The sequence below is a fragment of the Nitrospirillum karajorum genome (assembly GCF_036348415.1).
GTDB lineage: Bacteria > Pseudomonadota > Alphaproteobacteria > Azospirillales > Azospirillaceae > Nitrospirillum > Nitrospirillum amazonense_B.
Genome location: NZ_JAZBQB010000001.1, coordinates 1,598,164 through 1,713,506, shown reverse-complemented (window position 1 = coordinate 1,713,506; position 115,343 = coordinate 1,598,164). Strand labels below are relative to the sequence as shown.

At 67.9% G+C, this 115,343-nt stretch carries 93 protein-coding genes, 1 tRNA gene and 3 pseudogenes (2 of these 97 only partly in view); 38 read left to right on the top strand and 59 right to left on the bottom strand.

Annotated elements, in window-relative coordinates; genetic code table 11:
• The 4 genes from UCD39_RS07485 to UCD39_RS07470 all read right to left on the bottom strand — a co-directional run.
• A protein-coding gene (locus UCD39_RS07485) for a response regulator (protein ID WP_330495403.1) crosses the window boundary here: on the bottom strand, window positions 1–1,014 show its beginning. The gene continues 1,068 nt to the left of window position 1, outside the view; the window shows 1,014 of its 2,082 coding nt (coding positions 1–1,014); it begins with the start codon at window positions 1,012–1,014; its stop codon lies beyond the left edge, outside the window.
• Window positions 1,015–1,777: 763 nt separating this feature from the next.
• Complete coding sequence (locus tag UCD39_RS07480; RefSeq protein WP_330495402.1) at window positions 1,778–3,076, bottom strand: pentapeptide repeat-containing protein; 1,299 nt, start codon at window positions 3,074–3,076, stop codon at window positions 1,778–1,780.
• Between the two features lie 159 nt (window positions 3,077–3,235).
• On the bottom strand, window positions 3,236–5,551 hold the full coding sequence (locus tag UCD39_RS07475) for a hybrid sensor histidine kinase/response regulator (RefSeq protein ID WP_330495401.1): 2,316 nt from the start codon (window positions 5,549–5,551) through the stop codon (window positions 3,236–3,238).
• A gap of 139 nt (window positions 5,552–5,690) precedes the next feature.
• Window positions 5,691–8,522, bottom strand: coding sequence for a M16 family metallopeptidase (locus UCD39_RS07470; RefSeq protein WP_330495400.1), 2,832 nt, complete (start codon window positions 8,520–8,522; stop codon window positions 5,691–5,693).
• A 429-nt stretch (window positions 8,523–8,951) separates the two neighbouring features.
• Between UCD39_RS07470 and UCD39_RS07465 the strand changes: the two genes are divergently transcribed.
• The 5 genes from UCD39_RS07465 (at window position 8,952) to UCD39_RS07445 (ending at window position 14,459) form a co-directional block, all read left to right on the top strand.
• Window positions 8,952–9,518, top strand: coding sequence for a paraquat-inducible protein A (locus tag UCD39_RS07465; RefSeq protein WP_330495399.1), 567 nt, complete (start codon window positions 8,952–8,954; stop codon window positions 9,516–9,518).
• On the top strand, window positions 9,515–10,255 hold the full coding sequence (locus UCD39_RS07460; RefSeq protein WP_330495398.1) for a paraquat-inducible protein A: 741 nt from the start codon (window positions 9,515–9,517) through the stop codon (window positions 10,253–10,255). The genes UCD39_RS07465 and UCD39_RS07460 overlap by 4 nt, the downstream gene beginning before the upstream one ends.
• Window positions 10,233–11,903: a PqiB family protein gene (locus UCD39_RS07455; RefSeq protein WP_330495397.1), complete on the top strand. Its 1,671-nt coding sequence runs from the start codon at window positions 10,233–10,235 to the stop codon at window positions 11,901–11,903. The genes UCD39_RS07460 and UCD39_RS07455 overlap by 23 nt, the downstream gene beginning before the upstream one ends.
• The gene (locus UCD39_RS07450) at window positions 11,900–12,553 is read left to right on the top strand and encodes a PqiC family protein (protein WP_330495396.1); all 654 of its coding nucleotides are present in this window, start codon (window positions 11,900–11,902) and stop codon (window positions 12,551–12,553) included. The genes UCD39_RS07455 and UCD39_RS07450 overlap by 4 nt, the downstream gene beginning before the upstream one ends.
• A 226-nt stretch (window positions 12,554–12,779) precedes the next feature.
• On the top strand, window positions 12,780–14,459 hold the full coding sequence (locus UCD39_RS07445) for a methyl-accepting chemotaxis protein (protein ID WP_330495395.1): 1,680 nt from the start codon (window positions 12,780–12,782) through the stop codon (window positions 14,457–14,459).
• 56 nt (window positions 14,460–14,515) lie between these two features.
• On the opposite strand, the gene UCD39_RS07440 is transcribed toward UCD39_RS07445, so the two are convergent.
• Window positions 14,516–15,082: a DUF3833 domain-containing protein gene (locus tag UCD39_RS07440; protein ID WP_330495394.1), complete on the bottom strand. Its 567-nt coding sequence runs from the start codon at window positions 15,080–15,082 to the stop codon at window positions 14,516–14,518.
• A gap of 1,147 nt (window positions 15,083–16,229) precedes the next feature.
• Between UCD39_RS07440 and UCD39_RS28455 the strand changes: the two genes are divergently transcribed.
• The gene (locus UCD39_RS28455) at window positions 16,230–16,379 is read left to right on the top strand and encodes a hypothetical protein (protein WP_442943582.1); all 150 of its coding nucleotides are present in this window, start codon (window positions 16,230–16,232) and stop codon (window positions 16,377–16,379) included.
• A gap of 25 nt (window positions 16,380–16,404) precedes the next feature.
• Here UCD39_RS28455 and UCD39_RS07430 read toward each other — a convergent pair whose 3' ends face one another.
• Both UCD39_RS07430 and UCD39_RS07425 read right to left on the bottom strand, forming a co-directional pair.
• Complete coding sequence (locus UCD39_RS07430; protein WP_330495392.1) at window positions 16,405–18,174, bottom strand: ShlB/FhaC/HecB family hemolysin secretion/activation protein; 1,770 nt, start codon at window positions 18,172–18,174, stop codon at window positions 16,405–16,407.
• Window positions 18,175–18,233: 59 nt separating this feature from the next.
• A complete protein-coding gene (locus UCD39_RS07425) occupies window positions 18,234–29,783 on the bottom strand; it encodes an MBG domain-containing protein (RefSeq protein WP_330495391.1) in 11,550 nt (3,849 codons plus the stop codon).
• Window positions 29,784–30,358: 575 nt separating this feature from the next.
• Here UCD39_RS07425 and urtA point away from each other — a divergent pair.
• The 5 genes from urtA (at window position 30,359) to urtE (ending at window position 35,282) form a co-directional block, all read left to right on the top strand.
• Window positions 30,359–31,564: an urea ABC transporter substrate-binding protein gene (urtA, locus tag UCD39_RS07420; RefSeq protein WP_330495390.1), complete on the top strand. Its 1,206-nt coding sequence runs from the start codon at window positions 30,359–30,361 to the stop codon at window positions 31,562–31,564.
• A 155-nt stretch (window positions 31,565–31,719) separates the two neighbouring features.
• The gene (urtB, locus tag UCD39_RS07415; protein WP_330495389.1) at window positions 31,720–32,628 is read left to right on the top strand and encodes an urea ABC transporter permease subunit UrtB; all 909 of its coding nucleotides are present in this window, start codon (window positions 31,720–31,722) and stop codon (window positions 32,626–32,628) included.
• A 29-nt stretch (window positions 32,629–32,657) separates the two neighbouring features.
• Window positions 32,658–33,764, top strand: a complete 1,107-nt coding sequence (urtC, locus tag UCD39_RS07410; protein ID WP_330495388.1) for an urea ABC transporter permease subunit UrtC — start codon at window positions 32,658–32,660, stop codon at window positions 33,762–33,764.
• Window positions 33,761–34,567 (top strand): urea ABC transporter ATP-binding protein UrtD, encoded by an 807-nt coding sequence (urtD, locus tag UCD39_RS07405; RefSeq protein WP_330495387.1) that lies wholly within the window; start codon window positions 33,761–33,763, stop codon window positions 34,565–34,567. Before urtC ends, urtD begins: the two co-directional genes overlap by 4 nt.
• Window positions 34,560–35,282 (top strand): urea ABC transporter ATP-binding subunit UrtE, encoded by a 723-nt coding sequence (urtE, locus tag UCD39_RS07400; RefSeq protein ID WP_330495386.1) that lies wholly within the window; start codon window positions 34,560–34,562, stop codon window positions 35,280–35,282. Before urtD ends, urtE begins: the two co-directional genes overlap by 8 nt.
• Window positions 35,283–35,289: 7 nt before the next feature.
• Here urtE and UCD39_RS07395 read toward each other — a convergent pair whose 3' ends face one another.
• The 14 genes from UCD39_RS07395 to UCD39_RS07335 all read right to left on the bottom strand — a co-directional run bounded on the left by UCD39_RS07395 (window position 35,290) and on the right by UCD39_RS07335 (window position 45,749).
• Window positions 35,290–35,709: a type II toxin-antitoxin system VapC family toxin gene (locus UCD39_RS07395; protein WP_330495385.1), complete on the bottom strand. Its 420-nt coding sequence runs from the start codon at window positions 35,707–35,709 to the stop codon at window positions 35,290–35,292.
• Window positions 35,706–35,957, bottom strand: coding sequence for a FitA-like ribbon-helix-helix domain-containing protein (locus UCD39_RS07390; RefSeq protein ID WP_330495384.1), 252 nt, complete (start codon window positions 35,955–35,957; stop codon window positions 35,706–35,708). Before UCD39_RS07390 ends, UCD39_RS07395 begins: the two co-directional genes overlap by 4 nt.
• 100 nt (window positions 35,958–36,057) lie before the next feature.
• Entirely contained in the window at window positions 36,058–36,432 is a 375-nt protein-coding gene (locus UCD39_RS28450; RefSeq protein WP_442943581.1) for a helix-turn-helix transcriptional regulator, read from the bottom strand.
• Window positions 36,381–37,007: a response regulator gene (locus UCD39_RS07385; protein ID WP_442943579.1), complete on the bottom strand. Its 627-nt coding sequence runs from the start codon at window positions 37,005–37,007 to the stop codon at window positions 36,381–36,383. The genes UCD39_RS28450 and UCD39_RS07385 overlap by 52 nt, the downstream gene beginning before the upstream one ends.
• A complete protein-coding gene (locus UCD39_RS07380; RefSeq protein ID WP_330495383.1) occupies window positions 37,000–40,455 on the bottom strand; it encodes a hybrid sensor histidine kinase/response regulator in 3,456 nt (1,151 codons plus the stop codon). The genes UCD39_RS07385 and UCD39_RS07380 overlap by 8 nt, the downstream gene beginning before the upstream one ends.
• A 178-nt stretch (window positions 40,456–40,633) precedes the next feature.
• Window positions 40,634–41,803, bottom strand: coding sequence for a putative porin (locus UCD39_RS07375; protein WP_330495382.1), 1,170 nt, complete (start codon window positions 41,801–41,803; stop codon window positions 40,634–40,636).
• 481 nt (window positions 41,804–42,284) lie between these two features.
• Window positions 42,285–42,360 (bottom strand) — tRNA-Phe (locus UCD39_RS07370).
• Window positions 42,361–42,568: 208 nt separating this feature from the next.
• Window positions 42,569–42,781, bottom strand: a complete 213-nt coding sequence (locus tag UCD39_RS07365; protein WP_330495381.1) for a DNA gyrase inhibitor YacG — start codon at window positions 42,779–42,781, stop codon at window positions 42,569–42,571.
• 15 nt (window positions 42,782–42,796) lie between these two features.
• On the bottom strand, window positions 42,797–43,792 hold the full coding sequence (locus UCD39_RS07360) for a ribonuclease E/G (RefSeq protein WP_330495380.1): 996 nt from the start codon (window positions 43,790–43,792) through the stop codon (window positions 42,797–42,799).
• A complete protein-coding gene (locus UCD39_RS07355; protein ID WP_330495379.1) occupies window positions 43,789–44,136 on the bottom strand; it encodes a hypothetical protein in 348 nt (115 codons plus the stop codon). Before UCD39_RS07355 ends, UCD39_RS07360 begins: the two co-directional genes overlap by 4 nt.
• A gap of 13 nt (window positions 44,137–44,149) precedes the next feature.
• Window positions 44,150–44,791 carry a Maf family protein gene (locus tag UCD39_RS07350; protein WP_330495378.1) on the bottom strand — a complete coding sequence of 214 codons (642 nt, stop codon included), beginning with the start codon at window positions 44,789–44,791 and terminating at the stop codon, window positions 44,150–44,152.
• 14 nt (window positions 44,792–44,805) lie between these two features.
• Window positions 44,806–45,024 carry a translation initiation factor IF-1 gene (gene infA / locus UCD39_RS07345; protein WP_044559220.1) on the bottom strand — a complete coding sequence of 73 codons (219 nt, stop codon included), beginning with the start codon at window positions 45,022–45,024 and terminating at the stop codon, window positions 44,806–44,808.
• Between the two features lie 189 nt (window positions 45,025–45,213).
• A complete protein-coding gene (locus UCD39_RS07340; protein WP_330495377.1) occupies window positions 45,214–45,339 on the bottom strand; it encodes a hypothetical protein in 126 nt (41 codons plus the stop codon).
• On the bottom strand, window positions 45,336–45,749 hold the full coding sequence (locus UCD39_RS07335; RefSeq protein ID WP_330495376.1) for a thermonuclease family protein: 414 nt from the start codon (window positions 45,747–45,749) through the stop codon (window positions 45,336–45,338). Before UCD39_RS07335 ends, UCD39_RS07340 begins: the two co-directional genes overlap by 4 nt.
• A 282-nt stretch (window positions 45,750–46,031) precedes the next feature.
• On the opposite strand from UCD39_RS07335, the gene cysQ reads away from it, so the two are divergent.
• From cysQ to UCD39_RS07305, 6 genes are all read left to right on the top strand, one after another.
• Window positions 46,032–46,832 carry a 3'(2'),5'-bisphosphate nucleotidase CysQ gene (gene cysQ, locus UCD39_RS07330; RefSeq protein ID WP_330495375.1) on the top strand — a complete coding sequence of 267 codons (801 nt, stop codon included), beginning with the start codon at window positions 46,032–46,034 and terminating at the stop codon, window positions 46,830–46,832.
• 298 nt (window positions 46,833–47,130) lie between these two features.
• The gene (locus tag UCD39_RS07325; RefSeq protein ID WP_330495374.1) at window positions 47,131–48,276 is read left to right on the top strand and encodes a class I SAM-dependent methyltransferase; all 1,146 of its coding nucleotides are present in this window, start codon (window positions 47,131–47,133) and stop codon (window positions 48,274–48,276) included.
• Window positions 48,277–48,431: 155 nt separating this feature from the next.
• Complete coding sequence (locus UCD39_RS07320) at window positions 48,432–49,934, top strand: replicative DNA helicase (protein WP_330495373.1); 1,503 nt, start codon at window positions 48,432–48,434, stop codon at window positions 49,932–49,934.
• 19 nt (window positions 49,935–49,953) lie between these two features.
• Window positions 49,954–51,087 carry an alanine racemase gene (gene alr / locus UCD39_RS07315; protein ID WP_330495372.1) on the top strand — a complete coding sequence of 378 codons (1,134 nt, stop codon included), beginning with the start codon at window positions 49,954–49,956 and terminating at the stop codon, window positions 51,085–51,087.
• Window positions 51,088–51,175: 88 nt separating this feature from the next.
• Entirely contained in the window at window positions 51,176–51,946 is a 771-nt protein-coding gene (locus UCD39_RS07310; RefSeq protein WP_330495371.1) for an MlaE family ABC transporter permease, read from the top strand.
• Window positions 51,943–52,737, top strand: a complete 795-nt coding sequence (locus UCD39_RS07305) for an ABC transporter ATP-binding protein (protein WP_330495370.1) — start codon at window positions 51,943–51,945, stop codon at window positions 52,735–52,737. Before UCD39_RS07310 ends, UCD39_RS07305 begins: the two co-directional genes overlap by 4 nt.
• 28 nt (window positions 52,738–52,765) lie before the next feature.
• Here UCD39_RS07305 and UCD39_RS07300 read toward each other — a convergent pair whose 3' ends face one another.
• The 3 genes from UCD39_RS07300 to UCD39_RS07290 all read right to left on the bottom strand — a co-directional run bounded on the left by UCD39_RS07300 (window position 52,766) and on the right by UCD39_RS07290 (window position 54,751).
• The gene (locus UCD39_RS07300; RefSeq protein ID WP_330495369.1) at window positions 52,766–53,149 is read right to left on the bottom strand and encodes a hypothetical protein; all 384 of its coding nucleotides are present in this window, start codon (window positions 53,147–53,149) and stop codon (window positions 52,766–52,768) included.
• Window positions 53,150–53,363: 214 nt separating this feature from the next.
• Window positions 53,364–53,567: a hypothetical protein gene (locus UCD39_RS07295; protein WP_330495368.1), complete on the bottom strand. Its 204-nt coding sequence runs from the start codon at window positions 53,565–53,567 to the stop codon at window positions 53,364–53,366.
• Window positions 53,522–54,751, bottom strand: coding sequence for an amidohydrolase family protein (locus tag UCD39_RS07290; RefSeq protein WP_330495367.1), 1,230 nt, complete (start codon window positions 54,749–54,751; stop codon window positions 53,522–53,524). The genes UCD39_RS07295 and UCD39_RS07290 overlap by 46 nt, the downstream gene beginning before the upstream one ends.
• A 237-nt stretch (window positions 54,752–54,988) precedes the next feature.
• Between UCD39_RS07290 and radA the strand changes: the two are divergent.
• The 3 genes and pseudogenes from radA to purF all read left to right on the top strand — a co-directional run bounded on the left by radA (window position 54,989) and on the right by purF (window position 58,637).
• A pseudogene (gene radA / locus UCD39_RS07285) lies at window positions 54,989–56,415 on the top strand (DNA repair protein RadA).
• Between the two features lie 6 nt (window positions 56,416–56,421).
• The gene (locus UCD39_RS07280; RefSeq protein WP_145729428.1) at window positions 56,422–57,120 is read left to right on the top strand and encodes a CvpA family protein; all 699 of its coding nucleotides are present in this window, start codon (window positions 56,422–56,424) and stop codon (window positions 57,118–57,120) included.
• A gap of 62 nt (window positions 57,121–57,182) precedes the next feature.
• A complete protein-coding gene (gene purF, locus UCD39_RS07275; RefSeq protein WP_330495366.1) occupies window positions 57,183–58,637 on the top strand; it encodes an amidophosphoribosyltransferase in 1,455 nt (484 codons plus the stop codon).
• Between the two features lie 90 nt (window positions 58,638–58,727).
• On the opposite strand, the gene UCD39_RS07270 is transcribed toward purF, so the two are convergent.
• Window positions 58,728–59,204, bottom strand: a complete 477-nt coding sequence (locus UCD39_RS07270) for a hypothetical protein (RefSeq protein ID WP_330495365.1) — start codon at window positions 59,202–59,204, stop codon at window positions 58,728–58,730.
• 241 nt (window positions 59,205–59,445) lie between these two features.
• Window positions 59,446–59,574 carry a hypothetical protein gene (locus UCD39_RS07265; protein ID WP_330495364.1) on the bottom strand — a complete coding sequence of 43 codons (129 nt, stop codon included), beginning with the start codon at window positions 59,572–59,574 and terminating at the stop codon, window positions 59,446–59,448.
• A 119-nt stretch (window positions 59,575–59,693) separates the two neighbouring features.
• Between UCD39_RS07265 and UCD39_RS07260 the strand changes: the two genes are divergently transcribed.
• Window positions 59,694–60,143, top strand: a complete 450-nt coding sequence (locus UCD39_RS07260) for a helix-turn-helix domain-containing protein (RefSeq protein WP_330495363.1) — start codon at window positions 59,694–59,696, stop codon at window positions 60,141–60,143.
• Between the two features lie 4 nt (window positions 60,144–60,147).
• On the opposite strand, the gene UCD39_RS07255 is transcribed toward UCD39_RS07260, so the two are convergent.
• The 4 genes from UCD39_RS07255 to UCD39_RS07240 form a co-directional block, all read right to left on the bottom strand.
• On the bottom strand, window positions 60,148–60,552 hold the full coding sequence (locus tag UCD39_RS07255; RefSeq protein ID WP_330495362.1) for a hypothetical protein: 405 nt from the start codon (window positions 60,550–60,552) through the stop codon (window positions 60,148–60,150).
• Window positions 60,552–60,788, bottom strand: a complete 237-nt coding sequence (locus tag UCD39_RS07250) for a hypothetical protein (RefSeq protein WP_330495361.1) — start codon at window positions 60,786–60,788, stop codon at window positions 60,552–60,554. The genes UCD39_RS07255 and UCD39_RS07250 overlap by 1 nt, the downstream gene beginning before the upstream one ends.
• 108 nt (window positions 60,789–60,896) lie before the next feature.
• On the bottom strand, window positions 60,897–62,432 hold the full coding sequence (locus UCD39_RS07245) for a Ppx/GppA phosphatase family protein (RefSeq protein ID WP_330495360.1): 1,536 nt from the start codon (window positions 62,430–62,432) through the stop codon (window positions 60,897–60,899).
• A gap of 26 nt (window positions 62,433–62,458) precedes the next feature.
• A complete protein-coding gene (locus UCD39_RS07240) occupies window positions 62,459–64,645 on the bottom strand; it encodes an RNA degradosome polyphosphate kinase (RefSeq protein ID WP_186455567.1) in 2,187 nt (728 codons plus the stop codon).
• A gap of 183 nt (window positions 64,646–64,828) precedes the next feature.
• Here UCD39_RS07240 and UCD39_RS07235 point away from each other — a divergent pair, with 183 nt between their 5' ends.
• From UCD39_RS07235 to UCD39_RS07225, 3 genes are all read left to right on the top strand, one after another.
• Window positions 64,829–65,362, top strand: a complete 534-nt coding sequence (locus UCD39_RS07235) for a SixA phosphatase family protein (RefSeq protein WP_330495359.1) — start codon at window positions 64,829–64,831, stop codon at window positions 65,360–65,362.
• Between the two features lie 431 nt (window positions 65,363–65,793).
• Window positions 65,794–66,825, top strand: a complete 1,032-nt coding sequence (locus tag UCD39_RS07230) for a methyl-accepting chemotaxis protein (RefSeq protein WP_186455566.1) — start codon at window positions 65,794–65,796, stop codon at window positions 66,823–66,825.
• Between the two features lie 157 nt (window positions 66,826–66,982).
• Window positions 66,983–67,960 carry a malate dehydrogenase gene (locus UCD39_RS07225; RefSeq protein WP_330495358.1) on the top strand — a complete coding sequence of 326 codons (978 nt, stop codon included), beginning with the start codon at window positions 66,983–66,985 and terminating at the stop codon, window positions 67,958–67,960.
• A gap of 68 nt (window positions 67,961–68,028) precedes the next feature.
• Here UCD39_RS07225 and UCD39_RS07220 read toward each other — a convergent pair whose 3' ends face one another.
• On the bottom strand, window positions 68,029–71,139 hold the full coding sequence (locus UCD39_RS07220) for a phosphoenolpyruvate carboxylase (protein WP_330495357.1): 3,111 nt from the start codon (window positions 71,137–71,139) through the stop codon (window positions 68,029–68,031).
• A gap of 448 nt (window positions 71,140–71,587) precedes the next feature.
• On the opposite strand from UCD39_RS07220, the gene UCD39_RS07215 reads away from it, so the two are divergent.
• Window positions 71,588–73,468, top strand: coding sequence for a CYTH and CHAD domain-containing protein (locus UCD39_RS07215; protein ID WP_330495356.1), 1,881 nt, complete (start codon window positions 71,588–71,590; stop codon window positions 73,466–73,468).
• 15 nt (window positions 73,469–73,483) lie between these two features.
• Here the strand turns inward: UCD39_RS07215 and UCD39_RS07210 are convergent, their stop codons facing one another.
• The 3 genes from UCD39_RS07210 to UCD39_RS07200 all read right to left on the bottom strand — a co-directional run bounded on the left by UCD39_RS07210 (window position 73,484) and on the right by UCD39_RS07200 (window position 76,716).
• A complete protein-coding gene (locus tag UCD39_RS07210) occupies window positions 73,484–74,182 on the bottom strand; it encodes an HdaA/DnaA family protein (protein ID WP_330495355.1) in 699 nt (232 codons plus the stop codon).
• Between the two features lie 56 nt (window positions 74,183–74,238).
• The gene (locus UCD39_RS07205; RefSeq protein WP_330495354.1) at window positions 74,239–75,390 is read right to left on the bottom strand and encodes an AI-2E family transporter; all 1,152 of its coding nucleotides are present in this window, start codon (window positions 75,388–75,390) and stop codon (window positions 74,239–74,241) included.
• Between the two features lie 72 nt (window positions 75,391–75,462).
• A complete protein-coding gene (locus tag UCD39_RS07200; RefSeq protein WP_330495353.1) occupies window positions 75,463–76,716 on the bottom strand; it encodes a DUF2066 domain-containing protein in 1,254 nt (417 codons plus the stop codon).
• A 146-nt stretch (window positions 76,717–76,862) separates the two neighbouring features.
• On the opposite strand from UCD39_RS07200, the gene purM reads away from it, so the two are divergent.
• Both purM and purN read left to right on the top strand, forming a co-directional pair.
• The gene (gene purM / locus UCD39_RS07195) at window positions 76,863–77,930 is read left to right on the top strand and encodes a phosphoribosylformylglycinamidine cyclo-ligase (protein WP_330495505.1); all 1,068 of its coding nucleotides are present in this window, start codon (window positions 76,863–76,865) and stop codon (window positions 77,928–77,930) included.
• Window positions 77,918–78,595, top strand: a complete 678-nt coding sequence (gene purN / locus UCD39_RS07190; RefSeq protein ID WP_330495352.1) for a phosphoribosylglycinamide formyltransferase — start codon at window positions 77,918–77,920, stop codon at window positions 78,593–78,595. The genes purM and purN overlap by 13 nt, the downstream gene beginning before the upstream one ends.
• A 7-nt stretch (window positions 78,596–78,602) precedes the next feature.
• On the opposite strand, the gene UCD39_RS07185 is transcribed toward purN, so the two are convergent.
• Window positions 78,603–78,953: a hypothetical protein gene (locus UCD39_RS07185; protein ID WP_330495351.1), complete on the bottom strand. Its 351-nt coding sequence runs from the start codon at window positions 78,951–78,953 to the stop codon at window positions 78,603–78,605.
• Between the two features lie 218 nt (window positions 78,954–79,171).
• Between UCD39_RS07185 and UCD39_RS07180 the strand changes: the two genes are divergently transcribed.
• Together UCD39_RS07180 and UCD39_RS07175 are read left to right on the top strand one after the other, a co-directional pair.
• Window positions 79,172–79,399 (top strand): hypothetical protein, encoded by a 228-nt coding sequence (locus UCD39_RS07180; RefSeq protein WP_145729410.1) that lies wholly within the window; start codon window positions 79,172–79,174, stop codon window positions 79,397–79,399.
• Between the two features lie 197 nt (window positions 79,400–79,596).
• Window positions 79,597–82,029, top strand: coding sequence for a tetratricopeptide repeat protein (locus UCD39_RS07175; RefSeq protein ID WP_330495350.1), 2,433 nt, complete (start codon window positions 79,597–79,599; stop codon window positions 82,027–82,029).
• A 4-nt stretch (window positions 82,030–82,033) separates the two neighbouring features.
• Here the strand turns inward: UCD39_RS07175 and UCD39_RS07170 are convergent, their stop codons facing one another.
• The 11 genes and pseudogenes from UCD39_RS07170 to UCD39_RS07120 all read right to left on the bottom strand — a co-directional run bounded on the left by UCD39_RS07170 (window position 82,034) and on the right by UCD39_RS07120 (window position 93,468).
• Window positions 82,034–82,384: a tRNA-binding protein gene (locus UCD39_RS07170; RefSeq protein ID WP_330495349.1), complete on the bottom strand. Its 351-nt coding sequence runs from the start codon at window positions 82,382–82,384 to the stop codon at window positions 82,034–82,036.
• Between the two features lie 38 nt (window positions 82,385–82,422).
• Window positions 82,423–83,889, bottom strand: coding sequence for an NCS1 family nucleobase:cation symporter-1 (locus UCD39_RS07165; protein WP_330495348.1), 1,467 nt, complete (start codon window positions 83,887–83,889; stop codon window positions 82,423–82,425).
• Between the two features lie 101 nt (window positions 83,890–83,990).
• Window positions 83,991–85,421 carry a dihydropyrimidinase gene (hydA, locus tag UCD39_RS07160; protein WP_442943597.1) on the bottom strand — a complete coding sequence of 477 codons (1,431 nt, stop codon included), beginning with the start codon at window positions 85,419–85,421 and terminating at the stop codon, window positions 83,991–83,993.
• Window positions 85,422–85,493: 72 nt separating this feature from the next.
• Window positions 85,494–86,183, bottom strand: a complete 690-nt coding sequence (locus tag UCD39_RS07155) for a TetR/AcrR family transcriptional regulator (RefSeq protein WP_330495347.1) — start codon at window positions 86,181–86,183, stop codon at window positions 85,494–85,496.
• Window positions 86,184–86,224: 41 nt separating this feature from the next.
• Complete coding sequence (locus UCD39_RS07150; RefSeq protein ID WP_145729406.1) at window positions 86,225–87,481, bottom strand: Zn-dependent hydrolase; 1,257 nt, start codon at window positions 87,479–87,481, stop codon at window positions 86,225–86,227.
• 17 nt (window positions 87,482–87,498) lie between these two features.
• Window positions 87,499–88,785, bottom strand: a complete 1,287-nt coding sequence (gene preA / locus UCD39_RS07145) for an NAD-dependent dihydropyrimidine dehydrogenase subunit PreA (RefSeq protein WP_330495346.1) — start codon at window positions 88,783–88,785, stop codon at window positions 87,499–87,501.
• A gap of 18 nt (window positions 88,786–88,803) precedes the next feature.
• The gene (locus UCD39_RS07140; protein ID WP_330495345.1) at window positions 88,804–90,120 is read right to left on the bottom strand and encodes an NAD(P)-dependent oxidoreductase; all 1,317 of its coding nucleotides are present in this window, start codon (window positions 90,118–90,120) and stop codon (window positions 88,804–88,806) included.
• A gap of 151 nt (window positions 90,121–90,271) precedes the next feature.
• Window positions 90,272–91,551: pseudogene (gene aptA / locus UCD39_RS07135) on the bottom strand (omega-aminotransferase AptA).
• A 374-nt stretch (window positions 91,552–91,925) separates the two neighbouring features.
• Window positions 91,926–92,348 carry a nucleoside-diphosphate kinase gene (ndk, locus tag UCD39_RS07130; RefSeq protein ID WP_040844830.1) on the bottom strand — a complete coding sequence of 141 codons (423 nt, stop codon included), beginning with the start codon at window positions 92,346–92,348 and terminating at the stop codon, window positions 91,926–91,928.
• A gap of 107 nt (window positions 92,349–92,455) precedes the next feature.
• The gene (locus UCD39_RS07125; protein WP_330495344.1) at window positions 92,456–93,124 is read right to left on the bottom strand and encodes an ATPase; all 669 of its coding nucleotides are present in this window, start codon (window positions 93,122–93,124) and stop codon (window positions 92,456–92,458) included.
• Window positions 93,121–93,468: a type II toxin-antitoxin system Phd/YefM family antitoxin gene (locus UCD39_RS07120; RefSeq protein WP_330495343.1), complete on the bottom strand. Its 348-nt coding sequence runs from the start codon at window positions 93,466–93,468 to the stop codon at window positions 93,121–93,123. The genes UCD39_RS07125 and UCD39_RS07120 overlap by 4 nt, the downstream gene beginning before the upstream one ends.
• 129 nt (window positions 93,469–93,597) lie before the next feature.
• Between UCD39_RS07120 and UCD39_RS07115 the strand changes: the two genes are divergently transcribed.
• The 3 genes from UCD39_RS07115 (at window position 93,598) to UCD39_RS07105 (ending at window position 96,440) form a co-directional block, all read left to right on the top strand.
• A complete protein-coding gene (locus tag UCD39_RS07115) occupies window positions 93,598–95,484 on the top strand; it encodes an ABC-F family ATP-binding cassette domain-containing protein (RefSeq protein WP_330495342.1) in 1,887 nt (628 codons plus the stop codon).
• A 279-nt stretch (window positions 95,485–95,763) separates the two neighbouring features.
• On the top strand, window positions 95,764–96,240 hold the full coding sequence (locus tag UCD39_RS07110) for a class I SAM-dependent methyltransferase (RefSeq protein WP_330495341.1): 477 nt from the start codon (window positions 95,764–95,766) through the stop codon (window positions 96,238–96,240).
• Window positions 96,210–96,440 (top strand): class I SAM-dependent methyltransferase, encoded by a 231-nt coding sequence (locus UCD39_RS07105; RefSeq protein ID WP_330495340.1) that lies wholly within the window; start codon window positions 96,210–96,212, stop codon window positions 96,438–96,440. Before UCD39_RS07110 ends, UCD39_RS07105 begins: the two co-directional genes overlap by 31 nt.
• Here UCD39_RS07105 and UCD39_RS07100 read toward each other — a convergent pair.
• Entirely contained in the window at window positions 96,425–97,534 is a 1,110-nt protein-coding gene (locus UCD39_RS07100; protein WP_330495339.1) for an acyltransferase family protein, read from the bottom strand. The genes UCD39_RS07105 and UCD39_RS07100 overlap by 16 nt on opposite strands.
• 85 nt (window positions 97,535–97,619) lie before the next feature.
• Window positions 97,620–98,393: an SDR family NAD(P)-dependent oxidoreductase gene (locus UCD39_RS07095; RefSeq protein WP_330495338.1), complete on the bottom strand. Its 774-nt coding sequence runs from the start codon at window positions 98,391–98,393 to the stop codon at window positions 97,620–97,622.
• 242 nt (window positions 98,394–98,635) lie between these two features.
• On the opposite strand from UCD39_RS07095, the gene UCD39_RS07090 reads away from it, so the two are divergent.
• Genes UCD39_RS07090 through UCD39_RS07080 form a run of 3 tightly spaced genes read left to right on the top strand, consistent with a single transcriptional unit; the run spans window position 98,636 to window position 100,732 of the window.
• Window positions 98,636–99,505 carry a YicC/YloC family endoribonuclease gene (locus UCD39_RS07090; protein WP_330495503.1) on the top strand — a complete coding sequence of 290 codons (870 nt, stop codon included), beginning with the start codon at window positions 98,636–98,638 and terminating at the stop codon, window positions 99,503–99,505.
• An 11-nt stretch (window positions 99,506–99,516) separates the two neighbouring features.
• Entirely contained in the window at window positions 99,517–100,179 is a 663-nt protein-coding gene (gene gmk / locus UCD39_RS07085; protein WP_330495502.1) for a guanylate kinase, read from the top strand.
• A 4-nt stretch (window positions 100,180–100,183) separates the two neighbouring features.
• A complete protein-coding gene (locus UCD39_RS07080; protein ID WP_330495337.1) occupies window positions 100,184–100,732 on the top strand; it encodes a COG3650 family protein in 549 nt (182 codons plus the stop codon).
• Window positions 100,733–100,735: 3 nt separating this feature from the next.
• Here the strand turns inward: UCD39_RS07080 and UCD39_RS07075 are convergent.
• From UCD39_RS07075 to UCD39_RS07055, 5 genes and pseudogenes are all read right to left on the bottom strand, one after another.
• Window positions 100,736–102,165, bottom strand: a pseudogene (locus UCD39_RS07075) (GDL motif peptide-associated radical SAM/SPASM maturase).
• Between the two features lie 140 nt (window positions 102,166–102,305).
• A complete protein-coding gene (locus UCD39_RS07070) occupies window positions 102,306–102,488 on the bottom strand; it encodes a DUF1843 domain-containing protein (RefSeq protein WP_145729397.1) in 183 nt (60 codons plus the stop codon).
• A gap of 42 nt (window positions 102,489–102,530) precedes the next feature.
• Complete coding sequence (locus UCD39_RS07065) at window positions 102,531–102,710, bottom strand: DUF1843 domain-containing protein (RefSeq protein WP_330495335.1); 180 nt, start codon at window positions 102,708–102,710, stop codon at window positions 102,531–102,533.
• Between the two features lie 59 nt (window positions 102,711–102,769).
• Window positions 102,770–102,952, bottom strand: coding sequence for a DUF1843 domain-containing protein (locus UCD39_RS07060; protein ID WP_040847170.1), 183 nt, complete (start codon window positions 102,950–102,952; stop codon window positions 102,770–102,772).
• A gap of 263 nt (window positions 102,953–103,215) precedes the next feature.
• Window positions 103,216–104,640 (bottom strand): MATE family efflux transporter, encoded by a 1,425-nt coding sequence (locus UCD39_RS07055; RefSeq protein WP_330495334.1) that lies wholly within the window; start codon window positions 104,638–104,640, stop codon window positions 103,216–103,218.
• 114 nt (window positions 104,641–104,754) lie between these two features.
• On the opposite strand from UCD39_RS07055, the gene UCD39_RS07050 reads away from it, so the two are divergent.
• Complete coding sequence (locus UCD39_RS07050; protein WP_330495333.1) at window positions 104,755–105,192, top strand: MarR family winged helix-turn-helix transcriptional regulator; 438 nt, start codon at window positions 104,755–104,757, stop codon at window positions 105,190–105,192.
• A gap of 9 nt (window positions 105,193–105,201) precedes the next feature.
• Here UCD39_RS07050 and UCD39_RS07045 read toward each other — a convergent pair whose 3' ends face one another.
• From UCD39_RS07045 to UCD39_RS07035, 3 genes are all read right to left on the bottom strand, one after another.
• Window positions 105,202–106,098: a hypothetical protein gene (locus tag UCD39_RS07045; protein ID WP_330495332.1), complete on the bottom strand. Its 897-nt coding sequence runs from the start codon at window positions 106,096–106,098 to the stop codon at window positions 105,202–105,204.
• Between the two features lie 80 nt (window positions 106,099–106,178).
• Window positions 106,179–106,982: a GlxA family transcriptional regulator gene (locus UCD39_RS07040; RefSeq protein WP_330495331.1), complete on the bottom strand. Its 804-nt coding sequence runs from the start codon at window positions 106,980–106,982 to the stop codon at window positions 106,179–106,181.
• Complete coding sequence (locus UCD39_RS07035; RefSeq protein WP_330495330.1) at window positions 106,976–107,116, bottom strand: hypothetical protein; 141 nt, start codon at window positions 107,114–107,116, stop codon at window positions 106,976–106,978. Before UCD39_RS07035 ends, UCD39_RS07040 begins: the two co-directional genes overlap by 7 nt.
• Window positions 107,117–107,268: 152 nt before the next feature.
• Between UCD39_RS07035 and UCD39_RS07030 the strand changes: the two genes are divergently transcribed.
• Complete coding sequence (locus UCD39_RS07030; RefSeq protein ID WP_330495329.1) at window positions 107,269–108,087, top strand: SDR family NAD(P)-dependent oxidoreductase; 819 nt, start codon at window positions 107,269–107,271, stop codon at window positions 108,085–108,087.
• A gap of 184 nt (window positions 108,088–108,271) precedes the next feature.
• Here the strand turns inward: UCD39_RS07030 and UCD39_RS07025 are convergent, their stop codons facing one another.
• From UCD39_RS07025 to UCD39_RS07015, 3 genes are all read right to left on the bottom strand, one after another.
• Window positions 108,272–110,725: a penicillin-binding protein 1A gene (locus UCD39_RS07025; protein WP_330495328.1), complete on the bottom strand. Its 2,454-nt coding sequence runs from the start codon at window positions 110,723–110,725 to the stop codon at window positions 108,272–108,274.
• Between the two features lie 147 nt (window positions 110,726–110,872).
• Window positions 110,873–111,607: an N-acetylmuramoyl-L-alanine amidase family protein gene (locus tag UCD39_RS07020; RefSeq protein WP_330495501.1), complete on the bottom strand. Its 735-nt coding sequence runs from the start codon at window positions 111,605–111,607 to the stop codon at window positions 110,873–110,875.
• A complete protein-coding gene (locus UCD39_RS07015) occupies window positions 111,556–112,257 on the bottom strand; it encodes an AMIN domain-containing protein (RefSeq protein ID WP_330495327.1) in 702 nt (233 codons plus the stop codon). Before UCD39_RS07015 ends, UCD39_RS07020 begins: the two co-directional genes overlap by 52 nt.
• A 674-nt stretch (window positions 112,258–112,931) precedes the next feature.
• On the opposite strand from UCD39_RS07015, the gene UCD39_RS07010 reads away from it, so the two are divergent.
• Window positions 112,932–115,343: the 5' portion of an Rne/Rng family ribonuclease gene (locus UCD39_RS07010; protein ID WP_330495326.1), read on the top strand. Its footprint extends 771 nt past the window's final position; 2,412 of the gene's 3,183 nt are visible here — the first part of the coding sequence; it begins with the start codon at window positions 112,932–112,934; its stop codon lies beyond the right edge, outside the window.

Sequence of the window (115,343 nt, the reverse complement as noted above, 5' to 3'; positions counted from 1 at the left end):
CACGTCTTCGGCGATGCCGATGCCGGTGTCCTGCACCGCCACCTTCACCCGGCAGCGGCCCGGCTCCGCCCCCGGCAGGCAGCGCATCGACAGGGTGACGCCCCCCTTCTCCGTGAACTTGATGGCGTTGCCGGTCAGGTTGTACAGCACCTGGCGCAGGCGCAGCGGGTCGCCCATCAGCAGGTCGGGAATGGCGGGGTCGATGTGGACGTGCAGGTCCAAAGCGCGCTTGCGCGCCTGGGCCGCCAGCATGTCCGCCACCCCCTCCACCAGCGGACCCAGCGCCACCGGATGGCATTCGATGTCCATGCGGCCGGCCTCGATCTTCGAGAAATCGAGGATGTCGTCGATGATGCGCAACAGGGTGCCCGCCGCATCCCGGGCGGTGAACAGCATCTCCATCTGTTCATCGTCCAGCCCGGTATGGGACATGAGTTCCAGCATGCCCAGCACCGCATTCATGGGCGTGCGGATTTCATGGCTCATGGTCGCCAGGAAACTGGACTTCAACCGGCTGGCGCTTTGCGCCTCGCGCGCCGTGCGGATGTTGTCGTAAGACCGCAGCGCCGTGATGATGGTGATGAACAGCTTTTCCGAGGTGAGCTCGGTCTTCGCCTTGTAGTCATTGATGTCGTAATTGACGATGACGTCCCGCACCGGCGCCTGGCCGGGCTGGCCGGTGCGCAAGACGATGCGCACATCGTGATTGTCGAATTCCTCGCGGATGCGTCGCGCCAGCACCAGGCCGGCGTCATCCGTCTCCATGACGATGTCCAGCAAGGCGACGGCGATGTCTTCACGCTTGGTCAGGACGGTCGCCGCCTCCGCCGCCGACCGGGCGGTCAGCAAGTCCAGCGGCCGGCCCTTGTAGGTCAGGCGGCTGAGCACCAGCCGGGTCATGATGTGCACCTCCTCATCGTCGTCGACGACAAGGATGGGCCACGGCGGCAGTTCCCGCGCCGGGGTCGCGGGGGCATCCTCAACCAGGAACAGGGAATTGAGGTCGGACGTCATGGCCGACCGTTTTCAAGGCGGTGGGCAGTGACGACCCGCTGTCGTTTTGAACCGCTGGTCACAGCCATAGATCGACGCGTCGGCACCTTTATGCCGCTTGATGATAGGGCCCCATATCGATCCGCGAGACGCCGAAGCATGTCGGCATCCGGCAGGCCGGACGAACAGCCAGAACACAGGACGCCGCCCGCGTCCTACCCCTGGGCTCAGGGCACTGTACATGAGCGGCACGCGCCAATCCAGCCACGCACAGACCCGAGGTCGATACGGGTGTGTAACGCCCCAAAGCCGAATTGGCGTCCACAAGGAGTCGAGAGTAAAGCCGTAAGTTACCGGCTGGCGGTGGGACGCCCGCGCCCACGGGGCTTGACGACGGCCTTCGTGGTGCGACGACCCCGCTTAACCGGCTCGGGCGGCGGGGGCGTCGGGGGGCGACGCAGGCTTCAAGTCCCTGGTACGCCAGTACAATCACCGAGGGCAATGCCTCGACGCTGACAGGGTTTGACCGGGCGTAGGACGTTGCGATCTTGACCGCCAGTTCCCGCAATTCCGGCCTTAGTCGATCGTTCATCTACCGCTCCCACCCGCTTCTCATGGACACTTGGTAGAAAGGACCGTAATCAAAGACGCTTCATTTAGCGCTCTTTCATTCGGTCTATGCGGTTCGGATGAGTATTTCAGACGGCATGTACTGACCAGAGTGCGAATTGGCAGGACTGTGATAGATACCGTGCGAGGGCGGCCGGATGGGGAGCGGGGCGGATCAACCGACCCGGGCAGAGGCTGAGGGCGGCGACCGATCCAGGCCCACCGCCCCTTGCAGGTGGACATCGGCGAAGCGGACCCCCGTGGTGTCGGCCTGAGTGAGGTCGGCATTGTTCAGGCTGGCACCGGTGAAATTCGCATACTGTACTTGGGCACGCCACAGACTGGCCCCGGCAAGGTCGGCGCCGGACAGGTCGGCGGGCCAGGACCGGCCGCTGGGAAGGCCGTCGGCATTCAGAATATCGGCCGGATCCAGCCGCGCTTCAGCCAGATCCGCCGCCACGAGCCGCGCATGCCCCAGTGTCGCGCCGCGCAACACGGCACCGCGCAGGCTGGCCTCCGTCAGGTCGGCGCCCGACAGGTCCGCCAATGTCAGGTCGGCACCGGCCAGAAGGGCGCCGCGCAGCCGGGCGCCCCGAAGCATCGCGCCGGCGAGGCGCACTCCCCGCAGATCGGCGCCTTCCAGGTTGGCGCCCTCCAACTCCGCCCGGGCACCGCGGGCACCACCACTGTCGATCCAGCGCTCGTGCTCATGCACCCGGTGACGCATGTCCAGGGCCAGCGAATCGAGCGACCGCGAAAAGCGGGCATCCTCAAGCAGCGCGCCGCTTAGATCGCATCGGTTAAGGTCCACCCCCATGAGGTCAGCCTGAGCGAAACGGGTACCCTGCAGACGCGCGCCCGCCAGCTGGGCGCCGCTCAAACGGCTTCCGCTCAGGCTGGCGTCGCTGAGATCGGCGCCCGCCAAATCCACGTCCCGCAGCAGCGAGCCCGTGAAGTCGCCCCTCCGCAGGTCGGCCCCTCGCAGCAAGGCGCCGGTGAGGTCGCAATCCAGCATCGTCACCCCCGCCAAACGGACCCCGACGAGAAGGGCGCGGCCCAGCCGCGCGCGCCGAAAGACGATGCCTTGCCCGCTCAACGCCCCCTGCCCCGCGCTGGTGGGTGGCAGCGCGATCAACATATCGCTGGGGCGAAGGTCGGCCCCCCGCAAATCCGTCCGGTCCAGCACAGCGCCCCGCAGGTCACATCCGCGCATGTCGGCGGCCACCAGGCAGGTTTGGGTCAGGTTGGCATCGGACAGGCCCGCGCCGCAAAGGTCGGCGCCCTCCAGCCGGCAATTGTCCAAAGCGGCACCGGATAAATCGGCACCGGTCAGCAAGGCGCGGGAAAGATCGCGGTTTGACAGGTTGGCGCCACGCAGAACATGCATCACCAGATTGGCACGCCGGCCGCCCGGCTTCGCCGCCAACCAGCGTTCATGATCATCCAGTATCTGGGCCAACTGGGCGCCGAACATGCAACCATCCGCTCGCGGCCAGGTACAAGGACGGGCGGAACGGAGCCCGGCCCCATCCCTGAAAGGCGGGCCGCGCCGCCAGAGGCGAGTATGGGCGCGCGCGGGTTAATGGAAGCTGAAAGCCGGGCCAGAAAAACCGGATAGACCGAAAGGCAGACTTCACCGCAAGGTGTCCAGCGCCTCCAACAGCTGCTCCATCCGGTAGGGCTTGGGCAGCAGGCGCATGCCTTCCAGCGGCGGCAGATTCTCGGCGTATCCGGTTGTCAGCAGGACGGCCAGATCGGGCCGCAGCACCAGGGCCACCTTGGCGAGATCAACCCCATTCATGCCACCTGGCATGACGATATCGGAAAACAGGATGTCGATGGTGTCACCGTTTTGCAGCAGGGCCAGAGCCTGATCGGCGCGGGACGCCTGGAGCACGGCGAAGCCCCGCTCCGTCAGGCCGGCGGCCACCGTGGCGGACACAGTGGCGTCATCCTCCACCACCAGCACGGTGCGCGTCTCCACCCGATCGACGGGGCGCGCCTCGACCACGGGCGCGGGCCGACGGGGGGCGTCGGCAGCGCGGGGCAGGAACAGGGTGACGGTGGTGCCCACGCCCGGGACGCTGTCCAGATGAACCGTGCCGCCCGACTGGCGGGCGAAGCCATACACCTGGGACAGGCCCAGGCCGGAGCCCTTGCCCACCTCCTTGGTGGTGAAGAAGGGTTCGAAGACATGGGGCAAAACCGCGGGATCGATGCCCGATCCCGTGTCGGTGATGGCCAAGCGCACGAACTGACCCTTCAACCCTTCTTCCGTGTGGTCGGGCGCCAGGGTCACGTTCTCGGCGACGAAGCGCAGGACGCCGCCGTTGGGCATGGCGTCACGCGCGTTCACGGCCACGTTCAACAGCGCCAGCTCCAACTGGGCGGGGTCGGCCATGGCCGGCCACAGGCCTTGCGGAAGGGCCATCTCCAGCACGATGTCGGCCCTGAGCGCGTGCATCAGCAGTTGACGCATGGTGCGCACCAAGTCGGCCACGTCCACCGGTTCCGGCCGCAGGGCCTGGCGGCGCGCGAAGGCCATGAGTTGGCGGGTCAACCCGGCACCCCGGTCGATGGCCTGCATGCCGGCGCGAATCAGGTCTCGGCTGCGATCGTCCGCCGCCCGGCGCATCAGCATGTCCAGGCAGCCGGACACGGCCTGCAACAGGTTGTTGAAGTCATGGGCGATGCCCCCGGTCAACCGGCCCACGGCTTCCATGCGGTGCGCCTGGAAAAGCGCGGTGTTGGCGCTTTCCGCCTCGGCCACCGCCGCGCGCACCTTCTCCTCCTGCTCCGCGCTGGAGCGAGCCAGGCGCTGGCCGGCGTCGGCCAGGACCTTGGCCACGGCGTCGGCCTCCGCCAGGCCCAGCGTCTCGGTTGAAACCGGCGCGCCCCTGCCCAGGCTGGCGGCCCGCGCGGCCAACTGTTCCACCGGATAGGTGATGCCCCTGGCCAGGCGCAGGGCCAAACCCATGGCCAAGGCGAACAGGGCCACGGCCCCCGCCATGGCCACCAGCAGGCCGCGCCAAGCCTCACGGCCCAGCTCGTCACGGGGTGCCGCCACGGACACGACCAGATCCTGGCTGGGCGTATGACGGAAGGAGATGACGATGGGAAAGCCTTCCAGCGACAGGCCGGGCATGCGGCCGGACGTCCTTTTGTTGAACGCTTCGATGAACTCCGGCCGCGCCTTCTGCCCGACATAGCGGTCCGGGTCCCGGGTGCGGGCGATGATGCCGCCGGACCGGTCGACGACGGCGCCGATCCAGCCCGCGCGCAGCTGCTGGTCCGTCAGCAGCTGGGTGAATTCCGTCGACGGCATGACCAGCGACAGGACATAGGCGGGGGCGCCGTCCCGATACACCGGTTCATGCAGCGCGATGGCCTGCTGGTTGGTGAGGGTGCTGTTGAACAGGGTGCCGACGCGGCTGTGGCCGCTGTCCAGGGCCGCCTGTAGGTTGGGCCCCAGTTGCCCTCCCGACAGCGGTGCCCCCGGCGGCAAGGCGGTGTTGATCAATACGTGCCCATCAACCGCCGAGGCCAGCCGAAACCAATAGCCCTTGGGAAGGTCGATCGCCCTGGCCTGGGCCTCCAGGGCGGCGATGTCGCCAGCGGCCATGGCGGGCGACGCGACCAGGGCCCGGAGATAGGCTTGGCTCTGCCCCAACTGCTGGTCCACGGCCAGGGACAGCATATGGGCGGTTTCGTCCAGGTGGCGCTCCGCCACCCGGCGCTCGCGGGTGTAGGCGCCGCCCAGCAGCAGCGCGCCGCCCAACAGCGGCGGCAGCAGCAACGCCACGGCCGCCAGCAGCAGGCGGCCGCGGACGCCCAGGGATGACGTGGCCGCGGCACCCGGCTTTCCGGCGGGACGGGCACGCAAAAGGGCAGGTGCCGGCATGGCGCGCACCGCCGCCCCTTTTCCCGTCAAATCCTGGCGATCCGCCACGTCATGCCCCCTCGCCAGGGCGGGGCGGCCGGCCCCCCCTCCCCGACCCCGCGTTCCAAGGGGCGTCAAGCTAACGCGCCCGTGCGCGCCTGGCTAGAGGAGGTATCACCGGTCGCCCGCACATCCCTTTCGATAAACCTCAGTTCGTCGCCTTGGCAAAGTCCCCCGCCCGGAAATAGGAGAGTTTGGTGGGATCGATGCGGGCGCGCACGGCCTGCGAGATTTGCGCCGGCGTCACCGCCGCCACCTTGGCCTCCATCTCAGCCGACCATGCCATGGTCCGACCCAGGTAGAGGTTGCCCGCCAGCAAGCTGGCCAGGCGCGCGTCCTCGGTGCGGCCCATGCGGAACTGATCCAGGAAACCGCTTTTGGCCTCCGCCAGTTCCTGGTCGGTGATGCCATCGTTGACCAGACGGGTCAGTTCCTCGCCAAACGCCGTCTTGACCTTGGCCACGTTCTGGGGGGCCGCGATGGCCTGGAGGGTCAGGCGGCCAACCTTGTCGATAGCTCCCGCCGACAGGGCGGAACCAGCGCCGTAGGACAGCCCCTCTTTCTGGCGGACCCGGTCACCCAGGCGGGAATGCAGGGTGCTCCCCCCCAGGATGCGGTTGGCCATCAGCAGGGCGGGATAGTCGGGATCATCTTCGTTCAGGGCCAAGGGAAGGCCGGCCAGCAGAATGCCGTTGGCCTTGTCCGGGGTCTGGATCACCTGGTCCAGGCCGGCCACCTGGGACGGCGTGTCGGCAATGCGGGTGAAGGGCTGCGGCGCCACGAAACCGCCCAGCGCCGACTGCACCAGTTGCGGCATCGTAGCGGCGTCGAAGTCGCCGACGACGGCCACCTGGGCCGCGCGCGCGCCATAGAAAGCCTGATGGAAGGCCTTAACCTCGTCCAGCTTCAGCGCCTTGATCTTGGCGATCCAGTCGTCGATCGTGTCGATATGGCCCGGATGGTCCGGCTGCGTCGTGTCGAAGGCGCGGCTGAAGGCGTTGCTGGCCAGGGACTGCGGATCGGTGCGCGAGGATTCCAGGTCGGCGATGGTGGCGGCGCGCCACTGCTCGAATTCATCCGCCGGGAAGGACGGCTCGCGCAACACCTCGGCCACCAATGCCAGCACGTCGGCGATATGGGCGCGGTCGGTCCGCACGGCCACGGTGGCCTGCTGGGTGCCCGAGGAAATGGCCAGGTTGGCCTTCAGCTTGTCCAGAAGATCGGAGATCTGCTGGCGGTCATGCTTGGCCGTGCCCTTCAGCAGCATGTTGGCCACGGCCTCGGACGCGGCGTCCTTGCCGGTTAGGCTGGCATCGTCGCCGAAGCGCAGGCGGATGACCAGGTTGACCGCCTGTCCCCGGGCCGGCTTGGCCAGCAAGGCCAGCATGCCCCCATCCGGCAGATCCAGGCGCTGGGTATGGGCATCGATGTTGGCGGGGCTGGTGTCGAACACAGCATCCGCCACCGCCGCCGCGCGCCCCTTGTACCCGTCGACCAGCGTGGCGATGGCCGGGGCGGTGGGAATGTCCACCCGCTCCGGCGTCGCCGTGGAGATGAAGTGGCCGACGGTGCGGTTGGCCTGGCGGAAATAGGCTTCCGCCACCCGCTGCACATCGGCGACGGTCACGGCCGCGATGCGGTCACGCCCGACAAACAGCAGGCGCCAGTCGCCCTGGGCGATGGGATCCGTCAGGCTGAGCGCCACGCCGTTGGGGTTATCCATCAACTGGTCGTAGTTCTTCAGGATGCGGGTCTTGGCGCGGTCCACCTCCTCCTCGGTGATGGGATGGTCGTGGACGCCCTCCACGACCTCGGTCATGACCGACAGCACCTTGGCGGCGTCGCCCCCCTTTGGCACCTCCGCCAGCGTCAGCGCCAACCCCGGGTCCACATGCTTTTCGGCGGAGGCCGAAACGCCCGTGGCCAGCTTCTGTTCCACCAGCGCCTTGTGTAGGCGTCCGGACGGGGTGTTGCCCAGTACGAACGCCAGGATGGACAGGGCGGCGCTGTCGGGATGGGTGGCGGCCGGAATGTGATAGGCCAGCCCCTCGTACCCCGTGTCCCCCACGCGCCGCAGGGTGACGGACCGCTCACCGTCCTGCGCCGGTTCCACCGTATATTCGCGTGGCAGGGCCTCGGCCGGGTTCTTAAGCGGGCCGAAGGCGGCCTGGACGCTGGCCAGGGCCTTGGCGGGGTCGAACTTGCCGGCGATGACCAGGGTCGCGTTATCCGGCCGGTAATAGCGGTGATAGAAGGCCTGCAGGTGGCCAATGTCCACATTCTCCACATCAGACCGCGCGCCGATGGTGGAATGGCCATAATGGTGCCAGAGATATGCTGAGGAGTGCATGCGCTCCATCAGGATGCCGACGGGGTTGTTTTCCCGCATCTCCATCTCATTGCGCACCACGGTCATCTCACTGTCGAGATCTTTGCGGGCGATGAAGGAATTGACCATGCGGTCCGCTTCGAGAGCCAACGCCCAGTCCAGGTAATCCTGCCGGGCATCGAAGGTCTCGTAGTAATTCGTGCGGTCCTCCGCCGTGGTGGCGTTGTTCTGGAAGCCCCGCTTCTGCGTCTCCTGCGGAATGGACTGGTGGCTGGGCGTCCCCTTGAACATCAGATGTTCCAGCAGGTGCGCCATCCCCGTCTCGCCATAGCTTTCCATGCGCGATCCGACGCGGTAGACGACATTGACGGTGACGGTGGACTTGGCCTCGCTGGGGAACAGCACCACGCGCAGGCCGTTCGCCAGACGGTATTCGGTAATGCCTTCGACGCTGGCGACCTGTACCGGGGCGGGGCTCTTGACCGGCGGGGTGGCCTTGAGCGTCTTGGCAGGGGCCGTCTTGGCCGGGACGGGCGCCTCGGACTGTCCCGCGGCAAGGGCCGCCGCGGGAAGAAGGACGGGTGCCATCAGCGCCGACAGGGCACAGCCGGTGGCAAGCGCCGCGGCCAGGAAGGTCTTACCAGAAGTCAATGTCGTCCCTTTCTTTGACACGCCATACCGCCGCGCCCTAGCCGGCGGGAGGGGGCAGCCCCACCGTAGTGTGCATGAGGCGGCATCGTCTGGGCAGGGAATTAAATGGCGCACCCCACGCCACCGACACCCATGGAGGACGTTGGCCACGGGAGGCGGCCTAATCGTTGCACGACCGCTAGGTCGACCGGCTTCCCCCGACCGGTCCTGGCGCCCGATGGCCTTCCCCGATGGTGCTATTCAGGAAGCTGGGCTATCGTAAACGCCTGATCCCGCCCACCATATCGGGTAACGCGGCCCCGGCCATGTACCGAGGCCGGACCATCACGACGAACTGGCATCCCTTTGACCGAAACCCTGGTCGCCTGCCCCGAATGCGACGCCCTGCACGAACGGCGCCCTTTGCCACCGGGCACAAAGGCGCGGTGCGTGCGCTGTCAGGCCGTGCTGTACCGCCGCTCCTACCTGGAGGCGGAGCACCAGCTGGCGCTGGTGACGGCCGCCATCGTGGTCTATCTCATCGCCAACTGCTTCCCCATCGTGGATCTGGAAATCCAGGGCCGCAGCAACAGCGCCACGCTGATCGGCAGCGTGCTGTCCCTATGGCAGGAAGGGCGGGAGATCGTGGCCGTATTGGTCTTCGGCACCACCCAATTGTTTCCCTTGGTGGATCTGGGGGCGCTGTTCGCCCTGTTGCTGATGATCCGCCGGGGTCGTCCGGCGGCGGCCTTCGCGCCCATCCTGCGCTTTCTCCAGGCCCTGCGCCCCTGGGGCATGATCGAGGTGTTCATGCTGGGCATCGTCGTGTCGCTGGTGAAGCTGTCCAACATGTCAACGGTGGTGCCGGGCATCGCGCTGTGGGCCTTCGGCCTGCTGACCATCCTGATGGCCGCCATCCTGTCCCTGGACCTGCGCAGCCTCTGGCAGGCGGGCCAGGGGGTGATCGTCCGGCCGGACGCCCCACCCGCCCCCGGCCGCCGGACCGCGCATCCATGAGGGGCAAGCGACACGGCCGGCACCCGGCACCGGAGCCCGCCGTGACCACGGCGGCGCAGGCCGGCCTGCTGTCCTGCCACCATTGCCACCTGGTCTGCCGCGAGCCCCTCCCCCATGCCGGGCGGAGTGCGGGTCACCTGCGATGCCCCCGGTGCGCCGGACGGCTGCATCGGCGCAAGACGGACAGCCTGTCGCGCACCTGGGCGCTGTTGATCGCCGCCGCCATCCTCTATATCCCCGCCAACGTCTTCCCGGTGATGCAGACATCGACGCTGCTGGGCACCCAGAACGACACCATCCTGTCGGGCATCCTCTATTTCTGGACCAGCGGCTCGCCCGAGCTGGCCGTGCTGATCTTCACCGTCAGCATCCTGGTGCCGTTGCTGAAACTGGCGACACTCAGCACGCTGGCCGTCTCCATCCATCGGGGGGCCCGAAGCCGCGCCGACCAACGCGCCCGCCTTTACCGCATCGTCGAGTTCGTGGGCCGCTGGTCCATGCTGGACGTGTTCGTCGTCGCCCTGATGGTGGGCCTCGTCCATTTCCAAGGCCTGGCCGTCATCCAGGCCGGACCGGGGGCAGCCGCCTTCGGTGGGGTGGTGGTGCTGACCATGCTGGCCGCCCATAGCTTCGACCCCCGCATGATCTGGGATCGCGCCCGCCGCGCGCCTGCGAGCCGTCAAGAATCAACCCGCCCACCCCCCGGAATCCGCCATGGCCGACACCCCGCCCCATAACGACAGGCCCGATGCCCCGGCAGACCCTGGGGCCATTCATGACCGGGACCTGCCGGTGCCCGTGGTCGACGCGGGCCGTCGCTGGATTCCGTCCCTGGTCTGGCTGATCCCGGCCATCGCCGCCCTCATCGGCCTGACCCTGGTCGTCAAGACGGTGTGGATGAAGGGGCCGAGCATCACCATCAGCTTCCTGACCGCCGATGGCATCGAGCCGGGCAAGACCAAGGTCAAGTTCAAGGATGTGGACATTGGCGAGGTCAAGTCCGTCACCTTGAACGAGGACCATGCCCGCGTCATGGTGACGGTGGAGTTGAGCAAGGAGGCGGGCAACTTCGCGGTGGACGACAGCCGCTTCTGGGTGGTGCGCCCCCGCTTCGCGGAAACCGGCATCTCGGGCCTGAACACCCTGTTGTCCGGTTCCTACATCGGTGTCGACGCCGGAAAATCCACCACCCCGCGCAAGGAGTTCACCGGACTGGAGGACCCGCCGGTCGTCGCCTCCGACGTGCCCGGTCAGCGCTATGTCCTGCATACCGACGACATCGGTTCCCTGGCCGCCGGTTCGCCGGTTTATTACAAGCGCATCCCCGTGGGGCATGTGGAGCGCTACACGCTGGATGAGGATGGCCGCAACATCACGCTGCACATTTTCATCAAGTCTCCCTACGACCATTTCGTCACCAAGGACAGCAAGTTCTGGCACGCCAGCGGCGTGGACGTGCGCATCGACGGCGCTGGCCTGAAAATCGACACCCAGGCGCTGGCCACCATCCTGATGGGGGGCGTCGCCTTCGAGGATCCGGCCGGCACCTCCCTCACCCCCGCCCCGGCCGGCGATCATTTCTGGCTGGCCGCCAACCATGCCGACGCCCTGAAGGCGCCGGACGGACCCAGCGTGCCAGTGGTGCTGCATTTCAACCAGTCCATCCGCGGCTTGACCGTGGGGGCGCCGGTGGACTTCCGGGGAGTGGAGCTTGGCAATGTGACGGCCACCGGCATCGACTATGACCCGCAAACCCATGATTTCACCGGCCGCGTCCTGGTGACCCTCTTCCCCGACAGGCTGGCCTCCTTCGAAAAGACGCTGCCGTGGAACGGCGACCGGCACATTCGCACCGCCCGTATCCGCGACCTGGTGAACCGGGGCCTGCGCGCCCAGTTGCGCACCGGCAGCATCCTGACCGGGCAGTTGTACGTGGCACTCGACTTCATGCCCAAGGCAGCGCCGGTGGCGTTCAATCCCGACGCCGATCCCCTGGAATTGCCGACCGTACCGGGCGACCTGGAGGAGCTGTACCAGAAGGTGCAGGACATCGTGGCCAAGCTGGACAAGATCCCCTTCGACGCCATCGGCGAAAACGCGCGCAAGGCCTTGGCCAGCGTGGACGGCGCCACGCGGCATATCGACGATCTGGTCCGGCATGCCGACCACGACGTGCTGCCGGAAATCCGCGACAGCCTGCAACAGATGCAGCAGACGCTGGCCGCCACCCAGGCCAGCGTCGCCCCCGACGCCCCGTTGCAACAGGATACCCGCCAAGCCCTGAAGGGCGTGATGGATGCCACCCGCTCGCTGAAGGCGCTGAGCGACAGCCTGGAACGCCACCCGGAATCCCTGGTGCGCGGCCGGAAGGACAAGGACGAATGACCGCGATACCGTTCCCCCGCCCCCTCCCGTCCCTGGTGGCCGCCGCCGGTCTGGCCCTGCTGCTCACCGGCTGCGGCGGTTCCACGCCCATCCGCTATCACGCGCTGGCGCCACAACCTGGCGAGGCGCCGGTGGCCGGCAGCGCCCGCGTGCTGGTGGAGGTGCTGCCCGTGACGGTGCCGGAGCGGCTGAACCGCACCCAACTGGTGCTGACCGACGCCGGCGGCCGGCTGGATGTGCGCGATGACGACCGCTGGGCCGCCCCGGTGGCGGATGAGATGCGGCTGGCGCTGGCCAACGCCCTGTGGCAACGCCTGCGCGCCACCGACATCTATCAGGCGCCCGTGCTTCCCACCCCCAACGGCCCGCCGCAATATCGCCTGGCCTTGCGCATCGAGCGCTTCGACGCAACCCCGGGCGGCTCCGCCGTGGTGGACGGCAGCTGGACCTTGCGGCGCCTGCCGCAGGGCACGGCCTTCACCTGCCGGATGGGCTTCACCTTGCCGCTGGCCGCCGCCACCCCCGACGCCGCCGCGACCGCCCTGTCCAGTGGTGCCGCACGGCTGGCGGCCGCGGTGGCCGACAGCCTGTCCCGCCTGGATCAGGCGATGCCAGGCACCCAACCCTCACCCTGCCCCGAGGGACCTTGAGCCGGCGTGACGGGGTCAGCGGGCGACCCTAACCGCCAGCATAGGCTTCCTGGTTCATCAATAGTTAATAGACTGGGCGGAGTATTCGGCGTGTTGGCGCCTTATCTCTGCCCTTATCTTTGGAAGGTTCGCGGCCGCTTTGGTCGCGGTCCAAACAAGGGCTATGGCGCCCCGTCTCGGGGACCGTCCACAGGGCGGTTCCAACCTCGGTGAGGAGCCTAGCCCCATGAAGAACTTGTCCATTCGCGCCAAAGTGATCCTGGCATTCGCCGCGGTGCTGTGTATCACCCTGGTCCTGGGCTTGGTCGCCCTATTGCAGGCGGGTCGCATGAACGCCTCGGCAATGGACATCCGGGACGACTGGCTGCCCTCCACCCGCGCGGTGGGCCAACTGGTCCAGGCGACGGAACGCTTCCGTTCGCTGGAGGGCTCCTACCTGCTGGTCAAGGAACCAGCGATGCGGGATGAGGTGGAAAAGCGCTTCGTCGCCACCCTGTCCGACTATGACAAGGCCTGGACCGCCTACACGCCCCTGATCGGCGCGGGCGACGAACGCGCGGCGGCCGATGATATCCAGCGCCTCTGGAAGTCCTATCTGGACATGCATCAGCAGCTGCTGGCCATGGCCCACGACGGCAAGATGGATGAGGCCATCGCCTTCTTCCGTGGCGCCATGATCGACAATTTCACCAAGCTGCGCCAGGCGCTAAAGACGGACGCCGAGGTCAACATGAAGGGCGCCGACCTGGCGGCCAAGGCCAACCGCGACAGCTATGAAAGCGCGAAGGCCGTGGTCATCGGCGCGCTGGTCCTGGCGTTGGCCCTGGGCGGCGGCGCTGGCTACGCCTTGATCCACCTGGTGTCCAAGCCCCTGAACGACATGACCGGCGCCATGGGCCGCCTGGCCGACCATGACCTTATGGTTGACATCCCCGGCGCCGACCGCCAGGACGAGATCGGCCGCATGGCCGCCGCCGTCGCCGTCTTCCGCGACAGCATGATCCGGGCCGACGAATTGGCGGAGGAGGCCCGACAGGAACAGTTGCGCCGCGAGGAACGCGTGCGCCTGCGCGAGCAGTACATCGAGGAATTCGACAAGGTTTCCACCGAGCTGGTCAATTTCGTCGCCCATGCGTCCGAGGAACTGGGCCAAACGGCCAGCCGCCTGACCCAGATCGTGGATGGCAACCGTCGTCAGGTCCAGGCCGTGGCCTCGGGCGCCGAAGAAGCCTCCTCCAACGTCCAGACAGTGGCCGCCGCGACGGAGGAGCTGACCGCCTCCATTGGGGAGATCAGCCGCCAGGCCATGCAGTCGGCCACGGTGGCCGACCAGGCGGTGCGCCAGGCCGAGCAGACCGATGCCACCGTCAATGGCCTGGCCGAGGGTGCGCAGCGTATCGAGGCGGTGATCGGCCTGATCCGGGAGATCGCCAGCCAGACCAACCTGCTGGCGCTGAACGCCACCATCGAGGCGGCGCGGGCCGGTGAAGCCGGCAAGGGCTTCGCCGTTGTCGCCACCGAGGTGAAGGCCCTGGCCAACCAGACCGCAAAGGCGACCGAGGATATCGGCACCCAGGTGGCGGCCATCCAGCAGGAGACGACAGACGCCGTCAGCGCCATCCGCCAAATCCAGTCCACCATCCGCGATATCGGTGCCGGAACCTCCGTCATCGCGGCAGCGGTGGAGGAACAGGGTGCCGCCACGCGGGAGATCACCCGCAATGTGACCGAGGCGTCCAAGGGCACGGTGATGGTGTCCAACAACATCGGCGCCGTGGCCGAGGCGTCGGAGGAAACCGCCGCCGCCTCCGTCCAGGTTCTGGGCGCCTCGCAAAGCCTGGCGAAGGAATCCGCCCGCCTGCAGGAGGCGGTGGCCGACTTCTTCTCCAAGCTGCGGGCCGCCTGATCACGTCTGCGCTGGCCGGGGCGCGCGGTGGAAACGCCGCGTCCCCGACCAAGCCTCTACTGCTGGGATGGGGCCGTTGAGGCCCCCTCATCCGGTGGCGCCTTCTGGAAGAAGATGCTGACCGACCCAATTTCGACGCCCCATTTGGTCACATGGGCGCGGTTCAGCATGACGCCGCCGGGTTGCAGGAACATCCAATCGTCAAAGGCGACGCGCATCGTGCCGTCACCGACCTTCAGGTCCAGGCGATAGGCCCAGTTGAAGGCGTTGCCCGATGCCACGCCCCGGGCCACGCCCACGACATCGCCGGCCGTCCCCTCATAGCGATCCGGCGCCACCCGCCTTACGGTCCAGGTTCGCTCCTCCCGTTCGCCATCGTTGTACAGAAAGCGTTCGTGCAGGATCAGGGCACCGTCCTGGCGGGTCCCCTCGATATCGACGGTGAATTGGCGCCGCACCTTGCCGAACCGGTCCTCGAACAGCCCCCAGGCCTTGGTGTGCCCGGTGAAATAATCCTCCAGGACCAAGGGGGGCGTGCCGCCCGCGAAATCCTTGGGCGCCATGCCGGCGCAACTGCTGAGCAGGGGCGCGCACAACAGCGCGGCGCAAATCCGTCTCCACATCTCAAACCCTTTCCAGCCGTGCCCCAGGGCCCGTTGTCCCCGGCACTGGACGATACGGCGTTGGACACGCGGCGGATCATGGGCGGACCGGGCGACGGACGCCAAAGCGGCCCTTTCACGACGCCGGGACGATCGGGATGATGGTGGAGGCGCTACACGGTCCTTTGGGGGAAATCATGAAACAAATCCGCCGCCGCCCGGCCAGCCTGGGCTTGGCCCTGCTTGTCGGCGTCCTGGCAGTCGCCAAAGTCATCCCGGCGGATGCCAGGACCGGGGCGACGGACTACCACCCCTCATTCAAGCCCGACCAGTTGAAGGGACCGCCAGCGGGCAAGGCCAACGAGGTGCTGGTGCTGGGCACACCGCATCTGTCGGGGCTCAAGGGCGAACTTCGGCCGGACATGCTGGAACCGCTGCTGGCCCGCCTGGCGGCCTGGCATCCAGACGCCATCGCGACCGAGGACATGTCCGGCCTGCAGTGCGACAGCCTGCGCCGTTATCCCACCCGTTATGCCTCAACCGTCGCCGACTACTGCCCAGACCCCGGCCCCGCCGGGCAGGCGACGGGACTGGACGTGCCCGCCGCCAACGCGGAGGCCGAACGGCTGCTGGCTGCCTGGCCGGCCGCCCCTACCCCCACCGACCGGCGACACCTGGCCGCCATCTTCCTCGCGGCGGGGGAGCGAAGCTCCGCCCTGGTGCAATGGCTGCGCCTGCCGGCGGAGGAGCGGCACGACGGCGACGGTCTGACGCCCGCGCTGGTGGCGGCGCTGGACCGGGCCAAGGATCGCCGCAACGAAACCAACCTTATCTCGGCCGTGCTGGCGGCGCGCCTGGGACTGGAGCGATTGTGGAGCGTGGACGACCACAGCGCCGACTTTCCCGATCCGCCGGACGCCAACGCCTATGCCGCCGCCATCACGCACGCCTGGGACAATCCCGTCGCCAAGGCGCGCCGGGCGGCGGATGAGCGGCTGGAGGCAGGCGTCGCCAAACCAGACGGCCTGATGACCCTGTACCGTGCCTACAACGCGCCGCAGGCCGCGCTACAAGCCTATCAAGCCGACTTCGGCGCCGCCTTGCGCGAACCCTCCCCCAGGGGTACGGCAGGAATTACGTCGGGTACTGGGAGACGCGGAACCTGCGCATGGTCGCGAACATCCGCGATGTCCTGGGGCAGCATCCCGGCACCCGCCTGCTCGCCATCGTCGGCGCCTCGCACAAGGGATATTATGAGGCCTACCTGAACCAGATGCACGACGTGCGCCTGGCCGACACCAGCGCGGTGTTGCGCTGACGTCCATCGCACGAGAGATGCCGCGTCAATAGCTCAGTGTCACGGACACGTGGCTCAGTTCACCCTTTTCCGCAGCGCCCGGCAGCTTGCGCAACTGCCAACCGTAGGCGAACTTCACGGTCAGGTAGGTGCCGTAGGTGTAGCCTAGGCCCACACCGGTGCTGGCCAGATTGACGTTGTCGCTTTCGCCCGCCGGGGTATTGCGATTCCACAGGCTGCCGTAGTCGACAAAGGCCAGCAGCTGCAGGGCGTCGTCGGGGCCCCGCTGCATCAGCTTGAACGCGCGGCTGCGCAGCTCCGTGCTGATCAGCACGCCCTGGTCGCCGTTCACGGCGCGCTCATCATAGCCGCGCAGGATATCGGCGCCACCGGCCCCCAGCTGTTCGGTATCCAGCAGGGCGCGGTTGCTGAGTTGCCCAACCACCCGTGTGGCCCAGACCGCGTCCTCCGGCAGCTTGACCAGGCGGTTCAGTTCACTGCGGACATACAGGTAATTGGCTTTGGCGCCCAACCGGCCTGACTGGTTGTCCCCCGGTTGGAAGGCGGCATTGGTGTTGTCGCCGGTCAGGCCGCCAGGGCTCCACACCAGGGTGTTGCTCCACCCCGTGCTGCCCCAGGCGTCACCCAGGGTGGCGTTGTAGTTGGCGGAGAATTGGTTGATCTCCGTGGCCGTGCGCGAGATTTGGACGCCACCGAAGGCCAGGTTGTTGTTGGTGGTCTTGAAATCGTAGCCGAATTCCAGCTGATGGGCGAACTGCTCGGTACGCTTCAGCGGGATCTGATAGCGCAGGCTGGCCTGGCCGCTCTTGCCCACCAGGCCGAAGTCGTTGCCCACATTGGGCACGCTTTCCTCGTAGCTGCCGAAGATCATCAGGCGGTCTTGCCAGGGCAAGGGCGCGAGCCAGCTGAGGGAATGGCCGACGAAGGACGCGTTCCGCCCGCCCGGCCGGTCATGCCAGAAATCATTGCTGGTGGTCAGCTGGTAGGACAGCTGCTCATCCTGCCAGAAGGCATTGCCCCAGTTGAAACCCAGGTTCCAGCGGTCGCGTCCCGTGCTGGGCGCGCCGCTGTTGTCATAGCCGGCATAGACGCGCAGGGGGAAGCGGTCGCGGGTGGACAACACCAGGTCGGTGGTGCCCGGCGCGGCCCCGGGGCGATAGACCAGGTCAACCTGCCGGAAAGGATTCTCGTTCAGGCCGTTGACCTCGCGCAGCAAGCGCTCGCCCTCCACCCGGTCACCCGGGCCAACGCCGATGTGGCGGGTCAGCAGGGCGCTGTCGAACCACTCGTTGCCCTCGGCCGCCACCTTGCCCACGGTGAATTCGCGCACCACCACCTGCACGGTGCCGTTGTCGATGTCCTGCTCCGGCACCAACACGTCGACCAGGGGGTGGTCGTTGTCGCGGTAGAAGGCGACGATCTGGCGGGCCAGTTCGTTCAGGTCGGCCAAGCGCAGCGGCTTGCCGATGTAAGCCTCCGCGATCGGGCGAAAGCCGGGACGGTCCAGGATATCGATGTGGCCGGTGTCCACGCCGGTTATCGCCCTGCCACCGGGTTGAACGGCGGCCGGCGTCGGGACGAAGACCAGGCCCTTCAACTGGGGCAGGATCACCCGATCTGACTCGGGCGCGGGAGCCGGGGGCATGGGCGGTTGCGGCGCTTGCTCCGCCGGCGCCTTGGCCGGCGGCTCCTTGGGCGCGATGCGCTCATAGCTTTGAGCCTGCGCCTGCACGGCGGTCAGGGACAAGCCGGCCAAGAGCAGGGCCGAGAGGACGCGGGCCGGTGAAACGGACATGGAATTCCTGGTCATGGGAGCGTTGTCTGACGGCTTGGTAGGGGCGTTCATGGCGGGCTTCAGCGCCACCGCTTGGCGATCTCGAACTCAGTCTCGTCCGTCCCATCCTGGTGGGCGGTGGAAAAGGTCGAGGTATTGGTGATGGTGCCGCCAGCCAGGGCTGGGGGCGCCAGGTAAATGACGCGGTAACTGCCCTGGGAGTAGTCGGAACCCACCAGCGGCTGGGTGGGGGTGAAGGGTACCTTGCCGGAGGGCTGGTCTACGAAATGGGTGGAGGACGGGACCTGGGGCATTGTGACGGTCTGCACCGTCAGGGTTCCGGCGGCGTAAGTGATGAGGTAGTTGCCGGAAGTCAGCCCACTCGGCGTGATCGTGTAGGTGCCGCTGGCCGTGCCACCACCGCTGTAGACCAGGCTGCCGCCCAGGACGGCGCTGGTCTCACCGTTCACAAAGCCCGTGTAGGTGGCGCCATAAGCCGGGGTACCGCCGAAGGCGACGGTGACGTCGTTGGCGGTGACTGTCAGGGGCGCCCGGTTCACCGTCAGGGTTCCGGCGACATAGCTGATGGCGTAGTTGGCGCTGGTGAGGCCACCCGGGGTCAGGGTGTAGGTGCCGGCGTTGGTGCCCACCCCACCAAAGGCCAGGCCGCCGCCCAGGGCCGAGGCCGTGTCGCCATTGACGAAGCCGCTGTAGCTGGCGCTCAGGCTGGGCGTCTGGCCATAGGTGATGGTGGCGTTGTTGGCCGTGACGGTCAGCGGCGCCTTGTTCACCGTCAGCGTGCCCGCGTCATAGCTGATGGCGTAGTTGGCGGCGGTGAGGCCGCCAGGGGTCAGGGTGTAGCTGCCGGCATCGGTGCCCGCCCCGCCGATGGCCAGGCTGCCGCCTAGGACGGAGGCGGTCTCGCCATTGACGAAACCGCTGTAGCTGGCGCCCAGGCTGGGCGTCTGGCCATAGGTGATGGTGGCGTTGTTGGCCGTGACGGTCAGGGGCGCCTTGTTCACCGTCAGCGTGCCGGCGACATAGCTGATGGCGTAATTGGCGGCGGTGAGGCCGCCGGGCGTTAGGGTGTAGCTGCCGGCGTCGGTGCCCGCCCCACCGATGGCCAGGCTGCCGCCCAGGACGGAGGCGGTTTCGCCATTGACGAAGCCGCTGTAGCTGGCGCCCAGGCTGGGCGTCTGGCCATAGGTCACAGTGGCGTTGTTGGCCGTGACGGTCAGGGCCGCCTTGTTCACCGTCAGCGTGCCGACGACATAGCTGATGGCGTAATTGGCGGCGGTGAGGCCGCCGGGCGTTAGGGTGTAGCTGCCCGCGTCGGTGCCCGCCCCGCCGATGGTTAGGCTGCCGCCCAGGACGGAGGCGGTTTCGCCGTTAACGAAGCCGCTGTAGCTGGCGCCCAGGCTGGGCGTCTGGCCGTAGGTCACGGTGGCGTTGTTGGCCGTGACGGTCAGGGCGGCCTTGTTCACGGTAAGCGTGCCGGTGGCGTAGCTGATGTCGTAATTGGCGCTGGTGAGGCCGCTGGCCGTCAGGGTGTAGCTGCCGGCGTTGGCACCCGCCCCGCCGATGGTCAGGGTGCCGCCCAGGCTAGCCGCGGTGTCGCCATTGACGAAGCCGCTGTAGCTGGCGCCCAGGCTGGGTGTCTGGCCATAGGTGATGGTGGCGTTGTTGGCCGTGACGGTCAGGGCGGCCTTGTTCACCGTCAGCGTGCCGGTGGCGTAGCTGATGTCGTAATTGGCGCTGGTGAGGCCGCTGGCCGTCAGGGTGTAGCTGCCGGCGTTGGCACCCGCCCCGCCGATGGTTAGGCTGCCGCCCAGAACGGAGGCGGTTTCGCCGTTGACGAAGCCGCTGTAACTGGCGCCCAGGGTGGGCGTCTGGCCGTAGGTGACGGTTGCGTTGTTGGCGGTGACGGTGAGGGCGGCCCTGTTCACCGTCAGCGTGCCGGCGGCATAGCTGATGTTGTAATTGGCGCTGGTGAGACCGCTGGCCGTCAGGGTGTAGCTGCCGGCGTTAGTGCCGGCACCGCTGACGGTCAAGGTGCCACCCAGGCTCGATGCAGTGTCGCCGTTGACAAAACCGGAGTAGCTGGCGCCCAGGGTGGGGGTTTGGCCGTAGGTGATGGTGGTGTTGTTGGCGGTGACGGTCAACGCGGCCTTGTTCACCGTCAGGGTGCCCGCGACATAGCTGATGGCCGAGCCGTCGGTGGTGGTGGCCCCACTGGCCGTGATGGTGTAGCCGCCGACGGTGGCGCCGTTGCCGGCCCCGGTGGAGGTCAGCGTCGGGGCGGTTCCGAGGCTGGTCCCCGCCAGATAGGCATGCGTCACGCCAGCCGCGCCACCGGACAGGGTGTAGGTCAAGGCGCTGCTGACGTCTTGGCCGTAGGTTTTGGTGAGGTCGCTGGCGGTGACCACCAGGGTAGGCTGTTCCGCGAAGACATAACGGTTGCCGCTGGCCGCAACGGCGCCAGAGGCCAGGGTGCGGTTCCACAGGGCGCTGTTGCCGCTGTCCAGGCCACCGAAGGTGTCACCGGCCGAATTGGCCGAATAGACCAGCCAACGGCCGCTGGCCGCGGTAATGGCGCCGGACCCGGCCGTGTTGACGAACGCCCCAGTGGTCGACAGGGTGACCGCGTCGCCGGTGGCCTGGCTGGTCACCGCGTTGGCCACGGTCAGCGCCCCGCTGGTGGTGAGGGTCACGGCACCCGTGGCGGTGATGCCGGTGATGCCACCGACGGTGCCGATTGTCAGGGCGCCGCTGTTGGTGAAGGCCAGGGCGCCGCCGCTGGTGGCCGCCAGGGTGCCGATGCTGTTGGCCTGGGTCAGGGTGATGGCACCGCCGGCGTTCAGTCCCAGACTGCCCACGGTGATGGTGGCGCCGCTGGCCTGGGTGATGGTGCCGCCGGCCTCCAGCACCAGGGTGCTGGCGTGGGCCGGGGCGATGGCCGCGCTGATGACGATGTCGCCGGACACGGGCGGGTCCACCACCAGGGTGCCGGCGGTGACACGATCCAGTTCCGCCGCCGACAGTTCCAGGGTACTGGCGGTGGCGTCGGTGCCGCTGCCCAGGTTGACGGTCCAACCGCTGGTCACGGGGACCAGGGTGACGGTGCCGCCGCCGGTGGCGGTCACGGCGCTGGCCAGGTTCATGCGGTCGGCGCTCAAGGTGACGCCGGTGCCGCTGATGGCTTGGCTAAGCGTCAGCAAGCCATTCGCCCCGGCGGTCAGGGCGATGGTGGTGCCACTGACGCCGGTGACGCCATCCACCGTCCCTATGGTCAGCGCGCCCGCATCCTTGAAACTGACGCTGCCGGCGCTGCTGCTGGCGGCCAGGGTGCCGACGCTGTTGGCGGCGGTGGCCAGGCCGATGTCGCCCGCGGCGCTCACGGCCAGGTTGGGGGCGGTGATGCTGGCGCCGCCGGACTGGGTGATGGCGCCCCCCGTCACCAGCGACAGGGTGGTGACGTTGGTGGGGGCGATGGCCCCGGCGATGGTGTAGCCGGCGGTCTCGCTGATGTCGGTGCGGCCGATGACCAGGGTGCCGGCGGTGACACCGTTGATGCCGCCGGCGCTCAGCACGTCGGCGCCGGTCACGCTGCCGCCCACGGCCAGGGCGCGGTCGGCGGACTGCTGGCGCAGGATCACGGTGCCCGTGGTGGTGATGGTGGGCGCGGCACCGCTGGACAGGGCGAAGTCGTCGCTGGTCAGCGTGATGGCGCCGGTTTGCGTGCCGCCGCCGATGCTGGCGGCGGTGCTGGTGCCATCACCCAGCACCAGACCGGCGCCGGTGGTGCCACTGCCCGTCAAGGCGATGGCGCCGCTGGTGGTGCTGAGCGTTTCGCCGTAGAGCCGCAGGCCGGTGCCGCCCGTGCCCGTGCCGGTCAGGGTGATGCCGCCGGTGGAGGCGGTCACGCCGCCGCCGTTCACCAGCAGGCCGGTATTGCCGCTGGGGCCCGCCGCCGCCGTGCCGGTCAGGGTGATGGCCCCGGCCGTCGTCTGCAGCGTGCTGCCCACCAGTTGGATGCCGGCATGCGCGCCGGCGGCGGTGCTGGTCGTGGCGCTGCCGGTCAGCGTCAGGGTGCCGGTGACGGTGGTGGTGAGGCTGCTGTTGGTCAGCGCGATGCCGGAGGAGGTGCCGGTGACGCTGGCCTGCCCGTCGCCCTTCAGGACGGCGTTGCCCCCTTCCAGGCTGATGGTGCTGTTGGTGATGCCGATGGCGGCATCGTCGGTGGCGCTCGCCCCCGTGCTGTGGGCGTTGCCCGCGGTCGTGGGGTCGCTGACGACGGGGCCCCCGACCAGGGCCAGGGTCCCGCCCTTTGTCAGGACGTTGACGCGGCTGAGGGTGATACCGCCGGCGCCGCTGTTGTCGCTGTCGGCATACAGGGACAGGTTCAGCCCGGCGCCGACGATGCCGCTGACCGTGATGGCGCTGGAGGTGCCCTGCAAGGTGACGTTGTTGCCGGCCACCAGCGTCAGGGTGCTGGCGCCAGTGCCGGAAGCGATGGTCAGGCTGGTGTCGGTGACGGTCAGATCGCCGCCGGCCGTCAGGGTCAGGGTCCCGCCAGCCGCCAGGGTGGCGGTGTTGCTGGGGGTCGCCACCGTCAGGTTACCGCCGGCCGTCAGGCTGTTGCTGGCCGTGCCGCTCAGGACCAGGCCGTTGTAGCTGCTGCCCCCGGCGGTCACGGTGTCGACGGTGACGGCGCCGGTGGTCGTGACGCTGAACGTAGCGCCGTTGGCGGTGAAATGCGTGAAGGCGTTGCCCGTGTTGGTCAGGGTGTAGCTGCCGCCCTCCAACGCCAGGCCGCCAGCGCTGATCGCCTGGGTCTGGGTGACGCTGGTGCTGGCGCCGGTGAAGCCCAGGCCGCCGGTCAGCGTGATGCCGCTGGTGGAGCCCACGGTACCCACCGTCAGGGCGCTGCCGGACCCGATGAGGATCGAGCCGGTGTTGGCCGCCAGCGTGCCGATGCTGTTGATGCTGTTGCCGCCGGACAGGCTGCCGAGTTGCCAGACGCCGCCGCTGCCGGTCAGCAGCAGGCTGGGTGTGGTGATGGCGGCCGACTGTGTGCTGCTCCCGGTGCTGGCCAGCGTCAGGGTGCCGGTGCCACTGACCGTCAGGGCATCGTCGACGGTGATGGCGTGGCTGCCGGCCTCGATATCCAGGCTGGCGTTGGCGGACAGCGTGATGACGCTGCCCGACACGGTGTAGAGCAGGCTGGAATCGATGCCGCTGGGCCGGGCGCTGGCCAGCGCGCTGGTGCTGACCGCCGGGCCGTCGCTGGTCATCTGCACCGTGTTGCCCAGTACGGTCAGGCCGGTGGTGGTGCCGCCGCTGGTGGTCAGGCGCACGGCATTGCCCAGCGTGGTGTTGCCCAGCGCCGGATTCAGGTAGGCGACCAAATTGCCGCCGGTGATGGGGCTGCCATCGGCCAGGATGTAGTAATAGCCGTTGGCCCCGGCGAAGCCGCTGCCCAGGCTGGTGCCGTTGGTCAGCGCGCTGACGCGGTTGGCGATGGCGAAGCTGCTGCCGGCGGCGTTGCTGTAGGCGGTGCCGGTGACGATCTGGACGCCGCCTGAATGTTCCCAGGTGAAGTAGGGCAGCGTGGTGCCGTCAACCATACCCCAGACGGGCGTGGTGTAGTCCCACCCGGCACCGGTGAGGGTGCTGCGCGTCTGCAGTTGGGCGGTGGTCTTGCCCGTGACGCCGGTGGCCGTGCCGCTGCCCACGCCGGCGGACAGGCCGGAGGTTTCGGTGTCGTAGAAGCTGTTGGTGGCGGTGCCGGTGTTGCTGCCGATCAGGCCGCCCAAGGTGGGGGTGCCGGTGGTGACCACCGCGCCGATGCTGTAGGTGTTGGCGACGGTGCCGCTGTTGCTGCCTACCAGGCCGCCAACGGCCGAGCCGCTGGCGCGGACCGCGCCCAGCAGGGCCGTCTGCGCATAGGCGTCCTGGATCGTTCCGCTGTTGCTGCCGACCAGGCCGCCGACGGCCTGTCCGCTGCCGCCGGCCGTCGTGCGGATGCCGCCCAGGGAATAGCTGTCCTGGATGGTGCCGCTGTTGCTGCCCGCTAGGCCACCCACGTTGGTGCCGCTGGCGGTGATCAGGGTATCCGCCTTGGTCTGCAGCAGCAGGCCGCCGCTGCTGCCCAACAATCCGCCGACGGTGCTGTTGCCGGTGATGCTGCCGGTCACCGTGACCTTGGTGATGTTTCCCCCGCTCGCGGACCCCGCCAACGCGCCGACATTGGTGCCGCCGGTGATGGAGACGTTGCTGAGCGTCAAGTCATGGACGTAGCCGGAGAGTTGGGTGAAGAAACCGACATCGCTGGTGCCGGGCCGGTTGATGGTCAGCCCGGTGATGGTGTGGCCGCCGCCATTGAACGTGGCGGCGAAGCTGCCGCCGAAGTTATCGATGGGGGAGAAGCCGCCGCTGCTCCAGACCTCCCCGGTGGCCGACAGGGCGCTGCCCAGGTTGATGTCGTTCGCCAGGGTGTAATTGAGGGTGGGGTGCAGGTTCATCAGCTGCAGCTGATGGGCCGAGCGGATGGTGGTGGAGGCCTCCGCCTGCAACAGGGGCCGCGTGCTGCCATCCACCATGTACCAGGTGTTGGTGAAATCCCACCCGCTGATGGGGGTGGTGCTGCTGCTGAACGCCTGGGTGCCGGTCAGGCCGGTGAAGCCAGCCACCGTAAGCCCGCTGCCGCCGCTGGCGGCGCCGTAGCTCCGCCCCGTGGTGGTGACGTCCCAGAACGAGTTGCTGGCGGTGAACGTCACACTGGACAGGCCCACCAGGCCGCTGGTGTAGACGCTGCCGCTGGTGCTGCTGACCGCGCCGCTGGCGTAGCTGTTGTTGATGCTGGAGCCCGCCACCTGGATGATGCCGACCAACCCGCCCGTTTCCTGAAAGCCGGTGACGCTGCCGGTGGCGTAGGTGTTGGTCAGGCTGGTGCCATACAGGTTTCCCACCAGCCCGCCGACCACGCTGCCCCCGCCGGTGACGGCGCCGCTGGCGCTGGAGGTGGTGATGGCGCCGCTGGCAAGGCCAACCAGGCCACCAACGTCGGTCCAACCGCTGACGGAGCCGGAGGCCCAGGACCGGTCGATGGTGCCGGTGCTCTGCCCCACCAGGCCACCCACGTACAGGCCGTGGCTGTTGGTGCCCGAACTGCTGACCGTGGCGGTGGACCAGCTGTCCGCGATGGCGCCATTGGTGAAGCCCACCACGCCGCCGACACTGTCGGCGGTGGCGCTGACCGTGCCCGACATGCCGGTGTAGCTGATCGCGCCGGTGGTGCTGCCCACGACGCCGCCCACCTGGCTGGCGCCGTTGACCGTGCCGGACACGGTGATGTTGCTGATGGTGGTGCCGGTGGCCGAGCCCACCAGGGCGCCCACGTTGTTGCCACCGGAGACGGAGACGTTGGTGAGCGCCAGGTTGGCCAATTTGGCCGAGGCGGTGGTGGTGGCGAACAGGCCCCTATTGGCGGCGCTGCCGGTAATGGTCAGGCCGCTGATGGTGTGACCCTCGCCCGACAGCTCGCCGGAGAAGTTGGCGATGGGCACGAACCCCCCGCTCCATATGTCGGCGGTGTTGGCGAGGGGGGTGGCCAAGCCGATGTCATTGGCGATGGTGTAGCGGGCGGTGGGGGCCAGGGCCACCAATTGCAATTCATGGGCGTTGCGGATGGTGGTGCTGGCCTCCGCGCGCAGGACCGGGCGGGACAGGCCGGCGGACAGATACCAGGTGTTGGTGAAATCCCAGCCACTGAAGTTGGATTGAACCGCCATCTCGGCGGTGGTGCGGCCGGTCATGCCGGTGGCGCTGCCGCTTCCGGTGCCGCTGGATAGGCCGGTCGTCTGCTTGTCCCAATAGGAATTGTTGACGGTGGCGCTGACATTTAAGCCGATCAGGCCGCCAACTGTCGTGCCCGGCGCGCTGATGGCGCCGCTGGCGTAGCTGTTGCTGATCGTGCCGGTGGCGCTCTGGCCCACCAGGCCGCCTATTTCATCCACGCTTCTGCCGGAGGTTTCCCTGACGGTGGCGGTGGAATAGCTGTTGGAGATGTTGGTGGATATCCCCGCCAGGCCACCCGCCAGGGCCTGGCCACTGACCCCGCCGCCGCCGGTGACGGTGATGGTGCCGCCGGCGTAGGAGGTGTTGATGGCGGTGGCGCTCAGGCCGGCGGTAACACCCAGAACGCCGCCGGCATAGGCCTGCCCGCTGCGGACGAAGCTGAGATTGACGTCGGCCAGCGAGGTGGACCCGGTGATGGTTCCGCCATTGTACTGTATCCCCACGATGCCGCCGACGCCGTAGCCGCCGCCGCCACGGAACGTCAACGTGCCGGTGACATAGGCGTTCACGATATGGCCGCCGCCGTTGGCACCGACCAGGGCGCCCACATGGCTGTCGGCATTGGTGACGGTGATGGACGCGTTGGTCAGAGAGATGTTGTTGAGGGTGCCGGTGTTGCCGCCGAACAGGCCGATATAGGTGTTGCTCCCGCCACCGTAGTTGATGGTCAGCCCATCGATGGCATACCCCCGGCCGTCATAGGTGCCGCTGAACGGCGTCGAGGGGGTGCCCAGGGGGATGAAGCCGGCGGGGACGCTGTCGGCGGTGGTCTTCCAGATGCCGCCGGCGGTCGCGGCCGGCATGCGGATGTCGTTGCTCTGGGTGTAGCTGGCGGTCAAGTCGTGGGCGACCAGCTGCAGCTGGTGGGCGTTGCTCACGGTCAGAGAATATTCCCACAGGCCCAGAGGCCGGGTGCCGCCGTCGCTCAACCACCAATCGGTGGTGAAGTTGAAGGCGCCGTAGGCACTGGTCTTGTAGGCATAGTTGCTGGCGGCCGACTGGGCCGGGTCGCTGGTGACGGCGGTGGCGCTGCTGGTGCTGGCGCCCACGGTGGCGCCCGCGGCCGACAGGCCGGCGGCGGTGTAGCTGTCCCAATAGCTGGTGGCGATGCTGCCCGCGCTGGCGCTGTCGCCGTTGGTGCCCACCAGGGCGCCAACGCTGGTGGCGCTGCCGCTGCTGCGGGTTATGCTGCCGCTGGCCCAGCTGAGGGTGATGGGGTTGGCGTTGATGCCCACCAGACCACCCAGGTTGGTGACGCCCGTGACGGACCCGGTGGCGTAGGTCTTGGTGATGCTGCCGCCCTCGGCGATGCCGATCAGGCCGCCGACGGCATCGTTGCCGGTGACATTGCCGGTGGCGTAGGCGTTGGTGACGGCCGCACCCTGGCCGAAGCCGATGAAGCCGTCCGTTCCCACCAGGCCGCCGACCTGGCTCGCGTCCGGGGCGTAGACGGTGCCCAGAGCGTAGACGTTGGTCAGCGAGCCGGAGCGCTGCCAACCGACCAGGCCGCCCACGCCGTTGCCGCTGTAGCCTTTGGGGACGGTGATGGTGACATCGGTCCAGCTGTTGCTGATCGACTGCTGGTCATCCTGGCCGATCAGGCCGCCGATGAAATCGCCATAGCCGGTGATGGAGCCGGTGACATGGACGTTGGTCAGGGACCCGCCGCCGTTGGCGCGCCCGACCACGCCGCCCACCCGGTTGAGGCCGGCGATGTTCACATCGACCAGGCCCAGATTGCGGATCTTTGGCCCATTGCTCGTGGGCGTGTCGCCGAACAGGCCCACCGCGACCGTGTTGGGGCGATTGATGGTCAGACCGGTGACGGTGTGGCCTAGGCCGTCCAGGGTGCCGGAGAAGCTGTCGATGGGGACGAACCCCGCGCCGCCGTTCCAGGCGGCGGTGCCGCTGGCGTCGATATCCCGGCCCAGGGCATAGGTGCCGGACAGGTTGGTCGACAGGTTCTGCAAATTGGTGGCGGTGTTCACCAGCATGTAGGTCGTCAGGGCGCCCGACCCCAAGGCGACATTGCCGGCATAGCTGGTGGGGGAGGCATAGCTGGTGGGATTGTAATAGAGGTTCACCGAGCCGCTGCTGCCGGTCATGGCGACACCACCGCTGGTGAACGTGACGGTGCCGCTGCCCGTCCCGGTGTTGTCAGCGCGCAGGGTGACGTCGCCGGACCCGGCGGTGTGGCTGAGCGTGCCGCCGTTGAAGATGATGCTGTGATAGGCCGACAGCGTCAGGCTGTGGCTGGCCGACCAGGTGACGTTGTTGTTGACGGTGATGTCGCCCGTCTGGCCGCCGATGCTGCCGGTGGTGATGGTGACGTCGGCCGTGGCCAGGGCGTTCTGCAGCGTGGTCGTGTTGATGACGGAGCTGTTGCCCGTGGGAGTGAAGGTGCCGCTGGATTGGCTGCTGTTGGAATCGCTGCCGGTGGAGATGCTGACGTTCTCCGGGTCCAGCAGCAGTTGGCCGACGCTGCCCACCGGGGCGGACAGATCCACCGCGCCGGTGAAGTCCAGCAGCTTGTGGCTGGACACTTCGGCGAAGCCGCCATTGCCGGTTCGGGGCCCGCCCTTGGCGCTGAGGGCGCCGGCGAACCCTGTCTGCTGATCCGACCAGACGATGACGCTGCCACCGTTGCCGGTTGTGCCCGCGTCGGCTTTCAGGGTGGCGCCCGCCGCGACGGTGGTCTGGGCGGCGGTGGCGACGGTTTGCTTCACCAGCTTGGTGGCGGCATCGGCGCCCCCTTGGCGGTCGCCGCCCAGCAGGATGGTGCCGCCGGCGCCGGTGGTGCCGCTGGCGTCGATCACGGCGCCGGCCTGCACGGCGACCGACTTGGCCGTGGCGATGACGGTGCCGCCCGTGCCGTCGGCGTTGGTGGCAGCCACCGTGCCGGTGACGGTGACGGCGCCGCCCTGGTCCGTGGCCGTATCGGTCGACCCGCTGGCCGACAGCCAGATGTGCCCGTCCTTCACGGTTGTGCCGGTGGCGCGGATGGCGCCGCCGCCGTTGCCGGCCAGGGCATAGATGTTGCCGCCGGCGGCCTTCAGTTCCGCCTGCGCCGCCGCGATGGCGCCCGTGTTGGTGACATCGCCACTTCCCCCTGGGCCACCGACCTGGACGTAGACCCGCTCACCCGCGTCGCCATCCTTCAGCAGCACCTGCTGGCCTGCGGCCAGGCCCACGGTGCCGTTGGCGGCGGTGATGGTGCCGTCGTTGGTGACGCTGCGCGCGATCAGGAAGACATCGCCGCCGGTGGCGGAGATCTTGCCCAGGTTCTTGACCTCGGCATCGGTGTCGCCCTTGAACAGCAGGGTGCCGCCGGCCATGAAGGCGTCGTTGGCGATGTCCAGGGTGCTGGCGGTGAAGCTGCCGCCCGTGACCACCACGCCGCTGGCCCCCACCACGACGCCCGCCGGGTTGATGACGTACAGCGTGCCCGTGGCCTTCAGCGTGCCCAGGATGGTGGACAGGTTGCCACCCGTGACGCGATTCAGCGTCGCCCCGCTGCCGTTGTTGAAGCTGACGGTGGCGCCCTGGCCGATGGAGAAGCTTTTCCAGTCGATGACGGCGCGCTGGCTGCCCTGGTTGATGGTCAGGCTGCCGGCCCCGCTGGAGATTGTGCCCGAACCCGCCTGGAAGGTGCCGCCTGTGGGCAGCGCCGGGCCATTGCCGGCGCGGGCCGTTCCGGTCGCGGCCAGCAGGGCCATGGCGGTGCCGGCCAGCAGCAGCGCCCGGCCACCGGGCCGGGCATTCCGCGACATTCCTTGAACGGAATCAGCACGCCCTTCGATGTGAACCCCACCACCCGGCGAGATTCGCCCCCGCACCCCCACCCCGACCCGAGAACCCATGCTGCATGCCCCTGGAACCTATGGCTTTATCCTGAGCGCATCGGAACATGGGGTGGGGTGTCACTGGGCCGAGACGCAGGGGACACAGACCGTCCGCCACACCCCGCCTCCCGCCTTGATTGCGACTGCGCCGCCGGCCGCTCAACAGATGGTGGAGCGTCCTGCAGCGCGACCATAACGCAACCTGAGCGCGCAGCTTGCTGACAATATCGGAAGTGTACGGCAGTTATGCTGCTAATATAGCCAAGTTGTTTATGCGATTAGTGGCATACATACAAAAGACATATGGTTACCGCCACGATCCGGTATCGCGAACACAATGCAACCTGGGCAGGTGGGACACCGGGCCGCCATGCGGGCAACATCCCCGCAGCCCCTCTACGTCAAACACCCCATACCCCACACCGATGCCCCGGCCTAGCCTGCCCTCCGTGACTGCCGCCTACCGGGCGGTGCGGGACGCAGCGAAAGAAAAGGGGATGGCGATGAGGGGGATGTACCCGTTGGCCGGGGTTGCGGCGGTGCTTTTGGCGACGACCAGCCTGTCCCTGCCGATGACGGCCCGGGCCGCCGACACCGTGAAGGTCGGCGTGCTGCAGTCGCTGACCGGCACCATGGCCATCAGCGAGGTCACGGTGAAGAACGCCGAGATCCTGGCCATCGCGGAGATCAACGCCAGCGGCGGCGTGTTGGGCAAAAAGATCGAACCGGTGGTGGAGGACGGCGCGTCCGACCCCGCCATCTTCGCCCAGAAGGCGACCAAGCTGGTGCAGGACGGCGGCGTGGTGACCGTCTTCGGCGGGTGGACCTCCGCCAGCCGCAAGGCCATGCTGCCGGTGTTCCAGAAGCTGAAGAGCCTGCTGTGGTACCCGGTGCAGTTCGAGGGCAACGAATGCTCGCCCAACATCATGTATTCCGGCGCCCAGCCCAACCAGCAGATCCTGCCGGCCCTGCAATGGGCGGTGGAGAAGGGCTATAGAAGCTACTTCCTCATCGGGTCGGACTACGTCTTCCCCCGCACCGCCAACCTGATCCTGAAGAAGCACATCGACGCCGATAAGCTGAAGGTGGCGGGCGAGGAATACGTGCCCCTGGGCGGCACGGATTTCAGCGCCGTCATCGCCAAGGTGCAGGCGGCCAAGCCGGACATCATCTTCAGCACCCTGAACGGCGACAGCAACGTCAGCTTCTTCAAGCAGATGGCCGCCGCCGGCCTACCCTCGGCCAAGCTGCCCGTCATGTCCTTCAGCATCGGCGAGCAGGAGGCGGTGGCCATGGGCCCGAGCCTGGTAGAGGGCAGCTACGCCGCGTGGAACTACTTCCAGAGCCTGGACAGCGTCGCCAACAAGAAGTTCGTGACCGCCTACCAGGCGAAGTTCGGGGCGGGGGCTGCCGTCACCGACCCCATGGTCCACGGCTATGTCGACGTCTACGCCTGGAAAGCAGCGGTGGAAAAGGCCGGCAGCTTCGATCCAGAGAAGGTGCGCGCGGCGGCGGTGACGCTGGACTATCTCGACACCGCCATGGGCAAGGTGAAGTTCGCCGCCAACCAGAGCTTGGTGCAGACCGGCTATATCGGCCAGTTGGACCCCACCGGCCAGTTCAAGATCGTCTGGCAGTCCAAGGGCACCATCGACCCCGATCCCTATGACCCGCTGGTGTTCCCGGGCAAGAAGTGCCCGGCGAACTGATAGAAAACAAACGACGGCTTGAGGATGCCCTCATGCCGTTGTAGCCCGCGACCGCGGGCGCCGGAGCGAGCACCCCCCAGTTGGTGTAAAGGGGGGCGCAGCGAGGATTAGCCAAGGCCACGGATGTGGCCGCCCGGCGTCTGAGGGAGAAACAAATGAGCGAGTGGCCCCTTATCGCTGGCCAGGTCTTCAATGGGTTCAGCGTCGCCTCGCTGTACGTGCTGGCGGCCCTGGGCCTGGCGCTCAGCTTCGGGCTCATGCGCGTCATCAACATGGCGCACGGCGAGATGCTGATGCTGGGCGGCTACCTCGCCTACCTGACCTTGCAGGTGGTGCCGGGGCCGTTGGGCATCCTGGTCGCCATGCCCGTGGCCTTCCTGGGCGCCGCCGCCGTGGGCGCGGTGCTGGAGACGGCGCTGATCAAGCGGCTGTCGACCCGGCCGCTGGACACGCTGCTCGCCACCTGGGGCGTCAGCCTGATCCTGCAGCAGGCCGCGCGCAACATCTTCGGCGCCATCGGCGTGGACGTGCGGGCGCCGGAGTGGCTGAACCATGCCTACACGGTTTCCTCCGGCCAATTCGCGGGCCTGACCATTCCCGCCACGCGGCTGTTCATCCTGGCCGTGGCCTTCGCCGTGATGGGCGCCCTCAGCCTTCTGCTGGCGCGCACGCGCATCGGCCTGCTGGTGCGTGCCGTGAACCAGGACCGGGGCATGGCGGCGGCGGCGGGCATCAACGTGCGGGCGGTGGACCTGTCGGTATTCTGCCTGGGCACCGGCATCGCCGGCCTGGCGGGCGTGGTGCTGGCCCTGCTGGGCCCCGTCACCCCCAATGTCGGGCAAAGCTATGTCGTGCCGGCCTTCCTGGTGGTGGTGCTGGGCGGCCTGGGCAGCCTGAAGGGCACGGCCATCGCCTCGCTGATCGTGGGGCTGTTCTCGGCCCTGGTGCAAATCCTGGTCGACGTCAGCCTGGCGCAGGTGCTGCTGCTGCTGTTCGTCATCGGCTTCATCCAGTTCCGCCCCCAGGGGGTGGTGGCCGTGCGGTCCCGCGCGCTGGACGCGTGAGGCGCCACATGAAGGAGGACGGCATGGACATGAGCATGCGTAAAGGGACGCCGCTGTCGGGGCCCCTGGCAGGCGTCACCCTGGGCCGGCCCATGGCCCTGTCGCTGGCGGTGGTGGCCCTGGCCGCGCTGGCCCCTTGGCTGGTTTCGGCCTATGAGCTGAACCTGCTGGCCCGCTTCCTGGCCATGGCGCTGCTGGCCATGGGCCTGGTGCTGGTCTGGGGCCAGGGCGGGGTGCTGAACCTGGGCCAGGGCGTGTTCTTCGGCCTGGGCGGCTATGCCATCGCCATGCACATGAAGCTGGCGGCGCTGGGCGACGGCGATCTGCCCGACTTCATGGTGTGGAGCGGGCTGGACGCCCTGCCCTGGTGGTGGGTGCCGTTCAAAAGCCCGCTGGTCACCATCCTGGGCGTGGTGCTGGTGCCGGGCGTGGTGGCGGCCCTGTTCTCCTGGGCGGTGTTCCGGCGGCGGGTGGGTGGCGTCTATTTCGCCCTGATCACCCAAGCGCTGGCGCTGGCCTTCGCCACCCTGCTGATCAGTCAGCAACCCTCCACCGGCGGCTTCAACGGCCTGACGGATTTCCAGACCGTGATGGGGGTGGATCTGGGCACGCCGGCGGCGGCGCATGGCCTGTACTGGCTGACCCTGGCCCTGGTGGTGGGGGTGTTCGTGGCGCTGCGCGCCCTGATGGCCTCACGCTACGGCCTGTTGCTGCGCGCCATCCGCGATGGTGAGAACCGCATCCGCTTCCTGGGCTACGACCCCACACCGTTCAAGGTGGTGGCCTTCACCATCGGCGCCGTGCTGGCCGGCCTGGCCGGCGCGCTGTTCACCCTGCACGCCGGCGTGGTGTCGCCGGCGCTGGTGGGCGTGGTGCCCTCCATCGAGATGGTCATCTGGGTGGCGGTGGGCGGGCGCAACAGCCTGGCCGGCGCCATTGCCGGCACCCTGGCCGTCAACCTGGCCAAGGACGGCGTCAGCAGCGCCTTCCCCGACCTGTGGCTCTACGCCCTGGGCCTGGTGTTCGTGCTGGTGGTGACCCTGCTGCCCGGGGGCCTGGCCGGCCTGGTGGCCGACGCTGGCGGCACCACCTGGGGGCGGCGGCTGAAAACCTTGATCATGGGTGAGGCGAAATGAACGCGCAGGCAACCGCGTCCCATATCGGCACCACCGCCCCCGCCAGCACCCTGCTGCTGGCGGTGGATGGGGTGACGGTGGACTTTGATGGCTTCAAGGCCCTCAACGGCTTCAGCCTGACCCTGGACCGGGGCACCCTGCGGGTGCTGATCGGCCCCAACGGTGCAGGCAAGTCCACCCTGTGCGACACCATCATCGGCCGGGTGCGGGCCACCAGCGGCCGGGTGATCTTCAAGGGCCAGGATATCACCCACCTGCCGGAGCATGAGATCGTGCGCCGGGGCATCTGCCGCAAGTTCCAGACGCCGGGCGTGCTGCCCGGTCTGTCGGTGGTGGACAACCTGATGATCGCCGCCAAGCGGGACCGGCGCTGGTGGTCAACCTTCCGCCACGGCGTGGCGGCGGAGGAGAAGGCCCGCGTGGTCGACATATTGGAGACCATCGGTCTGGCCGACCGTGCCACCGCCCCCGCCGGCCATTTGGCGCATGGCGAGAAGCAATGGCTGGAGATCGGCATGGTGATGGCCACACGCGCCGACCTGCTGTTGCTGGATGAGCCCACGGCCGGCATGGGCCCGGCGGAAACCAGCCAGACGGCCGCCCTGATCCGCCGCCTGCTGGGCCAGCACACCGTGCTGGTCATCGACCATGACATGAGCTTCCTGGAGCAGTTGGACGCCCGCGTCACCGTCATGCACCAGGGCCAGTTCCTGAAGGAAGGCAGCGTGGCCGCCATCCGCGCCGACGCGGACGTCGCCGCCGTCTATCTGGGCCGCGCCAAGGAGGACACCCATCATGGCTGAACCGTTGCTGACGCTCACCGGGGCGGCGACATCCTATGGCCAGAGCCAGGTCCTATGGGACATCGACCTGGCGGTGCCGGCCGGCGGCGCCGTGGCGCTGATCGGCCGCAACGGCGTGGGCAAGACCACCTTGCTGAAAACCATCATCGGCGCCCAGCGCCTGACCGCTGGCCGCATGACCTTCCAGGGCCGGGACGTCAGCGTCCTGGGCCCCCACCAGCGGGCCCGCGCCGGCATCGGCTACGTCCCCCAGGGCCGCCACATCTTCCCCCACCTGACGGTGCGCGAGAACCTGGAGACGGGCCTGTCCGCCCTGGCCGGCCGCGGCGGCGGGGCCATGAAGGCGGGCATCCCCGACCACATCTTCGACCTGTTCCCCAAGCTGGCGCAGATCATCAACCGCAAGGGCGGCGTGCTCAGCGGCGGGGAGCAGCAGCAACTGGCCATCGGACGCGCCCTGGCGGGCCAGCCCAGCCTGCTGCTGCTGGACGAACCAACGGAAGGCATCCAGCCCTCCGTGGTTCAGCAGATCGAGGACGCCCTGCGCCGCATCCGCGCCGACCTGGGCGTCACCGTCCTGATCGTGGAGCAGTACCTGGACTTCGCCTGGTCCTTCGCCGACAGCTACCGCGTCATGCAACGCGGCCGCATTATCCGCGCCGGCAGCACGCGAGACGAGACGGCGGCCGAAGTGGCGCATCTGGTGAATATTTGAGGCTCAGTCAGGGAGCCCATGGATTGATCAACGACACGCCACAGCCTGAGAAATCATCGATATTACGTGTGGCTACTGTGGCGGCGAGCGAGTGGGCAATCGCTGCGATTTGGGCATCAAGGGCGGAGATGGGGCGCCCAGCCTGGCGTCTCACTGTGGTGATGCCCGCGAATGAAATCGCGGCTTGAGTGTCGAAGGGCAATATTCGGCCGGCGAAGTCGGCGACGAACATCTGTAGCGCGGCATTCTCCAAGCCAGCCCGCCGACGTCCCTCTGGGAGCAGGGCGATGCCTGATAGGATTTCAGCCTGGGTGATGGTGGTGGTGAACAATAAGGACGGGGGTTGTTGGCCAAGCCAACGCAAAACAGCATCCGATGGCGCCGGACGCATCAGCTCCGATAGCACGTTTGTATCAAGAATAATCATTCCGGAAAGCTGGGCGGATTACGTAACGGCTCACGTGGTGGCAACGCCAGCTCCACGCCGCCAAACGGGGCGAAGCGACGGCGGATCGATCCTGCCAAATCAGTTGGGGCCGGCGGCAGGTCATGGATCAGAACGGCTTGCAGGATGTGCCGTGCCTCTTCCTCCATCGAGCGTCCATGGTCCGCCGCCTGGGCCCGCAGGCGGCTCTCCAACGGTTCTTCCATGTTTCGGATAGTGAGGCTGGCCACGACATCCTCCCATTATGGTGCTCAATAGGTAAGTTTAGGCGTTAACGTCTCCCGCAGCAATGTGGGCCGGTATGAAGCTTATCCGATTGCGATGGGACCTCTACCCCGCCATCACCCTTACCGCCACGGCGGCGGCGGACGCGCGGTTCTCCACCCCCAGCTTCACGAAGACCTGTTCCAGGTGTTTGTTCACCGTGCGGGGGCTGATGCCCAGGATGTCGCTGATGTCGCGGTTGGATTTGCCGTGGGCGATCCACACCAGCACCTCGGCCTCGCGCGCCGTCAGGCCCAGGGCCTGTTGCAGGGCGCTTTCCGCGCGGCCGGCGCCGGTCTCGCTGATGCGGAACAGGAATTCGTCCGGCTCGGTCTGGCTGAGGTAGGCGACCTCCAACCGGCGGGTATCGTTCGCGTCAGGGCCGTCGATCAGGATGGCCGGCGCGCCGTCGCGGCGCAGTTGGGCCAGGCGCTCCGCCACCGCCGGGGGCAGGCGGTCGGGGTGTTCCCGCCGGACCCATCATTGGGGAAGAAGGCCGCCAGCAGGCGCTGGGCCTGGGGCGTGCACCAGCGCAGGGTGCCGCGGGCGTCGGTCGCCAGCAGATAGCGGCCGGTGGTGTCCAGGGCCACCTGGGCGCCATAGGCCACGCGGGCGTTGGCCAAGTGGACGCGGATGCGGGCCATCAGTTCATCCACCACGATGGGCTTGGTGACATAGTCGACGCCGCCGGCCTGCAGGCCCTGCACCACATGCTCCGTCTCGCTGAGGCCGGTCATGAAGATGACCGGCAGGTGGCTCAGGGCCTGGTCGCGCTTCAGCCGGCGGCAGGTCTCGAACCCGTCCAGCCCAGGCATGACGGCGTCCATCAGCACCAGGTCCGGCGTCACCTGCTCCAGCAGCGCCAGGGCGCTTTCGCCGTCCGTCGCAACCAGCACGGTCAGGCCCGCCTGGTCCAGGGCGTCGGTCAGGAAGCCCAGGGTTTCCGGCGTGTCGTCCACCACCAGCACGGTGTCGCGGCGGCCGGGGATGACGTCCGTCCGGTCCTCGTCAGTCATCGGCGCGCTCCCCATCAGGCCCCCGTCCGTTCCCTGCGTCGCCATCGTCCCCTCCCGCCGTTGCCCGTGCCGCCTCCAGCATCGCCATATAGCGCTTCAGATCGAAGGCGCGCACCGCCGCCCTGAGGCCGGCGACGAACGCGGCGACCTCAGGGCCTTCCCCCTCCAGCTCGCGCAGCTTGGCCTCGATGCCGCGCACATGGCCGATGCGCCCCAGTTGCCACAGCGCCTCCAGATGCGGCCGGGCCAGGGCGGGCACGACATCCGGGGTCGTGGCGGGCGCGGGTGCGGCGGCGGGGGCGTACAGCCATTCCAGGCCCAGCAGCGCGCCGATGCGTTCCAGCAGCACGTCCATGTCCACCGGCTTGATGACGAAGGCGTCATGCACGGCGCGGCCGCCATCCTCCCCGCCCGCGGCGGCGCGGCCGGGGGCGTAGTCGTGGGCGTTGGCCGACACCATCATGATCTTCAGGCGCGGCAGGTCGAGGTCGCGCAGGGCCGCCGCCGCCTCCCACCCCGTCATGTGGGGCATGGAGATGTCCAGGAGGGCCAGGTCCGGCCGGCATTCCCGCGCCAGGTCCACGCATTCCCGCCCGTCGCGGGCGGCGAACAGCAGGAAGTCCAGTGGCCGCAGCAGGTTCTGGATCAGGGCCAGATGGTCGGGGTCGTCGTCGGCCACCAGTACGCGCAGGCGCGGGCCGGCATAGCCGTGGATGGTCCGGGCCGCCGGCGGGTCGTCCGGGCCCGACTGCGCCTCCGACAACAGCAGGCGCACGGTGAAGGTGCTGCCCTGCCCCGGCGTGCTGGCGACGGCGATCTCCCCGCCCATGATGCGGGTCAGCAGGCGGGTGATGGTCAGGCCCAGGCCGGTGCCGGGCACGGCACGGGCGTTGGCCATCCGTCCCCGCTCGAACGGTTCGAAGATGCGTTCCGTGTCCTCGGGCAGGATGCCGAAGCCGGTGTCCGACACCTCGAACTCCGCCACCTGGCTGCGATAGCGCACGCGCAGGGTGGCGTGGCCCTGCGCCGTGTACTTCAGTGCGTTGGACAGCAGGTTGATCAGGATCTGGCGCAGACGCTTCTGGTCGGTATGGACGAAGGCCGGCAGGTAGGCGGGGCGGTGGTAATGGAACTGGATGCCCTTGGCGGCGGCCTGCAGGCGGAACATGTCCACGATCTGGTCCAGGAACTCCACCAGCCGCACCTTGTCGCGGGTCAGGCGCAGCAGGCCGCTTTCGATCTTGCTGATGTCCAGCAGCCCGTCCACCAGGTTGGACAGGTGTTCCGCACTGCGGCGGATGACGCGCACGCCGTCCGGGTTGCGGATGCTGGCGTCGCGTTCCAGCAACTGGGCATAGCCGAAGATGGCGTTCAGCGGCGTGCGGATCTCATGGCTGATGCCGATGATATAGCGGCTCTTGGCCACGTTCGCGGCCTCCGCCACCTCCTTGGCCTTCTGCAAAGCGGCATCGGTGCGCTCATGCGCCTCGATCTCCTCCATCAGCATACCGGTCTGGCGTGCCGTCTCCTCCTCCGCCACCCGCCGGCTTTCCAGGGCCAGCACCAGCAGCCAGGCGGCGACACCGGAGACGATCAGCAGGGCGAAGAAAACGATCCACAGGGTGGTGGCGACCACGCCCCGCGCCTCCGGCACGGCGGCGCCATATTGCATGCCGATGAAAGACAGCAGGCCGCCGTTGACCAGGGTGAAGACCGCCATCACCCCCAGGAAACGGGCGGTGCGGGTGCGCACGCCCCCCGCCATGCGGCTGGGCAGCAGAGCCTCCATCAAGCGGGCCAACTGGTCGGTGATGCGGCTCTCTTTCTTGCACAGATCGTGGCAGCGGCTTTCCAGCGTGCAGCACAGGGAACAGATGGCCCCGGCATAGGCGGGGCAGTGGGCCATGTCCCGCCGCTCGAACACGTTCTCGCAGATGACGCAGCGGGCCTCCGCCGCATCGGCGGGCAGGTCGGTGTCGGGCCGCGCCAGGTAAAAGCGGCCCCGGGTGGCCTTGGCGATCAGGGGGGCGGTGACGAAGGCCACGGCCAGGCCGATGAACGGCGCCATGGCCTGGGGCAAGGGCCCCAGCAGCGGCCCGAAGGCGCCCAGCGAGGCGAGGGTGGAGGCCACGACCGACAGGGCCATGGCGCCCACGCCCACCGGGTTGATGTCGTAGAGGTGGGCGCGCTTGAACTCGATGCCCGGCGGGCTCAGGCCCAGAGGCTTGTTGACCACCAGGTCGGCGGTCAGCGCCCCGATCCAGCCGGCGGCGAAGTTGGCGTACAGGCCCAGGATGCCGCCGATCACGCGGAAGATGCCCAACTCCATCAGCATCAGGGCCAGGATGACGTTGAACACCAGCCAAACGACGCGGCCCGGATGGCTGTGCGTCAGGCGGGAGAAGAAGTTGGACCAGGCGATGGACCCGGCATAGGCGTTGGTGACGTTGATCTTGATCTGGCAGACGACGACGAAGATGCCGGTCAGCACCAGGGCGGCGGTGGGCGATGACAGCATCTCCTGGAAGGCGATGTAGAACACCTCCGTCGGCTGGGTCGATTGTTCCGCCGACAGGCCGTGGCGCAACGCCACCACCGCCAGGAAGGAACCGGCCAGCAGCTTCAGCCCGCCCATGGCGACCCAGCCCGGCCCGGTGGTGATCAGTGCCGTCCACCAGGCCCAGCGCCCGGTCTTGCGCAGGGTGGGCAGGAAGCGCAGGTAGTCCGCTTGCTCCCCGATCTGGGGCAGCAGGGACAGCAGCATGCTGGCCGCCATGCTGAACAGCAGCGGGTCGATATGGCCATCGGCATGGCCCAGCGCGCCGGGAAAGTCCCGCCAGCCTGCCAAATCCGCGCCGTGGTTCAGCGCCAGATAGGCCAGAGGTGCCAATTGCAGCAGCAGCCAGATGGGCTGGGTCAGCAACTGCATGCGGCTGATCAGGCGGATGCCGTAGACGGCGATGGGGATGACCACCAGGGAACTGATGATGTGGGCCAGCCACAGCGGGATGCCCAGCACCATCTGCAGGGCCGCCGACATGATGCTGGCCTCGATGGAGAACAGCAGGAAGGTGAAACTGGCGTAGATCAGGGAGGTGAGGGTGGACCCCAGATAGCCGAAGCCAGCCCCGCGGGTCAGCAGGTCGATGTCCACACCATAACGGGCGGCGTAATAGGTGATGGGCAGGCCCACCAGAAACATCAGGACGGCCACGGCCAGGATGGCGGCACTGGCGTTGGCATACCCGTAGGTCAGGGTGGCGCTGCCGCCGATGGCCTCACACGCCAGGAAACTGATGGCGCCGAAGGCGGTGTTGGCCACGCGGAACGACGACCAGCGCCGCGCCCGCGTGGCGGTGAAGCGCAGGGCGTAGTCCTCCAGCGTCTGGCTGGCGGCCAGCTGGTTGTACTGCCGCCGTTCCCTGACGATCCGCTGCCGCGCGCTCATGCCCCCGCCGTCCCGCCCATCATGGCCCCCCGTCCCCGCTCCCCGCCCTGGGGCAAGCCCGCAAGTGTGGACGATGGGGTGGCCAAATCAAAGACCAGGGTAGCGGGCCGCCGCCCGCCACCGTAGGGGGTGTTTGACGTATGGCGCCTCGGGGCGCGGAGGCCGGCGGCCGCTGCCGTCAGAACTGAACCTGAAGGCCCAGGACGACGGCGTTGCTGGACGGCTTGCCCGTGGTGTCGGTGATGACATAGTCGGCGCTGACGCGGGCATTGTGGCCGGAGATGACGTAGTTCAGGCCCACGTCCGTCTGGCTGGTGGAAATGCCGGTGAGATCGGCGTCGAAATGCTGATAGCGCACCGTGGGCTGCACCTGGCCCCAGCCCAGCTTGGCCGGAAACAGGAAGGCGCCACTGACCAGATAGGCCTTGCCCTGGACCAATCCACCCACGTTGTCGAAGGCGCCGGCCCCGCCGAATCCGGGGGCGACATCGGCCACGCCGCCGGTGTCGTACTGGTAGTAGGCCCCTTCCAGCGTCACCACGCCCAGGCCGTCCAGCTTCTTCTCAAACAGGCCGTCCACGTTCCAGGCGCCATAGTCGCCGTGCCGGCCCACGGTGCCGACACCATCCTTCTGATACTGGCCGGCGAAGGCCAGGGTCAGCACGTCGACGGACCCGTAATAGGTGCTGCTGGTGTAGTAGCCCGGATCGGGCTCGGCATCGAGGAAGTTATAGGCGACGCGGCCAGCGTAAAGGAGGTTGTCGGACTGGTTGCTGGCGCCGCTGATCCGGTTGTGTCCTTCGAACGCGCCGACGGAATAGACCAGTTTCTTGTCCAACAGCTTGCCCCAGACCGTGGCGCCATCGTCCCGGCCGGCGAACTTGGCCGGATATTGCGATACCGTGCCCGGGTAGTTCCAGGTGCTGAGGTAATAGGGGCCGTCCAGGTTGGCGCGGTCGCTGGGCGGCAGCATGCGACCCACCCACAGATTGACGCCATCCATCGGCTCCAGCTGGGCATAACCGTCCAGCACCTCGACATGGCCATTGCCGTCACGTTCGGTGTTGAAGGTGGCCTTGATGATCGGTGTCAGCTGGCCGCTGATGTACAGGCGCACACTGTCCAGGTTGAAATCGGCGGAGCGGGATTTGCCGTCGGGCGCCCCATCCTCCACGCTGGTGAAACTGGTGCGCAAACCCAGTCCCACGGTGATGGATTTGTCGCCATCGGCGATGGTCTCCCCCGCCCAGGCGGAACCGGCGGCCGGCAGAACCAACGCCGTGGCCAGCAGCCCGGCCCGCAAGGCCAACGTCGCCCGTTCCCGCGGACCCTTGATAATCCCCATCATGATGCCACTCCCCCGTCCCGTTCGATGATATTTCCCGGGCTTCAGGCCCCGGTATCGGTTTCGGGGGAATGGTGGGGTCGTCGGTGTGAAATCCTAATACGTCAAACTGCGTATACTTTGCTTGCTGACGCCCGAATATTGTTCAAATCAAGGGAGTGGATTTTGACCTTCGCCTTGGAGCCCGACAGGGCAACACCGGCGAAGAAAATCTCTATCGGCAACCTTGATTACATCAAGCCACTGGCTTGTCATCGCCCGCCAGCGCGCCCTACCACCCAGGTCGAGCAAGACGCCATTGTGAAGCATGTAAACCGGCACGCGGCTTGGACGCCAATCGGCACAGCAAGCGCCTCATGCTATTCGAGACCGCGGGTCATTTAGAGCATAAAGGCGGATTTACATGAAACCGCCCCAACCAAAGCGGGCTGAATCCCACTTAAGGCTGTAAACGACAACGCAAGAAACAAAGAAGGGGAGAAAATGGTGCCCAGGGGCGGAATCGAACCACCGACACGGGGATTTTCAGTCCCCTGCTCTACCAACTGAGCTACCTGGGCATCCAGAAGAGCCTAGCGGACGCTAAGCCCCTGATCTCGCGTGGGTTTTTGCAACCCGTTGCCGTGGCGTTGGCGTCCGCGGCGCGTCGAGGTGGCTGTATGTAGACAAGTCCGGCGGGCTTGTCCAGCCTGTTGTTTCATTCTTTTGCGGATTTTTTTTAGAGGGTTGATTCAGAAGAGCTTTTGCGAGACGCGGCCGGTCCTGGGCTCAGTCCCGCTCGGCCCCGGGCGCGGTTTCGCCGTCCTCGTCCGTCTCTTCGGTGACGGGCACGCGGTAGCTTTCGTTCAGCCAGCGGCCCAGGTCGACGTCGGCGCAACGGGTGGAGCAGAAGGGCTTGGCCTCCGGCGCCGGCGGGCGGCCACAGATCGGGCAGGCGGCGCGGGACTTTCGGGGCTTCAGGGGAATGGGATCGTCGGTCATCACGGGCACCATCACTCACATCAAGGCGTCATCGTCGGGCAAAACTCCCGGGGCCGGCACGTCCGGCGCCACCAGATCCAGCAGGGAGGGGCCCCGCCGCTGGCGTGTCATTTCCACCAGGCCCAGGCGGGACATGCCATAAACCTGGGTATTGCCGGGATCGTCCGCCACCGCCCCGGTCAGCGCCAGGATCAGGCGCTCGCGGTCCGGCGGGCGCGACAGGTTGATGAAGTCCACCACCACGATGCCGCCGACATTGCGCAGACGCAGCTGGCGGGCGATTTCCGGCACCGCCGCCAGGTTGACGGCCAGGGGGTCGCCCTTTTCCCCGCCATTGACGTCGATGACGGTCAGGGCTTCCGTGCGCTCGATCACCAGGCTGCCTGTGGCGCCCCCCGCCTTGGCGCCGAACAGGGGCACGCGCGGGCGCAGCAGCTTGGCGATGGCGCCGTCCAGGTCGCCGCCATCGAACAGCGGCAGGCCGGTGCTGGCCCGCCTCAGGACCGGCAGCAGGTCACCGGCGCGGTCGTCGCACCAGCGGCGCAGCTCGGCATACAGGTCCTGACCGGACGCGGCGCGGTCATCCACCAGGATGGCGTCCACGGGCTGCCCCGTCTGTTCCATCAGCGCGCGGATGCCGGCGTGGGGTGCCGGCAGCAGCACGGCGGGGGGCCCGTCACCCGCCCGCGCGACGCCCCGCCAATCCAGCGCCAAGGCTTCAGCCTCCTGGGCCAGCCATACGGCCGGCACGGCGGCGGCGGCGGCGCGCACGATCCAGCCGCCAGCCCACCCCCCTGGCCCGCCCCGCCCCCCGGCGGGCACCGCATCCCGCACCACCGTGGTCAGGCGGGCGCGTTCGGCGGCGGCGCTGGCGCCCTGCCCCAAGCGCTTGGACACATGGATACCGGCCGCCAGCGGCGTATGGACCAGGAAACGGCCCGGCAGCGCCACGTCCATGGACAGGAGCGCGCCCTTGGCCGCCACCGGGTCGGCCTTGACCTGCACGATCACGGTCTGACCCGCGCGCAGCGTGGTGCCGATGGGCCCCTGGGGGCGAACGGCCGGACGGTCCTTGGGCTCGCCCTTGCCCCCCCGCCATGCTTGTCCGCCTGCGGCAGACGAACGTCGGCGCCGGGCAGCAGGCCATCCCGCCCTGTGCCGATGTCAACGAAGGCCGCGTTCATGCCGGCGACAATGCGGGTGACGCGACCGCGAATCACGGCGCCGGCCAAGGTGGGCCGGTCGGCACGGTCGATGTACAGGTCCGACAGCACGCCGTCGGTCAGCACAGCCGCGCGGCGCAGGGCTGGGCCCTGCGCCGGCGCGGTGATATCGATGTGGAGGTCACGGGCCATCAGGGCCGGCCCGTCAGGCGGCTACGGGGGACAGGGCCAGCGGGTCTATCCCAGCGGCGCGCAGCAGGGCCGCCGTTTCGAACAGGGACAGCCCCACGACATTGCTGTGGGAGCCCACCAGGCCGCGGGCGAACAGGGCGGCACGGCCCTGGATGGCATACCCGCCGGCCTTGCCCACGCCCTCGCCACAGGCGACATAGGCGTCGATCTCGGCCCGGCTCAACTTCTTGAACAGCACGGCGGTCTGCACCAGGCGGGAGCGCACCTTGCCGGTGGCATCCACCACACAGAGGCCGCCGAAGACGCGATGGCGCCGGCCCGACAAGAGTGCCAGGCACTGGCGCACGTCATCGGCGCTTTCCGCCTTGGGCAGGATGCGGCGACCACAGCCCACCACCGTATCGGCGGCGAGCACGACGGCGCCAGGGCTGCGGGCGGCCACCACCGCCGCCTTGGCCTTGGCCAGGCGCAGGGCGTGATGGGCGGGCAGCTCATCGGTCAGCGGGGTCTCGTCAATGTCGGCCGGGTCGATGTCCGCCGGCGTCACCCCGATCTGGGCCAGCAGTTCCCGGCGGCGCGGGGAACTGGACGCCAGCACCAGCGGCGGGATCCGCCACGGCGCTTGCCCCGTCCCGTCCGCTTGCACACGCACCATGGGGTACCGTCCGCTTACTTGAAGCGGAACGTGATGCGACCCTTGGTCAGGTCATAGGGCGTCATTTCGACGTTGACCCGGTCACCGGCCAGCACGCGGATGCGGTTCTTGCGCATCTTGCCCGAGGTGTGGGCCAGCACTTCGTGTTCGTTATCGAGCTTAACGCGGAACATCGCGTTCGGCAGCAGTTCGGTCACCGTGCCGGAAAACTCGATCAAATCCTCCTTCGACATAACTTCCTTTCAGGAAAAAACGGGTGGATTGCGGGATGCGCGCAATTTCGGCGACATAGGTGATGGCCCGGACGGTCGCGGTCAAGTGTTTTCCAGGCGATCACGAGATGGGCCGTCATGTTTTGCGCGGCACTGTGTCCAGCCCAACGCCCCGAGGGGGCCGGTTGGCCGGGTCGATACGGGCTGGCCTCACGGCTGGCCGCCCGGCTTTTTCTTGGGCTTGCCAGTGGCGTCCGCCTCCAGCGCCGCCTGGCGGTCGCGCCACAGCCAGGGCGCTTCCACCCGACCGCCCCACATGCCGGCGCGGTGGCTCATGGCCAACACCTGGACACTGTAATAGTCCGGCGACAGGGCGGTGTAGGCCAAGGCCCAGCCGGCACGCACCATGATGCCGGCGACGTCCCGCCCCCCACCGTACAGACGCCCAGGCGCCGCTGCTTGGGCGGGCTTTCCTTGGTGGTGCAGCGGACGATCTTGTCCTGGACGATGGCCTGCAATTCCTTCGTCGCCTGGGCGAAACAATCATAGCTGGCGCCGCGTCGATTCTGGCAGGTTTGGCCAGGATCGGGCGCATCGATGCCGTAAAGCTTGATCTCCCCGCCATCCACCAGCAGCGTATCCCCCTCCGTCGCCTGGGCATGGCCCTCGATCACGTCGCCGCCCCCGCCCACCGGCGGCGGCGGGGCGGCCAGGGCCGTGCCCCCGGCCAGGACGGCGAGCACCACGGGCATGGCCTTAAGGCAACGGGGCGTCTTCGGGTTCATCATGGACTTAGTATAACACCCCTTGGCCCATTGCGCAGGTTGCGGGATGGCCAGACCCCGCCCATTATCGCGCCCCTTGATCCTTATTCCGCCCCTCAAGCGGAATGAGGGAAGCGGGCCCGGACGGGCGCGCATGAGAGCCGCGCGCGTCCAAGCGGACCTGGACTGTTGCTGAGCCGGGGGCGGATGCACTATGCCGTCCGCCGACCCCTTTCCCGACGACTACATAGATAGGCTGGACCCATGACCCTCGCCGCCGTCCCCGCCCGTATGGACCTTGTCGCCCTGCTGGACGATGTCGCGGCGCTGGCGGTGGAGGCTGGGCTAGCGACCCTGCCGTTCTATGAAGGCGACGACGGCGCCACGTCCAAGGCCGATGGCAGCCCCGTCACCCTGGCCGACCACGCCGCCGAGGCCATCATCCTGCCCGGCTTGGCGCGACTGACGCCAACCATCCCCGCCGTATCGGAAGAGGCGGCGGAGCGCGGGGAGATCCCGGCCGTGACCGCACGCCAGCCCTTCTGGCTGGTGGACCCCCTGGATGGCACCAAGGAATTCATCAAGCGCAATGGCGAGTTCACGGTGAACATCGCGCTGGTGGACCAGGGCCAGCCGGTGCTGGGCGCGGTGTACGCCCCCGCCAGCGGCGAATTGTTCGCCGGGGCGTTGGCGCCCCAGCCCCTGGCCTGGCGCCAGCGTAACGGCGCCGGGCGCGAGGCCATCGCCTGCCGGCCACAGCCGCGCGCCGGCGTGACCGTCGTCTCCTCCCGCTCCCACGCCAACGACGCGGCGCTGGCGGATTACCTCAAAGCCTATTCGGTGGCCGAGACGCTGGCCTGCGGCAGTTCGGTCAAATTCTGCCGCATCGCCGAGGGCATCGCCGACCTCTATCCCCGCTTTGGCCCCACCTGCGAGTGGGATACGGCCGCCGGCCATGCCGTGCTGCTGGCCGCCGGCGGCGGCATGACCACCCCCGAAGGCGACCCCTTCCGCTACGGCAAGGCGGGTTTCCGTAACGGCCCCTTCATCGCCCACGGGAAGTAAGACGGCGGAAAGGGCATCCCCTGCCCTTTTGCGTAAATCTTAGAGCTAATGGACCCCTTGGCGCCCAGCTCTCAGACTACCTACATGTCTTTGATATGCAGGTGATTTGAGACGAGGGAGCCTTCGGCATGCTCTTGGCCAGCCTGTTCCGGTCCCTGATCAAGACCGGTCATATGACTCTGATCGACGCGTATCAGCGCCGCTACGAATTCGGCCGCCGCGACCCGGACGCCCTGCCGGGGGGCTCTGTCCCGGAAGCGTCGCGGATGGCGGCCCGGCGGCTTACGGCCCCATCACCATGCGGCTCACCGATCCGGCCCTGCACTGGAAGCTGGCCCTGGCACCGCGCCTGTACGCGGGCGAGGCTTACATGGACGGCACGCTGGTGATGGAGGAGGGCAGCATCTACGACCTGCTGGCCCTGGTCACCCGCAACAGCGGCTGGCAGCACATCGGCTGGTCCGACCATCTGATGGGCCCCATCGAGACCCTGACCCGCTATGCCCAGCAGTTCAATCCAGCGCACCGGTCCAAGGCCAATGTCGCCCACCATTACGACCTGTCGGGCAAGCTCTATTCCCTGTTCCTGGACAGCGACCGCCAATATTCCTGCGCCTATTTCCCGACGCCGGAAACGACGCTGGAAGAGGCGCAGAGCCTGAAGAAGCGCCACATCATCGCCAAGCTGCGGCTGCAGCCCGGCCACAAGGTGCTCGACATCGGCTGCGGCTGGGGCGGCATGGCGCTGGAGATCGCCCGCCAGGTTCCCGACGCCCGGATCATGGGCATCACCCTGTCGCAGGAGCAGTTGGCGGTGGCCCGTCAACGCGCGGCCGACGAGGGCCTGGCCGACCGCGTGCGGTTCGAACTGGTGGATTACCGCCACCTGAAGGACCAGGGCTATCTCGGTCATTTCGACCGCATCGTCTCGGTCGGCATGTTCGAGCATGTGGGCCTGCCCCATTACCCCGAATATTTCGCGGCGGTGCGCGACCTGATGACGCCGGAGGGGGTGGCCCTGATCCATTCCATCGGCCGGCTGGACGGGCCCGGGGCCACCAACCCCTGGATCCGCAAGTACATTTTCCCGGGCGGCTATGTTCCCGCCCTGTCGGAGGTGATGCCGGCGGTGGAGAAGGCGCGCATTGTCACCACCGACATCGAGATCCTGCGCCTGCATTACGCCGAAACCCTGCGCGCCTGGCGCCACCGCTTCCTGGCGCGCGCCGATGAGGCCGCCGCCCTGTATGACGACCGCTTCGTCCGCATGTGGGAATTCTACCTGGCGGGGTCGGAGTGCGCCTTCCGCTATCAAGGGCACATGGTGTTCCAAATCCAGTTGTCGAACGCGCTGGCGGCGGTGCCCCTGACCCGCGATTATATCCACAGGGCGGAAGAAGCGATGGCCCCCCGCTCCCGCAACCCGGCGATGGTGGCGGAATAGCGGGGAATCAAGGCTTAAGGGCGGGGCACGGCCGAGCGACTCCGCCTTTATCCCCGCGTTTATCCCCCTGTGGATAAAATCCATCCGCATGTTGCACTTGCCGTGGCCGCAGCGTCCGGCTATGCCATGCCTCCCCCGCTGCTAAACTCATGCCCATGGACACCAAGTTGACCGACCCGGCCGCCTCCACCGGTGCGTTGCCCTACCGCACGCCGCCCCATAATCTGGAGGCGGAACAGGCGCTGCTGGGCGCCGCCCTGGTCAACAACAAGGCCCTGGAAAAGGTGGCCGAGTTCCTGCGGCCGGAGCACTTCTTCGACCCGGCCAACGGCCGCGTCTTCGCCGCCATCGCCAAGCTGGTGGAACGCGGCCAGATCGCCAGCCCGCTGACGTTGAAAGCCTATTTCGAGCAGGATGCCGACCTGAAGGAGATCGGCGGCACCGAGTACCTGGCCCGCCTGGCCGCCGGTGTCGTCACCGTCAGCAACGCCGAGGACTACGGCCGCATCATCCACGACGCCTATCTGCGCCGGCAGCTGATCGACGTGGGCGAGGACATGGTCAACGCCGCGTACAAGCATGACCTGGACGTGGTCGCCACCGACCAGATCGAGGAGGCGGAAAAGCGGCTGTTCGACCTCGCCTCCACCGGCGACGCCCAGGGCGGCTTCGTCCCGTTCGAACGGTCGCTGAAGGCCGCCATCGAAATGGCGGAGGCGGCGTACAAGCGGTCCAGCCATGTCACCGGCGTCACCACCGGCCTGCGTGACCTGGACGGCAAGCTGGGCGGCCTGCACCCCTCGGACCTCATCATCCTGGCCGGCCGCCCCTCCATGGGTAAGACGGCGCTGGCCACCAACATCGCCTTCAACGCCGCCCGCGCCCACATGAAGAGCAGCGGCAAGGAGGGGGCGCCGGTCGGCTTCTTCTCCCTGGAAATGTCGGCGGAACAGCTGGCCACCCGTATTCTGGCCGACGAGGCCGAGGTCAGCGGCGACAAGATCCGCCGTGGCGAAATCCACGGCAGCGACTTCCCCCGCTTCATCGAGGCCAGCAACTACATCTCCAAGGTGCCGTTCTTCGTGGACGACACCCCGGCCCTGTCCATCACCGCCGTGCGCACCCGCGCCCGCCGCCTGAAGCGCACCCATGGCCTGGGCATGATCGTGGTCGACTACCTGCAGCTGCTGCGCGGCGGCGGGATCAATAAGACTGACAACCGCGTGCAGGAAATCTCCGAGATCACCCGGGGCCTGAAGGCCATCGCCAAGGAATTGGACCTGCCGGTGATCGCCCTGTCGCAGCTGTCGCGACAGGTGGAAAACCGCGAGGACAAGCGCCCGCAGCTGTCGGACCTGCGTGAATCCGGCTCCATCGAGCAGGACGCCGACGTGGTCATGTTCGTGTACCGCGAACAGTACTACCTGGAACGCGCCGAGCCCTCCCGCCGCCCGGAAGAGGCGGAGGACAAGTTCAACGACCGCTACCAGCGCTGGCAGCAGCGGCTGGAAGAGGTGCATGACACCGCCGAGGCCATCATCGCCAAGCAGCGCCACGGCCCCGTGGGCACCGTGCGCCTGCACTTCCATGGCGAATTCACCCGCTTCTCCGACCTCGACACCCACCATGCCCTGGCGGGCGCGGGCGACGATTACTGAGGAATCAGGCGTGTCGCCCATGGGGTTCCTGGATCAGGTGCCGGCCGGTGCCGGCGCCGTATTGACCATCGACCTGGAAGCCATCGCCGGCAACTGGCGGCGGCTGCGCGACCATGCCCAGCGGGCGGGCCGGATGGTGGAATGCGCCGGCGTGGTCAAGGCCGATGGCTATGGCCTGGGCGCCGTGCCCGTGGCGCGCGCGCTGCTGAAGGCCGGCTGCCGCACCTTCTTCGTCGCCGACCTGGAAGAGGCTGTGGCCCTGCGCGCCGCGCTGCCCACCGGCCCCGATGCCCGCATCCTGGTCCTGCACGGCCCGACGCCAGGCACGGAGCGGGATCTGGCCGCCCTGGGCCTGATACCCGTCCTGAACAGCCTGGATGATATCGACCGCTGGCGGTCCCTCGCAGCCGACCTGGGCCGCGACCTCCCCGCCGTCATCCACATCGATACCGGCATGAACCGCCTGGGACTGGACGACGGCGACGCCCGGCGCCTGGCCGGGGATACGGCCAGGCTGTCGGGCATCGCCCTGGCGGGCTGGATGAGCCACCTGGCCAGCGCGGACGTGGCGGGCGACGGCCTGAACGCCGAACAGGACGCCCGCTTCCGCGCCCATCTGTCCCGTCTGCCCCCCGCGCCGTCCAGCTTGGCCGCCTCCTCCGGCATTTTCCGCGAGGCGTCGCTGCTGCACGACATGGTGCGGCCGGGCGCCGCGCTCTACGGGGTGAACCCGACGCCGGAGGCCCCCAACCCCATGAGCCCGGCGCTGCGGCTGCTGGGGCGGGTGCTGCAGGTCCGCGACGTTCCCGCCGGGACCACCGTTGGCTATGGCGCCACCTATCGCACGCCGTCCCCTGCCCGGCTGGCCACCATCGCCGTGGGCTACGCCGATGGATATTTCCGCGCCCTGGGCTCGTCCGGCCACGTCACCATCGCCGGCGTGCGGGCCCCGGTCGTCGGGCGCATTTCCATGGATTTGCTGAGCGTGGACGCCAGCGACGTCCCGCCCGCCGCCCTGGTTCCCGGCGTGTTCGCCGAGTTGATTGGGCCTGACCGGCCGCTGGATGACGTGGCGGCCGACGCGGGAACGATAGGCTATGAGATCCTAACAGGGCTTGGCCGGAGGTTTTACCGCGTGTATCAGGGGGCGTGACCTTTTGCGGCGCACCCGGATGCGGAGCCGTTGGGCACGCCGGCGGTTGTGTATGGTAAGTCCCTTGAATGACTGAGGAGCGGAGCGGATGGGGTTCTTGAGCGGGATCGGCCGGGCCACCCTGGTGTTCCTGGCCGCAACCGGGCGGCTGGCCCTGTTCACGGCGCGCGCCTTGTCGCATTGCGTCCGTCCCCCCTACTATCCCCGCCTGCTGCTGCAGCAGATGCGGGAGATCGGCTACAACAGCCTGCCGGTGGTGGGCCTTACGGCCCTGTTCACCGGCATGGTGCTGGCGCTGCAGAGCTATACCGGCTTCGCCCGCTTCAACGCCTCCAGCGCCATCGCCACCGTGGTGGTGCTGTCCATCACCCGTGAGCTGGGTCCGGTCATGGCCGGGCTGATGGTGGCGGGCCGCGTGGGGGCCGCCATGGCGGCCGAGATCGGCACCATGCGGGTGACGGAACAGGTCGACGCGCTGACCACCCTGTCCACCAACCCGTTCAAGTACCTGGTGGCGCCCCGGCTGCTCGCGGGCACGCTCATGCTGCCCTGCCTGGTGCTGGTGGCCGACATCATCGGCGTCTTCGGCGGCTATGTCGTCAGCATCTACCGCCTGGGGTTCAACCCCGCCGCCTACCTGACCAGCACGGCCCAGTACCTTGAAACCATCGACGTGGTCTCAGGCCTGACGAAGGCGGCTGCCTTCGGTTTCATCATCGCGCTGATGGGCTGCTACAACGGCTACCATTCCAAGGGCGGCGCCCAGGGCGTGGGTGCGGCCACCACGCATGCCGTGGTTTCCGCCTCCATCATGATCCTGATGATCAACTATCTGCTGACGGGGCTGTTCTTCTCATGAGCACGGTATCCCCCCAATCCGCGACCCCTAAAATCGAACTGGTTGGCGTCAAGAAAGCCTTCGGCCCCAAGAAGGTGCTGGACGGCGTGGACCTCAGCGTGGCCAAGGGCAAGTCCTTCGTCATCATCGGCGGGTCGGGCACCGGCAAGTCGGTGATGCTGAAGTCCATCCTGGGGCTGCTGCGCCCGGACGCGGGCACCATCAAGGTCGATGGCGAGGAGACCACCCATATCGGCGGCCGCGCCCGCGACCGGGTCATGACCAAGTTCGGCATGCTGTTCCAGGGCGGCGCCCTGTTCGACAGCCTGCCCGTCTGGCAGAACGTGGCCTTCGGCCTGATCCAGGGCCAGGGCATGAAGCGCGCCCAGGCGCGTGAGATCGCCATCGAGAAGCTGGCCGCCGTGGGCCTGGGACCGGACGTGGCCAACCTGTCCCCGGCGGAACTGTCGGGCGGCATGCAAAAGCGCGTAAGCCTGGCCCGCGCCATCGCCACCACCCCCGAAATCATCTTCTTCGACGAGCCGACGACGGGCCTGGACCCGATCATGGCCGACGTCATCAACGACCTGATCGTGAAGTGCGTGCGCGACCTGGGCGCCACGGCGCTGACCATCACCCACGACATGGCCAGCGCCCGCAAAATCTCCGACCGCATCGGCATGCTGTACCAGGGCAAGCTGATCTGGCAGGGCCCAACGGACGCCATCGACGACAGCGGCAACGCCTACGTCGACCAGTTCATCCACGGCCGTGCCGATGGCCCGATCCAGATGCAGGTGAAGCTGGGGTAGGCGGCCCGCCGGCTCCCACGCAGCCCCCTTACGCGGCCACGCAGCCCCAGCCGGCAACGGCGATCTCGGCCGGCAGATCGCCGTCCCCCGCCTGCCACCCCGCCGCCCAGGCGTAGGCGGCGGACATGTCGGCGAAGGCCCGCAGGTCATGGCCGCCGATGAACAGCCGCGCCAAATTCAGCAGGAACCGCACGCCGGTGTTGTGGCTGACCACCGCCGCACGGCCACCGGCGCGGCCGCGCCGAGCCTCTCCCAGGACGGCCCCCATGCGGCGTATGGCGGCCGGCGACACATCGCCGACGTGAAGCCGCAAGTCGGTCACGCTGTTCCAAGTGGCGACATCCGCGTTCCAGGCCAGCATTTCCTCCATGTAATCGGCGATGATGTCGCCGGTCACATCCTCCATGACCAAGAGGCAAACGATCCGAGATAAAGGAAATAATTTATGATGTATTTTATACATTTCCGCACTGCCACCGGAAACGACGATAGCGGTATAGGTAACATGACCGAAAATTGAAAGTTGTGACCATTTCACTGGTCAAGCTTTCAGGAACCGGGCACCACACCTACATAAGTAGCGATATCCCCGCGCCAATACTGAAAGTTGGCCAAGCCTCGGTCGCTCAGTCGACGTCCCCCGCCTCATCCGGGGTGATGGGTTGGAAGTCCGCACGGTTATAGCGATGGCCCCGCTTCACCGTGTAGACGACGCTGCGCAGGTTGGCGATGTCCTGGGTCGGGTCCTTGGCCACGAATACGAGGTTGGCCAGCTTCCCCGCCGTCACCGTGCCCATGCGCATATCCAAGTCCAAGACGCGGGCCCCCATTTGGGTGCCGGCCTGGATGGCGGCCAGGGGGAGAACCCGGCCCGACGAACCAACAGTTCCAGTTCCTCATGCAGGGCTGGATAGGCGTCGGCGGCCGGTGTTTCCCAGTCCGTGCCGGCGGAAATGGCGACGCCGGCGTCATGCGCCTGCCGGGTGATGCGGGCCGCCAGGTCACCCGGACAGTAGGAGCCCGGCGGGTTGGGCTTGCCCGCCCAGCGCTTGTCGCCCTCGGCGTAGACCCGCAGGGTGGCGTCCAGCATCGTGCCGTGGCGCTTCATGGCCTCGAACAGGGTGGCCATGACGGGGTCGGGGTTGGCGATGCGCGCCGGGTCCACGGGCGCGCGATCGTGATACTGCGTCGGCTTCTCCGGCAGCGCCTGATAGGCCAGCATGCAGGCATGGGACAGCACGTCCACGCCCGCCTCGATCTCCTCCGCCGGGGTTGCCGGAAAGACCATGGCATGGGCCCAGACGCGAAAGCCCTGGGCATGGGCCTGCCGCGTGATCCCCGCCACCAGGTCGGCGGACAGGTTGGCGTAAATCTTGACGCCGCTGGCGCCGGTGCCCCGCGCCAAGGCCACCGCCAGCTTCAGGTCGGTATCCGGGGTAATGGCCTGCATCCAGGGCACCTGCCCCGCCGTGGCGCCCTGGGCGGAGGCCGCCGTGCGCGGGTCCTTGAAGAAGCTGGGGCCGGCCATGAGCGCGGCGTAGTTGATGTCCGGTGCTGGAATGTCCCCCAGCAGGGCCGCGCGCGCCAGATCGGCAAGGACACGCGTGTCGCCCGCCATGTCCCGTTCCGCCGTGACGCCACCGTACAGCGCTCGGCGCAGCAGCGCCTCTTCGGTGCGGCGGTTGGGCACGGTGGCCAAGTGGACATGGGTGTCGATCAATCCCGGCAGGACGTAAAGACCCCGGACATCGATCACCACGGCCCCCTTGGCCAGGCTTGCCGGCACCTGCCCCGTGGGCGCCACCAGCGCGATGTCCTGCCCCCGGGTCACGACATCCATGCCAGGCTGCGGCGCCGTGCCGGTACCGTCGATCACGGTGGCCCCGCGATAGATCACCACCGCGGTCGGCGCCACCCCTCCATCAGCCGCGCTGGCGGACGTCACCCCCGCCGCACCAGCCAGCAGCGTCAGGATCGTCAAGGCGCGGCGCGCCATGGTCATGATGCTTTTCAAGGTGGAACATCCTGAGGGGAACGGCAGGCGGCGACTGTGGGCGCAGCGCCGGCGGCTGTCAATTCACCGGCCACCGGCCGCATCATCACGCTGCGGACCCCGCACCATTCTGTCGTGCGTCCGGCGGGGCCCTACCCCCTAAATCTGGTGGCTGTATAACCGGCGCCGGGGTGGCGGTTTGGTCCCCCAAGCTGTTATGATGCGTCCTGCTCATCACCCCGTCAGGATTTTGTTCCCGTGGCCCGAAACACGAACCGCTATGTCTGCCAAAGTTGCGGCACGGCCCACCCGAAGTGGAGCGGCCGGTGCGAGGGATGCGGCGCCTGGAACACCCTGGTGGAGGAAGCCGCCCCCGAGGCCGCACCCCGGGGCTTGGGCACCAAGGTGCAGGGCCGCCGGCTGGAGTTTGTGGAATTGTCCGGCGTGTCGGAGCAGGCGCCCCGCCGCATGACCCACATCCAGGAATTCGACCGGGTGTGCGGTGGCGGTTTGGTGCATGGCTCCGCCCTGCTGGTAGGCGGTGACCCCGGAATCGGGAAGTCCACCCTGTTGCTGCAGGTCATCTGCCGGCTGGCCCAGGGCACGTCCTGCGCCTACATCTCCGGTGAAGAGGCGGTGGATCAGGTGCGCATGCGCGCCCTGCGGCTGGGCCTGGCTTCGGCGCCGGTGAATTTGGCGGCCGCGACCAATGTGCGCGACATCGTGGCCTCGCTGGACGCGGCGGACGGCCCGCGCGTGGCGGTCATCGACAGTATCCAGACCATGTACGTCGATACCTTGGACAGCGCGCCCGGCACGGTGGCCCAGGTCCGGGCCTCGGCTTCCGAACTGATCCGCGTGGCCAAGCGCCGGGGCATCACACTGCTGATCGTCGGCCATGTCACCAAGGACGGCCAGATCGCCGGCCCCCGCGTGCTGGAGCACATGGTGGACACGGTGCTGTATTTCGAGGGGGAGCGCGGCCACCAGTTCCGCATCCTGCGCGCGGTGAAGAACCGCTTCGGCGCCACCGATGAGATCGGCGTGTTCGAAATGGCTGAGGACGGCCTGCGCGAGGTCGCCAACCCGTCCGAGATTTTCCTGGCGGAACGGCGGGGCGACGTCACCGGTACCGCCGTCTTCGCCGGCATGGAGGGCACCCGCCCCGTGCTGATGGAGGTGCAGGCCCTGGTCGCCCCCTCCCCCTGGGAACGCCCCGGCGGGCGGTGGTGGGCTGGGACACGGCGCGCCTGGCCATGGTGATGGCGGTGCTGGAGGCGCGGTGCGGCCTCGCCATCGGCGCCAATGATGTGTATCTGAACGTCGCCGGCGGCCTGAAGGTCACGGAACCGGCGGCGGATTTGGCGGTGGCCGCGGCCCTGGTCTCCTCCCTGACGGGGGAGCCGGTGCCGGCCGATGCCGTGGTTTATGGAGAGATCGGGTTGTCGGGGGAAATCCGGGCGGTGAGCCAGAGTGAGACGCGGCTGAAGGAGGCGGCGAAGCTGGGCTTCGGCACGGCCCTGGTGCCCACCCGGCGCAAGGGGTCCGGCGGGGACGCCGGCCTTCGGCGCATCGAACTGCACCACCTGTCCGACCTGCTGCCCCTGTTCCAGGCGGCCCCCGCCCAGAAAGGCGCGCCGCCGAAGAACACACCCAAGGCCGTCTCCAGCGGCGGGCGGGGCTGAGGCATCATGGATATCAACGGTTTGAACCCCCTGGACATCGCCGTCGTCGTCATCGTCGTGCTGTCGGCGCTGCTGGCTTTCGCCCGCGGCTTCGTGCGCGAGGTGCTGTCGATCGGCGCCTGGGTCGGGGCTGCCCTGGTCACGCTGTATGCCTTCCCCCTGGTCAAGCCCTTCGTCCGCGCCCATATCGAGCGGCAGATGATTGCCGACGGTGTCGCCATCATCACCCTGTTCGTGGCGGCCTTGCTGGTGTTGCAGATGATCTGCCACACCCTGGCCGGCCGCGTGAGCGACAGTGCCCTGTCGGCCATAGACCGGTCGCTGGGGTTCGGTTTCGGGGTGCTGCGGGGCGCTGTGTTGGTCAGCCTGGGCTATATGCTGATGGGCTATATCTGGCCGGACAACAAGCCGGACTGGCTGCGTGACGCACGCACCCGGCCGGCGCTGGAGGCCGGGGCGGACATGCTGCGCACCTTGGCGCCGTCCGACCTGCGCCACGAGGGTGAAGGACGAATCGATGCCGCCCGGATGGAAGCCGAGCGGGCCCTGGCCGCCAAGCAGGACTTGGAACGGCTTCAAACCCCGGCGATCACCCCTGCGGGGAACGCGGGTGCGAAGCCGGGTGAACAGGGCTATAACGACCGCGAACGCACGGGCCTTGATCAGCTGATCGAGAACACCGTCGATAAGAAGAAGCCGGAATAAACGCTTCTTCGTAACGGACCGCAACGTACCAACCTAGCGCGAAAGGCGCCCGGTGACCGCTCATGCTGACCACGAACCCCTTTGACGACGACAAGTTGCGTGAGGAATGCGGCGTCTTTGGCATCTTGGGCGCCACGGACGCGGCCGCCCTGGTGGCCCTGGGCCTGCACGCCCTGCAGCACCGAGGCCAGGAGTTGGCGGGCATCGTCGCCTTTGACGGGGAGCATTTCGGCGTCCATCGGGCGCTGGGCCAGGTCGGCGACAACTTCAGTTCCGAGGCGGTCATGCGCCCGCTGAAGGGCAACGCCGCCATCGGCCATGTGCGCTACGCCACCACCGGCGACACGGCGCTGCGCAATGTGCAGCCGCTGTTCGCGGACTTTGAGTTCGGCGGTTTCGGCCTGGCGCACAACGGCAACCTGACCAACGCCATGACGCTGCGCCGCCAGCTGGTGCGCCGTGGCTGCCTGTTCCAGTCCACCACCGACACCGAAGTCATCGTGCACCTGATGGCGACCGCCCGGGGCGGCAGCGTCATCGACCGCATGGTCGAGGCCCTGCGCCAGGTCGAAGGCGCCTACTCCCTGGTCGCCATGGCCAAGGACCAGATCATCGGCGTGCGCGATCCCCGCGGCGTGCGCCCGCTGGTGCTGGGCATGCTGGGCGACGCGCCCGTCCTGGCGTCGGAAACCTGCGCCCTGGACATCATCGGCGCCGAGTTCGTCCGCGACATCGAGCCGGGTGAAATGGTGGTCTTGACCGCCGCCGGCGTGCAGAGCCTGCGCCCCTTCCAGCCGGAAAAGAGCCGCTTCTGCATTTTCGAGTACATCTACTTCGCCCGGCCCGACAGCCTGGTTGAAGGCTCCAGCGTCTACAAGGTGCGCAAGTCCATCGGCGCCCACCTGGCCCAGGAAAGCCACGTGGATGCCGACGTGATCATCCCCGTGCCGGACAGCGGCGTGCCCGCCGCCATCGGTTATGCCGAGCAAAGCGGCATTCCGTTCGAGCTGGGCATCATCCGCAACCACTATGTCGGCCGCACCTTCATCCAGCCGACCGACAAGATCCGCCACCTGGGCGTGAAGCTGAAGCACAACGCCAACCGGCACTACATCCAGGGCAAGCGCGTCATCCTGGTGGATGACAGCATCGTGCGCGGCACCACCTCGGTGAAGATCGTGGAAATGATGCGGGCCGCCGGCGCCAAGGAAGTGCACATGCGCATTTCCAGCCCGCCGACCCGGCATTCCTGCTTTTACGGTATCGATACGCCGGAAAAGGAAAAGCTGCTGGCCCATAAGCTGTCGGTTGAGGAGATGAACCGCTACATCGGGTCCGACAGCCTGGCCTTCATCTCCAACGACGGGCTGTACAAGGCGCTGGGGCACAGCGGCCGCGACACCGGCGGCCCGCAATATTGCGACGCCTGCTTCACCGGCGACTATCCCATCCCTCTGACCGATTACGAGGGCACACCGGGCGGCGAAGTCGCCTTCCTGGCCGAGCGTCGCGCCTAAGGCCAAGCCTGGCTTTCCGTGATTGAGAAACGCCCCCGGAAGACGATCTTCCGGGGGCGTTTCGATTCCCACCAATCGCTTGCGCCCAGGCTACCGCCCAAGGTCAGGGGACGCGTCCTGCGTTGCCAACTCCAAATGCCAGTCCAGTGACATCATGTGTCGAGGCAAGGCATCCTGCCCGCACGCCCAAGCGAAACCCTGCCGCATATCGGAAAAGTGTTGAAGGTCATAATCCCGGATATAGACACGGGCCAAATTTATCAGGAATTTCTGACCGGCATTGTAGCTTACGATGGCCACCTTTCTCCGATCTTTTTCTGATCCATGAGTAAAAATCCCGGGCCGACGCTTCACATTTAACAGCTTTGACATCCTCTCCAAGGATGAATGGTGGACGTTTCCGATAAAGGAGCGCAAATCCACCACGCAATTCCAGGAGATATCCACCCCACCATCTTGGATCAGGCCGGATATATGATCGGCTATTTCGTGCCCGTCCACATCCCCACTATAGATGATGCATATCAGACGCAACTGCGGGAAAAGCTGGTAATCAGCCTTGTGCATAAGCCATGTCCTGCCGCGATAGACAAAAGCTCCGGCTGACTGTCTTGATGCGGATTGGACGTTGCGATCAGGTCGGGGAGCTTTATTCTATCAGATCTTAATCAAACTTTTACCTGCGCGGCGGTACCGCTCAGGTAGCAAGCTCGCTTACTTGGATATTGGGGCTAAGCCCATGGAGGATTGCCGGCCTGACAGGCATCATTAACGCCCCCCGGGGCTCCCCACAACATATCCACCCCGTTCACAGGGTGGAGTGTGTCAGGATGCCCTTTTTCAACCGCCAAATCCCACCAGAGACGGAACCGGGGACGCCCATCAGCGCCTGGATACCGGCGCCCTTGTGCGGCCCCATGACATCAGGAGTGGTCACGGAGTGTTCCGACTGAACGCGAGATTGAACATGGCACGTTTTTTCGTGCCAATGAAGCACAAAATTCCGTGCCTTCCATCCTTATTCGCCGCCTATGGACTAAGGTTGCGCGCGGCACCATGAAGGGGTTGAAGGATAGGCTGCGCCAGGTCCGTGAATATCTGGGGGAAACCCAGAAAAGCATGTCCGCCCGGTTCGACTTGGGTGTGAACACCTGGCAGGGGTATGAGCGCCTGGGGAAGCTGCCCAAGGGGGAAACCCTGGCCCAACTGCTGACCCTGGACATTTCGGTGGATTGGCTGCTGACCGGCCATGGCGACATGCATATGGCCGGCAACCGCCCGGGGCTGGATGCGCACCTTCTGGCGCAGATCATCGATGGCGTGCTGACCCTTCACGGCCAGGACGGGAGTCGCCCCAGCCCGACGGCACAGGGGCAGTTGATCAGCCGCATCTATGACCGACTGATCGCCATCCCGGACGAACGGGAACGGCGGGGCGCCCTGCGGTACGCGCTGGACCGGGCGCGAGAGGATCTAACGGAGATCGCACCGCCTACCGGGCGGTAGGCGCTCAGGTCGGCGTCGGCTTCACCGCCACGATGGGCGGCAACACGGTGACGCCCAGGCCCAGCGCCCGCAACGCCGCCTCATCCCGTCGCTGGGATGGCCCCCCAGTCTGGCGCAGGGCGTTGAGGTCGATGCCGGTGGCTTGGCGCACGCGGTCGGCCACCGCCGCCGGAGCCTCTGGCCCGGCGCTGAAATCGAAAACCGCCTCGGGCGTCACCAGACGCTTGGGCGACGCGGCCAACCACCAGACGCAGGGACCGGCACAGGGGCCATCGACAATGACGGTGATGCCCCTGTCGACGATGGTCTGCGCCAACTCGGCGGCCGCCTGCGGGTCGCCACCGCCCTGCGACCAGATGACCAAGGTCTGGGCGTCGAGGGTGGTGATGCGGGCGATGGCGTCCTTCATCACGGCCGTCTTGGCCTCGCCATGGGCGCAAACCAGCTTTTGCCCCCCACCCCGACACCGGCCCCCTTGGCGTTGGGACGATGGCCATAGCTCCAGCAATTCAGCACCTGCTGAATGATGGGGTCGGTATCGTCGGGACGGCCCGGCGGCAGGAAATCAGCCCGCGCCGGCATCATGCTCCCCACCGCGATCAGCAGGATACCCAGGACAAGGGCAAATCGGGTCATGAAGGCCATGGCTACGATCCGAACAGGGACAAACGGCGTCGAACTTATATGGGGCCGCCGCTGCACTTTCCAACGGAAAGCGGGCCAACGGAAAGCGGGCCAATGGCCAACCGGACCTCACACGCCGGTGTCAGCCAGCGTCGGGCCCTGTTGGACCACCACCGTGCCCTTGCGTCCCAGGGTCTTGGCCAGTGCGTCCAGACGCCGCTGCACGGCGTCACCGTCCAGCATGGCGGCATCCCGGGGCAGCAGCAGGGTCAAGGTATCGGGCGTCAGCCGTAGGGCCGTCCGCTGCAGCAGGGTCGCGGCGCCGCCGGTCAAGGTGTGGGCCAGCCGCAGGGCCAAGCCCACGATCACGGCGCGGCTGAGCTGCGCCTCCGACAGCAGGGTCCTGGTCAAGCCCAGGGGCTGGCCATCGACGGTGCCCGCATATCGCACGAAGGAGGCCAGTGCCAGGAAGGCCCGCTCCGCATGATCGGCACCAGCGAAGGGCATGCGCAGCACCCGCAGGTAGGCGTGCTCCGCCCGATAGTCCGGGTGCTCCGACCATCCCAGGTCGGACAGCAGGCACGCCGCCGTCCGCAGCCGGGCGGCGGCCTCATCCTCACCCGCGAAGAGCGGGGACGTCCACTGCGTCAGCGTCGCGGCCTCGCCGAAGCGGCCCAGGCGTTCCGCCACCTGGGTGCAGCTGTCGATCAGCGGATCGCGCCGGCGCTCCTCCGCCGACAATTGGTCGAACAGGAACCCTTCCCGCAGGCCGTAGGCTGAAAAAACCACATTGGATGGCTGCACCGCGCGCAGCAGGCGCTCCATGACCAGCGCCGCCATGGGCAGCGTCTCCAGCCGGCGACGGGAAACGCCCGGCATCTTTTCCAGCGACGCGCGGCTCTGGCGCCCGACCAGACCGGCGAAATCGGCCATCACCCGGGCGTCGACCACGTAATGGTGGATGATGTGCAGCGGGTGGCCCACCTGCTCCATATGCATCTTGGCCAACGCGCGCCAGCCGCCACCCACAGGATGGAAATCGCGGCCCCGGCCTTCCAGGGCCCAGGGCAGCTTGGCCAGTTGCGCATCGATCAGCTTGGTGGCCGACCCCGGCTTGCCGTCCACCGCCTCGATCAGCCGCAAGGGACCCAGCGGCAGGGTGGCCTGACGGCCGATGACGCCCTTGTCCAGGGTCACCAGTTCCAGACTGCCGCCGCCGAGGTCGCCCATCAGGCCGTCGGCGCCGGGCGTGCCGGACAGCACCCCCATGGCGGACAGCCGCGCCTCCTCCTCTCCCGCCAGCACGGTGACGGGCACGCCGGTCAGCGCCTCCACATCCGCCACGAACTTGGCGCCGTCCTTGGCGTCGCGCACAGCGGCGGTGGCCAGGATATCCACCCGGCCGACCTGCATGCCCTCGATCAGGCGACGGAAGCGGGCCAGGTTGGACAGGGCCAGCTTCACACCCTCGGGATGCAGCTTGCCCGTCTTTTCCACCGACCGGCCCAGCCCGCACATGATCTTCTCATTGAAGATGGCGATGGGTGATCGCTCCAGGCGGTCATACACCACCACCCGCATGGAGTTGGAGCCGATGTCGATGACCGCCAACCGGTCGGAGCCAACATGGCGTTCTGGGGCGGGACGATCGAACTTTACGGGCATGGGTATCCGGTACGGGCTAAGGCGGTTCAGTCAGCGCGTTTGGCGGCCTTGGCGGCCGCCTTCAGCAACAGCTTGGCCGGCCCCTTGGGATCGGTGACCGCGCTGCTGCCCCGCCCCGACAGGCTGGGGTTGGTCATGAAGAACGTGTGGGCATTGAAGGCGCCCAGCGGTGCTTCCACCCGATGATACTCGCCATCGGGGCTCAGCTGCCAGCTTTGCGCCTCGTCCTTCAGGTTCGCGACCATGATTTGATCCATCACCTGGCGATGGCAGGACGGCGTCTCGATGGGCACCAGCGTCTCGATACGGCGGTCCAGGTTGCGCGGCATCCAATCGGCGGAGGAGATGAAGACCTTGGCGCCGGGGTGCGGCAGGCCCACGCCGTTGCCGAAGCAGACCACGCGGCCATGTTCCAAGTAACGGCCGACAATGCTTTTCACCCGGATGTTTTCCGACAGGCCCTTCACCCCCGGCCGCAGACAGCAGATGCCGCGGATGACCATGTCGATGCTGACGCCCTGCTGCGACGCCTCATACAGCTTGTCGATGATGCGAGCGTCGACCAGGGAGTTCAGCTTCACCCAGATCTGCGCCGGCCGGCCGGCGCGGGCGTGGGCGATCTCGGCATCGATCAGGCTGACCAGCCGGTCGCGCAGGCCGATGGGGGCGATGGCGATCTTCTCCAGCGCCTTGGGCGTGGCGTACCCGGTCATGTAGTTGAACATGTGGGCCGCGTCGTGCACCAGCGCCGGATCACAGGTGAAGAAGCTGAGGTCGGTGTAAATCTTGGCGGTGATGGGGTGGTAGTTGCCGGTGCCGAAATGAACGTAGGAGCGCAGGCCCTTCTGTTCCCGGCGCACCACCAGCGACACCTTGGCGTGGGTCTTGAGGTCGACGAAGCCGTAGACCACCTGAACGCCCGCCCGTTCCAGGTCACGGGCCCAGCGGATGTTGGCCTCTTCATCGAAACGCGCCTTCAGCTCCACCATGGCGGTGACGCTCTTGCCCGCCTCCGCCGCCTCGATCAGGGCCGCCACGATGGGGGAGTTCTTGGAGGTGCGGTACAGGGTCTGCTTGATGGCCAGCACGGCAGGGTCCTGCGCCGCCTGGCGCAGGAACTGCACGACCACGTCGAAGCTCTCGAACGGGTGGTGGACGATGATGTCCTTGTGGCGGATGGCGGCGAAGCAATCACCGCCGAAGTCGCGGATGCGCTCAGGGAAACGGGCGTTGTAGGGCTGGAACAGCAGATCCGGCCGCTCATCGATGATCAACTGCTTGGTCTCGGCCAAGCCGATCAGGCCGTCCAGTACGAACACATCGTCGGTGGGCACATGCAGCTGGCCGGCCAGGAAGTCGCGCAGGTCGCGCGACATGCCGGCGTTGACGCACAGCTGGATGACGCTGCCGCGGCGGCGGCGCTTCAGCGCGCTTTCGAAGGTGCGGACCAGGTCTTCCGACTCTTCCTCGATTTCGATGTCGCTGTCGCGCAGCACGCGGAAGAAGCCATGGCCCTTCAGGGTGAAGGGCGGGAACAGCCGGTCGATGAACAGCAGCACCAGCTCTTCCAGCAGGATGAAGCGCACGTCGCTGCCCGGCAGGCGCACGAAGCGATCCAACTGCGCCGGCAGCAGAACCAGGGCGTCCAGGTGGGTGTTGCGCACCGGGTCGAACAGCTGCACCGCCAGGGAGAAGCCGGAATTGGCGATGAAGGGGAACGGATGCGCCGGGTCGACCGCGATGGGCGTCAGCACCGGGAAGATGTCGTCCAGGAACTTGGCTTCCAGCCAATCGGTTTCCGACGGCGTCAGCTCGGCGGGGTCGATGGCGGCGATGCCGGCCTTGGCCAGGTCGGCGCGCATCATCAGCCAGCAGGCCTGCTGCTCGCGCATCAGCTCCGCCGCGCGGGCGTTGATGGCCGCCAACTGCTGCGCCGGCGTCAGGTTGTCATCGGAGGGGGTGGCCACGCCCGCCGTTACCTGCGCCTTCAGGGCGGCGACGCGGACAGTATAGAACTCATCCAGGTTGCTGGCGGAAATGGACAGGAAGCGCAGCCGCTCCAGCAGCGGGTGGTGGGCGTTGTACGCCTCTTCCAGGACGCGCTGGTTGAAGGCCAGCCACGACAGTTCGCGATTGATGAACCGGTCCGGCGACGTCATATCGAGGGGGGCAGGCTCAACTTCGCGGGTCGGGGTTTCCACCGCCGTGGACATGGTCGCCTCATTCGCAGCAAGGGTATCGGGTCGTTCACCATAAACAGCCAACGTTACCGTTTCTGGTTCCGGTACCGCCGATCCTGTTGATTTCGCTTCCGTGCCGGTCGCGCTCTTGTCCGCCTCAGGGGTCTCCGGGTCGACAGCGGGCGCGGGCAGCCGGTCCACCCTGGGGGATGTCTCGTGAAAACCCTTTTCCTGCTGCGGCATATGAAATCCTCCTGGGACGACGACAGCGTCCCCGATCATGAGCGTCCCTTGTCGGCACGGGGGGAGCGCGCGCTTGCGACCATGGCCGACTATTTCCGGCACCGCAAGGGTGGAACACCCCGGCCCGACCTGATCCTCTGCTCCACCGCCGTTCGCACGCGGGCGACCCTGGCCGGCCTGCTTACCCTGTGGCGGGAGCCGCCACCCCTGTGCGTGGACCGGGTGTTTTACATGGCCTCCGCCCCGGCGCTGGCTGACCGCCTGCGGGCCTTGCCCGACCCGACCGCCACCGTCCTGCTCATTGGTCACAACCCGGGGCTGGAGGAGCTGGCGTTGTCGCTGGCGGGGGCCGAGGAGGACCCCGCCCTTCGCACCCGCATCATGGAAAAATACCCGACCGGAGGGCTGGCGCGACTGGACTTCACCCTGGACCGCTGGGCCGACCTGGCCGCCGGCAAGGGCCACCTATCCGAATTCGCCACCCCGCGCGGGGTGGCGCGGGACTGAAGAGATCGCCCTAGCCTGGAGTTGTATAATTAATACCATCTTGGAGGGCGCATGAAGACTAAAGCCCCCTCGTTTCAAATCCGGAAAGTTCATCAAAAAAGTAAGTGGCATCAAGCTGCGCAAGGCTTTTAAGGCCGCCTGGGCGCGGACGCCACAGGGCCAAAAACGAAACCGATTTCACTTCCAATCACCTCCTATTGGTTGCACATCGGCTGAGCAACCATTTGCCTGGAATTTCGCCACCCCTGTCCTTTCGGCTAGGATCAGGGCAGGAGCGCTGACCCGACCGGCGGCGCCATTCCCTATATTTCTTAACGACTTATTAACGACGTTGCCCTGCGGCGGCGGGACGGCACGCCTTTTGCGATAGCGTCATGACGTGACGTAATTGTTGCGCCGCACAAAAGCTAATCAAGAGAGTGGGGGAGCCGATGGACAACAGCCTGATCGACCTGACGAAGAACGTTCTGGACGTGGCCAGCCAGAAGGTCTCGGTGATCGAGGACATCAACCGGACCACCAAGATGCTGGCCTTCAACGCCCTGATCGAGGCCGGCCGCGCCGGCGACGCCGGCCGGGGCTTCGCCGTGGTGGCCAATGAGGTCAATTCCATCTCCCAGCGCGTCAGCGTGGTGGCGGGTGAACTGCGCAGCGAGATCGGCCAACTGGTCGACCGCATGACCACGGTGGGTGAGGATTTGATGACCCGCTTCCGCGGCCAGCGCCTGGCCGACCTGGCGTTGAACAGCATCGATATCATCGACCGCAACCTTTATGAACGGTCCTGCGACGTGCGCTGGTGGGCCACCGACAGCGCCGTGGTCGCGGGCCTGCAGAGCCCGTCGCACGAGACGGCCCGCCATGCCAGCGAGCGGCTGAACGTCATCCTGCAAAGCTATACCGTCTATCTCGACCTGTGGGTGGCCGACCGCACCGGCCGCGTCATCGCCACCGGCCGGCCCGACCGCTTCCCCCACGCCATCGGCGCCAACGTCGCCAACGAGGCCTGGTTCATCGACGCCCTGCGCACCCGCGACGGCGGCGATTTCGCGGTGGAGGATGTCAGCCCCAATCCGGTGCTGGAGAATCGCACCGTCGCCACCTATTCCACAGCCGTGCGCCGTGATGGCGCCCAGGATGGCGAGGTTCTGGGCGCGCTGGGCATCTTCTTCGACTGGGCGCCGCAGGCCCGCGCGGTGGTAACCGGTGTCCGCCTGGAAACATCGGAACGGACCAACACCCGCTGCCTGCTGCTGGACGCCGCCGGCCGCATCATCGCCGCCAGCGATGGCCGGGGGGAGTTGACGGAGAGCTTCCACCTGGTGACCCAAGGCCAGCCCATGGGCCACTACATGGACCGCCATGGCCGGCTGATCGGCTTCGCCCGCACGCCGGGATATGAGACCTATCGCGGCCTGGGCTGGTACGGCGTCCTGGTCCACAACCCGCCCGGCCAAAGCTGAGTGGCCACTCCCGCACCGCCCGGCGTCTCACCCCAGCGCCGGGCGGCGTTTTAATCATCATTATAGATTGGTTCGTTCTATACGTTCTGTTTGAGTGATTTGGCGACGGCGCGCAGCTTTGTGGGCAAGCACATTCCACGCTGCAAGGACGCCAATCATGAACGCCACCCCCCTCCGCATCGCCGTTTCCGGCGCCGCCGGCCAAATCGCCTACTCCCTGCTGTTCCGCCTGGCCAAGGGCGATGTCTTCGGGCCGGAGCAACCCCTCCACCTGTCGCTGCTGGAAATCACGCCGGCGCTGCCGGCCCTGCGCGGCGTGATGATGGAGTTGGAGGATTGCGCCTTCCCCCTGCTGCGCGGCATGGACGCCAGCGATGACCCGTCCGTCGCCTTCCGCGACATCGACGCCACCTTCCTGGTCGGCTCTCGCCCGCGCGGCAAGGGCATGGAACGGCGGGACCTGCTGTCCGCCAACGCCGCCATCTTCAAGGCGCAGGGCCGCGCCCTGAACGAACAGGCCAAGCGCACGGCCAAGGTGCTGGTGGTGGGCAACCCCGCCAACACCAACGCCTGGATCGCCATCCAGCACGCACCGGATCTGCCGCACGACGCCATCACCTCCATGATCCGGCTGGACCACAACCGCGCCCAGGCGCAGTTGGCGGCCAAGGCCGGGGTGGATGTGACAGCCATCGAGCGGCTGGTGGTCTGGGGCAACCACTCCCCCACCATGTTCGCCGACTGGCGCCACGCCCTGGTTCAGGGCCGGCCCCTGCCCGACCTGATCGGCGACACCGCCTGGTACCGGGAGACGCTGATCCCCACCGTAGCCCAGCGGGGCACCGCCATCATCGAGGCGCGGGGCCTATCCTCCGCGGCGTCCGCCGCCAATGCCGCCATCGACCACATGCGCGACTGGGTGCAGGGCAGCGGTGATCGCTGGGTTTCCATGGGGCTAGCGTCGGAGGGCGATTACGCCCTGCCCCAGGGCCTGGTCTGCGGCGTGCCCGCACTGTGCCGGGATGGCCGTATCGAACGGGTGCGTGGCCTGGAGCTGGACGCCTTCGGCCGCGCCATGCTGGACAGGACGGTGGCGGAACTAATGGAGGAACGGGCCGCCGTGGCGAACCTCTGAACTCGCCGTGAAAAGGCAAAGGGCGCCCTCCCCTGCCCGGGGAAGGCGCCCTTTTTCATGGGCGCGCGTCAGCCGAAGAAGCCGATGCGCTGGGTGATGCCATTGCCCACCCGGCGCACCAGATCGTACAGGCTGGCAATGGGCTTGAAGATGCGCTCGTTCTCCTGCCCGTAGTTCTGGCTGTCATCGCTGACGTAAGTGGCGCTTTCGCCGAAATCGCCCTCCCCCGCGGTTTCGGCCACGGGGAAGATGCGGGACAGCAGGTCCAGGGCCCAGGGCACATCCAGTTGCATCAGCCGCGCCATCAGCCGGCGGTGGGTGATGTTGTGCTGGCTGGAGAATTGCGGGATGTGGGTCGCCCGCAGGAACACCTCCTGGATCAGGGCGATGCGCAGGGCGTGCAGCACCAGCAGGCCGTTGCTCAGCGCCTCATCCGGCGGGGCCACCTGGCCCGGCACCGGCTGGCGTTCCACCCGGGCCAGCCCTTCCTCCAGCACGTCGAAATCGCGGTAGAGCTTGCGGAAGATGCGGATCAGGCGGCTGTGGAGGGGGTTGTCCTCCAAGATGGCCGCCAGGCGCCGCATCTCCTCCACCCGGGCGGGGTCGGCGGTGTGGGCGGCGCGCAGCAGCCAGAAGGCCGGGTCCAGGGTGTCGATATAGGCCTTCAACGCGTCGGGGCTGGCGATGGCCACACCGTATTCCACCATGCCCAGCAATTGCCGGAAGCGGGGCGAGGTGCGGTACAGCTCGGCGAAATGTTCCGGGTCCTTGTCGATGGCCTCGCCCACGCCGCTGACCGTGTTCGCCGGCAGGCCCATCTGCTGCAGGATGGCGTTGTGGGGGATGGCGCGGAACTGCGAGGCGCGGCTCTGGTCAACATCGTCGGCGTTGCCGTCATGCTGGCGCTTGATGGCCCGGCTGCCCGAGGGATACAGCAGGTTGGTGCCCAGGGCCGACAGCAGGGCGCCGTAGTTCGGATCCTCCACCAGCGACACCTGGAACTGCTTCACCGTGGTGAAGAATTCGCGGATGTAGTCGGCGTCGCCATAGAACGGGTCGTCGTCCAGGGTGGTGTGCTTGCCGCCCAGCATATGCTCCAGAATGCGCGTCACGACGGCCAGGGCGCCGGGCTGGGTCACGAAATAGAGATAGCCGTCGCCCCCCTGGAAGCTGACCTCCTGCTTGAAGGCGATCTTGTGGTGGGCCATGAACGACAGCGTGGCCGGGGCCGCGACATAGCCCAGGCGTTCCGGGAAGCCCGCCGGATGGGCGCCACGACCGATGGATTCGCCATGGGTGTCGAAGATCACCAGTTGCACGCCGTCCAGGCGATGGCGGGTGAACAGGCGGGCGACGCGCAGGCGCAGACGCTCGATGCTGGCGGAGGCCGGCGTCTGTCCCAGGTAGCGGCCGGCGTCGGAGAAACCGGTCTGGATGCACAGGCGGCCGCGCCGCTTCACGTAATCGCGGTAATGCGGGTTGTCCAGCAGCTGCTCGATGACCCGGCTGCCGACCTCCAGCGCCCGTTCCGTCTCGAACAGGGGGCTGATGTCGACCTTGTCGGCGACGCCGAACAGACGGGCATAATAGAGCGCCGTCAGCACCGTGAAGGCCAATTCCGATTCCGCGATCAGGAAGCGGACGGGCACCGACGAGTCGGCATACTTCAGCATCTGGGCCACGACCATGAACAGCCGCTTGGCCGAGGTGCGCTCGGCGATGATGCTGCCGAAATTGATGCGCACCGGCCGCACCTCATCCAGGAGGCCGGTGATGGCGGTCAGGTAGGATTGGCGGTAGCGCGGATCGTCCGGCGCCGTCTCCATGCCCACCGTCTTGCGCACCGCGTTGTGCAGCTGGGTGGCGTTGATGCGCACATGGGTGTGCGCCTGACCCAGACCGTAATTCGACAGTTCCGCCTTCAGGATGGCCAGGCGCCGCACCACGTCGTCGCCCTTGCCATCCTTGCCGGCGGCGCCCTTGCCGGCGACGGAGGCCAGGCGGATGGCGCGGTCCACCTGCTCGATGGCGTGCGCGGCCTCCACCAGGCGCAGGGGCAGGCCCTCATGCATGCGCTGGGCGATGGCTTCGATGTCTTTCTGGGTGGTCGTCTCCCTGCCGAAGGCGGCGACCTCATCCGTCACCTGGGCGATGGCCAGGGCCAGACGGGATTCCAGCAGATCCAGGGTGTTGCGCAGGTCTTCCTGCACCGGCGCCGCCTTGCGGATGGCCTGCACCTCGGCCAGGTAGTGGCGCAGTTGCCCCACCTGCACCACCAGGCGCTTGTGCAGCGTGTCGGACCAGCGGATATCCGAGCGGCCGTCCAGGTCGTATCCCACCCAGCTGGCCACCGTCAGCAGACGCGGCGTCAGTTCGGCCCACTGGTCGGGGTAGCGCTCCCGCGCCACCGTCAGCACGATGTCGTAGACGGTGCGCAGCGCCGCCTGGATGTTGGTGATGGCCGCCAGCGACAGGCGGTGCTCATCCGCCAGCGACAGCTCACCGGGCCGCAGCTCCGTCGCCGCGACGGCGGCGATCAAGCCCTTGCGCGCCTCCGCCGTGAGGGGCACGCCGGCCGCATCCCGCCCCGTGGCCAGCTTGGCCATGGCATCCATCAGTTCCCCCGTCAGGTTGAACGTTGGATGGGCGGTGATGACGATGCCGAAAATCTCCTTTTCCACTTGGGCGCGGAAGGCGTCGAACGGCACGGCCTTGCCGTCCGCGTCCACCGCCAGCCCATCGATCAGGGCGCGGATGCGGGCGGCGTTGGCGGCGGGATCGGCCTCACCCAGATAGGCGCCCAGACGGCGGGCACGGGCCAGGAAGCCCTCTGCCCCCAGGTACTGGATGGCCTGCTCCACGGCGGCCAAATCCAGCTCCCCCGAGTGCAGCCGGCGGGAAACATCCAGGGCCAGCAGCGACACCGGGTTGGCGAAGGGGTCGGCGTCCGCCAGCTCGGTATAGCGGGTCAGGCGCGCCACCAAATCGGCCGTCAGCCCGACCGCGTCCGTCACGCCCCCGCCGGCGGCGGCGAACTTGGCCACAGGGCGCTCCAGCAAGGGGCCGGCCTTGGCCAAGGTCGCCAGCGTGGCGGCGTCGGCCGCCTTGACATCCACCCCGGGGGTGGCGGTGGCGTCCGGAACGGAGGCGGCCTTGGTGGATGCGGTTTTACCGGTCATTGTTGGGGCCTTCGCTGGGGTCGTCGGCGTCGCGGTCGTCGGCGTCGCGGTCAGGCCCGGGGCCTGACTGGAGTCGGGGGACTTTTCCGCGGACTTTTCAGCAGCCCGCGACGCTGCCAGCGATGACGTCATGATGATTCGGTGCCCAGTTTGGTTGCTCATCCCTGTCGCGCCGGACCGCCTGTCCATCCGTTCCGCATTCCACCGGTGTTAGATATGACGGTGAGTCATTATCCTACCTCGCACTGGCGAAATGAGGTGCCGGGGCGGAGGGCTTACGGGGGCGGGCTCGGGGTGGCGACTTATTGTGACGCAACGGAGTGCTGAGACTATCGCAACTGTGCGTCGCAAAGCAACCTGAGGGAAAGAATTTTACCGTTTGCCCCGAATCGATGTAATTCCGCAACACGACCTTAACGCAGGCGCCATCTTCGGTTATCCATTCGGGATGACGAACGGCCCCGACCGCCCCACACCCGTACCCAGTGGTCCCGCACCCAGTGGTCCCGATGCCCCGGCCGAGGCGGCGGGCGGCGTCGCCACGCCCCCCATTGCTCCCGAACCCGCTGGGCCACAACCACCCGCGCCCCCCTCCGGTTCCCGGCCCAAGCGCACGCTGGCCGTGCGTGAGGTGGAGGTGAAGCTGGCGACGACGCCGGCGGCGCTGGAGCGGCTGCAGGCGCTGCCCCTGCTGGCGCGCATGGCCGATGGCCCCGCCGTCCATCGCCATCAGGTCACCACCTACTATGACACGCCGGATTTGGCGCTGGCCGCCCGTGGGCTGGCCTTGCGCGTCCGCCGTCAGGGCGGCCGGCGGGTGCAGACGGTGAAGACCTGGGCGTCCGACGCCGGCACCGCCGCCGCCGCCGGCCGGCGGGAATGGGAGTGGGAATTGCCGGCGGACGGGGACGGGCCGGACTGCGCCCTGCTGCCGGCCGCCATCGCGGGCTTGCTGAGCGAAGCGCAGTGGGCCGAGGTCGCCGCCCGTTTCGCCACCGACATCCACCGCACCGCCCTGCTGTTGCATCCCGACCCCCGCACCTCGGTGGAATTGGCGCTGGACCAGGGGGAGGTGCGCCTGTCCGTCCCTGGTGCGGGCGATGAAACCACCTGGCCGGTGGCGGAGGTGGAACTGGAATTGAAGGGCGGGCGGGTCGCGGCCCTGTTCGAGGTGGCCGCCGCCCTGCACCATCACGCCCCGTTGCGCCTGACCACTGGCAGCAAGGCGGACGCGGGCCTGCGCCTGCTGACGGGCAAGCCGGCCGCCGCCGTCCCCGCTCATCCCGCCGCCCTGACGCCGGTGACCACGGTGGCGGAAGGCTTCCGCCACGCCACGCGCCAGGCCGTGGGCCACCTGCTGGAAAACGCCACCGTGCTGCTGGAAAGCGGCGACGCCCAAGCCCTGCGCGAAATGGCGGCCGCCAGCCGGCGGCTGGACACGGCGCTGCGCCTGTTGCGCGTGGTCATCGGCCTGACGCCCGCCGCCGGGCTGGCCTGGACCAAAGCCGCTGTCAATCCGCACGCGGATGCGGCGGACGCCCTGCGGCGGCGCCTGATCCCGCTGCGCACCCTGTTGGAAACGGCCCGCGCCTGGGATCGCCTGGCCGAACGCGCCGCCCTGCTGCCCGACCGCAAGGGGGCGGCCGGCCTGAGCAAGCGCCAACGGCTGGTGCTGGACCATGCCACCACCCAGGGCCGCCGCCGGGTAATGAAGCACCTGCGCGGCGCCGGCCACACCGCGCTGATGCTGGATCTGGCGGCGTGGATCGAGGGCGGCGGCTGGGCCTCTCCCGCCCTGGACCAGCCGCTGAGGACGGTGGCGCCCCACCTGCTGGCCGACCTGCAGGACAAGGTGGCCAAGGCCCTGGCCCGGCTGAACCTGCCGGCCCCGCTACCGCCCGGCGCCAAGTCCGTCGCCAAGGCCGTCACCCCTGGGCAGAAGACGGCGCCCGACACCGACGCGCTGGAACGCCTGCGCCGCCGGGCCCAGCGCCTGTATGAAACGGCGGAGGTCTGCCGCGGCCTTTACCCCGTGACCGCCGCCAAGCCCAAGGGGGCCAAGGCGGGCACCAAGACCAGCGCCGGGAAGCGCCCCGCCGCCGACCCGCTGGCCCCCCTGACGCGCCTGCACGCGGCCGTGACCGCCCCCGCCTTGGCGCGCCAGGCGGCCCAACTGGTGGTGCAGTTGGTCAAGACCACCGGCCCCAAGGCCCGCAGCACCCGCCTGCTGTCCCGCCTGACGCAGGAGGAGGCGCTGGCGCTGGCCAAGCTGCCGGCCACCTGGCGCGGCTATAGCCGGCGGCGGATGTTCTGGATCGTCGGGCGGTAGCGGCCGGAGGAGTGCCTATGCTTCCGCCGGCCTATCCTTCGGCTCCAGCACCTGGCGGCAGAAGGCCACGGTGATGGGCTTCTTGGCGGCCAGGGCGGCGCGGTCCAGCAGGGCCACGGTGCGCCGCGCGCTATCGAAGGAGCGTTCGGTGTGGGTCATCAGCCAGGCGATGACGTCCTCGCCGACCCGCACCTGGCGGTCGTCGAACAGCTTGACCAGCACGGCCATCAGCAGGGCGTCATCGGGCGCGGCCATGCCCACGGCCGGCGCCGCCACCAGGCGGGAACGCAGGTCGGGCAGGCGCAGGGTCCAATTGATGGGGGCGTAGTGGGCCAGCAGCAGCAACTGCCCCCCCGCCTCCTTGGTGATGTTGTAGAGATGCAGCAGGGCGCGTTCCCGCGCCGTGTCGCCCGAGATCTCATGCGTGCGGTCGATAACGGCGGTGCGGGTGGGACCCAGCAGGTGCGGCACCTCCGCCGGGTCCAGATCCTCCGGCCCCAGCAGCGGCGCCCGCGACCGGGCGCGCCACACCTGGGCCAGGTGGCTCTTGCCGCAGCCGGGCGGGCCGTACAGCACCAGGGCCGGCGCCGGCCAGTCCGGCCAGGCGTCCAGCCAGGCCACCGCATCGGCGTTGCCCGGCGCCACCAGGAAGTCGGCCTCCCCCATGGCGGAACGGTGCCCCAGGTCCAAGGGCAATTGTCTCAAGTCGGCCATGATTCCAGGATCTTACCGGCAACGGGCACTGTAGGCGGGAGGAGGGGGGCGCCGGATCAGGGAACCGGCGGCGACGCCCCGGTTTCCATCCCCGACGGGACCCGGCCTTCCGGGGCCGGATCCACGCGCGTCACCTCCTCAGGAGGGACGCCGGTGTAATAGCTGCTGGAAAGGTACTGACGCAATGCGAAGCGCACCAGCACGCCGATGATGGCGGCCACCGGCACCGCCAGCAGCACACCGGTGAAGCCGAACAGGCTGCCGCCCGCCAGCAGGGCGAACATGACCCAGACGGGATGCAGGCCCACCTTGTCGCCCACCAGCTTGGGCGTCAGGACATAGCCTTCCAGCAGGTGGCCCAGGATGTAGAGCGCCACCACCAGCCCCTCGCGCCACACGTCGTGGAACTGGAACAGGGCGACGCCCACGCTGGCGCCGAAGCCCACCACCGTGCCGACATAGGGGATGAAGGACAGGATGCCGGCGATCAGGCCGATGACCAGGCCGAAATTCAGGCCCACCGCCGTCATGGTCAGGGCGTAGAAGGCGCCCAGCGCCAGGCAGACCGTAGCCTGCCCGCGCACGAATCCGGCGAGGGTGCGGTCCACCGCCCGCAACTGTTCGCGGATGACCTCGGCATGCTCCCGCGGCAGCCAGCCGTCCAGGGTCGCCACCATGCGGTCCCAATCGCGCAGCAGGTAGAAGGCCACCACCGGGGTGATGAACAGCAGGGAAACCAAGCCGAACAGGGCGGCCCCGCCCGTGAACAGGTTCTTGATGAAATCCGCGCCCCAGCCGACCAGCGTGCCGACATACTCGCTGGCGGCGCCGCGCAGCCGCTCGATGTCATCGGGCGGCAAGGCGGCCATCAGGCTGCGGACGCGCTGCATGGTTTCGTCCCGCGCCCAGGTGATGATTGCCGGCAGGCTTTCGATCAACTGGCTGACCTGCTGCTGGATCAGCGGCACCAGCAGCAGCACGGCGAGCACCACGGCGACGACGAAGACCAGCAGCACCACGCAGGTGGCCGCCAGGCGGGGCAGGCCGAAGCCCTCCAGCCGGTCGGCCACGGGGTCCAGCAGATAGGCGATGGCCATGCCGGCGACAAAGGGCAGCAACATGCCGCGCAACAGCCAGATGAGGGCGATTCCCAGAACCAGACCGATCAGCCAGAATCGTGTCTGCCGCCCCGCATGCGTCTCCGCCATCGTCCCCCCGATAGTGCCTGAATTGAAACCGAGTCCGGAGTGTAGCAGATAAGGCCCTGGAATCAGGCAGCCTTATGGCAGAGGGGCCGCCTGGGTCCCGGCCAGGCCGATCTGGTAGCGCGCCTCCGGCTGGCCCGGCAGTTGCCCGGCCGAGGCCGGACCTGCGGGAGCCGCCGCATCCACCTCCGACAGCGTCAGGTCGCGCTGGGCCAGCGCGGTCTTCAGATGGCTGACGTCCCCCAGCACGGTGAGGGTCAGCAGCGCCTCCGTCGTCTTGAGCGCGCTGGTGTCCACCTGGGTCACCATGGGTACGCCGGCCAGCCGCCGCCGCACCTCCACCAGGGTGGCGAGGTCGGTCAGGGGGACCCGCACGGACACCTGCCCGGACTGGTGGCTATCCACCACCACGCGGCGCTTCCACCCTTCCTCCACCCGGTCGACGGTGGTGGCGACGGCCAGGGCCAGCGGGGCCGGCACCGCGACCGCGGGCTGGGCATCCGGCGTGGCCGAGGGCAGCGGGCGGGAAACGAAGGCCCCTTGCGGCACCGATTCCGGCGACGACAGCCCCTCCCCGGGTATGAAGGTGGTCAGCGTCAGTTGATAGCCCTTGGCGGCGTCGCCCTCCAGCCGGGCCACGACCACCTGGCCGGCGCCATGGCGGGCGGCGATGCGGGCCAGGACGGCGGCATCCGGCGTCAGCGCCGCCTTGGCCGGCAGGTCGGTCTGATCGGCGCCGTCCGGCGGCGCCAGGGTCACGGGCACCAGCCCGTCGACCTGCCCCATCTGCGCCCAGGCCTGGCGCCACGGGCCATCGGTCCACAGGGCGGGTTCGGCCCCGGTGGCGTCCAGGGGCAACACCAGGGCCGGCTTGCCCACCATCTCGGCATAGCGCACGCCGTTCTGCTGCAGAAGCTGGCGCACGGCGGCGGGGCGGAAGCGGACGGTGAAGCGGCCGACATAGCGGACGGAGGATGCGCGCTCCTGCTCCAGCTCGAATCCGGCCACCAGGGCCTCCAGCTCCCCCTGCCCCACGGACGGGGGCTGGCGGCCATCGGCGGCGGGGGTCAGCTTGCGGAACAGTCGGGCCAGCGCCTCGCGCTGGGCCTGCAGGATGGCCTGGTCGCGGGCCTGGTTGGCGTTGCCGGCGGTGACATCCACGTCCACACCCCGCTCCACGAAGGCCTGCTCCGCCGCCGTCGCGCCACCGGCCTCGGCACGGGCCCGCCCGGCGAAGGCCCCGGCGGCGCAGACCCCGGCCGCCAGGGCCAGGAAAATGGCGCCCCGGAACCCGGTCTGGCGCAGGAGGGGGATGCAGCGGTGCGGCATTGCAAAGCCTTCCGATATTGCTATGTTCGGCGCCGAAACCCGGGCGGGTCACGGAACCGTCTTGAAACGACGGTGGTGGGCGGCGGCCTTCGCGCAGCGGCCCCCGGACGGACGCCCCTTCTTAGCCCAGGCCCTGCGAGGACGCCATAAGCACCTATTCGTACAAGGACGCCGGTGTCGACATCGACGCGGGCAACGCCCTGGTCGAGGCGATCAAGCCCCTGGCCAAGTCCACCGCGCGCACCGGTTCCGACGCCGGCCTGGGCGGCTTCGGCGCCCTGTTCGACCTGCGGGCCGCCGGCTTCACCGATCCGCTGCTGGTGTCCACCACCGACGGTGTCGGCACCAAGCTGAAAGTCGCCATCGACGCCAAGCGCCATGACACGGTCGGCATCGACCTGGTGGCCATGTGCGTGAACGACCTGGTGGTGCAAGGCGCAGAGCCCCTGCTGTTCCTGGATTATTTCGCTACCGGAAAGTTGGACGTGGCCGCTGGCCGCGCCATCGTGGCCGGCATCGCTGAGGGTTGCCGCCAGGCCGGCTGCGCCCTGGTGGGCGGTGAGACGGCGGAGATGCCGGGCATGTACGCCGATGGCGACTATGACCTGGCCGGCTTCTCCGTGGGTGCCGTGGAACGCAGCCAGGTGCTGACCGGCGCCGGTGTCGCCGCCGGCGACGTGGTGCTGGGCCTGGCGTCCAGCGGCGTGCATTCCAACGGCTATTCCCTGGTGCGCAAGCTGGTGTCCGTCTCGGGTCTGACCTATGAGGATGATGCCCCCTTCGCCCCGGGCAAGACCCTGGGCGAGGCGCTGCTGGCCCCCACCCGCATCTATGTGAAGAGCACGCTGGCGGCGGTGCGCGCCGGCCTGGTGAAGGCCATGGCCCACATCACCGGCGGCGGCCTGATCGAGAACATTCCGCGCGTCCTGCCGGATGGCTTGGGCGTCACCCTGGACGCGACGTCCTGGACCCTGCCGCCGGTGTTCCGCTGGCTGGCCAGCGTCGGCACCATCGCCGACCTGGAACTGGCCCGCACTTTCAACTGCGGCATCGGCATGGCCGTGGTGGTCCCCGCCGACAAGGCGGATGAGGCGATCACCGTCCTGACCCAGGGTGGTGAGACGGTCACGCGCATCGGCCAGGTGGTGCCGGTCGCGGCCGATGCCGCCCATCGCGTCACGGTGACGGGCACGGACAAGGCATGGCACTCGTAAACAGCGGAACGCCCGGCAAGCTCAAGCTGGGCGTTCTCATTTCTGGCCGGGGCAGCAACCTCCAGGCCCTGCTGAACGCCACCACCGCGCCGGACTTCCCGGCGGAGGTGGCGTTGGTCCTGTCCAACAAGGCGGATGCCGCGGGGCTGGAGCGGGCGCGGGGCGCCGGCGTCCCGGCGCTGGCGCTGCCGCACAAGAACTATGCCGACAAGCCGGCGTTCGAGCAGGCCATGACCCGGGCGCTGGAGGATGCCGGCGTTCAACTGGTGTGCCTGGCCGGCTTCATGCGCCTGCTGTCGCCCTGGTTCGTCGACCATTGGCGCGACCGGCTGATCAACATCCACCCGTCGCTGCTGCCGGCCTTTCCCGGCATCGACACCCACCAGCGGGCCCTGGACGCCGGCGTGCGCTTCCACGGCTGCACGGTGCACTATGTCCGCAGCGAGGTGGACAGCGGCCCCATCGTGGCGCAAGCCGCCGTGCCAGTGCAGGCGGAGGACACCGCCGACACCCTGTCCGCCCGCGTGCTGGCGGCGGAGCACCAGCTGTATCCCCTGGCCGTGCGCCTGATCGCCGAGGGCCGGGTGACGGTGAAGGGCAATCGCGCCGTGCTGGCCGGGCCCCTGCCCCTTCCCGCCACGGCGCTGAATCCAACTCCGGCCTGAGGTCGTCCTATCCGGGGATCGCCGGCACGGTTTGCCGCAGATCCGGCTCGTCATGCAGGAAGGTCAGGTTCAGGGCGGCGGTGATTTCCGTGTCCGGCTTTTGGGATATGGCGGCCTGGGCGATCAGCCGCGCCCGGCTTTCCTCATCCAGCCGCACGCCCGCCGCCGCCACGGCCGCCGCCCAGGGTGTCAGCCCTTCGGCCGGCAGGACGAAGCGCAGGGCCATCGCCAGGTTGGAAAACTGGGTGCTGTCGACCAGCCATCCGCCCGCCGCCATAATGGCATCGGTGACCGCGGATGTGGCCTGGTGCCGCTCACACCGCGTGATGGCGGCCAGCATGAGGGGGCGCGGCCTCATGACCGCCCTCCACCCGGCGACAAGGGGGGTGTTTCGTTTCTCATCGCGCCACTATGCCTGGCCGCCGCCGGCGCGGCCACCCGCCACCGGGCACAGAGGATCACAACCAAGGCGTGACCTGAACCATTAACCGAACAACGCGGCCCCTTGCCAGCGGCCCGCGTTTGCGCATAAACCTTGGAAAACGGGTTTCATCTCGGGATAAGGGAGGGCGAACTATGGCCGGTGCTCACAGCGGTGCGGTCGCGGTCAGCGACACGGTGGTCAAGGAACATGCCGACGGCTGGCATGCGTTCACGCGCTTCGTGAAGGCGGGCATCATCGCCGTTGTCCTGCTGATGCTGATGTTCCTGGCGCAATTCGCCCTGGGGTGGGGCTTCTCCATGTTCCTGATGATCGTCGGCGACATCATCCTGGTGCTGGCCCTGTTGCTGGGCAAGGTGTAGCCTAGCTCCCACATTTGGCCGCCAAGGCATTTTCCCATCGGCGCCGTCCGCGCTTCGTGCATCACGAAGCTGTGGGCGGCGCCGATGTGCTTTGGGCCGATGCCGCGACATCGTTCGCCAAGACCGGTGGAAGCCCAGACCATTGCACCCGCAGGTCCCTTCGACATATCTGTAAACAAATGGCTTTAAGGTCCCGGATGATGTCGAAACACCTGAACGCGGCGATCCAGTTTCATCAGGCCGGCCGCCATGCCGAAGCGGAACAGGAATACCGCCAAGCCATCAATACCGGCGATACCGGGTTCGCCCGCAATTTGCTGGGCGTGCTGTGCGCGCAAACCGGCCGCGTGGCGGAGGGTATCGCCCTGATCCGCCAGGCCATCGCCCTCAACAAAAGGGTGCCGGAATTCCATTCCAATCTGGCCGTGGTGTTGTTGGGGGCGGGCGACGCCCAGGGGGCCGTGGCCGCCTGCCGCCAGGCCCTGAAACTGAACCCCAACCTGGCCGATGCCCTCATCAACCTGGGTGCCGCCCTGCTGCGGCTGGGCCAACATGCCGACGCGGTGGCCCCACTGCGACGGGGCGTCAAGGCCAATCCCGGCAATGTCGAGGCTCACCGCAACCTGGGCCTGGCCCTGCTGGGCACCGGCCAGCTGACGGAGGCGGTGGACAGCTTCCGCGCCGGCATCGCCCAGGCCCCCACCCATGCCGGATGCTGGACCGGGCTGATCGCGGCGCTGGAACAGTCCCGGTCCGCCAGCCTGGGGCAAGGGCTGGAGGAGGCCGTGGCCCGTTGTCCGGGTGAGATCGCCCTGCGGCTCAAGCTCACGGCGCACCGGTTGGTCGCCGGCGACACAGCCTCTGCGGAAGCCCTGGCCCGGCAGACAGCGGCGGCCGCCCCGGCCGTCCTGGAAGCGACCATCATGCTCGCCAACGTGCTGACCGCCCAGGGCCGCAAGGCGGAGGCCCATCAGGCGTTGACTGACTGGCTGGATCGGGGCGACGCCTCATCCCACACGCTGACCCTGTTGGCCGACGCCTTCATGGGACTGGGCGATGACATCCTGGCTGAACGGCTTTTCCGACAGGCGATGGCGCTGGAGCCGGGCACCGGTCAGGCCGCCCTGGGGCTGGGACTGCTGATGCGTCGTCTTGACCGTGGCCAGGAGGCGCTCACCCTGCTGGAGCGGTGCGCCCAGGACCTGCCGGACTCCCCCCTGGCGCAGGCCGCCTATGGTGATCTGCTGCTGGCCATGGGCCGGCCCGCCGCCGCCCTGGCCTATGCGCGCCGCGCCCAGGCGCTGACGCCCGACGATCCAGGTATCCTGCTGACCCTGGGCAACGCCCTGCGCGACCTGGGGGAGATCGATGAAGCGCTGGCGGCATTGACGCATGCCGTGACCGTGGCGCCAGAGCGGGCGGACATCCATTCCAACCTGGTTTATACCCGCCTTTTCCACCCTGCGGTGACTCTGGCCCAGGTCCGGGCGGAGCATATCGCCTGGGCGCAACGGCACGCCCAACCCGTCCCGCCAGCCCCGCCTGCCCCACCAGCCGGACACCACGGGGCCCTGCGCATCGGCCTGGTTTCAGGCGACTTCCGCAACCACCCCGTGGGCTATTTCATCGTCCGGGCGCTGGAGGCGCTCGCCAGGCGGGGGGTGACGCTGATCGCCTACGCCAACCAGCGGGTGGAGGACGACATCACCCGCCGGGTGCAAGCCGTATGCGCCTGGCGGCCCATCCAGGGACTGGACGCCCCGATGGTGGCGCGGCAAGTGCGCGACGATGGCATCGACATCCTGATCGATCTCGCCGGCCACATCGCCGGCAACCGGCTGGACGTGTTCGCCTTGCGTCCCGCCCCTCGCCAAGCCACCTGGGCCGGCTATATGGCGACCACCGGGCTGACGCAGATGGACCTGATCATCGCCGATCCCCATCACATCCCGCCCGAAGCCGAAGAATTCTATACCGAGCGGGTCGTGCGCATGCCGCACAGCTTCCTGTGCTACGACCCGCCAGCCGCGGCCCCCACCGTGCCGCCACCGCCGGGGGAGGGCAACGGCCACGTCACCTTCGGATGCTTCAACATCGCGGCCAAGCTGAACGCCGAGGTCATCGCCTGCTGGGCGCAAATCCTGACCCGCGTGCCGGGATCCCGCCTGCTGCTGAAATCGCGCGGCCTGGATGAGGCGCCGGTTCATGCCCGCATCCTGGAGCAATTCCGGGCCGGCGGCATTGATGCCGCGCGCCTCGACTTCCTGGGCGCCACCACTCAAGCCGACCACGTCGCCTGCATGCAGCGGGTCGACATCGCGCTGGACCCGTTCCCCTTCGCCGGCAGCACCACTACCCTGGAATCCCTATGGATGGGCCTGCCCGTGGTGACGCTCACGGGGCAGACCTTCTCCGGCCGCCACTCCACCTGCTTCCTCAGCGTGTTGGGACTCACGTCGCTCATGGCGACGACCGTGCAGGAATATGTCGACATCGCCGTTCGCCTGGCCACCAATCTGGAAGAGGTCGCCGACCTGCGCCAGCGGCTGCGCCCCCTCATGGCCGCCTCCCCCCTTTGTGATGCCGAGGCCTTCGCCGACGACTTCATCCGGCTGCTGCGGTCGGCCTGAGTCGTCAGTACACCGTTTCCCCCGGCGGCACGGCCGACCGGGGCGTCAGCACCACGACATCGCCGGCCGCGTTACGGGCGCCCAGGATCAATACCTCTGACAGGAAGCCGGCGATATTGCGTGGGGGGAAATTGCAGACGCACACCACCTGGCTGCCCACCAGGTCCTCCAGCGCGTAATGGGTGATCTGGGCGCTGGACCATTTGACGCCCAGATCGCCCAGATCCACGGCCACCTTGTAGGACGGGTTGCGCGCCTTGGGGAAAGGCAGCACCTGCACCACCCGGCCGACGCGGATGTCGAGGTTCAGGAAATCCGCCACCTCCGCCGGTGGCTTCAGGGGTGCCGTCATCATCCGTCCTTCACACCGGGGTTAAACCGACAGGCCCGCCATCACGACGCCGGAACGCGGCGCATCAGGGCGGCGTACAGGACGGTGGCGATGAACAACCCAGTGAACCACGCATAGCTGTAGATGGCCTGGAAAAAGGCCGGCACGCCGGCGAAGGCCGCCGGAAAGGCCGCGTGCAGGAATCCGGGGATGTTGGGCAGCACGGCGATGATGAAGGCCGCCAGCGCCGTCAGGTTCCAGCCGCCGCTATAGGCGTAGGGCCCGTTGAGGTCGAACAGCCCCTCCAGGCTCAGGCGGGCGCGGCGCACCAGCCAATAGTCGGCCAGCATGATGCCCAGCAGCGGCCCCAGCAGGGCGCCATAGCCCAGCAGCCAGGTGAAGATATAGCCCTGGGTGCTTTCGATCAGCTTCCACGGCATCATGATCACACCGATGGCGGCGGTGATGTAGCCGCCCCGGCTGAAATTCACGGCGCGGGGGAAGATGGCGGCGAAGTCATAGGCCGGCCCCACGGTGTTGGCCGCCAGGTTCACGCACAGCGTGTCGATAACGATGATGGCAAGGCCGATGGCCACGGCGATGCCCTCCATCCGGCCGGCCAGGTCCACCGGGTCCCAGATGGCCTTGCCATAGACGGTGATGGTGGCGGACGTGACGGCCACGCTGATGAAAGCCAGACCCGCCATGGGCAGCGGCAGGCCCAGCGCCTGGCCCTGGTACTGGTCCTTCTGGCTGCGGGCGAAGCGGGTGAAGTCCGGGATGTTGATGGCCAGGGTGGACCAGTAGCCCACCATGGCCGTCAGGCCGGGCAGGAAGGCCACCCAGAACCCACCTTCCTTGGCGCCGCCGGGCCCGAATTGCGACGGGGCCGACAGCAGGCTGCCGAAGCCGCCGGCCTTGTCGTAGGCCCACCACAGCAGCGCCAGGATGATCAGGATCTTCAGGGGCGCCGTCACCGTTTCCACCCAGCGGATGGATTCGGGCCCCTTGGCGATGAAATAGAGGTGCAGGGCCCAAAACAGGAAGAAGCACGCCAGCTGGCCGGCATTGATGCCGATCCAGCCCAGCTTGGCCCCATCCAGGGCGCCCGCCGTCAGGATGTTGCCGATGGCGTAGATGGCGCTGCCGCCCACCCAGCACTGGATGCCGAACCAGCCGCAGGCGATCAGCGCGCGCAGCAGGGCCGGCAACTTGTTGCCGCGCACCCCGAAGGCCGACCGGGCGATGACGGCGAAGGGCACGCCGTACTTGGCGCCCGAATGTCCCACCAGCAGCATGGGCACCAGCACGATCAGGTTGCCCAGCAACACCGTGCCCACCGCTTGGCCCGCGGACATGCCCTGCTCGATCAGGCCGGACGCCAGCATGTAGGAGGGGATGCACATGACCATGCCCACCCACAGCGCGGCGAAGTGCACCCAGCGCCAGGTACGATGGCGCGCGTCCACCGGCGCCAAGTCCGCGTTCCAGATCTCCGACGTCGTATCGACGCCCTGCCCTGTGCCCATAACTGCCCCCGTTCAAACCTTTTGGTTCTTGTCCCCGGGCGGCGACCTCCCCAGTCCCGTCTTATATTAGGCCCGTCTTCTGTTTATGAGGCCATTTCCGCCTATGCCCGATCCACACCCACCGGCTTCAGCGCCTGCTTCCGCTTGGCGGCGGCGTCGAAGCCGGGCGCGAAGGCCGGGCGGTTGACATAGCGCCCGGCGCCGCGCACCGCCCGCAAATCGCCATCCTGCCAGGCCACACGGCCGGCGGTCAGGGTCACGCGCGGCAGGCCCTTCACCTCCATGCCCTCGAAGATGTTGTAGTCCACGTTCTGGTGGTGGGTCTTGGCGGAGATGGTCTTGGTCGCGGCCGGGTCCCACACCACCAGGTCGGCGTCGGCGCCGACGGCGACCGCGCCCTTGCGCGGGTAGATGTTGAAGATCTGGGCGGCATTGGCCGAGGTGACCTTCACGAATTCGTTCATGGTCAGCCGGCCGCTGTTCACCCCGTGGTGCCATAGTACCGCCATGCGGTCCTCCACCCCGCCCGTCCCGTTGGGGATGCGGGTGAAATCATGGCGGCCGGCGGCCTTCTGCGGCGCGCAGAAGCAGCAATGGTCGGTGGCTGTGGTGTGCAGGGTGCCCGACTGCAGGCCATGCCACAGGGCGGCCTGATGCTCCCTGGGGCGGAAGGGCGGGCTCATGACATGGGCGGCGGCCACCTCGAAATCGGGATGGCGGTAGACGCTGTCATCCACCAGCAGGTGTCCGGCCAGCACCTCGCCATAAACGCGGTGGCCGTCCATGCGCCCGCGCGCGATGGCCTCCAGCGCCTCGCGGCAGCTGACATGCACGATGTAGAGCGGCACGCCCAGTACCTTGGCGATCTGGATGGCGCGGTTCGCCGCCTCCCCCTCCACCGCCGTGGGGCGTGACAGGGGATGGGCCTCGGGACCGGTCAGGCCTTGGGCCAGCAATTGCTTCTGCAACTGGAACACCAGCTCGCCATTCTCGGCATGGACGGTGGGCATGGCGCCCAGCTCCAGGGCGCGGGTGAAGCTGTTCACCAGCACTTCGTCATCGCACATGATGGCGTTCTTGTAGGCCATGAAGTGCTTGAAGCTGTTCACGCCGTGGTCGCGCACCAGGGCGCCCATGTCGGCGTGCACGCTGTCATCCCACCAGGTGATGGCGACGTGGAAGGAATAGTCGGCCGCCGCCTTCTCCGCCCAGCCGCGCCAGGTGCGGTAGGCCTCCATCACGTTCTGCCTGGGGTTGGGAATGACGAAATCGATGATCATGGTGGTGCCACCGGCCAGGCCCGCCGCCGTTCCGGTGTAGAAATCATCGCTCGCCACCGTGCCCATGAAGGGCAGCTGCATATGGGTGTGCGGGTCGATGCCGCCCGGCATGACATAGCAGCCGCCGGCATCCACCACCGTCGCGTCCGACGGCGCCGCCAAATCCGGCCCCACCGCGCGGATCACCCCATCCTCGGCATAGACGTCGGCGCGGAAGGTCTGGTCGGCGGTGACCACGGTGCCGCCCCGGATCAGGGTGCGAACGGAGGGGGGGTGGTCATGAGGGCATCTCCCTTTCCAATAAACTCGACTGGTCCAATAAACTCAGCCGGGCAGCGACAGCCCGGCCCCCCGCAGGATGAAGCGCACGACCTCCACCGTGATGGCGTCGAAGTCGCGGCGGGTCAGTTTCTTGCGGCCCAGCACGGCGCGGACCTGGGCATCGAAGTCGGCGTAGTGCTGCGTCACGGCCCAGATGAAAAAGAAGAAGTGCCGGGTATCCACCGGGGCCATGCGGCCCTCGGCGATCCAGCCGTCCAGCACGGCGGACTTCTCATCCACCAGCTTCTTCAGGTCGGACGTCAGGAAGCCTTCGATCTCGGCGGCGCCATGGATGATCTCGCTGGCGAAGACCTTGGACACCACCGGACGGTCGCGCGTGGCCCGCATCTTGGCGCGGATATAGCCCGCTAGCGCCTGGGCCGGGTCGCTGTCCGGCGTGACATGGGCCAGGGGGTCCAGCCATTGCTTCAGGATGTCGGCCAGCACGGCGCGATACAGGTCGTGCTTGGTGCTGAAATAATAATGGACGTTGGCCTTGGGCAGGCCGGCGCGCAGGGCGATGGCCGCCGTGGTGGCGCCGCCGTATCCCTGCTCGGCGAACACCTGCTCCGCCGCCGTCAGGATACGCCGCAAATTCTCACGCCGAATGCCCCCTTCGGGCGCCGCGGCCGGCGCGTCCGCCCGTACTGACTTCTGGTCCTTCTTGGACGCTCCCCCAACACCGTGCGCCATCTGTAAGTCCAACCCCTTGTACCCGTCATGTGGAACGCGGGTCAGGTGGCGTCGGCCTTCGCCACCACGGCCCGCAACAGAACATTGCATCCGGCTTCACACCATTCCGGATGCGCATGTTCAATCTCGTTATGGCTGATGCCGTCCACACAAGGAATGAAGATCATTGATGTCGGGGTTACACGGGCCAGGTAGCAGGCGTCATGCCCTGCCCCGGACACCATGTCGCGGTTGCTGTAGCCCAATTCCGCCACGGCGCCGCGCACGGCCTCCACGCAGCCCGCGTCGAATTTCACCGGGGCATAATACCAGATCTGCTCGAATTCCGTTTCGAGACCGGTTTCCTGGGCGACTCGTGCAACGGCGTCGCGCAGCTTTGCATCCATTTCCGCCAGCACCGCATCGTCGGGATGGCGGAAATCGACGGTGAAGAAGACCCGGCCCGGGATGACGTTGCGGGAATTGGGGTGGATCTGCATCAGGCCCACGGTGGCGCAGGCGTAGGGCGCGTGCTCCAGCCCGATGCGGTTCACCGCCTCCACGACGCGGGCGGCGCCCAGCAGGGCGTCGCGCCGGCGGCTCATGGGCGTCGGGCCGGCGTGGGCCTCCTGCCCGGTGAAGGTGATCTCATACCAGCGCTGGCCCTGGCAGTCGGTGACCACGCCGATGGTCTTGTCCTCAGCCTCCAGGATGGGGCCCTGCTCGATATGGGCCTCGAAATAGGCGCCAAGCTCGCGGCCCCGGATGGGGGCGTCGCCGGCGTAGCCAATGCGGGCCAACTCCTCCCCCATGGTCTTGCCGTCCAGGTCCTTGCGTGACAAGCCGTACTCCAGGTCGAAGGTACCGGCGAAGACGCCCGAGGCGACCATGGCCGGCGCGAAGCGGGACCCTTCCTCATTGGTCCAGGCCACCACCTCGATCGGCGCCTCGGTCTGGTAGTTCAGGTCGTTCAGGGTGCGCACCACCTCCAGCCCGGCCAGCACGCCATAGACACCGTCGAACTTGCCGCCTGTCGGCTGGCTGTCCAGGTGGCTGCCCATGAGGATGGGCGGCAGCGCGTTATTGCGGCCGGGGCGGCGCGCGAAGATGTTGCCGATGGCGTCCACGGTGATGGTGCAGCCCGCGTCGCGGCACCATTGCACGAACAGGTCGCGGCCCTGTTTGTCCAGGTCCGTCAGGGCCAGGCGGCAGACCCCGCCCTTGGGCGTGGCGCCGATCTTGGCCATCTCCATCAGGCTGTCCCACAGCCGGCTGCCGTTGATGGCGACGTTCGTTCCGAATTTTGCTTCCGTGCTCATATCGCAAACGCTCCAGCTTATTCGGCGGCTTTTGGTGGCAGGACGCGGGCCGGGTTTTGGGGATGCTCCGGCCAGGTCAGATAGGGCCGGCCCGTCTCCTGCTCGTGCATGGTGATGCAGTCGGGCACGGGGCAGACATGGGTGCACAGGTTGCAACCCACGCACTCCTCATCCACCACCTCGAACAGGCGCTTACCCTCGGCCGGAATGATGCGGATGGCCTGGTGCGAGGTATCCTCGCACGCGATATGACAGCGGCCGCAATCGATGCACAAATCCTTGTCGATCTTCGCCTTGGTGACGAAGTTCATGTTCAGGTCGTTCCAGTTGACGACGTTCGGCACGGCGCGGCCCTGGAAGTCGGCCAGGGTGCGATAGCCCTTATCATCCATCCAGGCCGACAGGCCGTCGATCATGTCCTCGACGATGCGGAAGCCATGGGTCATGGCGGCGGTGCAAACCTGGACGCTGCCGCAGCCCAGGGCCAGGAACTCCGCCGCGTCGCGCCAGGTGCCGATGCCGCCGATGCCGGAGATGGGCAGGCCCCGCGTGTCCGGGTTGCGCGCGATCTCCGCCACCATGTTCAGCGCGATGGGCTTCACCGCCGGGCCGCAATAGCCGCCGTGCGTGCCCTTGCCGCCCACGGTGGGGGTGGGTGCCATGGCGTCCAGGTCGACGGAGGCGATGGAATTGATGGTGTTGATCAGAGACACCGCATCGGCCCCGCCGCGCTTGGCCGCTTCCGCCGACCACAGCACGTTGGTGATGTTGGGCGTCAGCTTCACGATCACCGGCAGGCGGGTGGCGTTCTTCACCCAGCGGGTCACCTGCTCCACCATTTCCGGCACCTGGCCGATGGCCGAGCCCATGCCGCGCTCACACATGCCGTGGGGGCAGCCGAAGTTCAACTCCAGCCCGTCGGCGCCCGTGGGCTCGATGCGCCGCGCCAGGCCGGCCCATGCCTCCTCGGTCATCACCGCCATGAGGGAGACGACAACGGCGCGGTCTGGCCATGCCTTCTTCACCGCCGTGATCTCCCGCAGGTTGACCTCCAGCGGGCGGTCGGTGATCAGCTCGATGTTGTTGAAGCCGATCAGGGCGCGGTTGCTGTCCAGCAGGGCGCCATAGCGGCTGCTGACGTTGACCACGGGCGGGTCCTCGCCCAGGGTCTTCCACACCACGCCGCCCCAACCGGCCTTGAAGGCGCGGACGATGTTGTATTCCTTGTCCGTGGGCGGGGCGGAGGCCAGCCAGAACGGGTTGGGCGATGTGATGCCGGCGATGGTGGCGCGCAGATTGGCCATGGGTCGTCCCTTCCCTGCTCAAGCCTTGAGGTAGGCGTCGATGGCGAAGGCCGCCGCCTTGCCGTCCGCCACGGACTGCACGGTCAGATCCTCACCGCTTTTGATGCAATCGCCGCCGGCATAGACGCCGGGCAGGCTGGTGGCCAGGGTCTCGTCCACCTGGATACGACCGCCGGCCAGGGCCAGGCCGTCCAGCCCACCGGGCGCCAACTTCTGGCCCACAGCCTTCAGCACGACGTCGCAGGGGATGGTCACCATCTCATCGGTGCCAGCCAGGCGGCCAGCGTCCATCGCCATGCGTTCCAGCACGATGCCGCTGACGGCGCCGCCGGTTTCCAGGATCTCGCGCGGCGCCAACCAGGTGCGCAGGACCACGCCCTGGGTGCGGGCCAGATCCTGCTCATGCCCCGTGGCGCCCATCTCGGCCGTGCCCCGGCGGTAGGCCATGGTGACCTCCGCCGCCCCGGCGCACAGCGACTGGATGGCGGCGTCCACCGCCGTGTTGCCGCCACCGATCACCACCACGCGCCGACCGGTCACGGCCACCGGCGGGGCTCTCCGCTGGCGCAGCGCGGCGATGACGTCCACCGCGTCGGCCACGCCGACCAAATCCTCACCCGCCACGCCCAGGGTGTTGATGCCCGCAAGGCCGACCCCGAGGAACACGGCGTCGAAATCCTGGCGCAGTTGGGCCAGCGTAACGTCGCGGCCCAGGGCCGTGCCCGTCTTCACCCTGATGCCACCCAGGGACAGGATGAAATCCACCTCGCGCTGCGCAAAGTCGCCGACCATCTTGTAAGCGGCCAGGCCATATTCGTTCAGGCCGCCGGCCTTGGCGCGGGCCTCGAACACCGTCACCTCGTGCCCCAACAGGGCCAGCCGGTGGGCACAGGCCAGGCCGGCGGGGCCGCCGCCCACCACCGCGACATGCTTGCCGGTCGGCGCCAGGCGAGTGAAGGGCTGCACGCCCGCCTTGAACAGCACGTCGGTGGCATAGCGCTGCAGACGGCCGATGGCCACCGGTTCCGCCTCCGCCTTGTTGCGCACGCAAGCCTGTTCGCACAGCACCTCCGTCGGGCAGGCGCGGGCGCAGGTGCCGCCCATGATGTTGGCATCCAGGATGGTGCGGGCGGCCCCCTTCACATTGCCGGTGCCGATCTTGCGGATGAAGCCCGGGATGTCGATGGCGGTGGGGCAGGCCGTGACACAGGCCGCCTCATAGCAATACAGGCACCGGCTGCTCTCCGCCATGGCCTGCAAGGCGGTGAAGGGGGGAACCAAGTCCCGGTCCAGGCTGAGCTGGTTCCCGTGTGCGGCCCCATTGACGCCACTCATCTGCTGCTCCCGTCCTTTCCGGCCCTTTACTGGGCCCCCGCCGGGACGGTCGTGCGTTCCCGGCGGTCCTGTTCAGAGGTACGCGTGTCGCAGGCGTATGCCTTGATTGGCTTTATTTTTCGACTGGTTTTTTACCCAGGGGCAGAAGCCCCTAGGGCAATTCGCGCAGCACATCCGCCAGTGTGCCGAAGATTTGGTCGATGTGGCTTTTCTCGATGATCAGCGGCGGCGACAGGGCGATGATGTCGCCGGTGGTGCGGATCAACAGACCCTTCTCAAAGGCCCGCAGGAAGGCGTCGAAGGCGCGCGCCGTGGGCTTGCCGGCGATGGGCTCCAGCTCGATGCCGGCGATCAGGCCCAGGTTGCGCACGTCGATGACATGCGGCAGGCCGCGCAGGCTGTGCGCCGCCTCCTGCCAATAGGTGGCCAACTCCGCCCCCCGGGTCAGCAGCCCCTCCTCCTTGTAAATCTTCAGGGTGGCGAGGCCGGCGGCGGTGGCCAGCGGATGACCGGAATAGGTATAGCCGTGGAACAGCTCGATGACGTTCTCCGGCCCGGTCATGAAGGCGTCGTAGATGTGGTTCTTGAAGAACACCGCCCCCATGGGAACCGTGGCGTTGGTCAGGCCCTTGGCCGCGGTGATGATGTCCGGCACCACACCGAAATAGTCGGTGGCGAAGGGCGCGCCCAGGCGGCCGAAGCCGGTGATGACCTCATCGAAGATCAGCAGGATGCCGTGGCGGTCGCAGATGGCCCGCAGCTTTTCCAGATAGCCCTTGGGCGGCAGCAGCACGCCGGTGGAGCCGGCCACCGGCTCCACGATCACGGCGGCGATGGTGGAGGCGTCGTGCAGGGTGACGATGCGCTCCAACTCATCCGCCAGATGGGCGCCCCATTCCGGCTGGCCCTTGGTGAAGGCCTGGTGCGCCTTGTCATGGGTGTGCGGCAGGTGGTCGACGCCGGCCAGCAGGGGTCCGAAGAACTTGCGGTTGGTGACGATGCCGCCGACCGAGATGCCGCCGAAGCCCACGCCGTGATAGCCGCGTTCCCGCCCGATGAAGCGGGTGCGCGTCCCGTCCCCCGGGCGCGGTGGTAGGCCAGCGCCACCTTCAGCGCCGTATCCACGGATTCCGAACCGGAATTGGTGAAGAACACCTTGTCCATGCCGGTGGGCAGCAGGGCGGCCAGTTGGGCCGCCAGCTCGAAGGCGCCCGGATGGCCCATCTGGAAGGCGGGGGCGTAGTCCATGGCCGCCACCTGGGCCTGCACCGCCTGGACAATCTCGGGCCGGCAATGGCCGGCGTTCACGCACCACAGGCCGGCCGTGCCGTCCAGCACCTGGCGGCCGTCATCGGTGGTGTAGTGCATGTCCTTGGCGCCCACGAACAGGCGCGGCGCCTTCTTGAACTGGCGGTTGGCCGTGAACGGCATCCAGAACGCGTCCATGTTGTTCGGGACGCTTCCCGACCCACGGCCATCGGGGGCCGCGGACGTGGGAATGGGGTGGACGCCGAAGCCGTCGTGACGCTGTGCCAAAGCCGCTCTCCCAGAAAGCGCCCGGCCCCTTTCGGCCAGGCATGCCCGCACGTTATAGCCCGAAATTTATGGAATGGAGAGTGACATGAATTTGACCATTTGGTCAGGATTTTTTTGACCGGACGGCCAGAAAAATGCGCAAAGTCGCGCCACCGCCGTTCCTGCATAATTTCTGTGCAGGGGACAGACACGGATAGCGCAAAAGAAAAGCGGCCCCGAGGTCGCCCCCGAGGCCGCTTTCCCTAAAGCGTCATCCGTGACGCCGGCGTTCAGCCGACGATCTCGGTGCCGGCGAAGAAGTAGGCGATCTCGATCTTCGCGTTCTCCAGGCTGTCGGAGCCGTGGACGGAGTTGGCTTCGATCGATTCCGCGAATTCCTTGCGGATGGTGCCGGCGTCGGCGTTGGCCGGGTTGGTGGCGCCCATGATCTCGCGGTTGCGGGCCACGGCGTTCTCACCTTCCAGGACCTGCACGACCACCGGGCCGGAGGTCATGAAGGACACCAGGTCGCCGTAGAACGGGCGGGCGGCGTGCACTTCGTAGAACTTCTCGGCCTGCTGCTTGGTCATCTGGATGCGCTTCTGCGCGACGATGCGCAGGCCGGCTTCCTCGAACTTGGCGTTGATCTTGCCGGTCAGGTTGCGACGGGTGGCGTCGGGCTTAATGATCGAGAAGGTCTGTTCGACGGCCATGGCCGGATCTCCTGGGATTTGATACGAGGAATCTCGAAAGTGGCGGCGTTATATACGGGCGCACGCGGGGCCGCAACAGGCGTCGCTCTGCCCAGGATGCGCACCCGTCAGGCCTTTTCAGCACCACCAGCGCCCCGCGCAAGGTCCCGCGCCGCCTGGAAAATGGGCTTTGCCCAATCTGGAATTGACGCCAGCGCCGCCAAGTCCCCCGCCACTGGCACAAAAATTTCACGCTCCCGCGTTTCCAGGATCAGTCTGGCCGGCGGAATATCGTCACCCGTCCCGACCGTGACGCTATTGTCGAAAAGCTGAAGGCGGCTGATGACCGGCAGGATACGGATCAGGTTGGCGCGGGAGGTTATCCAGCGTTCCCGTATCTTCGCCTCCGGGATGTCATGCCCGCCGAAGGCCACACGCTGGGCCACCCGCCGCAGATGCAACTCCACCGTTTCCAATCCACAATACAGCATGACGATACGATGGGTGGCCGCCGCCGCCAGCAGAAGGGCGGGAATCGCGCTGCCGCTCAGCGTGGTCTCGAAGGCGTAGCTGGTTTCATCAGCGATAGCCTGGCGAAGATTGGTCAGCCCCTGGCGGCCGGCCCGCATATTGGCGGCATCCGGCGCCAGCCCGGTCTGTGCGACCATGTGGCGGGCCATGGTGTCCGGGTTGAAGTACGACAGGCCATGGGCCGCCAAGAGCGTACCAATGACGGAGCTTTTGCCGGCGCCGTTCACGCCCGCCAGCACCACGATGAAGGGCCGTGGATCGCTCAATATGACTGGCCCGCCTTCGGTCGGGCCCCGCCCTGCCCTTTGGACGCCAGCATGTCGTCAAGACGATCCCCGGCGCCCGGTTCCCGCAGCGTGGCCAATTCCGCATCGAATTGAGCGGCCAACCGCTCCAAACCGGCCTGCTGCCGCGCCAGGGCGTCGGCCGCCCTGGTCGCCAACCGATCGTATTCCTCGGCCGACACCAGCACCATTTCCACCCGGTCGTGAGTGGTGATGGCCACGCTGCCGCTGGTCTGGACCTCCCGCGCGATGTCGGCCCAGCGACTGCGGACCTGGGTCGCGTTGCGCCGGGGCAAGGCTTCCAAGCTGGATCGCTTAGCGACCATGATCCCATCTCCTTTAATACATAACGTACATTATGGACGTTTTATACGTACTGTACAGATCGCTTTACGAAACCGGGCCGGCTAAGCTGACAAGTGCCTTCCGATGCGCCTCATGCTAAGAGGGCGGCCATGCTGACCATCACCGACCTCACCTACCGCATCGCCGGCCGCACCCTTCTGGACCAGGCCTCCGTCGTCGTGCCCAGGGGCCACAAGGTGGCGCTGGTGGGCCGCAACGGCACGGGCAAGTCCACCCTGTTCAAGCTGATCGCCGGCGAGTTGCACCCCGACGGCGGGGAGATCAGCCTGCCCAGCGGCATGCGCATGGGCATGGTGCGGCAGGAGGTGCCGGCGGGGGCCACCAGCCTGCTGGACACGGTCATGGCGGCGGACACCGAACGCACCGCGCTGCTGGCGGAGGCGGAGACGGCGACGGACCCCGCCCGCATCGCCGACATCCACACCCGCCTGGCCGACATCGGCGCCCATTCGGCGGAGGCGCGGGCGGCGCAGATCCTGTCCGGCCTGGGCTTCGACGCGGCGGCGCAGCAACGGCCGTGCGCCGACTTCTCCGGCGGCTGGCGCATGCGCGTCGCCCTGGCCGGCGTGCTGTTCACCCAGCCCGACCTGCTGCTGCTGGACGAGCCGACCAACCATCTGGACCTGGAAGCCACGGTATGGCTGGAGAGCTATCTCAAGAACTACCCCCACACCATCCTGCTGATCAGCCATGACCGGGAGCTGTTGAACAAGGTCCCGACCACGACCATCCACCTGGATCAGCAGAAGCTGACCTCCTACAGCGGCGGCTATGACCAGTTCGTCACCGTGCGCGCCGCCAAGCTGGAGAACCTGAAGGCCCAGTCGGCCAAGCAGGAGGCCCAGCGCAAGCACATGCAGGATTTCGTGGACCGCTTCCGCGCCAAGGCCAGCAAGGCCAAGCAGGCGCAAAGCCGCCTGAAGGCGCTGGAGAAGCTGGGCCCGGCCATCACCGTGCTGGAGGAACACCGCACGCGCTTCGACTTCCCCTCGCCCGAGGAGCTGTCGCCACCGCTGATCAACATGGACGGCGCCGTCGTGGGCTACGGCGACAAGGCCATCCTGCGCAACCTGAACCTGCGCATCGACCCCGAGGATCGCATCGCCCTGCTGGGCGCCAACGGCAACGGCAAGTCCACGCTGGTGAAGATGCTGGCCGGGCGGCTGGCCCCCATGGGGGGCGAGGTCCGCCGCTCCTCCAAGCTGAAGGTCGGCTACTTCGCCCAGCACCAGGCGGAGGAGCTGAACCTGGCCTGGACGCCGGTGCAGCAGACCCAGGCCGCGATGAAGGGGACCACCGAGCAGCAGGTGCGCAACCACCTGGGCCGCTTCGGCTTCCCCCAGATCAAGGCCGACACCCTGATCCGCGACCTGTCGGGTGGCGAGAAGGCGCGCCTGCTGTTCGCGCTGATGAGCCGGGAGGCGCCGGGCATCCTGCTGCTGGACGAACCGACCAACCACCTGGACATCGACAGCCGCGAGGCCCTGGTGGAGGCCATCAACGGCTATCAGGGCGCCGTCATCCTCATCAGCCACGACCCGCACCTGGTGGAGCTGACGGCCGACCGCCTGTGGCTGGTGGCCGACGGGACCTGCAAGCCCTATGACGGCGACCTGGACGAATACCGCGCCTGGCTGCTGGACCAGCGCCGCAGCGACAGCGCCTCCCGCGACGTCACCCCCGCCGCCGGCCGCGACCGCAAGGAGGAACGCCGGGCGGCGGCCGAACTGCGCCAGCAGTTGGCCCCCCTGCGCCGCAAGGTGGAGGATGCGGAGAAGCGCATGGGCCAGTTGGGCACCAAGAAGGCCAAGCTGGATGAGAAACTGGCCGACCCCGCCCTGTACCAGGGCCCGAAGGAGGCCGTGACCAAGCTGCAGATCGAGCTGGGCCAGGTGCAGAAGGACCTGGACGCCGCCGAGGAGGCTTGGCTGACCCTGTCGGAACAGCTGGAAGAGGCGATGGCGGCGGGCGCGTGAGGCCGATCGCCTGCGCCCATGCGCCGCACCCCGCCCGTGGCCCCCGGTCCGAAATTGCGTAACCGAAACCGGGGTGTAACACAGCCATCATTGCAAATCGGGGCGGTGCGTGCCATCTGTGCGCCTATGTTCCGTGCATAAACTTGTTCCCGGGGCCTGGGGCCCAGGGCTCCCACCCGGGGAGCGACGACCTGAACAGCCTTACGCCCATCTGGGGACATGCCGTCCTCAGGGGGACGCGCCGCCGCTGGAATGCCGATGCTGAGGAACGCCTGACCCATGCCGACTGATCGCGCCGAGACGACCTTGAACGGCAAGAAATTCGCCGCCCGGGGCGCCGCCAAAAGCTGCCATCCGCACGGCCACGGGCATGCCCCCCGCGCCCACAGCCCGGCGAGCGAAAACCCCGCCTGGCTGTTCTTCCGCCGCTGGGCGGCCAACCCCGTCTCCATCGCCTCCATCACCCCGTCGGCCCCGTCGCTGGGCCGCCTGATGGCCCGCCATGTGCGGCGCGAGGCGGATGAGATCGTGGTGGAATATGGCGGCGGCACGGGCGCCATCACCAAGGCGCTGCTGGACTCCGGCATTCCCGCCTCGCGCCTGTTCGTGATCGAGCGGGACAAGGAACTGCACGCCTACATGACGGCCAAGTTCCCCGGCGTCACCGTGCTGCTGGGTGACGTGAAGGACGTGCGCACCCTGCTGCCCCCCAATGGGTGGGCAAGGTGGGCACCATCGTCTGCGGCATCCCCATGATCCTGATCCCGACCGAGGCCCAGCGCCAGATCATGGATGAGGCCTATGCCGTCATGCCGCGCGGCCGCCGGTTCCTGGCTTTCACCTACTCCTTCCGCTCCCCCCTGCGCCGCCAGGCCCTGGGCCTGACGGGCAAGCGCCTGGGCTGGGCCATGTCCAACATCCCGCCGGCGGCGGTCTGGGGCTACACCCGGGACTGAGGGACGGCGGCCCAGCCCGGCAGCCTTGATGTGATCCACTGTTCGCAAGCGCGGAGAAGGCGCTGAACCGGCTGGTCGAACAGCACCGTGATCAGCCAGGCGCTGAGATAGATCAGCGCCAGCACCGCCACCAAGGCCCCGCGCAACGCCGGCTCGGACAGCGCGAGTTTCGGCAGGGTGATCTCCAGCGCCAGCAACAGCGGCATGTGAATGACGTAAAGCGGGTAGGATAGGGCGCCGGCCCGGCGGGCGAGCCGTCCCCCGCGCAACACGCCATGGCGTTCCAATCCCGCCAACCCCAGCACGAGCAGCCCGACCTGGACCGCCATGCGCATGAACATCACCTGGCCGCCATACTCCTTGCCCCAGCCGATGTCGGGCAGCGTCACCAGGACCAAAGCGCCCCCCAGCGCCGTCAGGGCCAGACTGGCCCGGCGCCCGGGACGGAACTTCACGAATATCCATCCGGCGGCCAAGCCGGCCATGAAATAGAAATTGAAATAGCTGATCGCCCGCATCCCCCAGGGATTGGCCACTTGGCTCAGCCATACCGAGCGCGGTAGATGCAGCATGTCCAGGACCGGCCACGGTATCCAGCGCCAAAAGGTGGCGAAGACCCAGACAGCCAGGAGGACGGGTCCCAGCCGGGGTATCAGGGCCAGGCCGAAGAAGAAATAGAAGACCAGTTCATGCCGCAAGGTCCAGGCCGCCGGTATGAACTCCCGATCATGCCCCGGTGACAGCAGGATCATCGGTATGGCCGCTTCCGGCGTGATCAGGGAATGGAGGAAGTAAAACGGGATCAGCAACGCCAGCCAGTAGGCGGGATAAATTCGGCAGAGGCGGCGCCACCAGAAGCGCGGCACGGCGGCGATGTCGCCCCAATCGCCGGCATGGACCATCATCATCACGAAGCCGGACAGGACAAAGAAATAGGTCACGCCCAGCGCACCGGGCGCCGGCCATCCGCCCAGCACGGGCCCCACGCCCGGCGCCGCCAGCTTGTCAACGTTAGGGCCCGTATGGCCGAAGACGACCGCTGTCGCGGCCAGGAAGCGCCCCCATTCCAGGGTCGCCAGCTTGGGCGGCGCCAAATGGGCTTCCCCCCGCCCGGAAACGGCACCATCACGTATTGTTCTCGCACCCAAAGGCGTATGTCCCATTTGAAGAAGTTGGCTTCTAAGCCTTGCGCGGCGCCTGGGCCAGCAGGGCGTCGGTCCAGCTGGGGGGCAGGACGCCCAGCAGCCAGGACACGGCATAGGTTGGCCAGGGGAAAGCGATGCGCGCCCGGTTGGCGGCCAGGCCCTGCACGACGATGCGCGCGGCCCTGTCCGCGTCCATCAGGAAGGGCATGGGAAAGGTGTTGACCGCCGTCATGCGGCTGCGCACGAAGCCGGGACAGATAACGGTGACCTGCACCCCCTGGCCCATCAGCTCCCCCCGCAGCCCCTCGCCGTACGACCGCACCGCCGCCTTGGAGGCGCAGTAAGCCGGGGCGCCGGGCATGCCGCGAAAGGCCGCCAGGGAGGACATGAGCGCCAGCTGCCCCCGCTTGCGCGCCACCATGCGCGGAATCAGGGGGTGGATGGTGTTCAGCACACCCTCGATGTTCACCGCCAGGATGCGGCGCGCCTGCTCCTCCGTCTCTCCGGAAAGCCCGTCCCCGCCCCCCGTGCCGCCGGAGATGCCGGCGTTGGCGATGACCAGGTCGATGGGCACCCCGTCATCAGCGGCCCGGATCCAGTCGCCCAGGGCCTGGCGGTCCAGCACGTCCAATGCCGACGCCGTGACCCGCGCGCCCTTGGCGCGCGCAGCATCCGCCACCGCCGCCAGCCGCGCCGAATCACGACCCGTCAGCCACAGCTGGCGTCCCGGCACCGCATAGGCCAGGGCCAAGGCCTCGCCAATGCCGCTGGACGCGCCGGTGATCAGAATACTGTTCGGCGACTGCACCGCCCGTCCCCCTTCGCCTGTCTCGTCATGGAGCATGGCCCCCGCGCTTACCGCAAAGCCCGCAACCCGCAGGCGCCTGTGGCGCTTGCTTGTTTGTCGCCGCCCCCACGGGCTATAACCCTGGGCTCAAGACGATGCAGCATGTCTCGCCGCCGGTCCAGCGGCAGCGCGCCGATGCGTCCCTGTCGCCCTCCCCGTACTCCGGATCCGACCCTTTGAGCAAGACCGCCCCTCTCGCCAGCATGACCGGCTTCGCCCGCACCGAAGGTGCGCTTGGCGGCATTTCGTGGATCGTCGAGGTGAAAAGCGTCAACGGCCGCGCCCTTGACCTCCGCACCCGCCAGCCCTCCGGCTTCGACGCCATCGAGGCGCTGGCCCGGACGGAGGTGAACCGCCTCATCCGCCGTGGCAACGTCACCCTGAACCTGACGGTCAACCGCGCCACCACCACGGCCCCCTTGCGCCTGAACCGCGAATTCCTGGCCCAGGTGCTGGAACTGGCGCGGGAGATCGAGGGCGCCGGCGCCGCCCCGCCCCGGCTGGACGCGCTGCTGGCCATCCGCGGCGTCATCGACACCGGCGAAGAGACGGAGCAGCCGGAGGAGCGGGCGACGCTGGAGGCCGCCATGGCCAAGACCGTGACCCAGGCCATCCAGGCGCTGTCCACCGCCCGCCTGGCCGAAGGCGCCCGCCTGGCCGAGGTGCTGGCCGGCCACCTGGATGAGATCGCCACGCTGACCGAGGCCGCCGCCAACACCGCCGCCCTTCAGCCGGCCGCCCTGCGCGACAAGCTGAAGACCCAGGTGCAGGCCCTGCTGGAGGCCGTGCCGGCCCTGCCGGAGGAGCGCCTGGCCCAGGAGGCGGCGCTGCTGATCGCCAAGGCTGACGTGCGGGAGGAACTGGACCGCCTGCGCGCCCACATCGCCCAGGCCCGCGACATGCTGGCCGAGGGCGCCGCCGTGGGCCGCCGGCTGGACTTCCTGTGCCAGGAATTCAACCGCGAGGCCAACACCCTCTGTTCCAAGTCCGCCGACGTGGAATTGACCCGCATCGGCCTGTCGCTGAAGGCCACGATCGAGCAGTTCCGCGAACAGGTCCAGAATATCGAATGAGCATGCCCGAGATGACCGCCGACACCCCATCCCCCGCCCTGCCCCCCTACATGCACCGCCGTGGCCTGATGCTGGTGCTGTCCTCACCCTCGGGTGCGGGCAAGACCACCATCGCCCGCCGCCTGCTGGAGCAGGACCAGGAGCTGACCATGTCGGTTTCCGCCACCACCCGCGCCAAGCGGCCGGGAGAGGTGGCGGGCGTCGACTATCATTTCACCAGCCTGACCGAGTTCGACCTGATGGTGAACCAGGGCAAGCTGCTGGAATACGCCAAGGTCTTCGACAACTACTACGGCACCCCGCGCGAGCCGGTGGAGCAGGCGCTGGCCAGCGGCCGCGACGTGCTGTTCGACATCGACTGGCAGGGCACGCAGCAGCTGAAGGAAAAGGCCCGCGACGACCTGGTCAGCATCTTCATCCTGCCGCCGTCGGCCCGCGAACTGGAACGCCGTTTGACCAGCCGCGCCCAGGACAGCCAGGCCGAGATCGCCAAGCGCATGAGCAAGGCGTCCAACGAGATGAGCCATTGGGCCGAGTACGATTACGTCATCATCAACAACGACGTGGACACCTCCGTCGCCAAGGCCCACGCCATCCTGACCGCCGAACGCCTGGTGCGCCGCCGCCAGGTGGGCCTGTCGGAGTTCGTGAAGGGCCTGCAGGCGGGGGTGTGAGGCGATGCGCCGCTACCTTTTGCCCTTGCTGGCGGTGGCGCTATTGGCCCTGATCACCGCCCCTTCCGTGATGCCGGCCGGCGCCGCCAACGCCGAGCCGGCGCCCCTGTCCACCTTCTTGGACGCCTATCTGAAGCTGCCGCCGGCGGCGGAGCGTAACCCGCAATGGCCGCCCTACGTCGCCGCTTCTGTGGATCTGGATAAGCGCGGTGGACAGGTGCTGGTCTATCTGGCCGGTCAGGAGTGGTGCGGCAGCGGCGGCTGCACCCTGCTGGTCCTGACGCCCGAGGGCGGCAGCTACCGCGTGGTGTCCAAAACCACCATCATGTCACCGCCCATCCGCGTGTTGGACCACGTCACGAATGGCTGGCACGACATCAGCGTCACCGCACGCGACCGGGGGGCCGTCACCCTGGCCTTCACCGGCACGCGCTATCCCGGCAATCCGTCGCTGGCCAGCATCCCCACCCTGCCCCAGGGGGCCAAAGGCACGGTGGTGATCGACTTGACTGCTGATCATCATCCCTACGCGCTGGCGGCGGGTCAGCCCTAAGCGCTACTCTGCGGTCCCCGCCGCCCGCACCCCCGCCAGGAAGCGTTTGGCCTGCTCTATCAGGGCGCGGCGGCGGGCGGTGTCCTCCGCGTGGCGGGCGGCCTCGGCGGCCACGTCTGAACCGCAGTGGGGACAAGTCTCCTCATGCGGCCAGATGTACTGGTCACAGCCCCGGCAGACGTCCAGCTTCGGCGGGGTGGTGCCGCCGCCGGCCGCGCGTTCGCGGGGGTGGATGTGCACCTGGGCGGGGTCGCGCGCCGGCAGGGGGGGCGCGTCCGTCACGCCGGGGATGGCCTCGGTGATCAGGGCGAATTCGCCGATGGCGAAGCTCTCCGGCGGCGCCTCCTTCACCTTCACCACCCGTTCGCGCAGGCCGTGCTTGGCCAGATCCAGCACCCGGTGATGGCAGTAGGGGTTGTTGCCCCGGCGGCCCAGCAGCGATTCGGACGTCCAGGTGCAGCCGGCGCGGCAGGCGTCGGCATAATAACAGGTGCGGCAATAGCCCCACATCTCGTCCACCGAGCGCAGGCGACCGAAGCTGATGCGCTCGGTATGGCGCCAGATGTCCTCCACCGTCATGTCGCGGACATGGCCGGCGGAATAGAGCGAGGTCGCCAGCGAGGGGCAGCCCTTGATGGTGCCATCGGCCTCGATGCCGATGGCGGTCTGGCCGGCGGCGCATCCGGTCCAGTGCATGGTCTCATCGCCATAGCCCCGCCACATGCGCTCATACGGGCCGAAATAGCCGATGTTGTTGCCCACGATCATCAGCAGGCCGCGCTCCGCCCCCTCCTGATACAGGCGGGCCAGCAAGGGCATGACGTCGATCAACTGATAGGGCTGCAACAGCAGGTCGGGATTGTCGACGGCATTGCCCATGGCCACGGTGAGCTGGATCTGCCAATGGGTGGCGCCGGCCTCGATGATGCGGTCCATCAACTCCGGCAAATGGGCCGGCGTCTCTGGCCCGATCTGGGTGTTGACTGACACATCCAGCCCGCGCGCCTTGGCCCTGCGCAGGGCGCTGATGGCCTGGTCGTAGGATCCCGGGACACCGCGCACCCGGTCGTGCAGTTCCGGCAAGCCGTCGATGGAGACACCCAGCCCTTGCAGGCCCGCATCCACCGCCTGGTCCAGCCGGGCATCGGTCAGGTTGCGGGCGCCGGTCTGGATGGCGGTGCGCATGCCATGGTCGCGGCAGCGGCGCACGATGTCGATCCAGTCGCGGCGCAGATACGCCTCCCCCCGATCAGGCTCATCTCCCGCGTGCCCAGGGCGGCCAGCTGGTCCACCAGATCCAGCGCCTCCGCCGTCGTCAGCTCATCAGCGCGGGGCCGGCCGGCGCGGGAACCGCAGTGCTGGCACTTGAGATTACAGGCCAGCGTGATCTCCCACACCACATGCACCGGCACCAGGTTGTGGTGGTCCTCCATCCGGCGGAAGCGGACGGGAACCTCCTGATCGGTGGGCGGCAAGGCGGACGCGCTGTTGTCCATGGGGGAAAGCCCTTGAAGAGTGTTGAAATGGGCCGGCACCCCGGGGGCGCCGGCCAGTCTCATGGATGGCACCAGGCTCAGGGCTTGCGCGCCTCGGCCTTGGCAATCTCCAGCTTCAGGTGCGTCAGCAGGGTGGGGATGTCGCCGTACTGCTGCACATGCGCCTCGGCCTCGGCGGCCAGCTTCTTCAGTTCCGACAGGTCGCCCTTGGCGATGGCGTCGGTGATGGCAACGCCGTACAGGTGGTGAATGGATGACATGGTTTTCCTCCGGGATTCAGTACTTGGGATCAGGGGGTGGGATCAGGGCTTGGCCGCTTCGGCCTTGGCGATTTCGACCTTAAGCAGCTGCAGCACGGCGGCGACGTCGCCATACTCCTGCAGGTGCTTTTCTGCCTCGGCGTGCAGGCTCTTCAGCTGCGTCAGGTCGCCCTTGGCGATGGCCTGAGTGGCGGCGACGGCGTAAAGGGGAATGTGACTCACAATATATCCCTCATAAGTTGTGGTTGCGGATAAAAAAAAGCCCCTTCCCAGCGGCGGGATCAGGGCGTTTTGCCGGCCTCAAGCTTGGCGATGGCCGCCTTCAGGTGAGTCAGCAGTGTCGGGATGTCGCCGTAACGCTGCACATGATCTTCGGCCAAGGCCTTGGCCCGTTTCATTTCCTCCAGGTCACCACTCGCGATGGCCTGGGTGATGGCAACGCCATAGGGCTGAATGATCGTCATTGTCTTCCCCATTGTTTGAAAGGTCGCGGAAGGCGCACGGCTGCGACCGCCCCGCCCGAAGGCGGGGGCCTGACATTACGAAATGATCAAAACAAGGCGGTCCCTGCGGGACCGGGGGGCGGGTCCAACGGATCGGCGCCGCCTCCCAAGCGGCAAGGTGGTCAGGCCACGGCTTCTTTGTATTCGCCAAACTTTTCTGACCTGAGACGCCCCATAAGTCAACTTAAATGATCGCAATGATCTGTTAATACAACCAGATGGAATCACTCGCGCCCCGGCCGCCAAATGGCACCGGTCAGGGCGGCGGTGATGCAGAGCGCAGCGGACGCGATGGAAGCCGCTGCCACCAGCGCGAACAAGGTGCCCAGGCTGGCGCCCAGACCCACGGCCAGCCATCCCACGCCCGCCGCGACAATCAGGCGCACCGTTCCAGCCAGGAAGGCCCAAAGGGGCCGACCGCCGCCTTGGGAGGCGAAACCCAGGATAAAGGTCAGGCCGACGGCGCCGTAGATTGGTCCCACCGTACGCAGATAGTGGGCGCCGTGGGCGAGCACGGCGGGGTCATGGCTGAACAGGTCGACCCAAGCGGATGGCCACAGCGCCACACCCAGCCCAATCGCCTCCGTCACCCCGGCGCCCATCAAGGCGCCGATCCAGGCGGCGCGACGGGCACGGGGGCCATCGCCCGCCCCCATGGCCGTGCCCACCAGGGTCAGCACCGCCGTGCCCAGGCCGAACAACAGTGGGATCAGCAGATAATCGAGGCGGGAGCCCATGCCGAAGCCGGCCAGCGCCTCAGTCCCGAAGCGGCCGACGGCGCCCGTCACCAGAAGGGTGATCAGGTTCAATTGCAGGGCGCTGAGGGCCGAGACGACGCCCACGCCCAGGATGTCCCGGAACAGCCGCCCCTCCAGCGGCACCCGGCGCAGGACCAGGCCCGACCGGCCGCGCACCATGTAGGCCAGCAGCCCCAGCGCCGCCACGGTGTAATAGCCGCTGACCGCCATACCGGCGCCGGCGACACCGAAGCCGTGGATGGGCCCGATGCCGAAGATCAGGAAGGGCGACAGCGGGATCATGACCGCCGCCCCCACCAGGGTGACCAGCGCCGGTACCCGCACATTGCCGATGCCGCGCAGCACGGCCGACATGAGGTTGATGATCCAGACCGGAATGGCGCCGGCGAACAGCCAGCCGGAATAGGACAGCGCCGCGTCCAGCGCCCCGCCGGTGCCGCCCAGCGTTCGATACAGCGCCGGCCCGCCCAGCCGCAGGGCCAGGGTGAAGACCAGGCCGAAGGCGATGGCCAGAACCAGGGCGTGGAACACCAGGGCATTGGCATCGCGCACCCGTCCCGCCCCCATGGCACGTGATACCGCCGCCGCCACGCCGCCGCCGATACCGCCGGCCGCCACCATGGTCATCAGCATGGACACCGGCAGCACCAGGGCCGCCCCCACCAGCGCATCCGTGCCCAGCGCGCTGACGTAATAGGTCTCCGCCACGCCAACGGCCGTCTGGATGACCAAGACCACGATGGTGGGTAGGGCCAAGCGCAGCATGGTGGGCAAGAGGGGCCCATGCAGCAGCGCGTGGCGGGCGGGCGGCGCGGGCTTGGCCTCCACCCGGTCGCTTTCCCCGGCCCCGGATAAGGTCTCCGCCGGCGCCGTGCCGATGTCGGTGGTCATGATTCTCGTCCCCATCTGGATGGAATAGGAGGATATGCTCTTAAATAGACGCATATACTCCTATCTGGCGCGTTGCGCCAGCGCCTGATAAAACAGCGGCGGAAGGAGAGCGGAATGAGTTTCGACCAGCAGCGCGACGGCGTCGCCCATTGCAACTGCGGCGCCCTACGGCGGGCGGCGCGGCGGATGACCAATTTCTATGACGCCAAGCTGGCGCCCACCGGTCTGCGCATAACGCAGTTCTCGATGCTGGCGATGGTGTACGAGGCCGACACGCTGTCGGTGAACGAGATGGCGGCGCGCCTGGATCTGGACCGCACCACCACCGGCAAGAATTTGCGCCCGCTGGAGCGGGAGGGCCTGATCCAGACCACCCCCTGCCCCACCGACCGGCGCAGCCATGAGATTACCCTGACCGACAAGGGCCGCGAGGCCCTGCGCGCCGGCACCCCCCTATGGCGGGAAGCCCAGCGGGAATTCGAGGCGGCCAATGGCGAGGACGAGGCGGCCGCCCTGCGCCAGACATTAGGCGGCCTGAGCATCCCAACCTGACCGGCCCGCCTAGAACGAGACGCGGCCGGTGAAAATCCAGGCGTGGTCCAAGGTCGGCGTCAGCGCCGGTTCGCGTTGCAGCGTGGGCGACACCGCGAACTGGTAGCCGAAGCCGAAATTGGCCTTGGAATGGCCCCCCAGCGGGAAGCGGCCGAAGATGATGCCGGGGGTCAGCAGTACCTGGTTCTTGCCGTCGCGCAGGCCGCCGGACCAATAGGTGTCGTTCACCTCCAGCTCCGGCCAGAAATAGTCGTCCAGGTGATACTGGAAGGTGACGTTGGTGGCCACCGCCCGGCCGATGGTGACCTCATGCGCCAGGGGCAGGGCGACACCCACGGTGCCCTGGACGTCGAACCGGCCGAAGCCCTTGCCGGCGGCCAGGGTGGGGGTGACCAGCCAGGCGTCGTTGGTGAACGCCTTGATGCCGGTGGGTGCCTGAAATCCCAGGAAGGCGGTGACGATGTAATCCCCGCCCCAAGGACGCTGAGGGTCCGCATTGGCGGACAGCAGGCGCTGCTTCACCAGCAGCACGGGATCGTCGCCAAAGCCCTGAACCGGCTTGATATTGGACCGCACCTGATAAGGCGGAATGTTCAGTACCACCTCGGTGGTCGCGGTCGGAATCAGTTCCAGGCCCTTGCCGCCGCCATAGTTACGGACCATGGCGCCGGTGCCTTGGTACTGGTTCAGTTGGTCGAAGCGGAACTCCTGCTCCAGCCGGGGGGTCACGGTGACCAGCGGCGTCACCCAGCCAGGCTGGTTGGATTGGGCCTGATCGACGCGGGCGTACCAGTTGTTGAAATAATCGCTGAGGACGTCGGTGCTCTGGGCGCAAGCCGTGCCGGTCAGCGCGCCAAAGGCAAGCACGCTTGACACCACAGCGCCTAAGGAGGCGTGGCGGATCATGATGAGGGTCCTTATGGGGCTTCGTTATATTTCCCCGTATATATCGGACCCGTTACCCCTCCGATTAAAATCGATTTTAATCAGGCGCTGAGCCGCGCGGTCCGCTGGAACGCCTGGGGCGGCTGACCGAAGGCGCGCAGGAAGGCGCGGCGCATGCGCTCCCGATCGCCAAAGCCGGTTTCGCGCACGATGATCTCGATGGGATGGCGCCCCTCCTCCATCAGCACGCGCGCGGCCTCCAAACGCAAATTCTCCACCGCCTTGGCCGGCGACTGGCCGGTTTCGGCATGGAAGGCGCGGCTGAACTGCCGGGGGCTGAGGTGCGCCACCTCGGCCAGCCGTTCCACCGACAGATCCTCCTTCAGGTTCTCGCGGGCGTAGCGCAGCACCGTCTGGATGCGGTCGGAGCGCGGTTCCAGTTCCAGCAGGGCGGAGAACTGGGACTGCCCGCCCGGGCGGCGGTGATACACCACCATCTTGCGCGCCACCGCGCGGGAGATGTCGGCGCCCAGATCCTCCTCCACCAGCGCCAGCGCCAGGTCGATGCCGGCGGTCATGCCGGCCGAGGTCCAGATGGGTCCGTCCTGGATGAAGATGCGGTCCTCCTCCATACGCAGGGTGGGGAATTCCCGCTGTAGGGCGCGGGCCACCAGCCAGTGGGTCGTAACCCGCCGCCCTTCCAGCAGGCCAGCGCGCGCCAGGATGGCGGCGCCCGTGCAAATGCTGGCGGTGCGGCGGGAGACGCGGGCCGCCCCGCGGACGAACACCGCCAGGCTGGCGGGCACCACAGCCAAGTCCAGGGCGCCGGCGACCATGAGCGTGTCATAACTGAGGTCCCCCGGCGGTTGGGCCTGCACCGCCACGCCGGAGGAGCTGGTCACCATCCCCCCATCTCCGACACCAGGTGCACGTCATAGACCGGCCGGCCGGCGAGGATGTTCGCCACCTCGAACACCGTGACGACCACGAGATCCAGGATCTGGAAACCGGGGAAGACGACGACACCGACACGGCGCATGGGGCTCTCCAGATCAGGGGATCAGGTCAGGGTGGGCAGCGATATGTCCTGAAAAGTGGCATCAATGACATTCGTGACAAGACCCTGCGCCGCTATCCTGCCCTTGTCAACGCCGGCGGCCCGCCGGTGTCCAAGCGAAAGGAAACCGGATCATGAGCACCATTTCCACCAAAGGCACCGCCCCGAAAGGCACCGCTGTCGTCACCGGCGCCTCCTCCGGCATCGGCGCCATCTATGCCGACCGTCTGGCCCGCCGCGGCTATGACCTGATCCTGGTGGCGCGTAACGCTGGCCGTCTTCAGGAGCGCGCCCAGCGCCTGGCCGCCGAAACCGGCCGCACGGTGGAGGTGCTGACCGCCGACCTGACCAAGGCCAGCGACCTGCGCGCCGTGGAGGCCCGCCTGCGTGAGGACGCCCGCATCACCGCCCTGGTGAACAATGCCGGCGTGGGCGCCACGGCACCGCTGCTGAACGCGGATGTGGACGCCATGGAGGCCATGATCCAGCTGAACGTCACCGCCCTGACCCGCCTGACCTACGCCGCCGTGCCCGGCCTGGTGAAGCGCGGCGGGGGCCTGGTGATCAACATCGCCTCCATCGCCGGCATCGCGCCGGAAATCCTGAACGGCACCTACGGCGGCACCAAGGCCTTCGTCGTCGCCTTCACCCAGTCGCTGCACCATGAGCTGGCGGGCAAGGGCCTGCGCGCCCAGGCAGTGCTGCCTGGCGCCACGCGGACGGAATTCTGGGGGGTGGCCGGCGTGCCGGTGGAACACCTGCCGCAGGAGATCGTGATGCCGGCGGAGGAGATGGTGGACGCCGCGCTGGCGGGCCTGGACCAAGGTGAACTGATCACCATCCCCGCCCTGCCGGATGCCGCCGACTGGCAGGCCTATGAGGACGCCCGCCAGAAGCTGAAGCCCAACCTGTCCCACGCCAGCGCCGCCGCCCGCCTGAAGCCGGCCGCGTAAGCGACAGCGCGAAACGAAGCGGGCCGCCCCATCACCGGGGAGGCCCGCTTTTTCACACCCATCAGTGGCGTGAGCCTTCACGCTGTAGGCCGCGACCGCGGCCGCCGGGGTTTCTGGGGAACAAAGTGGGCTGGAAACCGAGGACAGCCAAGGGCCGGATGGCCTGCCGGCGCCTGAGGCACGCTTAGTACACAGTCCCCGTCCCCGTCCCCATCTGGGTGCCCTGCTGCTGCGCTGCCGGGGTGGCCTGCACCCAGACGCTGCCGCCGTCGCCGCCGTCCAGCACGCCTTCGCCGCCCTTGGGCTCGGTGCCGGGGATGAAAGCTTCCCAGATGGCCTTGCGGTCGCCGGGTTCGGCCAGACGGCCGGTCTCGGGGTTGACGCGCACCAGGCGCACGCCGGGCGGCACGCGGAAGGGCAGCGAGGGCTTGTCGGCCAGCGCCGTCTCCATGAACTCCTTGAAGATGGGCACGGCGACCGAGGCGCCCGTCTCATGGTCGCCCAGGGAGCGCGGCTGGTCATAACCGGTGAAGACGCCGAACACCAGGTCGGGGGAGAAGCCGACGAACCAGGCATCCTGGCTGTCGTTGGTGGTGCCGGTCTTGCCGGCCAGGGTCTTGCCCAGCACCCGCAGCGCCGCCGCCGTGCCGCGATCGACCACGCCCTGCAGGATGTTGACGATCTGGTAGACGGTGCGGGGGTCCTCGATCTGTTCACGCGTGTCGGGCACATCCGGCACGGCGCCCACGTCGGCGCCTGCGGCGACGGAACCGGGCGTCAGCTGGCAGCCCTCGCAGGCCCGCTGGTCGTGGCGGTAGATGGTCTTGCCGCTGGCGTCCTGCACCCGGTCGACGAAGGTGGGGGTAATGCGCTTGCCACCATTGTCCAGCATGGCGTAGGCGGTGGTCAGCTTCAGCACCGTGGTTTCACCGGCACCCAGCGCCATGGACAGTTCCGGCGCCAGATGGTCGCTGATGCCGAACAGCTTGGCCTCATTCACCACCGCCGGCATGCCGATGTTCTGCGCCAGGCGCACGGTCATGACGTTGCGCGACTTCTCGATGCCCACGCGCAGCGGCGTGGGGCCATAGAACTGGTCGGTGTAGTTGCTGGGCCGCCACTTCTCCTGCCCCGGCCCCTGCTCCAGCGAGAAGGGCGCATCCAGCACCAGGCTGGAGGGGGTGAAGCCCCGGTCCAAGGCGGCCAGATAGACGAAGGGCTTGAAGGCGGAGCCGGGCTGGCGGTTGGCCTGGGTGGCGCGGTTGAAGGCGCTGATGCGGGCGCTGAAGCCGCCGCTCATGGCCAGCACGCGGCCGGTGCGCGGGTCCATGGCCACGACGGCGCCTTGCAGCTCGGGAATTTGGCGCAGAGCATAGACGCCGGGTATGGGCGCCGGTTCTTCCGCCTTCTGGCCCTTCGACGCCGGCTTGGCCTCCGACATTGCCGGTTCGACCATGATCAGATCGCCGGCGGTCAGGGCGGTGGCGCGCTTGGCCCAGCGCACATCGGCCGGCTGCAGCTTGCCCTGGCTGCCGTCCTTCAGGCCGATGGCGGCCTCTTCCCCATCGGCCTTCAGCACGACGGCCAACTGCCAGCGTTCGCCACCGGCCGGCGGGGTCGCCTTGGCCAGCTGGTCCTGCCAGTTGGCCGGGCCGTCCAGGTGGGCCACGGGCCCGCGCCAGCCCTTGCGGCGGTCGAACGCCTCCAGCCCATGGCGCAGGGCCTCCACCGCCGCCTGCTGCAGCTTGGGATCGAGGGTGGTGCGGATGGACAGGCCGCCCTCATACAGCTTGGACTTACCGTAGACGGACAGCAGCTCGCGCCGCACCTCCTCCACGAAGTAATCGGCATCGACCTGGCCTTCGGCATGACGGTCGCGGAAGGTCAGCGGCCGACCTTGCGCCTCCTTGGCCTCGGCGGTGGTGATGTAGCCATCCTCCGCCATGCGGCCCAGCACGTAGTTGCGGCGGGCGATGGCGGCGTCGTGGAAGCGGTCGCGGTAATAGCGGTCTGGCGCCTTGGGCAGGCTGGCCAGGAAGGCCGCCTCATCCACCGTCAGCTCATCCAGCGACTTGTTGAAGTAGTTCAGCGCGGCGGCCGCGACGCCGAAGGAACGGTTGCCGAGGAAAATCTCGTTCAGGTACAGCTCCAGGATGCGGTCCTTGGAGAGCGCATCCTCGATGCGGTAGGAGAGGATGGCCTCCTTGATCTTGCGGACGTAGCTGACCTCGTTGTTCAGCAGGAACAGGCGCGTCACCTGCTGGGTGATGGTGCTGGCGCCGATGGGCCGGCGGTCCTGCCCCACCCGTTCCACGTTGGTGGCCATGGCGCGGGCGATGGCCAGCCAGTCCACGCCACCGTGCTGGTAGAAGTTCTGATCCTCGGCCGAGACGAAGGCCTGCCGCACGCGCTTGGGGATCAGGCTGATGGGCACGAACACCCGCCGCTCCGCCGCGAACTCCGCGATCAGCCGGCCGTCGCCGGCCTGCACCCGGGTAGCCGTGGGCGGCTGGTAATCCACCAGCTGGTGATAGTCCGGCAGGTCGGCCGCGTAATGGCGATAGCCCAGGTAGAGGCCGACGCAGCCGGCCCCCGCCAGAATCAACAGCACGACCAACAGCTTGACGATAATGCGCATGGAACCGACCGACACCCGCAGGCGATGAGACCAAAAGACGGCGGCACCCTAGCAGGAAGCGCCCGCCCTGTCGCCGTCCGGCCGGCGGCGGCGCGCATGCCCCAGGCGCACGACTGCCGCCGGAAGCTAACGCGACACGATTATGGCTTATTTGCGCGAAGCGGGCCGTCGGGGCCCGAAATAACTGTCGATGGCGCGCACCATGTCGGCGGCGAAGCGCCGGCGGTGGCTGTCCGTGGTCAGCAGGCGGGCGTCGGTGGGATGGGACAGGTAGCCCATCTCCACCAGGATGGCCGGCACGTCCGGCGCCGTCAGCACGGCGAAGCCGGCGGAGCGCAGGGGCGAATTCAGCAGCGCGATATCCCGCCCCACCGACTCCACCACCAGGTTGGCCAGGCGCCGCGACTGGTTGCGGGTGTCGCGCTGCGCCAGGTCGATCAGGATGCTGGCGACCTGCGTGCTCTGGTCCGCCAGATCCAGGCCGGCGATGGCGTCGGACCGGTTCTCGCGCTGGGCCAGCATGTCGGCCTCGCGGTCGGTGGCCCTGTCCGACAGGGTGTAGACCGACAGGCCGCGCACGGACCGGCCCACCACGATGTCGGCATGCAGGGAAATGAACAGGTCGGCACCCAGCGCCCGCGCCTTGCCTGGCCGGTCACGCAGGGGGATGAAGACATCGCTGTCGCGCGTCAGCGCCACGCGATAGCGGCCGGTGGCCTCCAAGGCGCGGGCCAGCACCCGGGCCATGGCCAGCGTGATGTCCTTCTCATAGACCCCGGTGACGGCGGTGGCACCAGGGTCGTCACCGCCATGCCCGGGGTCCAGGACAATCAGCGGCGTCCGGTCGCGCAGGGTGGGCTTGGCCCCTGGCGCCGGCGGCACCACCACCACCGGGGCCGCCTTGGGCGGCGGCTCGGGCGGCAAGGCGCCGATGCGGTTGGCGGCCGGCACCACGGCCCCCCCGTCCCCACTGGTGACGCCTCCGGCAGGACGGCGACGGCGGGCGTTTCCTCCGTCCGGGCTGTCGGCGGCGGCGGCGGTGCGGACGGCCCGGCGACGGCGGCCATCAGGCTGCCAAGGTCGCCATGGGCCAGATCCAGCACCAGGCGGGGTGGATGGCTGTCCCGCGCCGGTAGGAAATCGGCATTGACCACGCGCGCCGGGCCATCGGTTTCCAGCACCACCTGGGCGGAGCCGGTCAGGCTGTTGGTCATGCGCACCGCCTTGACCAGGCCCCGGCCGGCGCCGGGCAGCGCCGCCTGCCAGGTCACGGCGGGCAGGTCGATCACCACCTGTGTCGGGCTGACGGAGGTGGTGACGTGGTAATCGGTGCGGGCGCTCATCTCCAACACGAAGCGGGTCTGGTCCCCCTGCAAGCCCAGTCGCACGGCCAGGACGGCGCTGCGGTTGGGGGCGGAGGGCATGCGCAACGACTGTGCCTGCGCCAGGTCCATGGCCCCCAGGGTGCCCAGGCTGCCGGCCGCCGCCGGAGAGACGGCACCGGGCGAAAGCAGGGCAAGCCCGGCCGCCATCGTCGCGCCCACCAGGATACCCGCGAGGGATGCGCGCCGCGTCCCCCGATATGCCAAGAACAGATGATGTCGACGCCCAAAGGCGGACAAGACAGGATCCCCCGAACGAGACGAGACGGGCTGTACCAGGGAGCGTTATACCGCCGCCGAATCAACCCCTTCAAGCATGATCATGAGATCCTGGCTAAGAAACGGCGGGCGCGCGGCGGTGTGGTGGCGGCGCCCGCCCCACCCGGCCCGTCCAAAACAAGGCCCGGTCGCGGCCAGTCGCCGAGGGCCATGATTCTTTTGATTGTAGTATGGGTCCCCCCGTGTTTATCTTGAAATCGCGACAACCAGTATCCTGGCCCGCCCCTCCCGGGGTGGGGGCGTCGCCCCCGGGTTCCGTGCCGCAGCCAGCCAAGTCCGCTGCGATGCGATCCGTGGGCGTGGCGCTTGAGGGGATGCTCGGTCCTGTGAAACCACGAAGCCGGTGCCGGCCCCCTGATTAAGGATAGGGGCTGGCGCCAGGTCCGTGTCGCCCGCCCCCCCGCTGGCCGCTTCCTGGAAGCGCCGTTTCGGGGTGTTCTTCCCTCGGCGGCGATGGGGATCCGACGCTTCGGCACTAAACGGTGGCACACCGGTGGGCCCGTCCGTCGTGCGGGCATGCCGTCCCTGTGCCATGAGGATAAAAAATGGCCAAGCGTATGCTTGTCGACGCCACGCATCCGGAGCAGACCCGGGTCGTCGTCGTCAACGGTAACAAGCTCGATGAGCTTGATTTTGAAATCGCCAGCCGGAAGCAGCTGAAGGGCAATATCTATCTTGCCAAGGTGATCCGGGTGGAGCCGTCGTTGCAGGCGGCCTTCGTGGAATACGGCGGCAATCGCCACGGCTTCCTCGCCTTCTCCGAAATCCATCCCGACTACTACCGCATCCCGGTCGCCGACCGCGAGGCTCTGCTGCGCGAGCAGGAGGAGCTGGAGCGGGAGCGCGAGGCCCTGGAGCACGAGGAGGAGGAGGCCCTGCACGCGGCGGAGCATCCGCCCCTGCTGGAGGCCGGCGCCGCCGCCGTGAGCTACGACGACGCCCAGGCCGAACCCGCCGCCGCCTATCAGGCGGTCGCTGACGAGGTGGGGGCCCATGAGACGGTGGCCACCGACCTGGTGGTGCCGGAGGGGCACCCGGAAGACGCCTACGTCCCGCCGGCTCAGCCGCTGACCATCGAGCAGCCCTACATCACCGAGGAACTGCCCGCCGAGCACGCCACCAGCGGCGACGCCGATGGCGAGACGGCGGAATTCGTCGAGGATGATGGCGAGGACGACGACACCGACGGCGACGCCGAGGGTGAAGAGGGCGCCGACGGCGAAGCCGCCGATGCCGATGGCGAAACCGGTGAAGGCGACGCGGCCCGCCAGGGCGGCGACCGCCGCCGCCATCGCGGCCGCCGCGGCCGTCGCGGCCGGGAGCGGGGCGACCGCAACGGCGACCGCGCGCCCCAGGAAAACGGCCACCCTGGCGAGGCCGCGCATGCCGAGGAAGAGGGCGAGGAACGCCGCCGTCCCCGCTCGCTGCGCTCCTACAAGATTCAGGAAGTCATCCGCCGCCGGCAGATCCTGCTGGTGCAAGTGACGAAGGAAGAGCGCGGCACCAAGGGCGCCGCCCTGACCACCTATCTGTCGCTGCCCGGCCGCTACTGCGTGCTCATGCCCAACACCCCCCGGGGCGGCGGCATTTCCCGCAAGATCACCAACCCGCAGGACCGCAAGCGCCTGAAGGAGTTGCTGGAGGAGCTGGACATTCCGAAAGGCATGGCCGTCATCCTGCGCACCGCGGGCATGGAACGGTCCAAGCAGGAGATCAAGCGCGACCTCGAGTACCTGATGCGTCTGTGGGACAACATCCGCGAGCAGACCATGCAGGCGGTGGCGCCGGCGCTGATCTATGAGGAAGCGAACCTCATCAAACGGTCCATCCGCGACCTGTACGCCAGCGACATCGACGAAGTGCATGTGGAGGGTGCTGCGGGCTACCGCACCGCCAAGGACTTCATGCGCATGCTGATGCCCAGCCACGCCAAGAAGATCCAGCCCTACACGGACGACATTCCGCTGTTCCACCGCTTCCAGGTGGAAAACCAGATCGACGCCATGTTCAACCCGGTGGTGCAACTGCGCTCGGGTGGATACATCGTCATCAACCAGACGGAAGCCCTGGTCGCCATCGACGTCAACTCCGGCCGCTCCACCAAGGAGCGGAACATCGAGGAGACGGCGGTGCGCACCAACCTGGAGGCCGCCGAGGAGGTGGCCCGCCAGCTGCGCCTGCGCGACCTGGCCGGCCTGATCGTCATCGACTTCATCGACATGGAGGACGGTCGCAACAACGCCGCGGTCGAAAAGCGCCTGAAGGAGGCCATGAAGGCCGACCGGGCGCGCATCCAGCTGGGTCGCATCTCCCCCTTCGGCCTGATGGAGCTGTCGCGTCAGCGGCTGCGCCCCAGCCTGCAGGAAATCAACTTCGAGCGCTGCCCGCACTGCGAGGGCACCGGCATGGTGCGGTCGCTGGAAAGCGCGGCCCTGGCCGTGCTACGGGCCATCGAGGATGAGGGCATCCGCCGCCGCTCCACCGAAATCACGGTGACGGCCGCCAGCTCGGTGACCCTGTACATCCTGAACCAGAAGCGCGACGCCCTGACGGCCATCGAGCGCCGCTACGGCCTGCGTGTCTTCCTGTCGACCGACGACAGCCTGGTGCCGCCGGACCACCGTCTGGAGCGCATCCGCGCCCGCACGGCCGCCGACGATCAGCCCGCCGCCGCCGTCAGCGCCGAGCGCATCTACGCCGAAACCGACCGCGCCTTGGAAAAGGCGGACGAGGTTGAGGACGAGGTCGCCGAGGAAGAGGTCGAGGAAACCACGGCTGAGAGCGGCAATGGCGAAGGCAACGGCCAGGATCGCCGCCGCCGCCGCCGCCGCCGCCGTGGCGGTGGGCACGAGCGGGGCGAAGGCGCGCCGCAGACCGCCGATATCCCCGAGGGGGAACAGTCCGCCGACGCGGCCATCGCCGGTGAAGGCGTCGAACCTGCCGCCAGCCAGGATGCC

Excerpts from the sequence above, each read along its gene's own strand:
- UCD39_RS07480 (WP_330495402.1), bottom strand. The coding sequence starts at position 3,076 with ATGTTCGGCGCCCAGTTGGCCCAGATACTGGATGATCATGAACGCTGG.
- UCD39_RS07460 (WP_330495398.1), top strand. The coding sequence starts at position 9,515 with ATGAGGGGCAAGCGACACGGCCGGCACCCGGCACCGGAGCCCGCCGTG.
- UCD39_RS07455 (WP_330495397.1), top strand. The coding sequence starts at position 10,233 with ATGGCCGACACCCCGCCCCATAACGACAGGCCCGATGCCCCGGCAGAC.
- UCD39_RS07450 (WP_330495396.1), top strand. The coding sequence starts at position 11,900 with ATGACCGCGATACCGTTCCCCCGCCCCCTCCCGTCCCTGGTGGCCGCC.
- UCD39_RS07445 (WP_330495395.1), top strand. The coding sequence starts at position 12,780 with ATGAAGAACTTGTCCATTCGCGCCAAAGTGATCCTGGCATTCGCCGCG.
- UCD39_RS07440 (WP_330495394.1), bottom strand. The coding sequence starts at position 15,082 with ATGTGGAGACGGATTTGCGCCGCGCTGTTGTGCGCGCCCCTGCTCAGC.
- UCD39_RS28455 (WP_442943582.1), top strand. The coding sequence starts at position 16,230 with ATGGTCGCGAACATCCGCGATGTCCTGGGGCAGCATCCCGGCACCCGC.
- UCD39_RS07430 (WP_330495392.1), bottom strand. The coding sequence starts at position 18,174 with ATGTCCGTTTCACCGGCCCGCGTCCTCTCGGCCCTGCTCTTGGCCGGC.
- UCD39_RS07425 (WP_330495391.1), bottom strand. The coding sequence starts at position 29,783 with ATGTCGCGGAATGCCCGGCCCGGTGGCCGGGCGCTGCTGCTGGCCGGC.
- urtA (WP_330495390.1), top strand. The coding sequence starts at position 30,359 with ATGAGGGGGATGTACCCGTTGGCCGGGGTTGCGGCGGTGCTTTTGGCG.
- urtB (WP_330495389.1), top strand. The coding sequence starts at position 31,720 with ATGAGCGAGTGGCCCCTTATCGCTGGCCAGGTCTTCAATGGGTTCAGC.
- urtC (WP_330495388.1), top strand. The coding sequence starts at position 32,658 with ATGAGCATGCGTAAAGGGACGCCGCTGTCGGGGCCCCTGGCAGGCGTC.
- urtD (WP_330495387.1), top strand. The coding sequence starts at position 33,761 with ATGAACGCGCAGGCAACCGCGTCCCATATCGGCACCACCGCCCCCGCC.
- urtE (WP_330495386.1), top strand. The coding sequence starts at position 34,560 with ATGGCTGAACCGTTGCTGACGCTCACCGGGGCGGCGACATCCTATGGC.
- UCD39_RS07395 (WP_330495385.1), bottom strand. The coding sequence starts at position 35,709 with ATGATTATTCTTGATACAAACGTGCTATCGGAGCTGATGCGTCCGGCG.
- UCD39_RS07385 (WP_442943579.1), bottom strand. The coding sequence starts at position 37,007 with ATGACTGACGAGGACCGGACGGACGTCATCCCCGGCCGCCGCGACACC.
- UCD39_RS07380 (WP_330495383.1), bottom strand. The coding sequence starts at position 40,455 with ATGAGCGCGCGGCAGCGGATCGTCAGGGAACGGCGGCAGTACAACCAG.
- UCD39_RS07375 (WP_330495382.1), bottom strand. The coding sequence starts at position 41,803 with ATGATGGGGATTATCAAGGGTCCGCGGGAACGGGCGACGTTGGCCTTG.
- UCD39_RS07365 (WP_330495381.1), bottom strand. The coding sequence starts at position 42,781 with ATGACCGACGATCCCATTCCCCTGAAGCCCCGAAAGTCCCGCGCCGCC.
- UCD39_RS07355 (WP_330495379.1), bottom strand. The coding sequence starts at position 44,136 with ATGGCCCGTGACCTCCACATCGATATCACCGCGCCGGCGCAGGGCCCA.
- UCD39_RS07350 (WP_330495378.1), bottom strand. The coding sequence starts at position 44,791 with ATGGTGCGTGTGCAAGCGGACGGGACGGGGCAAGCGCCGTGGCGGATC.
- infA (WP_044559220.1), bottom strand. The coding sequence starts at position 45,024 with ATGTCGAAGGAGGATTTGATCGAGTTTTCCGGCACGGTGACCGAACTG.
- UCD39_RS07340 (WP_330495377.1), bottom strand. The coding sequence starts at position 45,339 with ATGAGCCACCGCGCCGGCATGTGGGGCGGTCGGGTGGAAGCGCCCTGG.
- cysQ (WP_330495375.1), top strand. The coding sequence starts at position 46,032 with ATGACCCTCGCCGCCGTCCCCGCCCGTATGGACCTTGTCGCCCTGCTG.
- UCD39_RS07325 (WP_330495374.1), top strand. The coding sequence starts at position 47,131 with ATGCGGCTCACCGATCCGGCCCTGCACTGGAAGCTGGCCCTGGCACCG.
- UCD39_RS07320 (WP_330495373.1), top strand. The coding sequence starts at position 48,432 with ATGGACACCAAGTTGACCGACCCGGCCGCCTCCACCGGTGCGTTGCCC.
- alr (WP_330495372.1), top strand. The coding sequence starts at position 49,954 with ATGGGGTTCCTGGATCAGGTGCCGGCCGGTGCCGGCGCCGTATTGACC.
- UCD39_RS07310 (WP_330495371.1), top strand. The coding sequence starts at position 51,176 with ATGGGGTTCTTGAGCGGGATCGGCCGGGCCACCCTGGTGTTCCTGGCC.
- UCD39_RS07305 (WP_330495370.1), top strand. The coding sequence starts at position 51,943 with ATGAGCACGGTATCCCCCCAATCCGCGACCCCTAAAATCGAACTGGTT.
- UCD39_RS07295 (WP_330495368.1), bottom strand. The coding sequence starts at position 53,567 with ATGGGGGCCCGCGTCTTGGACTTGGATATGCGCATGGGCACGGTGACG.
- UCD39_RS07280 (WP_145729428.1), top strand. The coding sequence starts at position 56,422 with ATGGATATCAACGGTTTGAACCCCCTGGACATCGCCGTCGTCGTCATC.
- purF (WP_330495366.1), top strand. The coding sequence starts at position 57,183 with ATGCTGACCACGAACCCCTTTGACGACGACAAGTTGCGTGAGGAATGC.
- UCD39_RS07270 (WP_330495365.1), bottom strand. The coding sequence starts at position 59,204 with ATGCACAAGGCTGATTACCAGCTTTTCCCGCAGTTGCGTCTGATATGC.
- UCD39_RS07260 (WP_330495363.1), top strand. The coding sequence starts at position 59,694 with ATGAAGGGGTTGAAGGATAGGCTGCGCCAGGTCCGTGAATATCTGGGG.
- UCD39_RS07255 (WP_330495362.1), bottom strand. The coding sequence starts at position 60,552 with ATGAAGGACGCCATCGCCCGCATCACCACCCTCGACGCCCAGACCTTG.
- UCD39_RS07250 (WP_330495361.1), bottom strand. The coding sequence starts at position 60,788 with ATGGCCTTCATGACCCGATTTGCCCTTGTCCTGGGTATCCTGCTGATC.
- UCD39_RS07245 (WP_330495360.1), bottom strand. The coding sequence starts at position 62,432 with ATGCCCGTAAAGTTCGATCGTCCCGCCCCAGAACGCCATGTTGGCTCC.
- UCD39_RS07240 (WP_186455567.1), bottom strand. The coding sequence starts at position 64,645 with ATGTCCACGGCGGTGGAAACCCCGACCCGCGAAGTTGAGCCTGCCCCC.
- UCD39_RS07230 (WP_186455566.1), top strand. The coding sequence starts at position 65,794 with ATGGACAACAGCCTGATCGACCTGACGAAGAACGTTCTGGACGTGGCC.
- UCD39_RS07225 (WP_330495358.1), top strand. The coding sequence starts at position 66,983 with ATGAACGCCACCCCCCTCCGCATCGCCGTTTCCGGCGCCGCCGGCCAA.
- UCD39_RS07220 (WP_330495357.1), bottom strand. The coding sequence starts at position 71,139 with ATGACCGGTAAAACCGCATCCACCAAGGCCGCCTCCGTTCCGGACGCC.
- UCD39_RS07215 (WP_330495356.1), top strand. The coding sequence starts at position 71,588 with ATGACGAACGGCCCCGACCGCCCCACACCCGTACCCAGTGGTCCCGCA.
- UCD39_RS07210 (WP_330495355.1), bottom strand. The coding sequence starts at position 74,182 with ATGGCCGACTTGAGACAATTGCCCTTGGACCTGGGGCACCGTTCCGCC.
- UCD39_RS07205 (WP_330495354.1), bottom strand. The coding sequence starts at position 75,390 with ATGGCGGAGACGCATGCGGGGCGGCAGACACGATTCTGGCTGATCGGT.
- UCD39_RS07200 (WP_330495353.1), bottom strand. The coding sequence starts at position 76,716 with ATGCCGCACCGCTGCATCCCCCTCCTGCGCCAGACCGGGTTCCGGGGC.
- purN (WP_330495352.1), top strand. The coding sequence starts at position 77,918 with ATGGCACTCGTAAACAGCGGAACGCCCGGCAAGCTCAAGCTGGGCGTT.
- UCD39_RS07185 (WP_330495351.1), bottom strand. The coding sequence starts at position 78,953 with ATGAGGCCGCGCCCCCTCATGCTGGCCGCCATCACGCGGTGTGAGCGG.
- UCD39_RS07180 (WP_145729410.1), top strand. The coding sequence starts at position 79,172 with ATGGCCGGTGCTCACAGCGGTGCGGTCGCGGTCAGCGACACGGTGGTC.
- UCD39_RS07175 (WP_330495350.1), top strand. The coding sequence starts at position 79,597 with ATGATGTCGAAACACCTGAACGCGGCGATCCAGTTTCATCAGGCCGGC.
- UCD39_RS07170 (WP_330495349.1), bottom strand. The coding sequence starts at position 82,384 with ATGATGACGGCACCCCTGAAGCCACCGGCGGAGGTGGCGGATTTCCTG.
- UCD39_RS07165 (WP_330495348.1), bottom strand. The coding sequence starts at position 83,889 with ATGGGCACAGGGCAGGGCGTCGATACGACGTCGGAGATCTGGAACGCG.
- UCD39_RS07155 (WP_330495347.1), bottom strand. The coding sequence starts at position 86,183 with ATGGCGCACGGTGTTGGGGGAGCGTCCAAGAAGGACCAGAAGTCAGTA.
- UCD39_RS07150 (WP_145729406.1), bottom strand. The coding sequence starts at position 87,481 with ATGAGCACGGAAGCAAAATTCGGAACGAACGTCGCCATCAACGGCAGC.
- preA (WP_330495346.1), bottom strand. The coding sequence starts at position 88,785 with ATGGCCAATCTGCGCGCCACCATCGCCGGCATCACATCGCCCAACCCG.
- UCD39_RS07140 (WP_330495345.1), bottom strand. The coding sequence starts at position 90,120 with ATGAGTGGCGTCAATGGGGCCGCACACGGGAACCAGCTCAGCCTGGAC.
- ndk (WP_040844830.1), bottom strand. The coding sequence starts at position 92,348 with ATGGCCGTCGAACAGACCTTCTCGATCATTAAGCCCGACGCCACCCGT.
- UCD39_RS07120 (WP_330495343.1), bottom strand. The coding sequence starts at position 93,468 with ATGGTCGCTAAGCGATCCAGCTTGGAAGCCTTGCCCCGGCGCAACGCG.
- UCD39_RS07115 (WP_330495342.1), top strand. The coding sequence starts at position 93,598 with ATGCTGACCATCACCGACCTCACCTACCGCATCGCCGGCCGCACCCTT.
- UCD39_RS07110 (WP_330495341.1), top strand. The coding sequence starts at position 95,764 with ATGCCGACTGATCGCGCCGAGACGACCTTGAACGGCAAGAAATTCGCC.
- UCD39_RS07090 (WP_330495503.1), top strand. The coding sequence starts at position 98,636 with ATGACCGGCTTCGCCCGCACCGAAGGTGCGCTTGGCGGCATTTCGTGG.
- gmk (WP_330495502.1), top strand. The coding sequence starts at position 99,517 with ATGACCGCCGACACCCCATCCCCCGCCCTGCCCCCCTACATGCACCGC.
- UCD39_RS07080 (WP_330495337.1), top strand. The coding sequence starts at position 100,184 with ATGCGCCGCTACCTTTTGCCCTTGCTGGCGGTGGCGCTATTGGCCCTG.
- UCD39_RS07070 (WP_145729397.1), bottom strand. The coding sequence starts at position 102,488 with ATGTCATCCATTCACCACCTGTACGGCGTTGCCATCACCGACGCCATC.
- UCD39_RS07060 (WP_040847170.1), bottom strand. The coding sequence starts at position 102,952 with ATGACGATCATTCAGCCCTATGGCGTTGCCATCACCCAGGCCATCGCG.
- UCD39_RS07055 (WP_330495334.1), bottom strand. The coding sequence starts at position 104,640 with ATGACCACCGACATCGGCACGGCGCCGGCGGAGACCTTATCCGGGGCC.
- UCD39_RS07050 (WP_330495333.1), top strand. The coding sequence starts at position 104,755 with ATGAGTTTCGACCAGCAGCGCGACGGCGTCGCCCATTGCAACTGCGGC.
- UCD39_RS07045 (WP_330495332.1), bottom strand. The coding sequence starts at position 106,098 with ATGATCCGCCACGCCTCCTTAGGCGCTGTGGTGTCAAGCGTGCTTGCC.
- UCD39_RS07040 (WP_330495331.1), bottom strand. The coding sequence starts at position 106,982 with ATGGTGACCAGCTCCTCCGGCGTGGCGGTGCAGGCCCAACCGCCGGGG.
- UCD39_RS07035 (WP_330495330.1), bottom strand. The coding sequence starts at position 107,116 with ATGCGCCGTGTCGGTGTCGTCGTCTTCCCCGGTTTCCAGATCCTGGAT.
- UCD39_RS07030 (WP_330495329.1), top strand. The coding sequence starts at position 107,269 with ATGAGCACCATTTCCACCAAAGGCACCGCCCCGAAAGGCACCGCTGTC.
- UCD39_RS07025 (WP_330495328.1), bottom strand. The coding sequence starts at position 110,725 with ATGCGCATTATCGTCAAGCTGTTGGTCGTGCTGTTGATTCTGGCGGGG.
- UCD39_RS07015 (WP_330495327.1), bottom strand. The coding sequence starts at position 112,257 with ATGGCGGCCGGGCTTGCCCTGCTTTCGCCCGGTGCCGTCTCTCCGGCG.